Origin of the sequence: Shinella sp. AETb1-6 (assembly GCF_009826875.1) — a bacterium.
GTDB lineage: Bacteria > Pseudomonadota > Alphaproteobacteria > Rhizobiales > Rhizobiaceae > Shinella > Shinella sumterensis.
Genome location: NZ_WUMM01000014.1, coordinates 1 through 108,632 on the forward strand (window position 1 = coordinate 1; position 108,632 = coordinate 108,632).

The 108,632-nt window shown below is 64.5% G+C and carries 111 protein-coding genes and 1 riboswitch; of the genes, 57 read left to right on the plus strand and 54 right to left on the minus strand.

The features are described from left to right. Positions 1–95: 95 nt before the first annotated feature. The 9 genes from GR158_RS20610 to GR158_RS20650 form a co-directional block, all read right to left on the minus strand. Positions 96–356, minus strand: a complete 261-nt coding sequence (locus GR158_RS20610; protein WP_160872403.1) for a YdcH family protein — start codon at positions 354–356, stop codon at positions 96–98. A gap of 85 nt (positions 357–441) precedes the next feature. After that, entirely contained in the window at positions 442–1,083 is a 642-nt protein-coding gene (locus GR158_RS20615; RefSeq protein ID WP_134652156.1) for an SGNH/GDSL hydrolase family protein, read from the minus strand. Between the two features lie 16 nt (positions 1,084–1,099). Further along, entirely contained in the window at positions 1,100–2,452 is a 1,353-nt protein-coding gene (locus GR158_RS20620) for a pyruvate dehydrogenase complex dihydrolipoamide acetyltransferase (RefSeq protein ID WP_160872404.1), read from the minus strand. Between the two features lie 14 nt (positions 2,453–2,466). Beyond that, entirely contained in the window at positions 2,467–3,885 is a 1,419-nt protein-coding gene (locus GR158_RS20625; protein ID WP_160872405.1) for a pyruvate dehydrogenase complex E1 component subunit beta, read from the minus strand. Between the two features lie 16 nt (positions 3,886–3,901). Next, positions 3,902–4,948 carry a pyruvate dehydrogenase (acetyl-transferring) E1 component subunit alpha gene (gene pdhA / locus GR158_RS20630; RefSeq protein WP_160872406.1) on the minus strand — a complete coding sequence of 349 codons (1,047 nt, stop codon included), beginning with the start codon at positions 4,946–4,948 and terminating at the stop codon, positions 3,902–3,904. A 148-nt stretch (positions 4,949–5,096) separates the two neighbouring features. Beyond that, on the minus strand, positions 5,097–5,405 hold the full coding sequence (locus GR158_RS20635) for a septum formation initiator family protein (protein ID WP_160872407.1): 309 nt from the start codon (positions 5,403–5,405) through the stop codon (positions 5,097–5,099). Positions 5,406–5,542: 137 nt separating this feature from the next. Next, entirely contained in the window at positions 5,543–6,817 is a 1,275-nt protein-coding gene (gene eno, locus GR158_RS20640; RefSeq protein WP_134652166.1) for a phosphopyruvate hydratase, read from the minus strand. Positions 6,818–6,944: 127 nt separating this feature from the next. Then, on the minus strand, positions 6,945–7,784 hold the full coding sequence (kdsA, locus tag GR158_RS20645; RefSeq protein WP_160872408.1) for a 3-deoxy-8-phosphooctulonate synthase: 840 nt from the start codon (positions 7,782–7,784) through the stop codon (positions 6,945–6,947). 1 nt (position 7,785) lies between these two features. Beyond that, positions 7,786–8,679, minus strand: coding sequence for a VOC family protein (locus GR158_RS20650; RefSeq protein WP_160872409.1), 894 nt, complete (start codon positions 8,677–8,679; stop codon positions 7,786–7,788). 58 nt (positions 8,680–8,737) lie between these two features. Here GR158_RS20650 and GR158_RS20655 point away from each other — a divergent pair, with 58 nt between their 5' ends. Together GR158_RS20655 and GR158_RS20660 are read left to right on the plus strand one after the other, a co-directional pair. Continuing rightward, positions 8,738–10,069 carry an FAD-binding oxidoreductase gene (locus tag GR158_RS20655; RefSeq protein WP_160872410.1) on the plus strand — a complete coding sequence of 444 codons (1,332 nt, stop codon included), beginning with the start codon at positions 8,738–8,740 and terminating at the stop codon, positions 10,067–10,069. A 193-nt stretch (positions 10,070–10,262) separates the two neighbouring features. Then, complete coding sequence (locus GR158_RS20660; protein WP_160872411.1) at positions 10,263–11,414, plus strand: ceramide glucosyltransferase; 1,152 nt, start codon at positions 10,263–10,265, stop codon at positions 11,412–11,414. Positions 11,415–11,420: 6 nt separating this feature from the next. Here GR158_RS20660 and GR158_RS20665 read toward each other — a convergent pair whose 3' ends face one another. Further along, positions 11,421–12,014, minus strand: coding sequence for a TetR/AcrR family transcriptional regulator (locus tag GR158_RS20665; RefSeq protein ID WP_160872412.1), 594 nt, complete (start codon positions 12,012–12,014; stop codon positions 11,421–11,423). Positions 12,015–12,129: 115 nt separating this feature from the next. Between GR158_RS20665 and GR158_RS20670 the strand changes: the two genes are divergently transcribed. Both GR158_RS20670 and GR158_RS20675 read left to right on the plus strand, forming a co-directional pair. Further along, positions 12,130–13,353, plus strand: a complete 1,224-nt coding sequence (locus tag GR158_RS20670; protein ID WP_160872413.1) for an MFS transporter — start codon at positions 12,130–12,132, stop codon at positions 13,351–13,353. Between the two features lie 217 nt (positions 13,354–13,570). Next, positions 13,571–14,932, plus strand: a complete 1,362-nt coding sequence (locus GR158_RS20675; protein ID WP_160872414.1) for an MATE family efflux transporter — start codon at positions 13,571–13,573, stop codon at positions 14,930–14,932. A 56-nt stretch (positions 14,933–14,988) separates the two neighbouring features. On the opposite strand, the gene GR158_RS20680 is transcribed toward GR158_RS20675, so the two are convergent. The 4 genes from GR158_RS20680 to GR158_RS20695 all read right to left on the minus strand — a co-directional run bounded on the left by GR158_RS20680 (position 14,989) and on the right by GR158_RS20695 (position 19,183). Next, positions 14,989–16,617 (minus strand): CTP synthase, encoded by a 1,629-nt coding sequence (locus tag GR158_RS20680; RefSeq protein ID WP_134652182.1) that lies wholly within the window; start codon positions 16,615–16,617, stop codon positions 14,989–14,991. Between the two features lie 145 nt (positions 16,618–16,762). Next, a complete protein-coding gene (secG, locus tag GR158_RS20685) occupies positions 16,763–17,299 on the minus strand; it encodes a preprotein translocase subunit SecG (RefSeq protein WP_160872415.1) in 537 nt (178 codons plus the stop codon). A gap of 131 nt (positions 17,300–17,430) precedes the next feature. Then, complete coding sequence (gene tpiA, locus GR158_RS20690) at positions 17,431–18,201, minus strand: triose-phosphate isomerase (RefSeq protein WP_160872416.1); 771 nt, start codon at positions 18,199–18,201, stop codon at positions 17,431–17,433. A gap of 97 nt (positions 18,202–18,298) precedes the next feature. Continuing rightward, positions 18,299–19,183, minus strand: a complete 885-nt coding sequence (locus GR158_RS20695; RefSeq protein WP_160872417.1) for an alpha/beta hydrolase — start codon at positions 19,181–19,183, stop codon at positions 18,299–18,301. A 207-nt stretch (positions 19,184–19,390) separates the two neighbouring features. Here GR158_RS20695 and parE point away from each other — a divergent pair, with 207 nt between their 5' ends. Both parE and GR158_RS20705 read left to right on the plus strand, forming a co-directional pair. Beyond that, a complete protein-coding gene (gene parE / locus GR158_RS20700) occupies positions 19,391–21,445 on the plus strand; it encodes a DNA topoisomerase IV subunit B (RefSeq protein WP_134652190.1) in 2,055 nt (684 codons plus the stop codon). Positions 21,446–21,514: 69 nt separating this feature from the next. Next, complete coding sequence (locus GR158_RS20705; protein ID WP_160872418.1) at positions 21,515–21,943, plus strand: hypothetical protein; 429 nt, start codon at positions 21,515–21,517, stop codon at positions 21,941–21,943. Between the two features lie 33 nt (positions 21,944–21,976). On the opposite strand, the gene GR158_RS20710 is transcribed toward GR158_RS20705, so the two are convergent. After that, positions 21,977–23,104, minus strand: a complete 1,128-nt coding sequence (locus tag GR158_RS20710) for a DUF2336 domain-containing protein (protein WP_134652194.1) — start codon at positions 23,102–23,104, stop codon at positions 21,977–21,979. A gap of 127 nt (positions 23,105–23,231) precedes the next feature. On the opposite strand from GR158_RS20710, the gene GR158_RS20715 reads away from it, so the two are divergent. Continuing rightward, positions 23,232–23,855 carry a hypothetical protein gene (locus GR158_RS20715; RefSeq protein WP_160872419.1) on the plus strand — a complete coding sequence of 208 codons (624 nt, stop codon included), beginning with the start codon at positions 23,232–23,234 and terminating at the stop codon, positions 23,853–23,855. Between the two features lie 30 nt (positions 23,856–23,885). Here the strand turns inward: GR158_RS20715 and GR158_RS20720 are convergent, their stop codons facing one another. Then, positions 23,886–24,494: a flavin reductase family protein gene (locus GR158_RS20720; protein ID WP_134652208.1), complete on the minus strand. Its 609-nt coding sequence runs from the start codon at positions 24,492–24,494 to the stop codon at positions 23,886–23,888. Positions 24,495–24,498: 4 nt separating this feature from the next. Next, positions 24,499–25,083 carry a nitroreductase gene (locus tag GR158_RS20725; protein ID WP_160872420.1) on the minus strand — a complete coding sequence of 195 codons (585 nt, stop codon included), beginning with the start codon at positions 25,081–25,083 and terminating at the stop codon, positions 24,499–24,501. A gap of 240 nt (positions 25,084–25,323) precedes the next feature. Between GR158_RS20725 and GR158_RS20730 the strand changes: the two genes are divergently transcribed. Beyond that, on the plus strand, positions 25,324–26,319 hold the full coding sequence (locus tag GR158_RS20730) for a hypothetical protein (RefSeq protein ID WP_370359439.1): 996 nt from the start codon (positions 25,324–25,326) through the stop codon (positions 26,317–26,319). On the opposite strand, the gene GR158_RS20735 is transcribed toward GR158_RS20730, so the two are convergent. Both GR158_RS20735 and thrS read right to left on the minus strand, forming a co-directional pair. Next, positions 26,320–27,156: a lysophospholipid acyltransferase family protein gene (locus tag GR158_RS20735; protein ID WP_160872421.1), complete on the minus strand. Its 837-nt coding sequence runs from the start codon at positions 27,154–27,156 to the stop codon at positions 26,320–26,322. Positions 27,157–27,231: 75 nt separating this feature from the next. Beyond that, positions 27,232–29,208 carry a threonine--tRNA ligase gene (gene thrS, locus GR158_RS20740; RefSeq protein WP_160872422.1) on the minus strand — a complete coding sequence of 659 codons (1,977 nt, stop codon included), beginning with the start codon at positions 29,206–29,208 and terminating at the stop codon, positions 27,232–27,234. 269 nt (positions 29,209–29,477) lie between these two features. Between thrS and GR158_RS20745 the strand changes: the two genes are divergently transcribed. Together GR158_RS20745 and GR158_RS20750 are read left to right on the plus strand one after the other, a co-directional pair. After that, a complete protein-coding gene (locus GR158_RS20745; protein ID WP_230640299.1) occupies positions 29,478–29,921 on the plus strand; it encodes an NUDIX domain-containing protein in 444 nt (147 codons plus the stop codon). 167 nt (positions 29,922–30,088) lie between these two features. Further along, positions 30,089–30,751, plus strand: a complete 663-nt coding sequence (locus GR158_RS20750) for a GAD-like domain-containing protein (RefSeq protein ID WP_160872423.1) — start codon at positions 30,089–30,091, stop codon at positions 30,749–30,751. Positions 30,752–32,312: 1,561 nt separating this feature from the next. On the opposite strand, the gene prmB is transcribed toward GR158_RS20750, so the two are convergent. Beyond that, a complete protein-coding gene (gene prmB / locus GR158_RS20755) occupies positions 32,313–33,230 on the minus strand; it encodes a 50S ribosomal protein L3 N(5)-glutamine methyltransferase (RefSeq protein ID WP_160872424.1) in 918 nt (305 codons plus the stop codon). A 101-nt stretch (positions 33,231–33,331) separates the two neighbouring features. On the opposite strand from prmB, the gene GR158_RS20760 reads away from it, so the two are divergent. Then, positions 33,332–34,180 carry a pseudouridine synthase gene (locus GR158_RS20760; protein ID WP_160872425.1) on the plus strand — a complete coding sequence of 283 codons (849 nt, stop codon included), beginning with the start codon at positions 33,332–33,334 and terminating at the stop codon, positions 34,178–34,180. Positions 34,181–34,228: 48 nt separating this feature from the next. Continuing rightward, positions 34,229–34,675 (plus strand): isoprenylcysteine carboxylmethyltransferase family protein, encoded by a 447-nt coding sequence (locus GR158_RS20765; protein ID WP_160872426.1) that lies wholly within the window; start codon positions 34,229–34,231, stop codon positions 34,673–34,675. 83 nt (positions 34,676–34,758) lie between these two features. Here the strand turns inward: GR158_RS20765 and yidD are convergent, their stop codons facing one another. Continuing rightward, complete coding sequence (yidD, locus tag GR158_RS20770; RefSeq protein WP_160872427.1) at positions 34,759–35,139, minus strand: membrane protein insertion efficiency factor YidD; 381 nt, start codon at positions 35,137–35,139, stop codon at positions 34,759–34,761. 6 nt (positions 35,140–35,145) lie between these two features. Further along, positions 35,146–35,592 (minus strand): iron-sulfur cluster assembly scaffold protein, encoded by a 447-nt coding sequence (locus tag GR158_RS20775; protein WP_202402383.1) that lies wholly within the window; start codon positions 35,590–35,592, stop codon positions 35,146–35,148. 342 nt (positions 35,593–35,934) lie between these two features. Between GR158_RS20775 and folE the strand changes: the two genes are divergently transcribed. The 3 genes from folE to GR158_RS20790 all read left to right on the plus strand — a co-directional run bounded on the left by folE (position 35,935) and on the right by GR158_RS20790 (position 38,350). Next, positions 35,935–36,546 carry a GTP cyclohydrolase I FolE gene (folE, locus tag GR158_RS20780; RefSeq protein WP_134650747.1) on the plus strand — a complete coding sequence of 204 codons (612 nt, stop codon included), beginning with the start codon at positions 35,935–35,937 and terminating at the stop codon, positions 36,544–36,546. A gap of 36 nt (positions 36,547–36,582) precedes the next feature. Then, positions 36,583–37,035, plus strand: coding sequence for a phosphoribosyl-AMP cyclohydrolase (gene hisI / locus GR158_RS20785; RefSeq protein ID WP_160872429.1), 453 nt, complete (start codon positions 36,583–36,585; stop codon positions 37,033–37,035). Positions 37,036–37,384: 349 nt separating this feature from the next. Further along, the gene (locus GR158_RS20790; protein ID WP_160872430.1) at positions 37,385–38,350 is read left to right on the plus strand and encodes a patatin-like phospholipase family protein; all 966 of its coding nucleotides are present in this window, start codon (positions 37,385–37,387) and stop codon (positions 38,348–38,350) included. Between the two features lie 109 nt (positions 38,351–38,459). Here the strand turns inward: GR158_RS20790 and GR158_RS20795 are convergent, their stop codons facing one another. Together GR158_RS20795 and GR158_RS20800 are read right to left on the minus strand one after the other, a co-directional pair. Next, positions 38,460–38,888, minus strand: a complete 429-nt coding sequence (locus tag GR158_RS20795) for a CBS domain-containing protein (protein ID WP_134650750.1) — start codon at positions 38,886–38,888, stop codon at positions 38,460–38,462. 186 nt (positions 38,889–39,074) lie between these two features. Continuing rightward, positions 39,075–39,818 carry a rhomboid family intramembrane serine protease gene (locus GR158_RS20800; RefSeq protein ID WP_160872431.1) on the minus strand — a complete coding sequence of 248 codons (744 nt, stop codon included), beginning with the start codon at positions 39,816–39,818 and terminating at the stop codon, positions 39,075–39,077. A 290-nt stretch (positions 39,819–40,108) separates the two neighbouring features. On the opposite strand from GR158_RS20800, the gene GR158_RS20805 reads away from it, so the two are divergent. From GR158_RS20805 to GR158_RS20830, 6 genes are all read left to right on the plus strand, one after another. Continuing rightward, entirely contained in the window at positions 40,109–40,738 is a 630-nt protein-coding gene (locus GR158_RS20805) for a PAS domain-containing protein (protein WP_160872432.1), read from the plus strand. Between the two features lie 151 nt (positions 40,739–40,889). Then, entirely contained in the window at positions 40,890–41,501 is a 612-nt protein-coding gene (locus GR158_RS20810) for a PilZ domain-containing protein (RefSeq protein ID WP_134650753.1), read from the plus strand. Between the two features lie 478 nt (positions 41,502–41,979). Then, positions 41,980–42,579: a transglutaminase-like cysteine peptidase gene (locus tag GR158_RS20815; RefSeq protein WP_134650755.1), complete on the plus strand. Its 600-nt coding sequence runs from the start codon at positions 41,980–41,982 to the stop codon at positions 42,577–42,579. 229 nt (positions 42,580–42,808) lie between these two features. Next, complete coding sequence (locus GR158_RS20820) at positions 42,809–43,567, plus strand: hypothetical protein (RefSeq protein WP_160872433.1); 759 nt, start codon at positions 42,809–42,811, stop codon at positions 43,565–43,567. Between the two features lie 120 nt (positions 43,568–43,687). Continuing rightward, on the plus strand, positions 43,688–45,145 hold the full coding sequence (locus GR158_RS20825) for an SPOR domain-containing protein (RefSeq protein WP_134650757.1): 1,458 nt from the start codon (positions 43,688–43,690) through the stop codon (positions 45,143–45,145). Positions 45,146–45,304: 159 nt separating this feature from the next. Next, positions 45,305–45,577 (plus strand): hypothetical protein, encoded by a 273-nt coding sequence (locus GR158_RS20830; protein ID WP_134650758.1) that lies wholly within the window; start codon positions 45,305–45,307, stop codon positions 45,575–45,577. Positions 45,578–45,637: 60 nt separating this feature from the next. Here the strand turns inward: GR158_RS20830 and GR158_RS20835 are convergent, their stop codons facing one another. After that, a complete protein-coding gene (locus GR158_RS20835; protein WP_134650759.1) occupies positions 45,638–46,075 on the minus strand; it encodes a DUF1489 family protein in 438 nt (145 codons plus the stop codon). A gap of 89 nt (positions 46,076–46,164) precedes the next feature. Further along, complete coding sequence (locus GR158_RS20840; protein WP_160872434.1) at positions 46,165–47,565, minus strand: L-serine ammonia-lyase; 1,401 nt, start codon at positions 47,563–47,565, stop codon at positions 46,165–46,167. A gap of 560 nt (positions 47,566–48,125) precedes the next feature. Here GR158_RS20840 and GR158_RS20845 point away from each other — a divergent pair. From GR158_RS20845 to GR158_RS20855, 3 genes are all read left to right on the plus strand, one after another. Next, positions 48,126–48,815, plus strand: coding sequence for a DUF599 domain-containing protein (locus tag GR158_RS20845; RefSeq protein ID WP_160872435.1), 690 nt, complete (start codon positions 48,126–48,128; stop codon positions 48,813–48,815). Positions 48,816–48,915: 100 nt separating this feature from the next. Then, a complete protein-coding gene (locus GR158_RS20850; protein WP_160872436.1) occupies positions 48,916–49,935 on the plus strand; it encodes a DUF1624 domain-containing protein in 1,020 nt (339 codons plus the stop codon). Positions 49,936–49,940: 5 nt separating this feature from the next. Beyond that, positions 49,941–50,414 (plus strand): isoprenylcysteine carboxylmethyltransferase family protein, encoded by a 474-nt coding sequence (locus tag GR158_RS20855; protein WP_134650763.1) that lies wholly within the window; start codon positions 49,941–49,943, stop codon positions 50,412–50,414. Between the two features lie 43 nt (positions 50,415–50,457). Here GR158_RS20855 and GR158_RS20860 read toward each other — a convergent pair whose 3' ends face one another. Beyond that, on the minus strand, positions 50,458–50,844 hold the full coding sequence (locus GR158_RS20860; RefSeq protein ID WP_134650764.1) for a MerR family DNA-binding transcriptional regulator: 387 nt from the start codon (positions 50,842–50,844) through the stop codon (positions 50,458–50,460). A gap of 86 nt (positions 50,845–50,930) precedes the next feature. Beyond that, positions 50,931–52,361 carry a magnesium transporter gene (mgtE, locus tag GR158_RS20865; protein WP_134650765.1) on the minus strand — a complete coding sequence of 477 codons (1,431 nt, stop codon included), beginning with the start codon at positions 52,359–52,361 and terminating at the stop codon, positions 50,931–50,933. 302 nt (positions 52,362–52,663) lie between these two features. Between mgtE and GR158_RS20870 the strand changes: the two genes are divergently transcribed. The 5 genes from GR158_RS20870 (at position 52,664) to gcvP (ending at position 58,289) form a co-directional block, all read left to right on the plus strand. Next, on the plus strand, positions 52,664–53,158 hold the full coding sequence (locus tag GR158_RS20870; protein ID WP_160872437.1) for a peptide deformylase: 495 nt from the start codon (positions 52,664–52,666) through the stop codon (positions 53,156–53,158). Between the two features lie 75 nt (positions 53,159–53,233). Next, on the plus strand, positions 53,234–53,467 hold the full coding sequence (locus GR158_RS20875) for a DUF2171 domain-containing protein (protein ID WP_134650767.1): 234 nt from the start codon (positions 53,234–53,236) through the stop codon (positions 53,465–53,467). A 168-nt stretch (positions 53,468–53,635) separates the two neighbouring features. Beyond that, positions 53,636–53,736, plus strand: a riboswitch (glycine riboswitch). A 152-nt stretch (positions 53,737–53,888) separates the two neighbouring features. Then, positions 53,889–55,028, plus strand: coding sequence for a glycine cleavage system aminomethyltransferase GcvT (gcvT, locus tag GR158_RS20880; protein WP_160872438.1), 1,140 nt, complete (start codon positions 53,889–53,891; stop codon positions 55,026–55,028). A gap of 37 nt (positions 55,029–55,065) precedes the next feature. After that, entirely contained in the window at positions 55,066–55,428 is a 363-nt protein-coding gene (gcvH, locus tag GR158_RS20885) for a glycine cleavage system protein GcvH (protein WP_160872439.1), read from the plus strand. After that, positions 55,428–58,289 carry an aminomethyl-transferring glycine dehydrogenase gene (gene gcvP / locus GR158_RS20890; RefSeq protein WP_160872440.1) on the plus strand — a complete coding sequence of 954 codons (2,862 nt, stop codon included), beginning with the start codon at positions 55,428–55,430 and terminating at the stop codon, positions 58,287–58,289. The genes gcvH and gcvP overlap by 1 nt, the downstream gene beginning before the upstream one ends. A gap of 67 nt (positions 58,290–58,356) precedes the next feature. Here the strand turns inward: gcvP and GR158_RS20895 are convergent, their stop codons facing one another. The 9 genes from GR158_RS20895 to GR158_RS20935 all read right to left on the minus strand — a co-directional run bounded on the left by GR158_RS20895 (position 58,357) and on the right by GR158_RS20935 (position 67,800). Then, positions 58,357–58,743, minus strand: a complete 387-nt coding sequence (locus GR158_RS20895) for a response regulator (protein WP_160872441.1) — start codon at positions 58,741–58,743, stop codon at positions 58,357–58,359. Next, complete coding sequence (locus tag GR158_RS20900; protein WP_160872442.1) at positions 58,727–60,613, minus strand: ATP-binding protein; 1,887 nt, start codon at positions 60,611–60,613, stop codon at positions 58,727–58,729. Before GR158_RS20900 ends, GR158_RS20895 begins: the two co-directional genes overlap by 17 nt. 107 nt (positions 60,614–60,720) lie before the next feature. Further along, positions 60,721–61,110 (minus strand): Fe-S cluster assembly scaffold SufA, encoded by a 390-nt coding sequence (sufA, locus tag GR158_RS20905; RefSeq protein WP_134650773.1) that lies wholly within the window; start codon positions 61,108–61,110, stop codon positions 60,721–60,723. A 107-nt stretch (positions 61,111–61,217) separates the two neighbouring features. Beyond that, complete coding sequence (locus tag GR158_RS20910; RefSeq protein WP_134650774.1) at positions 61,218–61,598, minus strand: SUF system Fe-S cluster assembly protein; 381 nt, start codon at positions 61,596–61,598, stop codon at positions 61,218–61,220. Positions 61,599–61,609: 11 nt separating this feature from the next. Continuing rightward, a complete protein-coding gene (locus GR158_RS20915) occupies positions 61,610–62,848 on the minus strand; it encodes a cysteine desulfurase (protein ID WP_160872443.1) in 1,239 nt (412 codons plus the stop codon). A gap of 61 nt (positions 62,849–62,909) precedes the next feature. Beyond that, positions 62,910–64,184, minus strand: coding sequence for a Fe-S cluster assembly protein SufD (gene sufD / locus GR158_RS20920; protein ID WP_160872444.1), 1,275 nt, complete (start codon positions 64,182–64,184; stop codon positions 62,910–62,912). A 22-nt stretch (positions 64,185–64,206) separates the two neighbouring features. After that, positions 64,207–64,962 carry a Fe-S cluster assembly ATPase SufC gene (sufC, locus tag GR158_RS20925; RefSeq protein ID WP_119258299.1) on the minus strand — a complete coding sequence of 252 codons (756 nt, stop codon included), beginning with the start codon at positions 64,960–64,962 and terminating at the stop codon, positions 64,207–64,209. Between the two features lie 73 nt (positions 64,963–65,035). Continuing rightward, positions 65,036–66,505: a Fe-S cluster assembly protein SufB gene (gene sufB / locus GR158_RS20930; RefSeq protein ID WP_134650777.1), complete on the minus strand. Its 1,470-nt coding sequence runs from the start codon at positions 66,503–66,505 to the stop codon at positions 65,036–65,038. Positions 66,506–66,642: 137 nt separating this feature from the next. After that, positions 66,643–67,800 (minus strand): cysteine desulfurase family protein, encoded by a 1,158-nt coding sequence (locus GR158_RS20935; protein WP_160872445.1) that lies wholly within the window; start codon positions 67,798–67,800, stop codon positions 66,643–66,645. Between the two features lie 211 nt (positions 67,801–68,011). On the opposite strand from GR158_RS20935, the gene GR158_RS20940 reads away from it, so the two are divergent. After that, positions 68,012–68,689 (plus strand): alpha/beta hydrolase, encoded by a 678-nt coding sequence (locus tag GR158_RS20940; protein WP_134650779.1) that lies wholly within the window; start codon positions 68,012–68,014, stop codon positions 68,687–68,689. Positions 68,690–68,751: 62 nt separating this feature from the next. Here GR158_RS20940 and GR158_RS20945 read toward each other — a convergent pair whose 3' ends face one another. Both GR158_RS20945 and GR158_RS20950 read right to left on the minus strand, forming a co-directional pair. After that, a complete protein-coding gene (locus tag GR158_RS20945) occupies positions 68,752–69,261 on the minus strand; it encodes a GGDEF domain-containing protein (RefSeq protein WP_134650780.1) in 510 nt (169 codons plus the stop codon). Between the two features lie 66 nt (positions 69,262–69,327). Continuing rightward, positions 69,328–70,461: an anhydro-N-acetylmuramic acid kinase gene (locus GR158_RS20950; RefSeq protein WP_160872446.1), complete on the minus strand. Its 1,134-nt coding sequence runs from the start codon at positions 70,459–70,461 to the stop codon at positions 69,328–69,330. Positions 70,462–70,575: 114 nt separating this feature from the next. On the opposite strand from GR158_RS20950, the gene tyrS reads away from it, so the two are divergent. Then, the gene (gene tyrS, locus GR158_RS20955) at positions 70,576–71,829 is read left to right on the plus strand and encodes a tyrosine--tRNA ligase (RefSeq protein WP_160872447.1); all 1,254 of its coding nucleotides are present in this window, start codon (positions 70,576–70,578) and stop codon (positions 71,827–71,829) included. Between the two features lie 48 nt (positions 71,830–71,877). Here tyrS and GR158_RS20960 read toward each other — a convergent pair whose 3' ends face one another. After that, entirely contained in the window at positions 71,878–75,267 is a 3,390-nt protein-coding gene (locus GR158_RS20960) for a DUF3971 domain-containing protein (protein WP_160872448.1), read from the minus strand. Between the two features lie 151 nt (positions 75,268–75,418). Between GR158_RS20960 and GR158_RS20965 the strand changes: the two genes are divergently transcribed. The 5 genes from GR158_RS20965 (at position 75,419) to GR158_RS20985 (ending at position 80,323) form a co-directional block, all read left to right on the plus strand. Beyond that, on the plus strand, positions 75,419–75,886 hold the full coding sequence (locus GR158_RS20965) for a peroxiredoxin (protein ID WP_134650784.1): 468 nt from the start codon (positions 75,419–75,421) through the stop codon (positions 75,884–75,886). Positions 75,887–75,908: 22 nt separating this feature from the next. Further along, on the plus strand, positions 75,909–76,736 hold the full coding sequence (locus tag GR158_RS20970; protein WP_160872449.1) for a ferritin-like domain-containing protein: 828 nt from the start codon (positions 75,909–75,911) through the stop codon (positions 76,734–76,736). Between the two features lie 131 nt (positions 76,737–76,867). Next, the gene (locus GR158_RS20975; protein WP_371731770.1) at positions 76,868–78,142 is read left to right on the plus strand and encodes a M23 family metallopeptidase; all 1,275 of its coding nucleotides are present in this window, start codon (positions 76,868–76,870) and stop codon (positions 78,140–78,142) included. Between the two features lie 193 nt (positions 78,143–78,335). Further along, positions 78,336–79,832: a DEAD/DEAH box helicase gene (locus GR158_RS20980; RefSeq protein ID WP_134650786.1), complete on the plus strand. Its 1,497-nt coding sequence runs from the start codon at positions 78,336–78,338 to the stop codon at positions 79,830–79,832. Positions 79,833–79,885: 53 nt separating this feature from the next. Continuing rightward, positions 79,886–80,323: an NUDIX domain-containing protein gene (locus GR158_RS20985; RefSeq protein WP_160872450.1), complete on the plus strand. Its 438-nt coding sequence runs from the start codon at positions 79,886–79,888 to the stop codon at positions 80,321–80,323. Here the strand turns inward: GR158_RS20985 and GR158_RS20990 are convergent. Beyond that, positions 80,296–80,613, minus strand: a complete 318-nt coding sequence (locus tag GR158_RS20990) for a TfoX/Sxy family protein (RefSeq protein WP_160872451.1) — start codon at positions 80,611–80,613, stop codon at positions 80,296–80,298. The two genes, GR158_RS20985 and GR158_RS20990, sit on opposite strands and share 28 nt — an antisense overlap. A 26-nt stretch (positions 80,614–80,639) precedes the next feature. After that, positions 80,640–81,134: a flavin reductase family protein gene (locus tag GR158_RS20995; RefSeq protein WP_371731771.1), complete on the minus strand. Its 495-nt coding sequence runs from the start codon at positions 81,132–81,134 to the stop codon at positions 80,640–80,642. A gap of 173 nt (positions 81,135–81,307) precedes the next feature. Here GR158_RS20995 and GR158_RS21000 point away from each other — a divergent pair, with 173 nt between their 5' ends. The 8 genes from GR158_RS21000 (at position 81,308) to GR158_RS21035 (ending at position 90,088) form a co-directional block, all read left to right on the plus strand. Continuing rightward, entirely contained in the window at positions 81,308–82,375 is a 1,068-nt protein-coding gene (locus tag GR158_RS21000) for an ABC transporter substrate-binding protein (RefSeq protein WP_134650789.1), read from the plus strand. Continuing rightward, positions 82,376–83,377, plus strand: a complete 1,002-nt coding sequence (locus tag GR158_RS21005; RefSeq protein WP_160872452.1) for a P1 family peptidase — start codon at positions 82,376–82,378, stop codon at positions 83,375–83,377. A gap of 78 nt (positions 83,378–83,455) precedes the next feature. Continuing rightward, positions 83,456–84,133: a ribulose-phosphate 3-epimerase gene (gene rpe, locus GR158_RS21010; protein WP_160872453.1), complete on the plus strand. Its 678-nt coding sequence runs from the start codon at positions 83,456–83,458 to the stop codon at positions 84,131–84,133. Beyond that, a complete protein-coding gene (locus GR158_RS21015; RefSeq protein ID WP_160872454.1) occupies positions 84,130–84,864 on the plus strand; it encodes a DUF2259 domain-containing protein in 735 nt (244 codons plus the stop codon). Before rpe ends, GR158_RS21015 begins: the two co-directional genes overlap by 4 nt. Before the next feature lies 1 nt (position 84,865). After that, positions 84,866–85,408: a hypothetical protein gene (locus tag GR158_RS21020; RefSeq protein WP_246665735.1), complete on the plus strand. Its 543-nt coding sequence runs from the start codon at positions 84,866–84,868 to the stop codon at positions 85,406–85,408. 64 nt (positions 85,409–85,472) lie between these two features. After that, positions 85,473–86,780 (plus strand): adenylosuccinate lyase, encoded by a 1,308-nt coding sequence (gene purB / locus GR158_RS21025; RefSeq protein ID WP_160872455.1) that lies wholly within the window; start codon positions 85,473–85,475, stop codon positions 86,778–86,780. 91 nt (positions 86,781–86,871) lie between these two features. Then, positions 86,872–87,426, plus strand: a complete 555-nt coding sequence (locus GR158_RS21030; RefSeq protein WP_160872456.1) for an alpha/beta hydrolase — start codon at positions 86,872–86,874, stop codon at positions 87,424–87,426. Positions 87,427–87,499: 73 nt separating this feature from the next. After that, positions 87,500–90,088, plus strand: coding sequence for a bifunctional diguanylate cyclase/phosphodiesterase (locus tag GR158_RS21035; RefSeq protein WP_160872457.1), 2,589 nt, complete (start codon positions 87,500–87,502; stop codon positions 90,086–90,088). Positions 90,089–90,150: 62 nt separating this feature from the next. On the opposite strand, the gene GR158_RS21040 is transcribed toward GR158_RS21035, so the two are convergent. Further along, positions 90,151–90,471, minus strand: coding sequence for a DUF1476 domain-containing protein (locus GR158_RS21040; protein WP_134650795.1), 321 nt, complete (start codon positions 90,469–90,471; stop codon positions 90,151–90,153). A gap of 227 nt (positions 90,472–90,698) precedes the next feature. Here GR158_RS21040 and purC point away from each other — a divergent pair, with 227 nt between their 5' ends. The 5 genes from purC to GR158_RS21065 are packed head-to-tail and all read left to right on the plus strand — an operon-like array spanning position 90,699 to position 93,118. Further along, entirely contained in the window at positions 90,699–91,463 is a 765-nt protein-coding gene (purC, locus tag GR158_RS21045) for a phosphoribosylaminoimidazolesuccinocarboxamide synthase (RefSeq protein WP_134650796.1), read from the plus strand. A gap of 27 nt (positions 91,464–91,490) precedes the next feature. Next, positions 91,491–91,733: a phosphoribosylformylglycinamidine synthase subunit PurS gene (purS, locus tag GR158_RS21050; RefSeq protein WP_160872458.1), complete on the plus strand. Its 243-nt coding sequence runs from the start codon at positions 91,491–91,493 to the stop codon at positions 91,731–91,733. A gap of 19 nt (positions 91,734–91,752) precedes the next feature. Then, positions 91,753–92,010: a hypothetical protein gene (locus tag GR158_RS21055; RefSeq protein WP_160872459.1), complete on the plus strand. Its 258-nt coding sequence runs from the start codon at positions 91,753–91,755 to the stop codon at positions 92,008–92,010. After that, entirely contained in the window at positions 92,007–92,678 is a 672-nt protein-coding gene (gene purQ / locus GR158_RS21060; protein WP_134650799.1) for a phosphoribosylformylglycinamidine synthase subunit PurQ, read from the plus strand. Before GR158_RS21055 ends, purQ begins: the two co-directional genes overlap by 4 nt. 47 nt (positions 92,679–92,725) lie before the next feature. Continuing rightward, a complete protein-coding gene (locus GR158_RS21065) occupies positions 92,726–93,118 on the plus strand; it encodes a hypothetical protein (RefSeq protein WP_134650800.1) in 393 nt (130 codons plus the stop codon). Between the two features lie 3 nt (positions 93,119–93,121). On the opposite strand, the gene GR158_RS21070 is transcribed toward GR158_RS21065, so the two are convergent. Beyond that, positions 93,122–93,337 carry a DUF1127 domain-containing protein gene (locus GR158_RS21070; protein WP_160872460.1) on the minus strand — a complete coding sequence of 72 codons (216 nt, stop codon included), beginning with the start codon at positions 93,335–93,337 and terminating at the stop codon, positions 93,122–93,124. A 94-nt stretch (positions 93,338–93,431) separates the two neighbouring features. Here GR158_RS21070 and GR158_RS21075 point away from each other — a divergent pair, with 94 nt between their 5' ends. The 7 genes from GR158_RS21075 to GR158_RS21105 all read left to right on the plus strand — a co-directional run bounded on the left by GR158_RS21075 (position 93,432) and on the right by GR158_RS21105 (position 99,931). Continuing rightward, positions 93,432–94,850 (plus strand): PLP-dependent aminotransferase family protein, encoded by a 1,419-nt coding sequence (locus GR158_RS21075; protein WP_134650802.1) that lies wholly within the window; start codon positions 93,432–93,434, stop codon positions 94,848–94,850. A 103-nt stretch (positions 94,851–94,953) separates the two neighbouring features. After that, positions 94,954–97,191, plus strand: coding sequence for a phosphoribosylformylglycinamidine synthase subunit PurL (purL, locus tag GR158_RS21080; RefSeq protein WP_160872461.1), 2,238 nt, complete (start codon positions 94,954–94,956; stop codon positions 97,189–97,191). Between the two features lie 16 nt (positions 97,192–97,207). Beyond that, positions 97,208–97,441, plus strand: a complete 234-nt coding sequence (locus GR158_RS21085) for a BolA/IbaG family iron-sulfur metabolism protein (RefSeq protein ID WP_117366205.1) — start codon at positions 97,208–97,210, stop codon at positions 97,439–97,441. A gap of 4 nt (positions 97,442–97,445) precedes the next feature. Beyond that, the gene (locus GR158_RS21090; RefSeq protein WP_134650804.1) at positions 97,446–97,697 is read left to right on the plus strand and encodes a hypothetical protein; all 252 of its coding nucleotides are present in this window, start codon (positions 97,446–97,448) and stop codon (positions 97,695–97,697) included. A 39-nt stretch (positions 97,698–97,736) separates the two neighbouring features. Next, complete coding sequence (locus tag GR158_RS21095; RefSeq protein ID WP_134650805.1) at positions 97,737–98,147, plus strand: hypothetical protein; 411 nt, start codon at positions 97,737–97,739, stop codon at positions 98,145–98,147. 118 nt (positions 98,148–98,265) lie between these two features. After that, the gene (gene grxD / locus GR158_RS21100; RefSeq protein ID WP_160872462.1) at positions 98,266–98,601 is read left to right on the plus strand and encodes a Grx4 family monothiol glutaredoxin; all 336 of its coding nucleotides are present in this window, start codon (positions 98,266–98,268) and stop codon (positions 98,599–98,601) included. Positions 98,602–98,725: 124 nt separating this feature from the next. Next, positions 98,726–99,931 (plus strand): multidrug effflux MFS transporter, encoded by a 1,206-nt coding sequence (locus GR158_RS21105; RefSeq protein WP_160872473.1) that lies wholly within the window; start codon positions 98,726–98,728, stop codon positions 99,929–99,931. A gap of 79 nt (positions 99,932–100,010) precedes the next feature. Here the strand turns inward: GR158_RS21105 and GR158_RS21110 are convergent, their stop codons facing one another. From GR158_RS21110 to GR158_RS21155, 10 genes are all read right to left on the minus strand, one after another. Then, the gene (locus GR158_RS21110) at positions 100,011–100,832 is read right to left on the minus strand and encodes an inositol monophosphatase (RefSeq protein ID WP_160872463.1); all 822 of its coding nucleotides are present in this window, start codon (positions 100,830–100,832) and stop codon (positions 100,011–100,013) included. Next, positions 100,829–101,689, minus strand: coding sequence for a tRNA 2-thiocytidine(32) synthetase TtcA (gene ttcA, locus GR158_RS21115; protein ID WP_160872464.1), 861 nt, complete (start codon positions 101,687–101,689; stop codon positions 100,829–100,831). Before ttcA ends, GR158_RS21110 begins: the two co-directional genes overlap by 4 nt. 31 nt (positions 101,690–101,720) lie before the next feature. Further along, positions 101,721–102,647, minus strand: coding sequence for a glutaminase (locus GR158_RS21120; RefSeq protein ID WP_134650809.1), 927 nt, complete (start codon positions 102,645–102,647; stop codon positions 101,721–101,723). A 75-nt stretch (positions 102,648–102,722) separates the two neighbouring features. Beyond that, the gene (rpsD, locus tag GR158_RS21125) at positions 102,723–103,340 is read right to left on the minus strand and encodes a 30S ribosomal protein S4 (protein ID WP_134650810.1); all 618 of its coding nucleotides are present in this window, start codon (positions 103,338–103,340) and stop codon (positions 102,723–102,725) included. A 222-nt stretch (positions 103,341–103,562) separates the two neighbouring features. Further along, positions 103,563–105,074, minus strand: a complete 1,512-nt coding sequence (locus tag GR158_RS21130) for an ATP-binding protein (protein ID WP_160872465.1) — start codon at positions 105,072–105,074, stop codon at positions 103,563–103,565. A gap of 118 nt (positions 105,075–105,192) precedes the next feature. Then, entirely contained in the window at positions 105,193–105,480 is a 288-nt protein-coding gene (locus GR158_RS21135) for a HigA family addiction module antitoxin (RefSeq protein WP_160872466.1), read from the minus strand. A gap of 13 nt (positions 105,481–105,493) precedes the next feature. Continuing rightward, entirely contained in the window at positions 105,494–105,772 is a 279-nt protein-coding gene (locus GR158_RS21140; RefSeq protein WP_160872467.1) for a type II toxin-antitoxin system RelE/ParE family toxin, read from the minus strand. Positions 105,773–105,812: 40 nt separating this feature from the next. Beyond that, a complete protein-coding gene (gene murI, locus GR158_RS21145) occupies positions 105,813–106,604 on the minus strand; it encodes a glutamate racemase (RefSeq protein WP_160872468.1) in 792 nt (263 codons plus the stop codon). Beyond that, positions 106,591–107,424 (minus strand): RNA methyltransferase, encoded by an 834-nt coding sequence (locus GR158_RS21150; RefSeq protein ID WP_160872469.1) that lies wholly within the window; start codon positions 107,422–107,424, stop codon positions 106,591–106,593. The genes murI and GR158_RS21150 overlap by 14 nt, the downstream gene beginning before the upstream one ends. Positions 107,425–107,483: 59 nt before the next feature. After that, positions 107,484–108,041 carry a hypothetical protein gene (locus GR158_RS21155; RefSeq protein WP_134650816.1) on the minus strand — a complete coding sequence of 186 codons (558 nt, stop codon included), beginning with the start codon at positions 108,039–108,041 and terminating at the stop codon, positions 107,484–107,486. Between the two features lie 225 nt (positions 108,042–108,266). On the opposite strand from GR158_RS21155, the gene GR158_RS21160 reads away from it, so the two are divergent. Then, a partial coding sequence (locus GR158_RS21160) for an isocitrate/isopropylmalate family dehydrogenase (RefSeq protein ID WP_246665736.1) occupies positions 108,267–108,632 on the plus strand: 366 nt, incomplete at its 3' end.

Below are 108,632 nucleotides of genomic sequence, written 5' to 3' on the forward strand. Positions count from 1 at the left end.
AGCATTCGACATGAGCGCTTCCACTCCTCTGTTGTTCTTCTGCGCCGCGCGGTTTTCACCGCTGCGGCATGACAAGGAGCGGAAGCCACCGCTCCTCAGGGATCCTGCGCCACCTTTTCCGGCTGCGTCAGCATCCCGTAGATTTCATCCTTGAGCCGCATCCGCGCCTTGCGCATGTCGATCATGCTGAGGTCGGCGACGGGCTCGATATCCGCTTCTGCGCGATGAATGGCGAGATTCACCGCCTGATACTCTTCGCAGATCCGGTAGAAGTGGCCGTCGACCGCCCGCAGGTGGCGGATCGTGGCCAGATGCTCCGGAAATTCCTCTGCAAGCTGGTGCGGGGTGTTCGGCATGTCCATCTCCTTCTCGGTTGATGGTGTCAGCCTAGCCTGCCCGCGCCTTCACTCCTTGATCCCTGTCAAACCCGCCGCGATACCGTCAAAGCCCGAGCATCATGCGCACGACCGGCTCGAGACCCTTGCCGATCGCCCGGGTGTTTTCGGCATCGAGATGCACCCCGTCGAGCGGCGTCGTCTCGGCGACGGAGCCCGCATCGAAGAAGCCGCAGCCGCGCTCGTCGGCGAGGTCGGCGTAAAGCGTCGCCAGCATGGCCGATTGCTCCACACCGCCGGCAAACATCGCCGCAAAGGCCGTGTTCGCCGTCTCGCACAGCGGCGGCGGCGAGACGATCAGCACATCCGGCCCCTCGTCCGTGTCGAAGGACCAGGCGTGATGCCGCACCAGCTCCACCAGCCGCTCCATGCCCTGCACGGCCCCGAAGGCCGTTCCGCAGATGGCCGGCTTCATGTCGTTGGCGCCCAGGAACAGGATGACGAGGTCGATCGGGTCGTGGCTGTGCAGGATGGTCGGCAGGATGCGCGCGCCGTTGCGGTCGCAGTCCGCCAGATGGTCGTCATAGGCGGTGGTGCGGCCGTTGAGGCCCTCCGCGATCACGGTGACATCGGGCCCCAGCGCCTTGGCGAGCACGCTCGGCCAGCGATCCCCGAAGGCATGCCGGTCGAGCGTTTCGGCGTTGTAACCCCAGGTCAGGCTGTCGCCGTAGCAGAGAACCGTCTTCATGGCCGCACCCCGCTTGTCAGACGAGCATCCCCATCGGGTTCTCGATATAGCGCTTGAAGGCACCGAGCAGTTCGGCGCCGAGCGCGCCGTCCACGCAGCGATGGTCGGTGGAAAGCGTGACCGTCATCGCATTGACGATGACCATCTGCTTGTTCTTCACCACCACGCGCTCCTCGCCCGCGCCGACCGCCAGGATCGTCGCATGCGGCGGGTTGACGACGGCGGCGAAGTTCTTGACGCCCATCATGCCCATGTTGGAGACCGCGGTCGTGCCGCCCTGGTATTCCTCGGGCTTCAGCTTGCGTTCCTTGGCGCGCTTGCCCAGGTCCTTCATCTCGTTGGAGATGGTCGACAGGCTCTTGGTTTCCGCCTTGCGGATGATCGGCGTGATCAGCCCGCCCGGAATGGAAACGGCGACGCCGACATCCGCGTGCTTGTGCTTGACCATGTTCGTCTCCGTCCAGGAGACGTTGGCATCCGGCACATCGCGCAGAGCAAGCGCCAGCGCCTTGATCACCATGTCGTTGACCGAAAGCTTGTAGGCGGGACGGTCGTCCTTGCGCGGCGCGCTGTCGTTGATCTGTGCCCGCAGCGCCAGAAGCGCGTCGAGCTCGACATCGACGGAGACATAGAAATGCGGGATCGTCTGCTTGGATTCCTGCAGGCGCTTGGCGATGGTCTTGCGCATGCCGTCATGCGGCACGAGTTCGTAGGAGCCTTCGTCGAACAGCTTGAGCACGGCATCGTCCGACATGCCCTTGGGTGCAGCGGACGCGGCGGCAGCCGGTGCAGCGGCGGCAGGCTTCGCACCACCGGTCGCAACGGCCTTCTCGACGTCGCTCTTGACGACGCGGCCATGCGGGCCGGAGCCGGAAACGGCGGAAATGTCGATGCCGGCTTCCTTGGCGATGCGGCGGGCGAGCGGCGAGGAGAACACGCGGTTGCCGTCTCGCGACGGCGCAGGACCGGCCGATGCAGTAGCCGCAGGTGCCGGAGCGGCCGCGGCGGCAGCCGGCTTTTCGGCTTCCTTCGGCGCCTCGGCCTTCGCTTCGGAAGGCTTGCTTTCGGCGGGCTTAGTGTCCGCCTTCGGAGCGGCGCCACCACCGGCGGCAGCCGCGACATCTTCGCCATCTGCGGCGAGAACGGCGATCAGGCTGTTGACCTTCACGCCTTCCGTACCGGCCGGCACGACGATCTTGGCGACGACGCCCTCGTCGACGGCTTCGACTTCCATCGTCGCCTTGTCGGTTTCGATCTCGGCGATGACGTCACCGGATTTCACGGTGTCGCCTTCCTTCACCAGCCACTTGGCGAGGTTGCCCTCTTCCATGGTGGGCGAAAGGGCGGGCATCGTAATGTTGATCGGCATTTCGCGCCCTCCCGTTACTTGTAGCAGACGGCCTTCACCGCCTCGACGACTTCACCCACATTCGGCAGCGCCAGCTTTTCGAGATTGGCGGCGTAGGGCATGGGAACGTCCTTGCCGGCAATCGTGACGACGGGCGCATCGAGATAGTCGAAGGCCTCGCGATGGACGCGGTTGGCGATGAAATCGCCGACGGACGACTGCGGGAACCCTTCCTCGACGGTCACGAGGCGGCCGGTCTTCTTGACCGATTCGATGACGGTCGGCAGGTCCATCGGACGGATGGTGCGAAGGTCGATCAGCTCGACGTCGATGCCCTGCTTCTCCAGCTCGGCCACCGCCTTGACCGCATAGGTCATGCCGATGCCGAAGGAGACCAGCGTCGCATCCTTGCCGGGGCGGTGAATGCGCGCCTTGCCGATCGGCAGCACGAAATCGTCGAGCTTGGGAACCTCGAAGCTGTGGCCGTACAGGATCTCGTTCTCGAGGAAGATGACCGGGTTCGGATCGCGGATCGCGGCCTTCAGCAGGCCCTTGGCGTCTGCCGCCGTGTAGGGCATGACGACCTTGAGGCCCGGAATATGGCTGTACCATGCGGCATAGCACTGCGAGTGCTGGGCGCCAACGCGTGCGGCAGCGCCGCTCGGGCCGCGGAAGACGATCGGCGCGCCCATCTGGCCGCCCGACATGTAGAGCGTCTTGGCGGCCGAGTTGACGATTTGGTCGATCGCCTGCATGGCGAAGTTGAACGTCATGAACTCGACGATGGGCTTGAGGCCCGCCATGGCCGCGCCGACGCCGATGCCGGTAAAGCCGTGCTCGGTGATCGGCGTGTCGATCACGCGCTTGTCGCCGAATTCCTGCAACAGGCCCTGGGTGATCTTGTAGGCGCCCTGATATTCGGCGACTTCCTCACCCATGATGAACACGTCGCCGTCGCGGCGCATTTCTTCCGCCATGGCGTCGCGCAGCGCTTCACGCACCGTCATGCTCACCATTTCGGTGCCGGCGGGGATATCCGGATCGGCGGCCACTTCCGTCTTCGGTGCGGCCGGAACCTTCTCGGATGCGACGGATGTCGGCTCGTCCGAGGATTCGCGGGCCTTGCCGCCCGCATCGCCGGAGGTTGCGGCGGGCGTGTCGGCATTGGCCGCCGGCGCCGCCTTGGGCGCGGAAATCGCGTCGGCGCTTTCGCCATCCTGCAGCAGAACGGCGATGACGGAGTTGACCTTGACGCCTTCGGAGCCGGCGGGAACGACGATCTTGCCGATCACGCCTTCATCGACGGCCTCGACTTCCATCGTCGCCTTGTCGGTCTCGATCTCGGCGATCACGTCACCGGACTTCACGGCGTCGCCTTCGTTCTTGATCCACTTGGAAAGCGTGCCCTCTTCCATCGTCGGAGAGAGCGCGGGCATAAGAATATCTACGGGCATATAAGTCCCCCCCGGATCAAAGCAGAATGTCGGTGTAGAGCTCGGATACATCCGGCTCTGCATCGTTCTGGGCGAATTCGGCGCTGTCGGCGACGATGTCGCGGACCTCCTTGTCGATCTGCTTCAGATCGTCCTCGCTCGCCCAGCCCTGCTCGAGAAGACGGGCCTTCACCTGCTCCAGCGGGTCGTGCTCGGAGCGCATCTTCTGCACTTCGTCCTTGGAGCGGTACTTCGCCGGGTCGGACATGGAGTGACCGCGATAGCGATAGGTCAGCATTTCAAGGATGTACGGGCCCTTGCCGGCGCGGCAATGGGCGATGGCCTCCTCGGCCGCGGCCTTGACCGCGCGCACGTCCATGCCGTCGACCTGGACGCCGGGAATGCCGAAACCTTCGCCGCGCTTGGAGAAGTTCGACTGCGCCGTGGAGCGCACCGTCGAGGTGCCCATCGCATAGCGGTTGTTCTCGATGATGTAGACGACCGGCAGCTTCCAGAGCGCGGCCATGTTGAAGCTTTCATAGACCTGGCCCTGGTTGGCCGCGCCGTCGCCGAAATAGGTGACCGACACCTGGTCGTTGCCGCGATACTTGTTGGCGAAGGCGAGACCCGTGCCGAGCGAGACCTGGCCGCCGACGATGCCGTGGCCGCCGTAGAAGCCCTTCTCCTTGGAGAACATGTGCATCGAGCCGCCCTTGCCCTTCGACAGGCCGCCGCGACGACCGGTCAGCTCGGCCATGACGCCGCGCGCGCTCATGCCGAGCGCGATCATGTGGCCGTGGTCGCGATAGGAGGTGATCACCTGGTCGCCGTCCTTCTGGGCCATCTGCATGCCCACGACGACCGCTTCCTGGCCGATATAGAGATGACAGAAACCGCCGATGACGCCCATGCCGTAGAGCTGGCCGGCCTTTTCCTCGAAGCGACGGATCATGAGCATCTCGCGGTAGGCGTGAAGCTCTTCTTCCTTGGTGAATGTCAGACTGTTGGAACCGATTGTCTCGTTCCGTGCAGGCTTTGCCGTCGTTTTGCGGCTGGACGTGGACGCGGTCTTGCGCGGAGCCATTCGATCCTCCCTATGTTTGCCTTTTGCCGAAAACATAGGGGAGAAATTCCGCATCAGCAATGCCATAAATGCATGGCTTATATTCCCTACAAGCTACTGACAAGTAAGGAATATTTACGATTAACCAGATTTCGGTTAATCGCGCTTCTCAGTGGAAGATCACGATTTCATCGGCGCGCGACATGTTGAGGTAGGAACGCGCCTTTTCGTCGAGCATGTCGCGCTCGAGCGAGCCGTCGCTCATCAGGGCCACTTCTTTTTCCAGGATCTGGCGCTGCCGCACGAGCACGTCCAGACGCGCCTGCCGTTCCATTCGCTGCCGCTCGAAATCCTCCATTCCGCGCAGGCCGAAATCACCATGGACGGAATGGTAACCGAAATAGGAAAGGAAAGCGACCGTAATCACCGGCAGCGCCAGCCGGCCGAATTTCCGCTTCTTATGATGCTTGGTCCACATGCAGGTGCCCCGATACGCAGTACAGCCAGACACTATCGGCAAGCGGTTAACCGACCATTGACCATGACGGGTGGGCCCAAGAAAAAACCCGCATCTTGCGATGCGGGTTTCATCATTCCGGAAAAACTGTTTTCCGGTCAGCCGCGCAGAATGCCGCGGCCGGCATATTTCGCCGCCGCGCCCAGCTGCTCCTCGATGCGGATGAGCTGGTTGTACTTTGCGGTACGGTCCGAACGGGCGAGCGAACCGGTCTTGATCTGCCCGCAGTTGGTGGCGACCGCGAGGTCGGCGATCGTCGAATCCTCGGTCTCGCCCGAACGGTGTGACATGACGGCGGTGTAGCTCGCCTTGTGCGCGGTCTCGACGGCGTCGAGCGTTTCGGAGAGCGAGCCGATCTGGTTGACCTTGACGAGGATCGAGTTGCCGACGCCCATCTTGATACCGTCGCGCAGGCGGGCCGAGTTGGTGACGAACAGGTCGTCGCCGACCAGCTGCACCGACTTGCCGATCTTGTCGGTCAGCGTCTTCCAGCCGTCCCAGTCGTCTTCGGCCATGCCGTCCTCGATCGAGAAGATCGGGTACTTGGCGGCGAGTTCGGCCAGGTACTCAGCCATGGCGCCGGGCTCCAGCGTGCGGCCCTCGCCTTCCAGCACGTACTTGCCGTCCTTGAAGAATTCCGTCGAGGCGCAGTCGAGCGCGATGAACATGTCCTCGCCCGGGCGGTAGCCGGCCTTCTCGATGGACTTCATGATGAAGTCGAGCGCGGCGGGTGCGGATGCGAGGCCCGGCGCGAAGCCGCCTTCGTCACCGACATTGGTGTTGTGGCCGTCGGCGGCGAGCTGCTTCTTCAGCGTATGGAACACTTCCGACCCCATGCGCACGGCGTCGCGGATGTTGTCGGCGCCGACGGGAACGATCATGAACTCCTGGAAGTCGATCGGGTTGTCGGCATGCGCGCCGCCATTGATGATGTTCATCATCGGAACCGGCAGGATGCGGGCGTTCGGGCCGCCGACATAGCGGTAAAGCGGCAGGTTGGCGGCTTCGGCGGCGGCCTTGGCGACGGCCAGCGAAACGCCGAGGATGGCGTTGGCGCCCAGACGTGCCTTGTTCGGCGTGCCGTCCAGCTCGATCATCGTCTGGTCGACGGCGATCTGGTCTTCGGCGTCGAGGCCGCCGATGGCTTCGAATATCTCGCCGTTGACGGCAGCAACGGCATTTTCGACGCCCTTGCCGAGGTAGCGCTTGCCGCCGTCGCGCAGTTCGACGGCTTCATGCGCGCCGGTCGAGGCGCCCGACGGAACCGCCGCGCGGCCGAAACTGCCATCCTCGAGATAGACGTCCACTTCAACGGTGGGATTGCCGCGGCTGTCGAGGATCTCGCGGCCGATGATGTCGATGATAGCAGTCATGATATCGTCCTGGTTCGGGTTTATTAATCGATTAAAATCCACTTTTAATCGACCATGCGGAAATTACAATGGCGCTCGGCGCCGGAAGAACGGATGCCACGTCTTCGTGTCATCCGTTTGATGGCGCTCACGCCTTGGCGATGTCGTCGAAGGCCAGAAGCTTTTCGAGAAGCCGCGGCATGTCCTTGAGATAGACCATGTTCGGACCGTCGGAGGGTGCGTGGTCCGGATCCTCATGCGTCTCGACGAACACGCCGGCGACACCGACGGCGATGGCCGCCCGCGCCAGCGTTTCGACGAATTCGCGCTGGCCGCCGGAGGACCCGCCCTGCCCGCCGGGCTGCTGCACCGAATGGGTCGCGTCGAACACGACGGGCGCGCCGAGCGAGGCCATGATCGGCAGCGAGCGCATGTCGGAGACCAGCGTGTTGTAGCCGAAGGAGGCGCCGCGCTCGCACAGAAGCACGTTCGGGTTGCCGCTCTCGGTGAACTTGGCCAGCACGTTCTTCATGTCCCAGGGCGCCAGGAACTGGCCCTTCTTGACATTGATTACGCGCCCGGTCTTGGCGGCGGCGACGAGAAGGTCGGTCTGGCGCGACAGGAAGGCCGGGATCTGCAGGATATCGACCGTTTGGGCGACGACCGCGCACTGCTCTTCCGTGTGAATGTCGGTCAGGACGGGAAAGCCGAAATCCCTCTTCAGGTCGGCGAAGATCTCCATGGCGCTGTCCAGCCCGATGCCGCGCTTGCCCGAAAGCGAGGTGCGGTTGGCCTTGTCGAACGACGACTTGTAGACGAGGCCGATTCCGAGCTTGTCGGTCAGTTCGACGAGCGTTCCGGCGATCATGTAAGCGTGGTCGCGGCTTTCCATCTGGCAGGGGCCGGCAATCAGCGAGAAGCGCTTGTCCTGCGCGAAGGTAACCTTTTTGGCGCCCTCGCCGACGACGACGGTGGAATTGGTTTTCATGTCATTCTCCAAAGACGAAGAGGGCGCCCTGGCCCGGCGCCGGCGGCACCATGAGCCGGCCGTCGCGTTCGGTAAAGACGACGCCGCGCTCGGCGAGCAGGCGGCGGCAATCCGGCAGGCTGGCAACCGTGAAGACGACCGCCCGGCCCTTCAGCCCGCGGTCCGTGCCGGTCTCCGGCGCGATGCCGTAAAAACCCTCCAGCCCGGCATCGTTGAGCAAGGTGATGCGGCCGCGCGGTGTCGCGACCGACATGCCGAAGGACATGGCCTCGATCTCGCGCTCGTCAGCGGCTTCCTGCACGAGATACTGGAAATCCGTCGGGTTCTGTTCCGACAGCACGACCTCTGAAAGCGCGGTCACGCCGTTTTCATGCGCCTCCAGCGCCTTCCGGTCGGCCGGCAGCGGCAGGATGCGCTGCGAGGCGAAGAAGAAGAAATCGGGACTGCGCAGATCGGCGGCGAAAGCCAGCCGGAAGCTGCCGGTCGCGGACGTCCCGTCGGGCAGAAGCATCTCGCGCGAGAACTCCAGCATATCGCCGCCGGAAAGACCGGCAGCCGCATAGCGCCGGTCGTCGCCCTGCGCATCGCTCGTCGCCATGGCGATGCCGGAGAAGCCGTCCAGCCCGCGACGGAAGCGGAACGCCTGGTCGCGCGCGACGAAGGCATTGCCCTCGCGCGCCGCCTCTTCGCATTCCTCGCGGTTTGCGATGCCGAGCGGCTCCAGATAGCTGCCGTCGGACAGGAACACGCAACAGTTCTCGGTGCCGAAGGGGTGGCGCGCATCCTTGGCGACGGTAAATCCCAGCGCGGTCAGTCTTTCGCGGGCGATTGCGAGGTCGGACACCGGCAGCACCAGATGGTCGATCGGGCGGGGCGTTCTCGAACTCACGGTCATGGGCAGGTAATCCGGTCGTGTTTCAGGCGCCCCGTGCTTTGCATGCTTTCGGCCCGCAATGCAAGCGCCGGCACAAGGGCTGCCGCGCATCGGGAACTTTTCCGTCGCCGCGACATTCCAACGGCGCATTCCAGCATCGGAGCCCGCCATTTCCACGCCCCGCGACATCACGAAGCAGCGCAAGCTGCATGAATCCCGGCCGCTCTGGGCCGAAACGCCACGCATCGGCGTCCGCGCCGCGCACACCCCGTCGAGGAGCGACTACGACGTGATCGTCGTCGGCGCCGGCATTTCCGGCGCGCTCGCCGCGCATGCCCTCACCGATGGCCGGCGCTCGGTTCTGATCGTGGATCGCCGCGCGCCCGTGCGCGGCAGCACGCTTGCCAGCACCGCGATGATCCAGCACGAGATCGACATTCCCCTGCACAAGCTCGCCGGCCTGATCGGCGTGAAGAAGGCCAATCGCGCCTGGTGCCGTTCGGCCCGCGCTGTCGAGCAACTGACGCACATCGTTGCCGATCTCGACATTTCCTGCGCCTTCGAGCGCAAGAAGACGCTGTTCCTGGCGGGCGACGAATATGGCAGCCGCGCGCTGCGCAGCGAGGTCGAAGCGCGGCATGCCGCCGGCATCGCGGCCGATTTCGTGGATGCCGCCACGCTGGAGCAGCAGTTCGGCATCGACCGTACCGGCGCCATTCTCAGCGACATCTCCGCGTCCGCAAACCCGGCCCAGATGGCGGCAGGCATTCTGCGCGCGGCGGTCGAACGCGGGGCGGAGCTGGTGAGCCCGCTCGAAATAACCGACCTGCGCTCCACCGGTGACCGCGCCTTTCTCGCCACGGCCGAGGGCAAGATCCTGTCTGCCGGGCATGTCGTCTTCTGCTCGGGTTACGAATTCCTCAAGTCCCTGGCGCAGGAGGGGCACTCGGTCGTCTCCACCTGGGCGCTCGCCACCCCGCGCGGCACCGCCCTGCCCGGCTGGCTGAAGGATTGCATCGTCTGGGAAGGTGCTGATCCCTACCTCTATCTTCGCAGTTCGCGCGACGGCCGGCTGATCGTCGGTGGCGAGGACGAGGAAAGCGAAACCGCCTACGCCTCGCCGAAAAAACTCGCCAGCAAGGCGAAGGTCATCCGCCGAAAGGCGGAGGCATTGCTCGGCATGTCCCTGCCCGATCCCGAATTCGTCTGGGCCGCCCCCTTCGGCACCACGAGCACAGGCCTGCCGCTCATCGGCGCCGTGCCCGGCCTCGACCGAGTCTCCGCCGTCATGGGCTTCGGCGGCAACGGCATCACCTTCAGCCAGATCGCCGCTGAAATCGTCTCCGCCGCCATCAGCGGCCATGCCGATCCCGACGCCGACATCTTCACCTTCGGCAACGGCACACGCTGACCGCCGATTCGCCCCGCCCATCCAATAGGGGGTCCGCATGCCGGGCCGCAACGCCCGCATGCCTTGATCTGCGGTGCATGGCGGCTTGCCGCACGCCACCGTCATTCCCGTGTCATGTGACAGTGATGTTTCTTCGCGCGTGACTGAACCCGGCAGCCGCCAGCTGAAGCGGCGCCCACAGGAGTTTGCGTGAATGGACATGGCTCAGGCCTTCGCCCTTGCCTCGGGCGCCCTCGTTGCGACCAACCTCGCCAGCATTCTCATCGCCGGCAAGCGGCTCAAGGCAACGGGCTTTCCGCCGCCGGACCTGCGCAAGAAACCGCCCGTCTCCATCGTCATCCCCGTTCGCGGCATCGAGAATTTCACGGCCGAGACACTGTCGCGCGCCTTCCGCCTGAGCTGGCCGAATTACGAACTCCTGTTCTGCGTCGCCCACGGCAACGACCCGGTCATCGCGGAAATCGAGAGGACGGCGGCCGAACACCCGTCCGTGGCGTCGCGAATCCTCGTCGGCGACGACCGCATCAGCGCCAACCCCAAGCTCAACAATTGCGTGAAGGGCTGGCAGGCGGCGCGGCACGACTGGGTCGTCCTCGCCGATTCCAACGTACTGATGCCGGAGGACTACGTGCAGCATCTGATGGGCGGCTGGCGCAGCGATTCGGGCCTTGTCTGCTCGACGCCGCTCGGCTCGCGGCCAGACGGCTTCTGGGCGGAGGTGGAGTGCACCTTCCTCAACACCCAGCAGGCCCGCTGGCAATATGCCGGCGAAGCGCTCGGCCTCGGTTTCGCGCAGGGCAAGAGCATGCTCTGGTACAAGCCGATGCTGGATGCCAATGGCGGCATCCACGCCCTCAATGCCGAGATCGCCGAGGACGCCGCCTCCACCAAGCTGGTCAACCGCCTCGGCCTCAAGGTGCATCTCGTGTCGTCGCCGTTCGAACAGCCGCTCGGCCGCCGCACCGGCCACGACATCTGGTCGCGCCAGTGCCGCTGGTCGCGCCTGCGCCGCGTCACCTTTCCGGGCTTCTTCGCGCCGGAAATCCTGCTCGGCCTGTTGCCGCCCTTGTCACTTGCCCTGATCGCCGTGGCGCTCGGCGCCGGCACCCTGCCCTCGGCCATGCTGCTGGTGCTTGCAGGCATCTACCTGCCGGAACTCGCGCTCGCCTTCGCCAAGGGCTGGCGCCTGTCGCGCTGGTCGGTGCCGGCCATGATCGTGCGCGACCTCATGCTGCCGGCCATCTGGCTGCGCGCCTGGCTCGGCGGCACCATCGACTGGCGCGGCAACACCATGACCATCGGCACCACCGCCTGCGAGCTGGAGGAAGCGCCGGCAGGCCCCTGAACCGGCTCACGCCACGCGGGCACGCAGTCCGTCCAGCAACCTCCTGAACGCGTCGACGGCCTGCCGCGACGTCGCCTCGGGCGTCTGCGAATTGGCGATCCATAGCGCGGCATGGCTGCTTGCGCCGTTGATCAGCCGAGCCGCCGCTTCCGTGTCGATGTCCACCATCAGGCCATCCGCCTTCAAACGCGCGATGCTGCGGCTGAGCGCGGCGATGCAGCCGTTGCTCGTCGGCCACTGCGAGACATCGCCCAGCACCGCCGGACCGTCGCGGAACATGATGCGCTGTATTTCCGGTTCCAGCGCCATTTCGATATAGGCGACGCACTCGTCGACAAAGCCTTGCCAGCGGTTCGGCGCGGCGGCGGAAATGCGGTTGAGCCGCGTCGTCATCTCCGCATCGATCTGCTGGATGACGGCTTGGAGAAGCCCCGTCTTGTCGCCGAAATGGTGGTAGAGCGCGCCGCGCGTCAGCCCCGCCGCCGCCGTGAAGTCATCCATCGAGGCACCCGCATAACCGACCGTCCCGAAGGCATGGCGACCGGCGGCGATGAGCTTTGCCCGGGTTTCGGCGATCATTTCTTCGCGCGGCTTGCGCATGGCATCCCCTTTTACATACGTCGCGTATTTTATTTGACATACGTTGCGTATGCAATTACCGATTCACATACGCTACGTATGTAGGCATTCATTCATCGATAGGCAGGAGCAGGCCATGGCCAACCCCTACAAAGAGATTTTCAGCGTGCCCGGCACAATAGGTTTTTCCGTCGCCGGCTTTTTCGCGCGCCTGCCCATCGCCATGGCGCCCATCGGCATCGTCGCCATGCTGTCGCAGGCGCATGGCGAATATTGGTTCGCGGGTGCCGTCTCCGCCACCTTCGCGCTCACCAATGCGCTGATCGCACCGCAGGTGTCCCGGCTTGTCGATCGCTACGGCCAGTCCGCGGTGCTCACGCCCGCAACGATCATCTCCGTCATGGCGTTTCTGACGCTGATTGCGGCCACCAACCAGGCCTGGCCGGTCTGGACGCTCTTCGCCTCGGCCTTCTTCGCCGCCACCATGCCCAGCATGCCGGCCATGCTGCGCGCCCGCTGGACCGGACTTTTCCGCGACCGGCCGGAGATGAACACCGCCTTCGCCTTCGAATCGGCGGCCGATGAACTCGTCTATATCGCCGGCGCCTCGCTGTCGGTCGGTCTCGCCGTCGCGCTCTTCCCCGAGGCCGGCATGCTGGTCAGCACCCTATGCCTCGCCCTCGGCACCCTCGCCTTCGTCCTGCAACGCGCGACGGAGCCCGCGATCCGCACGGCCGGCAGCGGCAGCCCGCAAACGTCGGCCATCCGCCTGCCCGCGGTGCAGATCATCACGCTCGCGCTCGTCTTCGTCGGCGCCACCTTTGCCACGGCCGAGGTCAGCGCGGTCGCCATCACCAAGGATCTCGGGCAGCCCAACGCGGCAAGTCTCGTCATCGGCGTCTACGGCGTCGGCTCCTTCATCGTCGGCCTCCTGCTCGGCGCGATCAACCCCTCCATGCCCTTGCAGAAACAGATGATGATTGCCGTGACGGTGCTCGGCCTCACCGCCCTGCCGCTGCCCTTTGTCGGCACGGTGCCGCTCCTGGCGATCGCCCTCTTCATCAGCGGCGTCGCGATCTCGCCGACCTTCATAACCGCCTTCGGACTGGTTGAACGCCGCGTGCCGGCGGCGATGCTGACGGAAGGCGTCACATGGGTCACGACGGGCATCGGCATCGGCATGGCGCTGGGCGCCTTCGTGGCCGGCTGGGCTGTGGATACGTTCGGCCCGCAGAACGGCTTCTGGGTGTCCGTCGCCGCCTGCTTGGGTGCCCTGCTGACGGTCGCGCTCGGTCAGCGCACACTGGCCGGCGAAGACTGCGACGACGGCGTCTGCCCGACGCCGCAAGCCGCCGAATAAGGCAGCAAGGCCCGGCCACCGCGCCGGGCCTTCACGCCCACCGCTTGACGCCATCGCGCCACACCACTAACAAGCGCATCAGGTTTCAGATACCTGCCGCTCGCAGACGAAAGTCCCGGTGAAATCTGATCTTGGACGAACCCGACCCTCGAAGCATTTCGTGCGGCAGGCAATGCGAGCCCCTCCCTCTCATCGAAATGCACATGAGGAGAGCGGGATGTCGCAAGACCTTTCCAATCCATTTCTGACCGCGCCGCTCGGCGCGCTTTTCGCCAGAACGGCAACGCCCATCGTCTTTGTCATGAGCATGAACGGGCTTTTGACCGTCATGGATGCCGTGATGCTCGGCCTCTATGCCGGGCCGGAGGCCGTCGCCGCCGTCACGGCGGTCTTTCCCATCTTCATGCTGCTGGTGGCGCTCGCCACCCTCGTCGGCAGCGGTATGGCGAGCCTGCTCGCGCGCCGCCTCGGCGCAGGCGACCTGCCGGCAGCCCGCAACGCCTTCGCCGCCGCCCACGGGCTGGCGCTGGCCATCGGCGCGGCCTTCATCCTGGCGTTTCTCGCCTTCGGCCTCACGCTCATCGCCGCCATCGCCAACGGCGCGCCGCTGCTCGAAACGCTGGCCTATCGCTACATCGCGATCGTCGTGTTCTTCTCGCCGCTCCAGCTGCTGCTGGCGGTCAATGTCGATGCGCTTCGTTGCGAGGGGCGTGTCGGGCTGATGGCGCTGGCGAGCCTCTTCGTCTCGCTCGCCAATCTTGCCTTCAACTATATCCTGATCGCGGGGTTCGATCTCGGCGTCACCGGCTCCGCGCTCGGGACCATATTGGCGCAACTTTTGGCGCTCGGCTTTCTGGCGGTGTTCAGGACTATCGGGAAAACCAACCTGCGCCTCGCGGACATCATGGCCAAACCGTCCCACCTGTCCAGTTCGACACGAGACATCCTGGCGCTCGGCGCGCCGCAAAGCCTCGGCTTCATCGGGCTTGCGCTCGTCTCCGCCGCAGTCATAACCGCCCTGCAAATCTCTGCCGGAAGCGCTTACGAAACCCTGGTCACCGCCTACGGCATCGTCACGCGCATCCTCACCTTCGCCTATCTGCCGCTGCTCGGCATGAGCCAGGCCGTGCAGACGATCCTGGGCAACAACCATGGTGCCGGCCTCACGCAGCGCGCCACCAAGGTGCTGCGCCTCGGCCTCGCCGCCGTTTTCATCTATTGCCTCGGCATCGAAATCCTGCTCGTCACCATGCCCGGCCGGATGGCCGGCCTGTTCGTCGCGGATGCGTCCGTCATCGCCGCCGTCACGCGCATCATGCCGATCATGGCCGCGCTCTACATCCTTTCCGGCCCGCTCATGGTCATCGCCGGTTCCTTTCAGGCAATCGGCGATGCCAGACGCGCGGCCCTGCTGAGCCTTGCAAAGCCCTATCTCTTCACCATGCCGCTGGTGCTGGTCCTGACCACGCTGCTTGGGGAAAAAGGTATCTGGTTCGCCACGCCGGCAGCGGATGCGCTGCTGCTTGCCCTTACGGCCATCACGTTACGGCAGGTGAGGCACCGCACCATCGGCCCATAAAAAACCGCCCGGTGCTTGGCGCGCGCCGGGCGGTTTTCAAAAGTGCATTGCGACACTCAGACGAGGCGGCTCTGTTCCAGGGCCGCTTCGATGAAGCTGGCAAACAGCGGATGGGGATCGAGCGGGCGGCTCTTCAGTTCCGGGTGGTACTGAACGCCGATAAACCACGGATGATCGGGGTATTCCACCGTTTCCGGCAGCACGCCATCCGGCGACATGCCGGAGAAGACGAGGCCGCAGCTCTCCAGCTTGTCCTTGTAATCGACATTCACCTCGTAGCGGTGACGGTGACGCTCGGAAATGTCGGTGGAGCCGTAGATGTCGGCAATCTTCGTGCCGCCCTTCAGCGACGCGCGATAGGCGCCAAGCCGCATCGTGCCGCCGAGATCGCCCGACGCCGAACGCTTCTCCAGCTCGTTGCCCTTCACCCACTCCGTCATCAGGCCGACGACCGGCTCGGCCGTCTTGCCGAATTCGGTCGAGGAGGCCTTCTCGATGCCGGCGAGGTTGCGCGCGGCCTCCACGACGGCCATCTGCATGCCGAAGCAGATGCCGAAATACGGCACCTTGCGCTCGCGGGCAAAGCGCGCCGCATTGATCTTGCCCTCGGAGCCGCGCTCGCCGAAGCCGCCGGGCACGAGGATGCCGTGCACCTTCTCCAGATACGGCGCCGGATCCTCCTTCTCGAAGACCTCCGACTCGATCCATTCGAGCTTGACCTTGATGTGGTTTGCGATGCCGCCGTGATAGAGCGCCTCGATCAGCGACTTATAGGCATCCTTGAGGCCGGTATACTTGCCGACGATGGCGATCGTCACTTCGCCTTCCGGCGTGCTGATGCGGTCGGAAACAGTCTGCCAGGCTTCCAGGCGCGGCTTCGGCGCGGGTTCGATGCCGAAGGCGGCCAGAACCTCGTCGTCGAGGCCTTCCTTGTGATAGGCGAGCGGCACGTCGTAGATCGAGGCCACGTCGAGCGCCTGGATGACGGCGGTCGGACGCACATTGCAGAACAGCGAGAGCTTGCGGCGTTCGGCTTCCGGGATTTCGCGGTCGGCGCGCACCAAGAGGATATCAGGGTGGATGCCCATGGCCTGCAGTTCCTTGACGGAATGCTGCGTCGGCTTGGTCTTCAGCTCGCCGGCGGCCGGGATATAGGGCATCAGCGTCAGGTGGACATAGACGGCCGTGCCGCGCGGCAGGTCGTTGCCGAGCTGGCGGATCGCCTCCATGAAGGGCATCGCCTCGATATCGCCCACCGTGCCGCCGATCTCGCACAGCACGAAGTCGTAATCGTCATTGCCTTCGGTGACGAAGTTCTTGATCTCGTTGGTGACGTGCGGAATGACCTGCACGGTCGCGCCGAGATAGTCGCCGCGGCGTTCCTTGTCGATGATGTTCTTGTAGATGCGGCCGGTGGTGATGTTGTCGGTCTTGGTGGCCGAGCGGCCGGTGAAGCGCTCGTAGTGGCCAAGGTCGAGGTCGGTCTCCGCGCCATCGTCGGTGACGAAGACCTCGCCGTGCTGCGTCGGGCTCATGGTGCCCGGATCGACGTTGAGATAAGGGTCCAGCTTGCGAAGGCGAACGCGGTAACCGCGGGCCTGAAGGAGGGCTCCCAGTGCTGCTGCGGCGATGCCTTTTCCAAGGGAAGAAACCACGCCGCCTGTGATGAATACATATCGCGCCATGGGAGTCACCGGATACCTTTTCAAAATCGATTCCGCCACCGAAAAATCACCTTGGGCGTGATTTCGGAAGTCGCAATCGGCGTTTTACACAGAAGAAGGCCGGTTGGTTTTGCCAACCGGCCGGTTTGTTTTTGTTTGCTTCGGCTTACTGGCCGCTCGGGACGCCGGTGTTGCCGCCGGTCTCCGCTGCGCCACCCGTCGTGGCGGGCGTCTGGCCCGCGCCGGTGGTGGCGTTGCCGCCCTCGGTCGGAACGGCGTCGGTGCCGGTCGCCGCAGGCGTCTGGTTCGTGGTGTTGCCGGTGCCCTGGCCCTCGGTTCCCTGGCCCTGCGTGCCCTGGTTCTGCGTACCCTGGTTCTGCTGGGTGCCGCCGTTCTGCTGGCTCTGGCCGCCGCCGAGCGCGTCGAGAACGCCGCCGGTGCCGGTCGTGCCGGGAATACGGTCGAGAATGTCGGTCGGGCGCGTCTCGTAGCGGGCATAGATGCCCATGCCGAGCGCAAGCACGAAGAACAGCGTGGCGAGGATCGCCGTGGTGCGCGTCAGGGCATTGGCCGTGCCGCGCGCCGACATGAAGCCGGAGCCGCCGCCAATGCCGAGGCCGCCGCCTTCCGAGCGCTGGATCAGCACGACGCCGATCAGCGCGACGACGACCATGAGATAAATGACGAGCAAGATGGTCTGCATGTTTAGCTATCCCGGCCAAGCGGCCAAATTTCAGGTTTGCGGCTCAATATACCAAGCCGTGCGCCATTCCAAGCCCCAGCGATCAATCCGCCTGCCCTTTTGCAGGCAGACGGAAGAGGCTGCAAAAGGGCTTACGCCGTCAGCGCTTCATAGGCCCGGTAGATGGCGAGGAAATCGTCGGATTTCAAGCTCGCCCCGCCGATCAGCGCACCGTCGACATTGGCGACGCCCATCAATTCCTTCGCATTGCCCGGCTTGACGGAACCGCCGTAGAGAATGCGCATCTTGGCGCCCTCGCCGGCAAAGCGCGCCGAAAGTTCCGCGCGCATGAAGGCATGCGCCTCTTCAACGTCCTTGGCCGTCGGTGTCAGCCCCGTGCCGATCGCCCAGACCGGCTCGTAGGCGATGACGGTGTTCTGCGCCGTCGCGCCATCCGGCACCGAGGCCGCCAGCTGGCTTTTCAGCACGTCCAGCGTCTTGCCCGCTTTGCGCTCCTCGCCCGTCTCGCCGATGCAGACGATGGCGACGAGGTCGTTTTCATGGGCGATTTCCGCCTTGGTGCGCACCAGCGCGTCGCTTTCCTTGTGGTCGGTACGGCGCTCGGAATGGCCGACGATCACATGGGTGCCGAAGCAGTCGGCGATCATCTCGGCGGAAATGTCGCCGGTATGCGCGCCGGAGGCCTTTTCATGGCAGTCCTGCGCGCCGATCAGGAGCGGGCTGTCGTCGCAAAGCGCCGTCGCCACGTAGAGAAGGGTCGCCGGCGGGCAGATCAGCGTCTCCACCTTTTCGGAAAGCGGCCCCTTCACGCCTTCGGCCATCGCCTTGATCTGGTCGAGCGATGCGCGCGTGCCATTCATCTTCCAGTTCCCGGCGACGAGCGGTGTTACATCCGGTGTCATGAGGCCTCCCTGTCCTTGAATTCTCGGGTCGCATGGGGCGTAGCAAATCGGCGCGGCCAAGGAAAGGCATGGCGAAAGTCTTCGCCCCCTATCCGCTTCAGCGCGCCAGCAGGAAATTCAGCGTCTCGCGCCAGTCGGTCATGCGCACCGGCGTGCCGTGGCCGCCGGTCTGGAACAGCACGAAGCGGGTGGGAATACCGGCCTTGCGCAGCTTGCGGAACACCGCGATCTGGTCGTTGGCCGCATAGACCTTGTCGCTGTCGCCATGCGTGAAATAGACCGGCAGCTTGGCCTTGAAGGCCGGCGTCTTGGCATAGTCGCCATCCGCCGCCCCGCCCATCAGCACCATGCCGGACAGGCTTTTGACCGCCGTGGCGTCGCGCACCACGCGCGCGCAGATGAAACTGCCCATCGACGCACAGGCAAGAATGACGGGCGCATCGGGCGAGAGCGCCTTGGCCCGCAGGATCAGGCCGGAAATGCGCGCAGCACCCGCATCGTCGAACGACGGCACGCTCGGTGCGTAATAGACGCCGCCGTTCTGCGCCGCGAGGTTCTTCAGGCGGTTGAAATTGCCGCCGAAGGTCCAGTCGTTGTTGCCGAGGCGCCGGTCGCCGCCGCGGCCGTGGATGAAGATCACGGTGAAGGCCGCCCCCTCGCCCTTGCCGGTCATGGCGACGTCGAGCTTGCCGGCCGGCGTGTCCACCGTCAGCGCCTGCGTCGCCTTCTTCACCGCCGTCGAGACATAGGCGGATTTCACGCGCCGCTCGGGCACCTGGTCGCGCCCGTTGATGTCGCGCATCTCCTCGTAATCGACGACGCGCAACGCCCCGTCGTCGGCCGTCTCGACCACGGTGCCGTAGGCGAACAGCTCGTCCTTCCACGGCTTGAGCGTGAGTGCCGACGCCTGATGGGCGGCCAGGCCGGTGAAAACGGCGGCCAGAACGAACCGGCGAAGGCAATCAACTGTGGACTGAGCCATGAACACGCACTCCCTTGGGGTGGCGATACTTGCCATTCACCCGGATGCAAAGCAATCCTCGTGGCGCGGCGGTGCAGCCGGCGTTCGCGAAAACCCGCAGAATCTGGCAGAGTCGTAAGTGATTCGCCGCCCATCTCATTCCGCCACGCCGCGCTCCGCAGGGAGCGACGGCTGAAAGCGGCAGACGGAACAAACTCTGAACGGCCCATGCAAGACGACAGCAACGACCTTTTCGCCAGCCTGCAATCCCAGCCCGCCCCCGAACCCGTGGCGCGGGAGGAAAAGCCCGTGCCGCGCGCCACCGCACCGGTCCCGGCCCCGCCGGCTGCCGGCGGCGATTACGACGCCTCGGCGATCCGCGTGCTGGAAGGGCTCGAGCCCGTGCGCATGCGTCCCGGCATGTATATCGGCGGCACGGACGAGAAGGCGCTTCACCACCTCTTCGCGGAAGTCATCGACAACTCGATGGACGAGGCCGTCGCGGGACACGCCAACTTCATCGAGGTCAATCTCGATGCCGAGGGCTTCCTGACCGTCACCGACAACGGGCGCGGCATCCCGGTGGAAAACCACCCGCAGATGCCGGGCAAGTCGACGCTGGAGGTCATCCTCACCGTGCTGCATGCCGGCGGCAAGTTCGACGGCAAGGCCTACGAGACATCGGGCGGCCTGCACGGCGTCGGCGTGTCCGTCGTCAATGCGCTGTCGGATCATCTCGAGGTCGAGGTCGCCCGCAACAAGAAGCTCTACCGCCAGCGCTTTTCGCGCGGCAAACCCGTCGGCGGGCTGGAAGAGCTCGGCGACGTGCACAACCGCCGCGGCACGAAGGTCCGCTTCCATCCGGATCCGGAGATTTTCGGCGCGCATGCGCGCTTCGATCCCGGCCGCGTCTTCCGCATGGCGCGCTCCAAGGCCTATCTCTTCGGCGGCGTCGAAATCCGCTGGAGCTGCGATCCGGCCCTTCTGCCCGAGGGATCCGAGACGCCGGAAAAGGCAGTGTTCCACTTCCCCGGCGGCCTGAAGGACTATCTGCAGGCCACGCTCGGCAAGGACTACACCGTCACGCGCGAAATCTTCGCCGGCAAGAGCGAGAAGTCGGGCGGCCACGGCTCGCTGGAATGGGCCGTCACCTGGTACGGCGGCGATTCGCTCATCCACTCCTATTGCAACACCATCCCGACGGCCGACGGCGGCACGCATGAGGCGGGCCTGCGCATCGCGCTTACCAAGGGCCTGAAGAACTACGCCGAGCTGACCCAGAACAAGCGCGCCAGGGACATCACCACCGACGACGTGATGATCTCGGCGGTCGGCATGCTCTCCGTCTTCATCCGCGAGCCGGAATTCGTCGGCCAGACCAAGGACAAGCTCGCCACCGTCGAGGCCCAGCGCATCGTCGAGAACGCGTTGCGCGATCCCTTCGACCACTACCTTGCCGACAACCCCGCCGAAGCCGCCAAGCTGCTCGACTGGGTCATCGAGCGCGCCGAAGAGCGCATGCGCCGCCGCAAGGAAAAGGAAGTCTCGCGCAAGACGGCCGTGCGCAAGCTGCGCCTGCCCGGCAAGCTCGCCGACTGCTCGCAGAATTCCGCCGAGGGTGCGGAACTCTTCATCGTCGAGGGCGATTCGGCCGGCGGCTCGGCCAAGCAGGCGCGAAACCGCGCCAACCAGGCCATCCTGCCGCTGCGCGGAAAAATCCTCAACGTCGCCAGCGCCGGCCGCGAGAAGCTCGGCGCCAACCAGCAGATTTCCGATCTGGTGCAGGCGCTCGGCTGCGGCACGCGCTCGAAATACCGCGACGAGGACCTGCGCTACGACCGCGTCATCGTCATGACCGATGCCGATGTCGACGGCGCGCATATCGCCTCGCTGCTCATCACCTTCTTCTATCAGGAGATGCCGGATCTGATCCGTGGCGGCCACCTCTACCTCGCCGTCCCGCCGCTCTACCGCCTGACCCAGGGCGGCAAGACGCTCTATGCCCGCGACGATGCGCACCGCGAGGAGCTGATGCGCACCGAATTCAACGGGCGCGGCAAGGTCGAGATCGGCCGCTTCAAGGGTCTGGGCGAAATGCTGCCGGCGCAGCTCAAGGAAACCACGATGGATCCGAAGAAGCGCACGCTCCTCAAGGTCGCCATCGACGACGTCGATTTCGAGGGCACCCGCACCGCCGTGGACGACCTGATGGGCACGAAGCCGGAGGCGCGTTTCCGCTTCATCCAGGAGCGTGCGGTCTTTGCCGACAACCTCGATATCTGAGGAAGGAATGCCTTACTTTCGCGCCATTGCCGGCCTCTAACCGGCGGCATCGATCCCGGAGAAACGGCCATGAAAGCTGCGCTCATCGTCATGACGCTCATGGGCTGCGACGACAGCGCGACCCAGTGCCACTATATCGATACGGTCGACCGCTCCTGGCAGACGGTCGCGCTGTGCGACGCGCAGGCGGAAACCTATATCAACCGCCATCAGGACAAGAATTATCCTGTCATCGTGGCGGTCTGCGAAACCGCAAGCGACCGCATGACGGCGGAGGTCACGCCGACGCCCGATCCCGCGCCCGCCGACACGACCGCCCAGACCCCGCTGCCATTGCCGGCGAAAACGGTCGAGGCCCGTCAGGGCCTTGCGGCGCGCACGCTGGGTTTCCTGAAGAAAGCCATTCCGGACCGCCAGTCGCTGAAGGCCGCCGTCACCACGCCGATCCGCTATGCCGAGGACGGCTATTCCTGGGTCGCCAAGCGCTTCGCCGACTGATCACCGAACGACCGACGACCAGGCGCCTTCCCTTCATGCCGCCTCGCGCGTGGCGATCAGCGCGTAGCTGCGCGCGGTCTGGCGCTGTTCGGCAATGGCAAGGCGCTCGACCAGTTCGAGCATCGCCTGGCAGGCGGCATTGCCCATGGCGCGGCTGCGCGCCAGAAGCATTTCCGAAACGGAGTGCAGCCCGTCCCCACCCTTGGCCTCGCGCCGCCAGAGCATCGTCGCCTCGGCAAAGAGCGCGCTGATATCGACGCCGAGCCCGGTCGTTTCGTAGAGCGCCCGCACGGCCGCCTCGCGTCCGTCCGACAGGATGGAGCGAACCCGCCGCTCCTCCTGCCCCGAAAGGTTCGCGATGGCGGCGACGAAGAATTCCGCGCGGCCCGTGCAGAGCGCATGCATCAGGAAGACCGGCGTCAGGCGGCCCGTCACGCGAAGATGCTCGACCAGCGTCGGCATCTCCGTGGGGGCAACGTCCGCCACCATGCCGATCGTCGCGACGTCGCAGGCTTCACGCGTGATGCGCTCGACCCGGCCTGTGCCCACCGCCGCCTGGATGAGACCGAAGCCTGCCAGCGCCGTGCCGACCTTCTCCACCAGCGCATGGCGGGCATCGCTCGGCAGGTCCTCGCGGTCGAGCAGCAGCGCGCGGATATCCGCGTCATGGCCAAGCCGCTCGGCGATGCGCGCCAGGCTGCGGCGCGACAGCATGGCGCCCTCGTTTTCCAGCAGCGCCAGCACGTCCTCCACATCCCCCACTTCCGCAAGGGCAGCGGACACCACCCGCGAGACATGGCTGCGGTTGGCAATCAGCATGCGCGTCACGTCGCTGCCCTTGGCGGCGAGATCGACCAGGTCGGCATCCGTCAGCAGGCACGAACACAGGATGATATGGGCGGCGATCTCGGGCTGGTCTTCGGCGAGCGGCAGAATGACCGCGCGCGGCGCGTCCGCGCAGGAGGCAAGTGCCTCGGCCAGCGCCAGCCGCACCTTGGGCGCGGGATCGTCGAGCAGGAAGATCATCGCCATCTCGGCGGCGCGGCGGTCGTCGGGCGCGATGCGCGCCTTCGCATAGGCCCGCGCCAGAACGCTGGCCGCCTTCGCCCTGTCGGCTGCCCGCGCGGTCTCGATCCAACGGAGGAATGCATGAACGATCAATGGACGCCCCAAACGCCTGCGACTTCTAGTGAAAGGACCCTATCGGCAAAGTGTTTAAGATTGGTTCACCATATCCGTTAACGCGCCGGTCATTGCCAGATCGCCGTCCGCCCTCTTAAGAAGAAGCATGAAAACGCTTCCCCGCGCCCTCTTCCTTATGCCCCCCGCCGAACGCGCTCCGACAGTCCGCCGTGACGCCGCCTTCGCGGCGAGCGGGCATGCCTGCCCCGTCGTGAACAACGAATCGACCGTGGACGAACTCCAGGCCATCGTCGCCGCCGGAACGCCGGTGATCGGGCTTGCCGGCTGCCGCAAGGGCGCCGACATCCAGCGCCTCGCCACCCTGCTTTCGGTCGCCGAGGCGCAGGCCGGCCGCGCGGACGGCGAAACGCGCATCCTCGCGCTGACGGACGGAATCCTGCCCGCGCCCGCCGCACCCGAGGGGTTCGCCGGAAAGTCCCCACGGCTCGCCGCACTGGTCTGGGATCGTTTGGCTCTGGAAAATGCGCTCGCGACGGCCGCGCCACGCGCGCAGGACGGCACATGGACCGTCGCCTTCGCGGCCGCCCGCTCGGCCATGCTGCTCGCCGCAGCCGCCGTTGGAGTCCCCGCCTATGACTGCGTCTGCGATCTCGACGGCAACAGCTTTCAGCGCGACTGCGAGACCTCGCGCAACGAAGGGTTTTACGGCCGAATCGCAACGGACGCCGCGCAGGCCGCCATCATCGAAGCGACCTATCCCCGCGGATGACGCAACGTCAGTCCCGCGGCTAACGCAACGTTAGTCCGCCCTGGGGCGAGCCATGGTGAAAACACCCGTGCCGCCGTCGGTGTAATCCAGGTAGCCCATGCGCCCGAGCGGCCGCGCCACCGCCATGTCGATCATGCCGTCGCGCAGGATGTCCGGGCTGATATGGATGCCGACCACCTGGCCGAACACGACCCAGTTGTCCGTCTCGCGCCCGTCGAGATCGAGCGGCCGCAGGATCTGGGTCGTGCGGCATTCGAGCGCCGCATAGGCCTCACCCACATAGGGCGCATCGACGAGGCGCCCGCCGACCGGCGTCAGCCCCGCGATCTCGAATTCGTCGACCCCGCGCGGCACGGCGACCGAACTCGCGTTCATCTCCTTGGCGAGGTGCTGGCCGGCGAGCGAGCAGGTGAAGACGCCCGTCTCCTCGATATTCGTCACGCTGTCCTTGTGGCCGCTGGAGGAGAACATCACCAGCTTCGGCCGGTCGGCCACCGCATTGAAGAACGAATAGGGCGAAAGGTTCCGCCGTCCGTCCGCCGCCTTGGTGCCGATCCAGCCGATCGGGCGCGGCGCGACGATCGCCTTGAAGGGATCGTGCCGCAGCCCGTGCGCGTTCTGCGCTGTCTCGTAGAACAGGGCGTCAGGCATCGTCGCCCACCCATGTCACGATGTCCGAAAGCGCCGGGCGCGGCCGTTCCGTCGGCGGCACGGTCGGCGTGCCGATATGGATGAAACCGGCGATCTTCTCGCCTTCGTTGACGCCGAGGATCGGATAGGCCCGGGTGTCGAAGGCATACCATTCGGTCAGCCAGTTGGAGGCATACCCATGGGCATTCGCCGCCATCACGAGGTTGAGGCAGACCGCGCCGGCCGACATCACCTGCTCCCATTCCGGAACCTTGAAATGCGGTGCGGCGCGGCTGATGACGGCGACCACGACGGGCGCGCGGGTCAGCCGCGTGTTCTCCACCTTCACCATTTCTTCGGAGAGATCGGGCTTGTCCGCCATCGCGATCTTGGCCAGCGCCTCGCTGATGCGCTTGCGCTCCGCGCCCCGGTAGACGATGAAGCGCCACGGCGCGAGCTTGCCGTGATCGGGCACGCGCGAAGCAAGCGTCAGCATCGCCTCGACCTCCTCTCTGGAGGGGCCGGGCTCGCCCATCTGGAAGGCGGGAATGGACCGGCGGGTCGAAAGGTAGTCGATCAGCTTGATTTCGGTTTTCATCGGGAGCGAGTTCCAATACCTTGGCGCGCGAAAGCGGCCTTGAAAATGCCATTCGGGACTGTTTGGAAATGCGTCAGGGTCCGGCGAAGACGGGGATGCCGAGCATCGGAGCGCAGCGTACGCAAGTCCGCCCGCACCGGAAGCGCGGAAATCGCCATTTGCAGCCCGTCATCAAGCATTCACAACAGTCCCTGTGCCGGCTCTCAAGTGGAGCCTTACAGTCAGGAAGTCAACCGGTCCATGCGCATGCCTCTCCATCCTGTCGCCGTCGTAAGTCTCGCCCTGGCGAGCCTTGCCTCCTCCCTTGCGCCGGTTTTCGCGCAGGACACGGTCGAGAGCTTTTCGCAGGTCAGCAAGCCCGCCGTGAAGGGTGGCAAGCTCACCTCCTTCAACCCGATCGTGACGGGCGAAGCGACGCCGAACAACCTGCGTGACGTGACCTGCGAGGCGCTGCTGACCAAGGACGGCCAGCCGATGCGCGACGGCCTGACCTGGCGCGTGTTCTCGCCCATCCCGGCGGCCGATGGCAAGCTGCCGCTGGTCGCGACCTCCGAGGGCGGCACGGCGGCCTTCCAGCTCGTGCCCGGCGAATATTTCGTCAACGTCGCCTTCGGCCGCGCCGGCGTGACCAAGAAGCTCGTCGTTCCCGATCAGGGCAAGGTCGACAAGCAGGTGATGGTGCTCGATGCCGGCGGCATCATGCTGAACGCCGTCTCCGGCTCGGACGTGCGCATTCCGCCGAAGGAGCTGAGCTTTTCCGTCTATTCGTCCGAGGTCCGCGAGGATGGCGAGCGCAACCTCGTCGTCGCCGATGTGAAGCCGAACTCGGTCGTGCGGCTCAATGCCGGCACCTACCACGTCGTTTCCGATTACGGCACGGTCAACGCCGTCATCCGCGCCGATATCCAGGTGGAGGCCGGCAAGCTGACGCGCGCCACCATCCAGCACCGCGCCGCCAAGCTGACGCTGAAGCTCGTCTCCGAGCCCGGCGGCGAGGCGATCGCCGACACGGCCTGGTCGATCCTCACGTCCTCGGGCGACACGGTCTCCGAAAGCGTCGGCGCCTTCCCGACGCTCGTTCTGGCGGAAGGCAGCTACATCGCCGTCGCCCGCAACAAGAACCACATCTATCAGCGCGATTTCAACGTGCAGGCCGGCGTCAACACCGATGTCGAGGTGCTGCTCGACGAGAACGCAAACGACCAGAAGGCCGCCGCCCAGGACGTCGTCGACTGATCAGCCCGCCCGCTTGCGTAGGGAACGGCGCGCCGGCGCCATGGCGAAGACCGCATCGTGCAGCCGTGTCATGATGCCCTTGCGGTCACTGGCCGCAAGTGCTGCCCACGGGATGGTCGCCCCGATGCGCGCCGTGATGGTCGAACCCGAGAGCCTGCGGAATTCACGGATCAGCAGCGACAGCCTCAGCGTCAGCGACACCTTGCTGGCGAGATGGAAGAGCCGACCGTTCTGCCCCTCGAAATAGACCGGAATGACATGCGCCCCGGCCGCCTGCACCAGCTTGGCCGGAAACATCTTCCATGGCAGGTCCTGCGCGCGGCCGAACACGTTCTTCGCCGTCGCCACCCCGCCCGCCGGAAACACCACGATAGTGGTGCCGGCCTTCAGAAGCCGCACCGCTTCGGCGCGCGTCGCCATGTTGAGCGCCAGCGCCGCCTTCGTCTCCTCGAAGGAGACCGGCAGCGCATAGGGCTGCATTTCCGGCACCTTGAGCAGATCGTTGTGGATCATCACGCGGAAGGGACGGCCGAGCTGTTCGGCAAGCGCCAGCACCGCGATGCCGTCGCCGATGCCGAAGGGATGGTTGGCGACGATGACCAGCGGCCCCTCCGGCAGGTCGGCCGGCGGCCAGGCGCCGCGCACGGCGAGCCGCACGTCGATGAGATCGAGCATGTCGCCGAAGACGCGCGCGCTGGTGCCGACGATGGAGGTGCGCCAGATATCGTAGAGCCGCGCATAGCGGTCCCGCCCGGCGAGCCCCTCCATGGAGCGGATGAACCACCGCTTGAGCCGCGGATCGTTCTCATTGGCATAGGACAGCTGCCTGAACCGCACGGGCATTCCTCAAAAAAAATGATCCCGCACTGTTAGCACGGGATCATGAAGGTTTTCAGACAGATGGCAGGGCGCTTACGCGACCCGGTCGCGCTTGCGCTTGAGGTCCGGCGGCATCGCCTCGTCGGCGAGCGATGCGATCGCGTCGTCGAGCGTCATCGACGTCTGGTTCTGCGAACCGAGACGGCGGATGTTGACGGTGCGCTCCTCCGCCTCCCGCTTGCCACAGACGACGATGACCGGAACCTTGGTCACGGAATGCTCGCGGACCTTGTAGTTGATCTTCTCGTTGCGGAAATCGGTCTCGACCGTCAGACCCGCCTCGCGCAGCTTCTCGGCCACCTCGCGGCCATAGTCGTCGGCCTCGGAGGTGATGGTGGCGACCACCACCTGCTGCGGGGCGATCCACAGCGGCATGTGGCCGGCGAAGTTCTCGATCAGGATGCCGAGGAAGCGTTCCATCGAGCCGCAGATGGCGCGGTGGATCATGACGGGCTGCTTCTTGTCGGAATTCTGGTCGATATAGAAGGCGCCGAAGCGTTCCGGCAGGTTGAAGTCGACCTGCGTGGTGCCGCACTGCCATTCGCGGCCGATGGCGTCCTTCAGCGTATATTCGAACTTCGGCCCGTAGAACGCGCCCTCGCCCGGCAGGATACCGGTCTTGATGCGTCCGCCGGACTGCGCCTCGATCTGCTTCAAGACATCCATCATGACGCTTTCGGCCCGGTCCCACAGTTCGTCGGAACCGACGCGCTTTTCCGGGCGGGTGGACAGCTTCACCACGACCTCGTCGAAGCCGAAATCCTTGTAGACCGAAAGGATCAGGTCGTTGATGCGCAGGCATTCCGCCGCCATCTGCTCGTCGGTGCAGAAGACATGCGCATCGTCCTGCGTGAAGCCGCGCACGCGCATCAGCCCGTGCAGCGCGCCCGAGGGCTCATAGCGATGCACGTTGCCAAATTCCGCAAGGCGAACAGGCAGTTCGCGATAAGACTTCAAGCCATGCTTGAAGATCTGCACATGACCCGGGCAGTTCATCGGCTTCAGCGCAAAGACGCGCTCGTCGTCGGTCTCGTCGCCGGCGACGGTCACCTTGAACATGTTGTCGCGATACCAGCCCCAGTGGCCGGAGGTTTCCCACAGCGACTTGTCGAGCACCTGCGGCGCGTTCACCTCTTCATAGGTGCCGGCCAGGCGACGGCGCATATAGGCGACGAGCGTCTGGAACATGCGCCAGCCCTTGCCGTGCCAGAACACGACGCCCGGCCCTTCCTCCTGGAAATGGAACAGGTCCATTTCGCGGCCGAGGCGACGGTGGTCGCGCTTCTCGGCCTCGGCGAGGATGTTGAGATAGGTGTCGAGCTCCTCCTGTGTGCGCCAGGCGGTGCCGTAGATGCGCGTCAGCATCGGGTTGTTACTGTCGCCGCGCCAATAGGCGCCGGCCACCTTCATCAGCTTGAAGGCCGTGCCGATCTGGCCGGTCGAGGCCATGTGCGGGCCGCGACACAGGTCGAACCAGTCGCCCTGGTAATAGATCTTGAGGTCCTGCCCCGCCGGGATCGCATCGACCAGCTCGACCTTGTAGGCCTCGCCCTTGTCGGCAAACACCTGGCGCGCCTTGTCGCGCGACCAGATTTCCTTGGTGAACGGCTTGTTGCGGCTCACGATCTCCTTCATGCGCTTTTCGATCTTGGGCAGATCGTCCGGCGTGAAGGGCTCGTTCTTGGCGAAGTCGTAATAGAAGCCGTTGTCGATGACCGGACCGATGGTCACCTGCGTGCCGGGCCACAGCTCCTGCACGGCCTCGGCCATGACGTGGGCGGCGTCGTGACGGATCAGCTCCAGCGCGCGGTCGTCCTCGCGGGTGACGATCTCGATCCGCCCGTTCGAAACGGGATCGGAGAGATCGCGCAACTCGCCGTCGAGCGCAATGGCAACCGCCTTCTTGGCCAGCGACTTCGAAATCGCCTCCGCCACATCACGCCCCGTCGAGCCCGCGGGATATTCGCGAACGGAGCCATCGGGAAATGTCAGGGAAACAGGTGCAGACATGAAATTCTCCTATCCAGTCCCGCCAACGAATGCGGGTGGTATGCGAAGGGAAGAGGCCGGATGCCCCGGCGCGTGCGTCGCGCGGTATACGGCGATTTTGGGGGGATTGGAAGGGGCAGGCCCTATGATCGCTTTCAAGCCCAAGTATTCATTGATTATGGTGCCCCGTCCGCTCAACGGCGGCGTCGCGCCAACAGCGGCCATTGCAGCTCCGCGCAGCTTTAGGGTATGCGTAGCTGCAGCAACTCCATTATTGGATGATCAGCCCTTTGAACTATATTCAGTCCCTCCGCGCAAAGATCGGTCGCGACCTCATTATGCTGCCAAGCGTTGCAGCGGTCATTTCCGACGCCGAAGGGCGGTTGCTTCTCCAGCGCAAGGGCCAAGGCGAAGGCTGGAGCCTTCCTGCCGGTGCAATCGAGTTAGGTGAGACGCCACAACAGGCAGTGGCTCGCGAAGTCTTGGAAGAGACCGGGCTGACGGTCATCGAAGCGGAAGTCTTGGGGGTATTTGGCGGCAAGGATTTTCGATACGTGTATCCAAACGGGGATCAGGTCGAGTATTTTGTCGTGCTGTTCAGATGTCTGACCAAGGGCGAGCCAGGTGGTTTCTCTGATCCCGAAACCGTTAGCCTCAAATACACGCCCTTGAACGAGATGCCGAGACTTGCCGTTCCCTATCCGATGGAACTTCTGTTCTCCAAGGCAACATGACTGCTCTGCAAGTGATGTGAGGCGAAGCAGTCGTAGTGGCTCAGAGGCGCCAACACCGGTCATCCGGCGATGGCGACATGCTCTGGGAAGTGTTGACTCTCAGGGTTCCCAAATCCCGGTCGTTCTGATTCATTGCTGCTCTCTGAAAGCAGTGATGGAAGCGCCATATGAACGAATACCAGGTCAGACTTGCTTCGATCGTGGAAGACTTCGGCGTTCCCAAGGGCGGAGAAGCGGTCGATATCGAGCGCCATAGAGGTCAAGTCCCGGACGCCGTGATCGAGTTCTGGGAGCAGTACGGCACCGGGATCGTATTGGATGGATATTTTCAGTTTTGCGATCCCGCTCGATATGCTTCGATCATGAAGGTTGTTTTCGATGGCGATAACGAGATCAGACCCGAACAGACACATGCCCTCGGCTTCGGCGCGTTTGGAACGATCGTCGCATGGAATGAAATGTATCAGGACGTCGCCATCAACCTCGTGAACGGCCAGGTGTCGTGCCCTGCTCTTGTGAGCGGCAAGACCTTCGATCCCGATATGGCCGTCACCAGCCAATTGATGATGATCGACGATCCGACCCTCGATGAATATGATGCAAAGGTCAAAAAGCTTTTCAAGCCGGCATCTGCCAAGCTGGGAAAGCTGGGCGTCGGGCAGATCTATGGTTTCAAACCGATTCTGGCACTTGGCGGCAACAGAGCCCTGGAAAACCTGACGATCTACGACGCGTTGCCGCATATGGCGATCCTGGCGCAGGCGCATGAGATGCAGTTGATGGACAACGCCGCTTTTCCGCCTCGGCCGGTGCGGGTGATTGGTCCATGAACTCGGCCCGATGACCGCATTGGGCCAATAGCCGTCATTCATTCAGGCTGCAAGATTCCAACGAAACCGAGCCGACTTAGCCAAAAACTGTCCCACTTCTTTTCTTCGCCTCTGAAGCCTCCCGTGTCCTGAATATCTTACCCCGCCGAACGGATCGCATAACGTGTCGATGCCGACGCGAGGAGGCGCTTTCTTGTTCCGCCGAAATCCGCAGCATGGGCGAAAGAAGAATAAATCCACCGCTCACCTCCGAAGGCCCGGACCACAAGCCGTGCCCTCTCCTCCGTCATCCTTATCTGCCCTCTCCTCCGTCATCCTCGGGCTCGACCCGAGGATCTGACCACGCCGATACGCCATTTCCGTCAACGGTTTGGAGAAGGCCGGCAGATCCTCGGGTCAAGCCCGAGGATGACGTCGGTGGGTGTGGCCACGGCGCGTGCGGCGACCGTGAGTGCCGCGGCTGTCGGTGTGGCAACGTCGGGTGTGGTGGCGGCTGGCGTAATGACAACGGCAACCACCCATAAAACACGGGGACGCTGCCGCCGGAAAAACCCAATCATTCCAGTCCCAGCCGCCCTTTTCACGCACGAATCATCCCCGCCTTCCGCCCATCGCCTATCCTGAACGTCCTTCCGCCGCCGGACGGATCGCGTAACGTGTCGATGCGGGCGGGAGGAGGCGCTTTCGTTGTCTGCCGTAACGTGCGGCGGGGGCGAGAGAGGTTTGGAGCGACGAGGGGGTGACGCCCTTCGCCGTGCGGGGCTTCCCCCTTCCCCGGGTCGCGGGGTCGGTTTGGGTCCGCCATGCAGGCAGGATGGCAGCCCATGCCCCCGGAAAGTGCGGAACGCGGTTTCCGGACAAGGCGCATGGGCCAGCCAGACTGCGCAGCGAAGCCCTGCCATGCCTGAAGGAGGACAAGACCGCCTCCGAAGAACGCCTGGGCCGCGCGAAAGCGAAGCCACCACACACACCCTTTCCAGAGGCAACGCTTTCGCGCGGTTCTCCGGTCCCGACAGTCTTCAACCCGATGGGAAACCTGCGGGCCGTTCCGGCTGCGCGCAATCCGCCGGAGACCCCCGAAGAGGCTCCACGAGAATCCCCAGGAGAGAACCATGACACCAGACAGGCAGGGCACCACCGCACCGCCCGAGGGCGACGATGACCACAGGCTGGTCATCCACCAGTTCGGGGCGACCGAGGCCGGCTTCTTCCGCACCTGCCGCCTGCCGCGCTGCCGGCGGGCGCGGCGCTGCGCCGGCTGCCCGCGCCCGGGCGGTGAAGCGGACGCGTTGCCCGACAGCGCCACGCTTCCGCCCTGCATCGTCACCGGCGCGGATATCCGGCGCCTGATCGACGGCGTCATGGACGTCGACCGCATCATCCGGGAGGCCTGGGGGCTGGTCCCCGGCGAAGAGGACGGCGACATGGACGACGGCGCGGGCAATGGCGAACCCCTCGCCTTTCCGCCGCCCGAAGGCCGGCCGCGCGCCCGCAAGCCGGGCCGGCACGGCGGCCGGCGTGCCCGGCGCGGCCGGTCGAAGGCTCGGGAGACGTGTTACGCTCAGGAGACGCCGAGCGCCTCGGCGGAAATCCAGAACACGGCGTCCTGCGACTCGGCCGTTTCCAGCCAGACGAAATCGAGATGCGGGAATTCCTCTTCCAGGATTTCCCGGCCCGAGCCGATCTCGCAGATCATGCCGCCCTCGGGGTTGAGATAGGCGGGCGCGTCGGCGAGGATGCGGCGCACCAGATCGAGCCCGTCCACGCCGCCGTCATGGGCCATTTCCGGCTCGGCGCGGAATTCCGGCGGGTAACCCGAGAGCGCCTCGTGGTCGACATAGGGCGGATTGGTGATGATGAGGTCGTAGGTGCGGCCTTCCAGCGGTTCGAAGAGGTCGCCCTGGAACAGCGTCACCTGGTCCTCGACATCGTGTTCGTCGAGATTGATCTTCGCCACCTCCAGCGCATCGGCCGAGAGGTCGACGGCATCGACCGTGGCATGCGGGAAGAACTTTGCCGCCAGCACCGCAAGGCAGCCCGAGCCCGTGCAGATGTCGACGGCGCTCGTCACCGTCATCGGATCGGGCAGGAAGGCGGAACCGTTGTCGCCGAGATATTCGGCAAACAGGATTTCGCCGATATGCGAGCGCGGCACGATCACCCGCTCGTCGACATGGAAGCGCACGCCCTGGATATAGGCGCGCCCGGTAATGTAGGACGAGGGCTTGCGCGTCGTTACCCGCGTCTCGATGCGCTCGGCAAGCAGCCGGCGCTCGTCGGGCAGCAGGCGGGCATCGAGGAAGGGATCGAGCGCATCGATCGGCAGTTCCAGCGTGTCGAGCAGCAGATAGGCCGCGTCGTCGCTCGCCGTCGTCGTGCCGTGGCCGTAGCTCAGATCGGCGGCGTTGAAGCGCGAGATCGCATAGCGCCAGTAGTCGCGCAGCGTCACGAGTTCGGTTGTGATGTCTTGCTGTGTCAACGGCGGCCTCGTGTGCGCTATAGTATTCTCTGGACTGACCCGGCTTTAGAATGGCAAGGGCGGAGCGGTCAATCATAACCATAGAGGCTTTCCGCGACAGCATGGCGAAGGATACGCGCAACAGGCAGAAACCGGCTCCCTCCCGCAAGGCAGGCGCGGTAGCGCGTGCGCCCGTCGTCGCCAAGCCGCGCCTGTCCGCAAGGCCGAAGGCGGCACCGGACGGCAAGCGCGTCACCCTGCCCCGCGCGCTCTCCAAGCTCGGCTTCTGCTCGCGCAGCCAGGCGGAAGCGCTGATCATGGAAGGCCGCGTCACGGTCGCCGGCCGGATCGTCACCGATCCCGAGACGTGGATCGACCTTGCCGAAGCGGCACTCGCCGTCGATGGCCGGCCGGTGGTCGCCGAGGCACCGGTCTATCTCATGCTCAACAAGCCGCGCGGCCTCGTCACCACCCGCCACGACCCGGAGGGCCGCCCGACGGTCTATGATTGCCTCGCCGGCGTCGAGCACGCCCATCTTTCGCCGGTCGGCCGGCTCGACAAGGCAAGCGAGGGCCTGCTGCTCTTCACCAACGACACGCAGTTCGCCAACGCCCTGCTCGATCCCGGGACCCATGTCGCCAAGACCTATCACGTCCAGATGGATCGCCATGCCGACGCTCCCTTGCTCGAGGCGATGGCGCGCGGCGTCATCCATGACGGCGACGTCCTGAAGGCGCGCCGGGTGCGGCAGCTGCGGGCGGGCGAAAAGAACGCCTGGCTCGAAATCGAGCTCGACGAGGGCCGCAACCGCCATATCCGCCGCATGCTCGAAGCGCTCGGCGTGGAATGCCTGCGCCTCGTGCGCGTCGCCATCGGCAACCTGCCCCTCGGCGATCTCGAAAAGGGCGCGGTACGCCCGCTGAGCGAGACGGAAGTGCGCAACCTGCGCAGCCTCACCCGCCGCCGATAGGAGAGGTGAGCGGTCGGCGACATCCCCGCCGGAAAGGTCCGTAGCATAATGATCGGAAAGGGGCTCGATCCTCCAGTCACTGGAGGAATTATCTTCGAAGGACGATCATCATGGAGTTCCGCATGCCCGCCCTCTCCCCGCTGTCCGGCCACGCTGCGGGCCGCGGGGCTTGCCATCGCCGGCCTCGGCGCGCTGTTTGCAGCCCATGCCCAGCACTATATGGGCGCCTCCTGGCGCATCGGCTCGGCGGAAGGCCAGTCCGGCGCCATCGTCGATACCGGGCCGTTCCGCCGGTCGCGCAACCCGGTCTTCGTCGGTCAGGTCGCACTGTTTGCGGGTTTCGTCGTCGCCCGGCCGGATATCGTCCAGCGCGCGCTGGCCGCGGCCGTGGTAGCCGCCGTGTGGTTGCAGGTCCGGGTCGAGGAAAAGGTGCTGGAGCGTGGTCTTGGCAAGCCCTACGCGGCCTACCGTGAGCGTGTGCGCCGATGGCTCTAGGATCAGCCGAGCATCCTGGCGAGACCGTTGACGGTGTTGGCATTGCGCAGCGTGCCGATGCCGAGCTTGCGGGTCGTCACGGCTCAGCCCCTGCCGGCGCGCGACACGCGCCACAGCCGCCACGGCGCCCACCAGGAAAACCGGCGCTCCAGCGTCTCGGGCACGGGATCGAAACCATACGTGCCGCCCGGGCCGCAGCGCGCGACGCGAAACAGCGTCATGAAGCCGCCCCGCCACAGGCCGTGGCGTGCGACCGCCTCATAGCCGTATTCCGAGCAGGTCGGCAGATGCCGGCAGGAATTGCCGATGAAACCGGACAGCGTGAGTTGGTAGAGGCGGATGAGGCCCATGCCGAGAAGCCGGCCCGGTGTCTTGCGGAACGGTCCCGACCAGTTGCGGCCCCTGGAAGCAGAAGCCGAAGCCGAAGCCGGCGCGGCATGCCGGCAGTCCGGACCGTCGCACATCGCGCTTCACCCGGCTTTTTCGAGCCGCTTCGCCTCGATCTGGCCGATGGCATCCACCACCGCATCGAAGGTCAGCATGGTGGAGGCGTGGCGCGCCTTGTAGTCCTTGACGGGCTTGAGGAAGCGCATCTCCTCGAAACGTCCGCCAGGGCCCTCGCCGTCGGCCTTCAGCATGGCCAGCATGTCCTCGCGCGCCCGGCGAATGTCCGCGACGGTAGCGCCGATCACGTGGCGCGCCATGATGGAGGACGACGCCTGCCCCAGCGCGCAGGCCTTCACCTCGTGCGCGAAATCGCTGACCCGGTCGCCGTCGAGCTTGATATAGACCCTCACGCGGGAGCCGCAGAGCTTGGAATGGGCGCCTGCCTCGGCATCCGCGTCGTCAAGCGTGCCGATCCGCGGAATGTTGCCGGCAAATTCGAGAATGCGGCTGTTATAGATATCGTCCATCATGACCTGCTTTTCGCACTTTTTGCGAAATCTTCAATGATCCGGGGATATTATTCCGATCGGGTCGGGAAAAAAGCACGACGTGTCGCCTCCTGCCTCTTTCGCGACCAGTGATCCATACTATATGATAGCTCGTATTGGGGTGCGTGTTTTGCAAGAAGCGAAATGGCGGAAAGCGGACACCACCTGTTGTTTGGGAAACCGTGCCGGACGGTCAGCGCACTGTTAAGCGAGACCTGAAAGCCCCGGAGCCCGCCAACGGAACCCAAGCCTGCAGGGTTAGGCGAATGGCCAGTGGCGAGTCCGAATACACGTCAGATAACCTGCAGAAAGGTCTCCACGACCATGGACGCCATCGTAACGAATTTTCCGCGCCCCGAAGACCAGACGGATCGCCCCTCCCAGAAAGAAGCGGAGGATGCCGTTCGCGTCCTGCTTCGCTGGGCCGGTGACGACCCGGAACGCGAAGGCCTGCTGGACACGCCCAAGCGCGTGGCCAAGGCATACCGTGAGCTGTTCTCCGGATACGACCTCGCCGCCGAGGACGTGCTGGGCCGCACCTTCGAGGAAGTCGCCGGCTACGACGACATGGTGCTGGTGCGCGATATCCCGTTCTTCTCGCATTGCGAACACCATATGGTGCCGATCATCGGCAAGGCGCATGTCGCCTATCTGCCGAACGGCCGGGTGCTCGGCCTGTCCAAGATCGCCCGCGTGGTGGAAATCTACGGCCGCCGCCTGCAGACGCAGGAAACCATGACGGCGCAGATCGCCAAGTCGATCGACGAGACGCTCAATCCGCGCGGCGTGGCCGTGATGATCGAGGCCGAGCATATGTGCATGGCGATGCGGGGCATCCAGAAACAGGGCTCGACAACGCTGACCACCACCTTTACCGGTGCCTTCAAGACCGAGCCGACTGAACAGGTCCGGTTCATGACCATGATACGAAGCTAGGCGAAACGGCCGGCTTCGGAAGACGGAGCCGCCGCCATGCCGATCACCTTCGACGCCCCTTCGAAAGACAAGGCCGAACTCGAGACCGGAACCGCGTTCACCCCGCGTTTCGACGAAAGCGGGCTTGTCACCGCCGTCGTGACGGACGCGAAGGACGGCGAGCTGCTGATGGTGGCGCACATGAACGCCCAGTCGTTGGCGCTGACCATCGAGACCGGCATCGCGCACTACTGGAGCCGCTCGCGCAACGCGCTCTGGAAGAAGGGCGAGACCTCGGGCAATCTCCAGACGGTGGTGGAACTGCGCACGGATTGCGATCAGGATGCCGTCTGGCTGAAAGTGTCCGTGGCCGGTCATGACGCGACCTGCCACACCGGCCGCCGCTCCTGCTTCTACCGCACGGTCTCGAACGGACCCGACGGCGCGGTGCTCACAATCACCGGCGGCGAGCCGCAGTTCGATCCGGCTACCGTCTACAGCAAAAATTAAGCATCTGCGCGATTTTCGTCCAGATTCGAGACGTTTTCACCAATTGGAAACCGTTCGAATTGCCTAATGGCTCGCATGGCGGCTTTTACCCCCGCCATGCGGATCACGAGATGGAAGCGCAACGCACTCCTGCATCAAGACCGGTCTCCAGCGCCACCCCGTGGATGACAGCGCCCCTGCAGGCACAGGCAAGCCCCCGGAAAATCGCGCATCCGCATCTTTTTTTCACGTTGAAAGTTCCCCGCGATACGCATCGCCCTTATCCTGCCCTATATCCTGTATTCGCAGGTGTTGAAGCGGCGGAACCGGTCGCGTCACCGAGAGTTCCTTTGGGGAATGGAGGTCCGGAATGCTGAACTGGAGTTTCAACCGCAGCCTGATGCCATCGGACGCATCCAATCCCGGCGACCCTACCCTCGACACGCTCCCGCCCATGCCTGCACCCGCCCCGCCCCGCAAGTCCAAGATCGCACTCGCACTCGGCGGCGGCGCTGCCCGCGGCTGGGCCCATATCGGCGTCCTCAGGGCACTGGAGGAAGAGGGCATCGAAGTCGGCATGATCGCCGGCACCTCGATCGGCGCCCTCGTCGGCGGCTGCTACCTGGCCGGCAAGCTCGATGAGCTTGAAAGTTTCGCACGCTCGCTCACCATGCGCCGCATCGCCAGCCTGCTGGATTTCACCATTCGCGGCTCCGGCCTGTTCGGCGGCATGCGGCTGACAAAGCGCATGCAGGAGCATCTCGAAAACCTCGCGATCGAAGACCTCGACCGCCCGTTCGTGGCGGTGGCGACGGAAGTCAACAGCGGCCATGAAGTGTGGATCAACGGCGGCTCGCTGATCACGGCGTTGCGCGCGTCCTACGCCCTGCCCGGCATTTTCGAACCGATCAAATGCAACAACCGCACGCTGGTCGACGGCGCCCTCGTCAATCCGGTGCCCGTCTCGGTCTGCCGCGCCTATGAAGAGCCGCTCGTCGTCGCGGTCAATCTCAACTACGACCTCTACGGCCGCTCGGCGGTGATCAAGCACAGCGCCAGCCAGCAGAAGATCGACGAGCACAGACAGGAAGACAGTGCTGCGCGGCTCGGCCTGACCGGCGTGATGGTGCAGTCGTTCAACATCATCCAGGACCGCATTTCCCGCGCGCGCCTTGCCGGCGACCCGCCGGATCTAGCGCTGCATCCAAAGCTCGCCGATATCGGCCTTTCGGAGTTCCACCGCGCCGGCGAAGCCATCGACCGCGGCTATCAGGAAGCCAAGGCGCGCATTGCCGAAATCCAGCGCATGCAGGAAGTGGTGCGAGCCGTGCGCTGAGGCGCGGCGATATCAGGGAAAGCCTGCAGGAAGCTACAGGACTAAAGGCGGGCGGAACGGCTAGGATCGTTCCGCCCGAAACCGTTTCACCGGGCCGGTCGCGATGCGGTCAACTCGCGATATAGGCCTTGATGGCCTCGGCCTCGTGCTTGATCGCACGGATATGGGCTTTCACCACGTCGCCGATGGAGATGATGCCGACCAGCCGCCCGTCTTTCTCCACGGGAATATGGCGTGCACGCAGCTTGCTCATCATTTCCATGATGTCTTCGACGGATTGCGCCTCGCCGCAGCGGTGGACATTGCCCCACATGATGGAGGAAATCGGCTTTTCCAGGCATTCCGCACCGTTGCGGGCCACGGCGGCAACGATGTCGCGCTCGGTCAGAATGCCGGAGATGCGATCGTTGCGGTCCACGATGACGATGGCGCCTATGTGATTTTCATGAAGATAGACGGCAGCCTGCCTGACGGTAAGCTGTGGGCCGCCGGTCACGACGTTGCGGCCCTTCTCGTCCAGTATCGACTTTACATACATGCGTACCTCCCGTGTGCGTCATGACAGAGAGGCGGGGCACCCTTGCAGGAATGCCCTGCCAGTATGGTGAGACAGGCATCGCTTCCTCCGTGCGTGTGCCGGTCCCTTCCGGTCTGCATGTGCGAACCGGAACTGTCTTATGGTGCGCCACGAAAACGGCGATTGCAAGACTGCTTGTGGATAGCGTCAATCCCGCCGGGCTTCGCCGTCCAGCCGGTCGAAGATCGGAAAGAACAGGAACCCGAAGAGGAAGCCGCCGATATGGGCCTCCCAGGCGATGGCCCCGCCGCCGCCGACCGAGCCGAAGACCTGGCCGACGCCGACCAGAAAATTCGTGAGGAACCAGATGCCCGAGAAGACCAGCACCGAACGGTTCGACAGCGCCTCGGGGATCGAAAGCCGCCGGTTGAGATGGGCGAACTGCCGGCTGATGCGGCCGCTCGGCGAGAACACGAAGCGCGCCGCAGCGCCCATCAGGCCGGAGACGACGCCGGAGGCGCCTACGACGAGGATCATCTCGCCCCAGTGCAGCGCCGTGTGGAAGGCGACCGCCGCGATGGCGGATAGGCACCAGAACAGGAAGAAGCGCGTGACGCCGATGCGCCGCACCACCGGCGCGCCGAAGGCGACCATCCAGAAGCCGTTGAACAGCAGATGCTCCCAACTGCCGTGCAGCAGCGAATAGGTGATCGGGCTCCACAGCCAGCTCAGGTCCTGATCGGCAAGCGGCACGGCATAGCGTGCGGGTATGAAGGCGAAGCGCAGGAGGACGCTCTCGTCGGCGGGCACCGACAGCACATAGGTGCGCACGGCATGGACGAGCGTCAGCAGGCCGAGCACGAAGACGAGACTTCCGGGAAGATTGAAGGCGGGCTCGCGCCTGCGCACGCCGTTCTCCTCATCATGCATTTCCACGCCGTCGTCACGCATTGCGAACCACCAACTCATACAAAAGGAATCGCGCTTATATAGATAAAAGAAAGGCCGTGCAGCTTTCGCCGACGGCCCGCGCCCCCAATCCCCGGAGCTTGAAAGATGTGCACTTAACCACCCCTCGTGGAGGGATGCCCCGACTTTTCCCGAAGCGGGCCGGCCGCGCAATCGAAACCGTTTGTTAACCTTAATCGCGCGGTGGCACGAAACTCGCTCCTCTCACCTCAGACGCCCCGTCAGCCCCGGAATCCGTTCCGGAACGGGACAGAAGTGATTGGATGACGTGCATGCAGACCAGGGCCGCGACGACACTTTACGATTACTGGACGCGCCAGCGCGGCCGGCAGGCCTTGCCCCTGCGCAGCGCAATCGAGCCGGCCGACATCGCCGGCATCCTGCCCGACGTCTTCATCCTGGAACACGCCGAGGCGCAGGCCCCGCTGTTCCGGCTTGCCGGAACGCGCATCTGCGCGCAATTCGCCCGCGAGCTGAAGGGCACCGGCTTCGACCGGCTGTTTGCGCCGGACCTGCGCGAACGGGTCGGACGGATCGCCGAGAATGTCATGGCCCAGACCGCGCCCGCCATCCTGCTCATCCAGCTCGTCGACGGTGCGCTGGACACCACGCAGGCCGAAATCACGCTGCTGCCGCTCGCCACGCAGGGCCGGACGGCCGACCGGATCATCGGCGCCTTTGCACCCCTGCCCGGCCAGCGCCAGCCGCTTTCGGCCTTCCGCTACGCCACGATCGATACGCTGACGGTGATCGACCCGGACCGCACGGATACGCTGGCCGCCCCGCGGCCATCCATTCCCGTGCCGACCTCCATCATGACGATGCGGCCGGCCGGGATCGGCCAGGCGATGAGCCGCGTCATGCATCTGCGCATCTTCGAAGGCGGGCGCAAGACGGAGTGACTGACAAGGCTCTACCGTCAATGCAACCGGCAACCCCCATAAGTTGTCAAAACACTCGACGGATACGAGATTTCCGGGCTGCGGCAAACCTTCTGTTAACCCAGAAAGATTAAAGGTTGGAAAGAGATAGGATCATCAGGCACCCGCGCTCATGTACTCTTTCCAACAGGCATCGCCTGCCGCACGGCAGCCCCAGAGCGACCAGCGCAACTTCCAGCGCGTCTCGGTCAACCTGTCGGGCCGGCTGATGACCGCCAATCACGACGAGTATGACTGCACGGTGCTCGACATGTCGCCGGGCGATGCGAATTTCATATGCGCGGCGCGGCCCCGCATGGGCGAGCGGATCATCGCCTATATCGATCACCTCGGCCGCATCGAAGGCAATGTCGCGCTGCTCAACGACACCGGCTTCGCAATCCAGCTGACCGCTACCGACAGGAAGCGCGAGAAGCTCGCGGCCCAGCTGACCTGGATCGCCAACAAGCACGAGCTCGGCCTGCCGGAAGACCGCCGCCACGACCGCCTGACGCCGCGCAACACCCGCACGGAACTGACCCTCGACGACGGCCGGCGCTATCCCTGCCGGATCATCGACCTGTCGCTGTCGGGCGCGGCAATCGATATCGAAGTGCGCCCGGCGCTCGGAACCCCCGTGCAGCTCGGCAGCATGAAGGGCCGCGTGGTCCGCCACTTCCAGGAAGGTGTCGCCATCGAGTTCTCCTCGGTGCAGTCGAAGGAAGCGCTCACGTCGTTCCTGTAGCATTCCGCGACACCACGCGGCATGGACTGTACGAAAAAGGGCCCGGCGGGCCCTTTTCTGTTTCAGAACGATGCACCTCTTCACCAGAAAAAACGCAAAAAAATTTCGGGCTGACATCGGCGCAAAGTGCAAGTCGACGCCACGCGCCCCGGCCGCGAGTGAAAATCCGGCGGCCATAGCCCGGCATGAAGTGACCCATCGGATGGCGCGCAACCGGCCTGCAGAACCATTTCCGTTGAAAAAAATCCGGAAAATTCAAATGGAATCAGATAATTATCGCGGAATAGCCGAAAGCCGGCGAGCGGCAAATTCGTTACAATTTTAATCAAATTCGCTTCAAATACAGATAAAACAAAACTCGAATTTTGTTTTTATTTTATACTTATGCGATCTTGATTTGAACTAACTTATACTTCGAGTTTTCGCGCAAGATCAAAACATGCCTGTCATTGTGACCCCATCAAACGGGGACGACACAATGACAAAAACACTCAAGACAGGGACATTTGCATTCCTCTTCTCGCTGGCCGCCGCACAGGTTGCGCTGGCCCTGCCGGCCAACATTCCGCTCGCCGGCGCCACCAACCAGCCGATCGGCCATTATGAATTCTGCAAGCGCTACAGCGATGAATGCGGCCCGACCGGCAAGGATGCCGGTCCGCTGAAGCTGACGCCGGAAAGCTGGAAGACGATCCTCAATGTCAACTACACGGCCAATACCGAATTCGTGCCGATGACCGACATGGAAATCTACGGCGTCGAAGAGCACTGGGCCTATCCCGAAGCTGCGGCCGACTGCGAGGATTACGTCCTGATCAAGCGCAAGCGCCTGATGGAAGCCGGCATCGCGCCCTCCAACCTGCTCATCACCGTCGTTCTCCAGCCGAACGGCGAAGGCCATGCCGTCCTGACCGTGCGCACCGACCGCGGCGACTTCGTGCTCGACAACATGCGCAACAAGGTCATGCTCTGGTCGGAAACCGAATACCGCTTCCTCAAGCGCCAGTCGTCGGTCCATGCCGGCAAGTGGGTCAAGCTGCAGGATGGCCGCGCCGAGGCTGTCGGTAGCGTCAAGTAACACCGCCGCCGGTAACGGCGCAGCGCGACAAAGAGCCCGGCAGCCGTGCCGGGTGCAGGAAAGGGCCCGGTCCGTCCCCCAATCCCCGTCCGACCTTGGCCCTGCGGCCGGTTCCGTTGTCCCCGGAACCGGCCGCTTTCTTTTCACCATCGTCCACAATCAACCGAAAATTAACCCTGTTGGCCGACGCTCCCCGCAAGGTTCGACCTCTGGGAATCGCGAGGGAAAGATGGCTGCAGCAACGACGGGCGAGGAAACGCATGCGCCGCTGATTTCCAATCGCCTGCTGACGCGCCTGACCATCGGCGTCGCCGCACTCGCGGCGCTGACGGTCGCGATCAGCGTGGGCGGCCGCCTGATGGGCGAGCGCATCGCGCTGGCCGGCCACACCGAAAGCACCGACGTGCTCGACATCATCGTCGGCCAGGACCATGTCCGCCTTCCCGCCAACACCATCCGCTTCGAGGAACAGCGCAGGATCGGCCGCGCCGAGCGGATCGACCTCTACCTCACATGGCCGGAAATGGCCGGCTACTCGAATGCCGAACGGCTTCGCTTCAACGATGCCGGCCGGCCGGAAAGCCTTGTCTTCCTCAACCTGTCGCAAAGCACGATGTCGAAGGACATGTCGGGGCGGCTCGGCCCGATCTACAGCCAGCTTTTCGACGAACGTTCGCAACCGGGCCCGGCCGGACTCGTGCTGCGCCGCCTCAAGGGCAATTCGGCCTATGGCGACGAGGTTTTCTTTACAGGCACCCTGCCCGACGGCGCGGATTACGCGGTGCGCTGCATGATGCCGACAGACGAAAAGCAGTCGACCAGCGCCGATTGCCAGCGCGATATCCACATCGGCCGCGATCTTTCTGTGCTTTATCGCTTCTCGAGCAGACTTTTGCCGCAGTGGCAGGCCATCGAGGCCCGCATGCGCGATTATGTCGGCCGCGCCCTCGTCGAGGACGGTCGCGTCCCCACCACCAGAGCCCGATAAAAAAGTACAGGCATCGGCAACCAATGATTCATCATAAACCGATTGGTAACGCTGTGCCGCTACTGTGCCGGGATCAGTCGTCCGGAAACCTCCCATCCGGGCCACATGTGCAATCCGAGAATGAAGAGTAGCCTAGTGTCCCCTACCGTGTTCCTCGATTTTCTGCCTCGCTCCGTCCAGGCATTTGCCAAAGCGGCGAAAAGTCTGGTGATGGTCGGAATGGTCGCCGCCACTGCGGCCGTCGCTACGCCCGCTCAGGCTAATCCGAAATATGCCGGTATCGTCATCGACGCCAAGACGGGCAAGGTGCTCTACAGCGATAGCGCGGACGAACTGCGCTTTCCCGCGTCCCTCACCAAGATGATGACGCTGTACCTGACCTTCGAAGCCCTCGAAGCCGGCAAGATCAAGCTCAACACCCGCGTCCCCTTCTCCAAGAACGCCGCAAGCGAGCCGCCGACCAAGCTCGGCGTCGGCGTCGGCAACTCGATCACGGTCGAACAGGCCATGCTCGGCCTCATCACCCGCTCCGCCAACGACGCCTCCACGGCGCTGGCCGAGATGCTGGGCGGCTCGGAAGAGCGCTTCGCACGCATGATGACGCAGAAGGCCCGCGCACTCGGCATGACGCGCACCGTCTACCGCAATGCCAACGGCCTTCCCAATTCGGCACAGGTGACCACCGCCCGCGACCAGGCCCGCCTCGGCATCGCGCTGCGCCAGCACTTCCCGCAATATTACGATTATTTCTCGGTCCGCAGCTTCCGTTTCGGCAAGCAGACCATCAACGGCCACAACCGCCTGCTCGGCAGCGTGCGCGGCGTCGATGGCATCAAGACCGGCTATACCCGCGCTTCCGGCTACAACCTCGTCACGTCCGCCCAGGCCGATGGCCGCAGCGTCGTCGGCGTCGTGATCGGCGGCCGTTCGGGTGCTGCCCGCGACCAGCAGATGCGCAAGCTCATCGCCACCTACATGCCGCAGGCCTCCCGTCGCGGCAACGGCGAGCTGATCGCCCAGACCAAGGCCGCGCCGACCCTGACCGCCGAAGTCGCGTCCACGGCCGCAACGGCCTCGGTCGCCGGTGGCCTGGACCTGCCGGAAAACGGCCCTGTGCCGTCCTACCGCTACGAGGAAAGCCGCATCGAGACGGCTTACGCCGCCACGACGGAGCGCAGCTCCGAAGTCGTCGGCAAGCGCGCCCTGGCTGCCACGCTGAAGGTACAGCGCGACGCCGTCCTGCCGCCCGAGGACCTCGCCGGACAGGGCGATGGCGGCGCCGTCGACCAGCTGACGACCTCGGCCGTTGCCAAGGCGACCCAGGCCCTGCCCGCCGGCTGGGTCATCCAGATCGGCGCCACGCCGGACCAGGACCAAGCCCAGAAGCTTCTGGCGAAGGCCAAGGACCAGGGCGGCCGGGCGCTGTCCGCGGCAACCCCCTTCACGGTGGCGGTCAACAGCGGCAGCGCACAGCTCTACCGCGCACGCTTCGGCGGCTTCGACAATCAGGACCGCGCGGCAGCCGCCTGCAAGGCCCTGAAAAGAAAGGGCTTCGCCTGCTGGGCGAGCCAACAGTAACGAACAGGGATCGCATCCCTGCGATGCGGTCCGCAAACAAAGCATTCATGCCGCACCGGCCCCGGACAGGTATTGCGTACCGGCGGCTGCGGATGAAGGCAGGTCGAGGCCGCGTACCGGCCCGGCCATCCTCGATAGGTATTGCGTACGAGGCAGATCATGGCGATGAACGAAAACCTCTTCGATGTCCCCTCCGCAGCGCGTGACGGAAAGCGCCGGCCGCTGAAGGGCACGCTCCACCCGCTGCACGAGGCAGCGATGCGGATCGCGGATATCGGGCTCGGCCGTTCCCGCAACAAGACGAAGGATCTGGTCGGGATGCTGCTCGCGCATGGCGCGCGGGCCTGGCGCTCCGGCCAGCCCTCCGCCGGCATCCACCTGCATGTCGGCGTCAACGAGCGCCGCCATCCGGTGCGCCTCCGGCTCCGCTGAGCTTTCGACCACAGCCTATCGGCCCGCTCCCAAGGACGGGCCGTCACTTTAGGTGGACGTTCACAGAAGGCCGAGTTCGGCGAGTTCGCGCCGCAGTTCCATCGGCAGGTCGGCGGTGCCCTCGCCCATGTTCTTGAGATCGCGCGGGGCGTCCTCGGCGGTCAGATAGCGCCAGCCCTGGAAGGCGCGGCGCGGCTGGAACTCGGTTTCGATCACTTCGGGCCCCAGCACCAGTTCACAGCGCGAGATGCCGTCGACATCGGTGAAGGTCTTGATGTCGAGGAGGCGCTGCCGCGCCTGCACCTGCCCCTTGATGACCCAATAGAGCGAGCCGCCGTCGAGCAATTCCTGGTCCCGTTTGGGGATCATGCGGGTGATGTGGCTGGAATGCGCCTCCATGCCCGCCGCCATCGCGATCAGCGAGCGTTCGGACACCCATTCGCGCAGGTCGTCGATCGTATCGGCACCGACACAGAGTTTGATGAGATGAAGCGCCATGATGTCTTGAACGCCCTTGCGGCGGCCGGGTCAAGGGGCCGCCGTGTCGCATTCACAGGCAAGAACGGGCCACAGGCAAGCGCGGACGCTCAGCACTCCACGACATTGACGGCAAGGCCGCCGGTCGAGGTTTCCTTGTACTTCTCGTTCATGTCGACGCCGGTCTGGCGCATCGTCTCGATACAGGCGTCGAGCGGAACGAAATGCGTGCCGTCGCCCTTGATGGCAAGTGAGGCGGCCGTCACCGCCTTGACGGCGCCCAGCGCGTTGCGCTCGATGCACGGCACCTGCACGAGGCCGGCAATCGGGTCGCAGGTCATGCCGAGGTGATGCTCCAGCGCGATCTCGGCGGCATTCTCGACCTGTTCGGGCGTGCCGCCCATGACGGCGGCAAGACCGGCGGCGGCCATGGCGGAGGCGGACCCCACCTCGCCCTGACAGCCGACCTCGGCGCCCGAAATCGAGGCATTGTGCTTGATGATCCCGCCGATGGCGGCAGCCGTCAGCAGATAGTCGCGAATGCCGTCCTGGTCGGCATCCTCGTGGAAATGCAGGTAGTAGCGGATGGTGGCGGGCACGACGCCGGCCGCACCGTTCGTCGGTGACGTCACGACGCGGCCGCCGGCGGCGTTCTCTTCGTTGACGGCCATGGCGTAGACGGACAGCCAGTCATTGGCCAGAAGCGGGTTCACCTTGTTGGAACGCCACTCTTCCTGCAGCTTGTCGTGGATCGAGCGCGCGCGGCGGCGGACCTTGAGCCCGCCCGGCATGATGCCCTCGTTCTTCAGGCCGCGGTCGATGCAGTTCTTCATCGCCTCCCAGATGCGGTCGAGGCCGGCATTCAGCTCCTCGCGCGACATCACGGTTTCCTCGTTCGCGCGTTTCATCTGCGCGATCGTCATGTTGGCGCGCTCGGCCATGTCAAGCATCTGCCTTGCGGAAGCGAAGGGGAACGGCACCTTCCTGTCGCTGGAGCGCGCCTTGCTGGCGCGCATCTGCTCCAGCTCCGTATCGGTCACGACGAAACCGCCGCCGACGGAATAATAGATGCGCTTGAGCAGCAGCCGGTCGTCGCGGTCGTAGGCGGAGAAGGTCATGCCGTTGGCATGGCCCGGCAGCGGGTTCTTCTTGTCGAAGATCAGGTCGGTCTTCGGCTGGAAGGCGTAAGCGGGATGGCCGGGCGGGGTGATGCGGCCGGTCCGCTCGACCTCCTCGACGATGGCTTCCATCCGGTCGGGATCGACGCTATCGGGCTTCTCGCCCATCAGCCCGAGAATGACGGCGCGGTCCGAACCGTGGCCGACGCCGGTATAGGCGAGCGAGCCGTGCAGGCTCATGCGGATCGCTGCGACATGCGCGCCCGAGGGGCGCGGCCAGTCGCTGGAGAGAACCAGATCCAGAAAGCGGTTCGCCGCGGACATCGGGCCCATCGTGTGCGAGCTCGACGGACCGATACCGATCTTGAAGACATCAAAAACCGAAAGGAACATTCCCGGACTTCTCCTTGCCGCGGCAGGCTGTGCTGTGACCGCCGAAGCTACGTTATCATGCGTTGCGTTCATGGCGATCGCCCGACATCGGGTTTTACGGCTGCGACATGCCCCAAAACAAAAACAGCGCGTCCTGGAGGAGCGCGCTGTTTATATAGGGGCTATGGCCCGGTCTTTTCAGATGCCGCCGAAGAGATGGGCGACGACCAGAATGATGCCAAAACCGAGAACTGCACGGACGGTGATGCCCCAGCAGGACTTCTGAGCGGTACTTTCCATGATTTCCCCAAGTGGAAGATGTCGAGCGGCAGCCGTCATCGGCGCCGACGGGCCCTGTTTAATGAAGATTTGATGAAGACGCAATCGGCAAAGATGGCGAAAGCGAGGCGCGCGCCGCATACGAGCCCCGCGCCTGATGCATGACCTGTCGCAAAATCAGACGCTTGCGCGCGGCGCGGCACTTTATGCACCCGCCTCAATCCCGCCGCAGGTCTGAACAACGTGACGGCGGCGTTCGCAGTCGCTTGCAAAATGCAAAAACCGTGGCACAACGCTTTGACATGAGCACCCCGGATCTCGTCGCCCTCGCCCTCTTCATCGTCCTGTGGATCGGGTATTCCTCGATCACCGACCGCAAGCGGCTGTTCAACCGCGTCAGCCTCACCCGCGCGATGAGTTCGCAGCGCGCGCGCTGGATCCGAAACGCCATGCACCGCGACCTGCGCATGATCGACACGCAGATCATGGCGGGCCTTCAGAACGGCACGGCCTTCTTCGCCTCCACGTCGCTGCTGGCCCTCGGCAGCTGCTTTGCGCTGCTCGGCGCCACCGAGCAGGTCTTCGCGATCTTCAACGACCTGCCCGGCGTCTTTCGCGCGAGCCGCGCCGGCTTCGAGATGAAGGTCGGCGGGCTCGCCGTGATCTTCGGCTACGCCTTCTTCAAGTTCGGCTGGTCCTACCGGCTGTTCAACTATTGCACCATCCTCCTGGGCGCCATTCCGATGAGCGGCGATATCCACAAGGATCCGGCCGGCGCCGACCTCGCCGCCGACCGCGTCATCCGCATGAACATCCTCGCGGCCAAGCACTTCAACATGGGGCTCAGGGCCATCTTCCTGTCGATCGGCTATCTCGGCTGGTTCGTCAGCCCCTATCTCTTCATCCTCACGACCATCGGCATCATCATCGTGCTCGTGCGCCGGCAGTTCTATTCGGAAGCCCGGCTGGCGGTGCTCGAAAGCCTCGACTGAGCCTTGTCCTCCCCCGATTTGCCACCTTTCGGCCATCCGCCCGGCGCAAGCTTGGCGTGACATTCTATAGTGGATCCATGCAATGCGGCGACCCCGACCCATGACGACGACGGTGATTGACGGAGATGCGCAGGAAACAGGCACGGCGATCCGCCCGCTGCCGCGCATTCCGCTGATCGACCAGGCCCGCGGCGTCGCGCTGATCGCCATGGCGATCTACCATTTCACCTGGGACCTGGGCTATTTCGGCTATATCGACGCGGAAACCGCGACCACCGGCGGCTGGCGCATCTTCGCGCGCCTCATTGCCGGAAGCTTCCTGTTCCTGGTCGGCTTCAGCCTGGTGCTCGGCCACGCCAACGGGTTCCGGCCAAAGCCGTACTTCATCCGGCTGGGAAAGATCGCGCTCGCCGCAGCCGCCATCAGCGTGGCGACGTGGTTCGCCTTTCCCGACACGTTCATCTTCTTCGGCATCCTGCATGCCATCGTCGCGTCGAGCCTGATCGGCCTTCTCTTCGTCCGGCTGCCCGTCGTCGTCACGCTGCTGGCCGCCGCTGCCGCCGTGGCCGCGCCGCTTTACCTGCGCGCGCCGCTGTTCGACCATCCCGCGCTGTGGTGGGTCGGGCTCTCGGTCGACATCCCGCGCTCGAACGACTATGTGCCGCTCCTGCCGTGGATCGCGCCCGTGCTGCTCGGCATAGCACTCGCCAGACTGTTCGTCGCAAGCGCACTTCCCGCACGTCTGGCCGGCTTCGGCGACACCACGAAACGCTGGTGGAAAACCCTGCTGGGGCAGGCCGGCCGCCACAGTCTTGCCATCTACCTTGTTCATCAGCCCGTGCTGATCGCGCTCGTCTATGGCGCCTTTCTCGTCAGTCCGCCCGTTGCGGCGAATCCGATGGAAGCGTATACCAAGAGTTGCACGAAAACCTGCGAGAGCGACCGCAGCGCCGGCTTCTGCCAGAGCTTCTGCAGTTGCACGCTGGACAGTCTGGTGAATGAGAACATGTTCGCGGACCTCAACCGGGGCGCGATAGACGTGACGACGGACGAGCGGATCACCCGCATGTCGTCGCAATGCACGGCAGCAGCCGAGGCGACGACCGACCTGAAGGAGTAGGAATCATGAATGCCTATCGCATGAAACCGCTCGCCTTTCCCTGGCCGCCCTTCATCTATGGCGCGGCCATCGCGGCAGCCTTCCTGCTTCAGGCGTATTTCCCGCTTTCGGTGGCAGAGACCAATATCTGGATCGCGCGCGCGGCCGGCGGCGTGCTGATCGCCACGGCGGTCATCCTCGATGTCTGGGCGATGCGCACGCTGGTCGACTGTCACACGACGATCCTGCCGAACCGTTGCTCCACCCACCTCGTGACGTCGGGCCCCTATCGCTTCACCCGCAACCCCATCTATCTCGGCTATACGCTGGCGACGGCCGGCATCGGTCTTGCCGTGCTCAATCCCTGGTTCATCGTGACGGCCATGGTCGCCGCGGCGCTGACCAGCCTCGTCGCCATCAAGCGCGAGGAACTGCATCTGCTCTCCCGCTTCGGTGTGGATTTCGAGCGCTATTGCCACGACACGACGCGCTGGATCTGAGCCGCGCAGCCCGATCCGCCTGTGGCGGACTTGCCGACGACGATTACGTGCCCACGCCGATCTCGGCGAGACGCGTCAGACAGGCTTCCTCGACATTGTCGAGCTCGGCCAGGGTCTCCTCGATATCGCGCCGCTTCTGGCGCAGCTCTTCCCGCTTTTCGCTGACCTTGGTCATCAGCAGTTCGAGCTGGCCGATCTCGCCCGGCGGATCCTTGTAGACACGGATGATGTCGCGGATTTCGGCGATGGTGAAGCCGATGCGCCGGCCGCGCAGGATTTCCTGGATGAGGCGGCGGTCGGCGGGGCGGAAAAGACGGGTCCGGCCACGGCGCTCGGGATTGATCAGCCCCTCGTCCTCGTAGAAGCGCAGGGTCCGGGTGGATACGCCGAATTCACGCGTCAACTCGGTTATGGTATAGTATTTGTCCACGCCTGCTCCGATCCTCTGTGGGTCGGCATTCTATTGACTTTTACGTATAAGTCAATTTTTCCGTCCCTCCGACGCCACTGTGCCCGCTAGCGGACGGCGAACCACCAGGTCGCCAGCCCCAGAAAGGCAAGAAAGCCGACAATGTCGGTGACGGCGGTGACGAAGACGCTGGAGGAGACGGCGGGGTCGGCGCCGGCCCGGTCGAGCAGCATGGGGATCATGATGCCGGCAAGGGCGGCGGCGCACATGTTGATCAGCATCGCTGCGGCGATCACGCCGCCGATGTTGAGATCGTGGAACCAGAAGGCCGCCACCGAACCGATGGCAAGGCCGAACGCCAGGCCGTGCAGGACGCCGACGCCCGCCTCGCGCCGCACGACGCGCCAGGCATTGTGAATATCGAGGTCGCGGGTGGCGAGCGCGCGCACCGTGACCGTCATGGTCTGCGAGGCCGCATTGCCGCCCATGCCGGCGACGATCGGCATCAGCACGGCAAGGGCCACGATCTCCTCGATGGTCGCCTCGAACATGGAGATGACGGAGGCCGCAAGGAAGGCGGTGAGCAGGTTGACCAGCAGCCAGGGCGCTCGCGACCGCACGGTGTCGATGGTGGTGTCCGACAGCTCTTCGTCGCCCACGCCGCCGAGGCGCATCAGGTCTTCCTCGGCCTCCTCCTGGATGACGTCCACCACGTCGTCGATGGTGAGGACGCCGACCAGACGGCCGTTCTCGTCCACCACGGCGGCGGAGAGAAGGTCGTACTGCTCGAAAAGCTGGGCCGCCTCTTCCTGGTCCATGTCGGCCGGGATGGGGTGGTTCGTCTCGCGCATGACCGTCTCGATCTTCGCGCTGCGCGGCGTGCGCAGAATGCGGTCGAGATCGATGGCGCCGAGCAGGCGGAAGGTGGGGTCGATGACGAAGATCTGCGAGAAGCTCTCCGGCAGGTCGGCATCCTCGCGCAGGTAATCGATGGTCTGGCCGATGGTCCAGAACGGCGGCACGGCGACGAACTCCGTCTGCATGCGTCGGCCCGCGGTGCTCTCCGGGTAATCCAGCGAACGGCGCAGGCGGATGCGCTCGGTAAACGGCAGCTTCGACAGGATCTCGTCCTGGTCGGCCTCGTCGAGGTCTTCCAGAATGTAGACGGCGTCGTCCGAATCCATCTCGCCGATGGCTGCCGCGATCTGCTCGTTGGGCATGTGCTCGACGATGTCGAGACGGATCGCCTCGTCGACCTCCGTCAGCGCGGACAGGTCGAAGTCGTCGCCCAGAAGCGAGACGAGCTGGTGGCGCTGCTCCGGCTGGATGGCCTCCAGAAGATCGCCCAGTTCCGATTCATGCAGCCGCAGGACATGGCGGCGCAGGAACAGGAGGTCGCGGTCGGCAATCGCCGCGCCGACATGCATGAGGAAATCCGAGCGGATCGAACCATCCTCGGCATAGATATCCTCGGGCGGGAAATTGGCCTGCTCGGTCTGCCCCGCGCGGATACGGTCGTCGTCACCGGTGTTTTCCATCGGGGCGCTCCTTGTATCGGCTTGTCCCGCGCGGCAAATTTGCGAAGCGGGAACGATTGGGATTGCTGGGCAGGGCTCGGCGCGAAGCACCGGTCGGGAGAGCCTCGCTTTCCATCGTGCTAAAGCAAAGCGCCCGGCCGGTCCATTGTCGAACACGGCAAATGGTAGGGCGGCGAAAGAATTTAACAAGCTGTTGCAAATCAACGCTAATCGCGCCGCTTCGGCCGTCGCGCGATGGCGGGCATTTCCCGCGTGGCGCAAACACGCTAGGAACACGCCAGCAACATATCAGCGGAGCAATCATGGCGATCCTGCCCATCCTGCGCTTTCCGGATCCGGGCCTGCGCACGGCCTGCCGGCCCGTCACCATCTTCGACAGCCGCCTGGCGGCACTAGCCGGCGACCTCGCCGACACGATGCGCGCGGCACCCGGCATCGGCATCACCGCGGCCCATGTCGGCATTTTGGACCGCCTCACGGTGATCGAGCTCGACGGCCCGGCCTCGCAGCGCGTCTATGTCAATCCAAAGGTCACCTGGTCCTCGCCGGACATGCAGCGCCACACGGAGGGAAGCGTCTCCATGCCCGGCGTGACGGACGAGGTGGAGCGCCCTGCCCGCATCCGCGTCTCCTGGCAGGATCTCGAAGGCCAAAACCATGAGGAGGAAGCGGACGGCCTTCTCGCCGTGTGCCTGCAGCACGAGATCGACCAGCTCAACGGCATTTTCTGGATCGACCGCCTCTCGCGGCTGAAACGGGAGCGCATCGTCAAGAAGTTCAGGAAGGCCGGCGCCTGACGCGCAGAAAGGTCGGAACCACGCGCGGGGCAACGCGTTTTGGGTCTATCCACCCCCGTGAAAAGGAGAAGACCGATGGTCACCGCAAACCAGATTCGCGAACATATGGAAGTCAAGGCTGCCGACGGCCGCCATGTCGGCACGGTCGACCACATGGAAGGCGACAGCCGTATCAAGCTGACCCGCAGCGATTCCGACGACGGCCAGCACCACCTCATCCCGCTCGACTGGGTCGACCACGTCGATTCCCACGTGCACCTCAACAGGGATGCCGACGACGTGAAGCGCGAATGGTCGTCCATCAACTGACCGCATCTGTCGCGAACCACCAGGGAAGCCCGCCGAAAGGCGGGTTTTCCGTATCCGGACGACGCGGCACCCCTCGCCCCGATCGCGCCGCTTTCCCTCAACGACAAAAAATTGTTCGAGAGCGACGCGCCGCTCTTGCCAAAATCCGGGCAAGGCCGTTATCTGGGATCGACCTCGCTGGGAGAAACCGGCTGCCTCGATGAGGTAGCGCCGGTGCCGAAGGAGCAACCGCCCCGGAAACTCTCAGGCAAAAGGACCAGCAAGGTGCCGTCGAAACTCTGGAGAGAAGCGCGCGAGCGCTCGCCGAAGGGATAACAATCTCAGGCGAAGGGACAGAGGGGGCTCAGGAGAACGGCGCAGCTGCGCCTGAATTGTGAGCCGGCGCCTGAAGGATCAGGCGCCCAACGACCGGAGGGCGCCTTTGGACGGATCGTCTGAACTCAAGAAAACCCCGCTTCACGCGCTGAACGTCTCGCTCGGCGGCCGCATGGTGCCGTTTGCCGGCTATGACATGCCTGTGCAATATCCCGCCGGCGTGATGAAGGAGCACCTTCACACACGCGCCGCCGCCGGCCTGTTCGACGTGTCCCATATGGGCCAGGTCACGGTGCGCGCCCGCTCCGGCGACAACACGGATGCGGCCCGCGCGCTGGAAACGCTGGTGCCGGTCGATATCGTCGGCCTGCCCGAAGGCCGCCAGCGCTATGCGCTCTTCACCAACGACCAGGGCGGCATCCGCGACGACCTGATGATCGCCAACCGCGGCGACCACTTCTACGTGGTGGTCAACGCCGCCTGCAAGGACGCCGACTTCGCCCATATGCAGGAGAAGATCGGCAACGTCTGCGACCTGACGCTGCACGACGACCGCGCGCTGGTCGCCTTGCAGGGGCCGCATGCCGAGGCCGTGCTGGCGGAACTGTGGGCGGACGTGTCGGCCATGCGCTTCATGGACGTGCGCGCCTGCGACCTGCACGACGCCCACTGCATCGTTTCGCGGTCCGGCTATACGGGCGAAGACGGTTTCGAGATCTCCATTCCCGCCGCCCTCGCCGAGACGGTGTGCCGGCGCCTGCTCGATCATCCCGACGTGCTGCCCATCGGCCTCGGCGCGCGCGATTCGCTCCGCCTCGAAGCCGGTCTCTGCCTCTACGGCAACGACATCGACACCGGCACGACGCCGGTCGAAGCCGGGCTGGAATGGGCGATCCAGAAGGTCCGCCGCACGGGCGGTGAACGCGCCGGTGGCTTTCCGGGCGCCGACATCATTCTCGACCAGCTTGAAAACGGCGCTGCGCGCCGCCGCGTCGGCCTGCGCGCCGAGGGCCGCGCCCCGGTTCGCGCCGGAGCGGTGCTCGCGACCGACCCGGAGGGGCAGGATATCGTCGGCACCGTGACATCGGGCGGCTTCGGCCCCTCCGTCGATGGCCCCGTCGCCATGGGCTATGTCGACGGCAAGGCGGCCGCTCCCGCAACAGAGCTCTATGCGGGCGTGCGCGGCAAATTCCTGCCCGTCACCGTCACCGCCATGCCTTTCGTCAAGAACACCTTCAAGCGCTGATCGGCGCGCACCATTCCCATTCCAGAGAGGAACAAACATGCTGAAATTCACCGAAGAACATGAATGGCTGCAGATCGAGAACGGCGTCGCCACCGTGGGCATCACGACGCATGCCGCCGAACAGCTCGGCGACCTCGTCTTCGTCGAACTGCCCGAAGTCGGCGCGAGCTTCGAGAAGGGCGGCGACGCGGCGACGGTCGAATCCGTGAAGGCGGCCTCCGACGTCTATTGTCCGCTTGACGGAGAGATCGTCGAAATCAACGAGGCGATCACCGCCGATCCCTCGCTCGTCAACAGCGACCCGCAGGGTGCCGGCTGGTTCTTCAAGCTGAAGCTCGCCAATGCGGCCGATGCCGACAGCCTGCTGGACGAAGCCGCCTACAAGGAGCTTGTCGGCTGATGAACCTTCCCAAGGACTTCGCCTTTACCGATTACCAGCCCTACGATTTCGCCAACCGCCGCCATATCGGCCCCTCGCCGAAGGAGATGGAGGCGATGCTGAAGGTGATCGGCTATGACAGCCTCGATGCGCTGATCGACGATACCGTGCCGAAATCGATCCGCCAGACGAAGGCGCTCGAATGGGGTGCGGCGATGACCGAGCGCGAGGCGCTCGACAAGCTGCGCGAGACCGCCAACCGCAACAAGAAGTTCGTCTCGCTGATCGGCCAGGGCTACTATGGCACGATCACGCCGCCGGTCATCCAGCGCAACATCCTGGAAAACCCGGCCTGGTACACCGCCTACACGCCCTATCAGCCGGAAATCAGCCAGGGACGCCTCGAGGCGCTCCTGAACTACCAGACCATGGTCTGCGACCTGACCGGCCTCGACGTGGCGAATGCCTCGCTGCTCGACGAGGCGACGGCGGCGGCCGAAGCCATGGCCATGGCGCAGCGCGTGGCGAAGTCCAAGGCGACCGCGTTCTTCGTCGACGAGAACTGCCACCCGCAGACGATCGCGCTCCTCAAGACCCGTGCCGAGCCGCTCGGCTGGCAGATCATCGTCGGCGACCCCTTCACCGATCTCGATCCCGTCGACGTCTTCGGCGCGATCTTCCAGTATCCCGGCACCTATGGCCATGTGCGTGACTTCACCGGCCTGAACGCGCGCCTGCACCAGACCGGCGCGATCGCCGTCATGGCGGCCGACCCGCTGGCGCTGGCGCTGCTCAAGTCGCCCGGCGACATGGATGCCGACATCGCCATCGGCTGCACGCAACGCTTCGGCGTCCCCGTCGGCTATGGCGGGCCGCATGCGGCCTATATGGCGGTGAAGGATGCCTACAAGCGTTCCATGCCGGGCCGCCTCGTCGGCGTCTCCATCGACGCGCGCGGCAACCGTGCCTACCGCCTCTCCCTCCAGACCCGCGAACAGCACATCCGCCGCGAAAAGGCGACGTCGAACATCTGCACCGCGCAGGTGCTGCTCGCCGTCATGGCCTCGATGTATGCCGTCTTCCACGGTCCGCAGGGCCTGAAGGCGATTGCCCAGAGCGTTCACCAGAAGACGGTGCGCCTCGCCAAGGGCCTGGAAAAGCTCGGCTTCACCGTCGAGCCCGACATGTTCTTCGACACGATCACCGTCCATGTCGGCAAGCTGCAGGGCATCATCCTGAAGACGGCGGTGGCGGAAGAGGTGAACCTGCGCAAGATCGGCAACGACCGCATCGGCATCAGCCTCGACGAACGTTCGCGCCCCGTCACGCTGGAAGCCGTCTGGCGGGCCTTCGGCGGCGACTTCGAGGTCTCGGAGTTCGAGCCGGATTACCGCCTGCCGGGCGATCTGCTGCGCACCAGCGAATACCTGACGCATCCGATCTTCCACATGAACCGCGCCGAAACCGAGATGACGCGCTATATCCGCCGTCTCTCCGACCGCGACCTCGCGCTCGACCGCGCGATGATTCCGCTCGGCTCGTGCACGATGAAGCTCAATGCGACGGCGGAAATGCTGCCGATCACCTGGCCGGAGTTCTCCGAAATCCATCCCTTCGTGCCGGCCGACCAGGCGCAGGGATACCGGCATCTCATCGAGGACCTGTCGCAGAAGCTCTGCGACATCACCGGTTACGATGCCGTCTCCATGCAGCCGAATTCCGGTGCGCAGGGCGAATATGCGGGACTGCTGACGATCCGTGCCTATCACCTCGCCAACGGCGACACACATCGCGACGTGTGCCTCATCCCGACCTCAGCGCATGGCACCAATCCAGCCTCCGCGCAGATGGCCGGCATGAAGGTCGTCGTCGTGAAAGTGTCCGAGAACGGCGATATCGATATGGAGGATTTCCGAGCGAAAGCAGAGCAGTACGCGCAAAACCTCTCGTGCTGCATGATCACGTATCCGTCGACCCACGGCGTGTTCGAGGAGAATGTGCGGGAGATCTGCGACATCGTGCACAGCCATGGCGGCCAGGTCTATATCGACGGCGCCAACATGAACGCCATGGTGGGCCTCGCCCGCCCCGGCGATATCGGCGGCGATGTCTCGCATCTCAACCTGCACAAGACCTTCTGCATTCCGCATGGCGGCGGCGGCCCGGGCATGGGACCGATCGGCGTGAAGGCCCATCTGGCGCCCTACCTGCCGGAAAGCCCGCTGACGGGCGAAGCCGGCGCGGTTTCGGCCGCGCCCTTCGGCTCGGCCTCGATCCTGCCGATCTCCTGGAGCTACTGCCTGATGATGGGCGGCGCCGGGCTGACGCAGGCGACGAAGGTGGCGATCCTCAATGCCAACTACATCGCCGCCCGTCTCAAGGGCGCCTATGACGTGCTCTACAAGTCCGCCAAGGGCCGTGTGGCGCATGAATGCATCATCGACACGCGCCCGCTGGTCGACAGCGCGGGCGTCACCGTCGATGACGTGGCCAAGCGCCTGATCGATTGCGGCTTCCACGCGCCGACCATGAGCTGGCCCGTCGCGGGCACCCTGATGATCGAGCCGACCGAATCGGAGACGAAGGCCGAGATCGACCGCTTCTGCGATGCGATGCTGGCGATCCGCGAAGAGGCCCGCGCCATCGAGGAGGGCCGGATGGACAGGGCCAACAATCCGCTGAAAAACGCGCCGCACACGGTGGAAGACCTCGTCGGCGAATGGGATCGCCCCTATTCGCGCGAGCAGGCCTGCTATCCGCCGGGCGCCTTCCGCGTCGACAAGTACTGGTCGCCGGTCAACCGCGTCGACAATGTCTATGGCGACCGCAATCTCGTCTGCTCCTGCCCGCCGCTGGAGGACTACGCGGACGCGGCGGAATAGCCCGCCAAACGCATTCGAACCCCGGCCGATCGATCGGCCGGGGTTTTCCGTTTCGGGCAGGGAAAGGTCAGGGCGAGACGGCGACGTCCACCCAGAAACGCGTAAAACCTTCCGCGAACTCGCGGTAGCCGCTCAGCGTCGAGGGTTTCACGGCATAGGCATTGGCGCCGCTTTCATAGGCGCGGTTGATGTCGGTCATACTCGACGAAGAGGACAACATGATGACGGGCGTGACCGCCGTGCGCGGCTGGCTGCGCAGCCGCTTCAGGAGATCGACGCCGCTGGTGCCGGGCATGTTGATGTCGAGCAGGATATAGTCGAAGACCTCGGCATCGAGACGGTCGCTTGCCGCCTTCGCATCCGAGACATGGGTAATATCGAGCGTGCTGCCGGCGTCGCTGAAGGCGCGCAGCACGAAACGCACATCCACGGGATCGTCATCGACGACGATCATCTTCCTCGCCAGGCCTCCCACGATCGTTCCCCCTTGGCTTCGCGGTTTGCGGAAACGTCACGACGAAGCGTGCGCCCGGACCATAGGTCGTGTCAAGGGTGATCAGGCCGTTGTGGCTTTCCGCGATCCGGCGCGTCAGCGCCAGGCCGATGCCGGTGCCCTGGTAGACGGCTTCGTTGCGGTGCAGCCGCTGGAAGACTTCGAAGATGCGGTCGACATGCTGCGGATCGATGCCGATGCCCTCGTCCTCCACGACGAAATCGAGCCCCGCCTCGTTTTCCCGGCAGTAGACGCGCACGACCGGCGCGCATTCGGGGCGGCGGTATTTCAATGCATTGCCGATGAGATTCTGCGCGAGGCGCTTCAGGAGTTCGCGGTCACCCATGACCGCGGGCATGTCGGCGACTTCCACGGTTCCACCGCTTTCCCGCACGTGGCTTTCGAGCAGCGCCAGCGCATCGTGCACCACGCCGGACAGGTCCACCGGCTTGGGCGCGGCGATGCGATAGGCGATCTGCGAATATTCCAGCAGGCTGTCGATGATGCGCCGCATGCGCGCCGCGCTCTTGCGCACATGATCGGCGTAATGCGGCAGCTCGGCGAATTCCCCGCGATGCAGGTCCTCCGAAATCATCTCCGCGAACATGGAAAGATGGCGCAGCGGCGCCTTGAGATCGTGCGAGACCGTGGCGGTGAACTGGTCGAGCGCCTCGTTCTTGCGGCGCAGCTCGTCCGCCTGCGCTTCCACCCGGGCCTGCTGCCGCTTCGCCTCGGTGATGTCGCGGCCGACCGCCACCACCTCGCAGACGCCGTCGTCGTCGAAGGTCGCGACCGCCGTCCAGAGCATCCAGTCTTGCTGGCCATCGGCGCCCTGCGTGCAGATCTCCCGCGTCCTGACCGGCTGTTCCGGGGTATAACCTGCGATATCGATCAGGGCGGCCGTCTGCTCGGGCGCACAGGCGACATCGCGCAGGCAGGCCCCGATCAGCGCATCGGCGGTCGCGCCGACATGCTGCGCGTAGCTGTCATTGGCGAAGAGGATGGAAAGGTTGCGGTCGAACCGCACGATCATGTCGGGCAGGATCTGCAGCAGCGAGAAGTATTCGCGCCGCTTTTCCTCCAGCGCCGCCTCCGTGCGCTTGAGTTCCGTCACGTCGATGCGCAGCGCGACGATATCGCCGGTCTCCGCCACATGGCTTTCGGCGCGAAGCCAGCGGTCGTCGCCGAAGCTGAAGACATCGCCGCCGCTGCCCGCGCTGCGGTGGCTGGCCAGACGCTCGCGCACCATCGCCTCGGCCTCCGGCGTGCCCTCGCGGATGCCCGGGAACATGCCGGCGCGAACATTGGCGCGCACGATGCTCTCGAAGGTCGCGCCGACGCGCACGGCCTCGCGCGCCCTGCCGCAGCGCTCGCGATAGGAGCGATTGAACAGGACGAGCCGCTCGTGCCGGTCGAAGATGGCAAAGCCTTCCTCCATCGTGTCGAGCGCGGAGGCGATGCGCTGGCCAAGCAGGATCTGCTCGCCGTGGCTGCCGCCGCTGAGCAGGCTGCGCAGGAGAAGCGCGTAACGCGGGCCGTCCGTCTCGCCGGGCAGCGCAATGACATGGGCCGTGGCTTCGAGCCCGGCATTCCTGTCGACCTTGAAGAGGAAGGGATGGGCGTTCTCCCGCCCGCCGGCTGCATGACGTGCGAGCGTATCGGCAATGGCGGGGTCATCTATGACCGGCGAGCCCGGCGCGCTTGCATGGCCCGCGACCCGGCCGAAGACGCGGGCGGCCGCATCGTTGCAGGACAGGACGCACGCCTGCGCGTCGACGATCAGAACGGGAAACGGCAAATCCTGGTAAAGTGCGGCGGCAAAATCCATCATCGCCCGCCCTCCTTCGCGCTCAGGCCGGCATCAGGCCCTTCGCCGGCTGCGGGAGCCTAGGCAAAACGGCGGACGAAGAAAAGATGCAGGCAGGGCGTTTTTGCAGGTCAGGCGCGCACGGTGGGCTGGCCGGCGGCCGCCAGCGCGGCAAGGTCGGCGGGCTTCAGCTCGACCGATTCGCCGCAGCCGCAGGCGGAGGTCTGGTTGGGATTGTGGAAGGTGAAACCGGAGCGCAGGGTCGTCACCTCGAAATCCATCTCGGTGCCGAGCAGGTAGAGCACGGCCTCCGGCGCCACCCAGACGCGGGCGCCGTTCTTTTCGATCAGGTCGTCCTTGGCATTGGGTTCGGTGACGAGGTCGATGGAATATTCCATGCCCGCGCAACCACCCTTCTTGATGCCGACGCGAATGCCCGAAGCGCCGTCGCCGGCATTGTCGACGATGGCTTTCACCCGGTCCGCCGCCGCATCCGTGAGGGTCATAACTGCAAAGGCCATGGTCATTTCTCCTTCGGCCTGACGGGTTCAAGGCCCGACGGTTCCGACTCTGAATCTAGTGCCGCCGGCCGCCGCGATCAATAGCGGAGCGCCGCACGGCCTCGCCCTCAATACCAGCCGACGGCCACCTGCGCCTCTTCCGACATGCGGTCGGGCGTCCACGGCGGATCGAAGGTCATGGAAACCTCCACGCCGGACACGCCTTCGACGGCGCCCACGGCGTTTTCCACCCAGCCCGGCATTTCGCCGGCAACGGGGCAACCCGGCGCCGTCAGCGTCATGTCGATCTTGACCATGCGGTCGTCTTCGATGTCGATCTTGTAGATCAGGCCGAGCTCGAAGATGTCTGCCGGGATTTCCGGATCATAGACCGTCTTCAGGGCGGCGATGACATCGTCCGACAGGCGCGCCAGCTCATCGGCCGGAATGGCCGAATGCACGATGCCTTCACGGACGTCGATCTTGTCTTCGGTTGCGTCGAGGGACATGTTCCACCTCCTCAGGCGAAGAATTTGCGAGCATGGTCGAGCGCGTCGGCCAGGGCATCGACTTCGGCGCGCGTGTTGTAAAGGCCGAACGATGCCCGGCATGTGGAGGTCACGCCGAAGCGTTTCAAGAGCGGCTGCGCACAATGGGTGCCGGCGCGCACCGCAACCCCTGCCCGGTCGATGACCATGGAGACGTCGTGGGCGTGGATGCCTTCAAGCTCGAAGGAGAAGATCGAGCCCTTGCCGGGCGCCGTGCCGAAGATCTTCAGCGAATTGATCGCGGACAGCCGCTCATGGGCATAGTCGCGCAGATCCGCTTCATGCGCGGAAATCGCAGCGCGGCCGACGCTCTCCATATAGTCGAGCGCATAGCCGAGGCCGATCGCCTGCACGATGGGCGGCGTGCCGGCCTCGAAACGATGCGGCGGATCGTTGTAGGTGACGATATCCTCGGTGACGTCGACGATCATCTCGCCGCCGCCCTGGAAGGGACGCATCTCCTTCAAGCGGTCCATCTTGCCGTAGAGCACGCCGATGCCGGACGGGCCGTAGAGCTTGTGGCCGGTCATGACATACCAGTCGCAATCGATGTCGCGCACGTCGACCGGCATGTGCACCGCGCCCTGCGAGCCATCGACCAGGACCGGAATGCCGCGTTCGCGGGCGATACGGCAGATTTCCTTCACCGGCACGATCGTGCCCAGTGCATTGGACATATGCGTGATGGCGATGAGCTTGGTGCGCTCGGTGAGGCACTTCTCGAAGTCTTCGATGTGAAAGGCGCCCGCATCGTCCACCGGCGCCCAGACGAGCTTGGCGCCCTGCCGCTCGCGGATGAAATGCCACGGCACGATGTTGGAGTGGTGCTCCATGATCGACAGCACGATCTCGTCGCCTTCGCCGATCTTCGGCATCCCGTAACCGTAAGCGACGGTGTTGATCGCCTCGGTGGAGGATTTCGTGAAGACGATCTCGTCGACCGAGGAAGCGTTCAGAAAACGGCGAACCTTCTCGCGCGCCGCCTCATAGGCGTCGGTCGCCGCATTCGACAGAAAGTGAAGACCGCGATGCACGTTGGCATATTCGTTCGAGTAAGCGTTGGAGATCGCGTCGATCACCGACTGCGGCTTCTGCGCGGAGGCGCCGTTGTCGAGATAGACCAGCGGCTTGCCATAGACCGTCTTCGACAGGATCGGGAAATCCTTGCGGATCGCCTCGACATCATAGGTCTTTGCCGGCACATGTTCCATCTCGATGATCCTTGCTTAAGCAATCCCGCAGGCAAGGGATGCCTGCCGGGATTGCCCAGGGTTACGCGTGCTTTTCGAGCCAGGCGGCGATCACGCCTTCCAGGGCTTCGACCAGCGGCTCGTCTTCCAGCTCCTCGACGATCTCGGCGACGAAGGCGTTGACCAGCATGGCGCGTGCCTTGTTTTCCGGGATGCCGCGCGCCATCAGGTAATAGAGCTGCGTGTGGTCGATATCGATCACGGTCGCGCCGTGGCCGCACTGCACGTCGTCGGCGAAGATTTCCAGCTCCGGCTTGGCCGAGAAGTCGGCCTCGTCGGACAGGAGCAGCGTGTTGCACGACATCTTCGCATCGGTCTTCTGGGCATCGGGCGCCACACGGATCTGGCCCTGGAAGACGCCCTTGGCGCGATCGAAGATCACGTTGCGGATGACTTCCGTGGATGTCGTGTTCGGCACGTCGTGGCCGACCGTGAAGGTCACGTCATTGTGCGTCTCTCCGCCCAGCAGGTTGATGCCGCGCAGCACGAGATCAGAACCCTCGCCCGACACCACGACATGGATTTCCTGCCGCACGAGCTTGCCGCCAGCATTGATCACGTAGAGGCGAAGCTTCGCGTCGGTGCCCAGCGTGATGCGGATCTGGCCGAGATGGGTATCGGCTGCGCCCTGCGCCTGGAGAATGATCCAGGTGACCTCCGCGCCATCCGAAAGCGTGATGTCGCTGACGGTCGTGACGAAAGCGGCGTTCTCGCCGGTCGCCACATGACGCTCGATCACGGTCGCCTTGGAATTGGCGCCGAAGGTCGCCGGGAAACGCGTATGCGTCTGACCGGCATTCTGCGTCGTCTGGATTTCGACGGGGTTCTCAAGTTCGGCACCGGCAGGAATGTCGAGCACGAAACCGTCGCGCACGAAGGCGCCGTTGAGGCGGCCGATCGTGTCGTCGCCATCGCGGGCAACGAGGCCGGCGGCGGCGGAGCCGTCGATGAGGGCATCCGCAAAGCGGGTCACTGACACGCCATCAGCGGACGCCCGCTTGTCGGCGACGCCGTTGACGACCGACAGCACGTTTGCGCCCTCGACGAGCGGCTCGATCCGGTCGGCGGAAGCCGCGGGATCGAAGGCCGGAACGGCGCGCAGCAAAGCCTTGAGGTCGGTGTAATGCCACGCCTCGATGCGGCGCGTCGGAAGGCCGGCTTCCTTGAAATCGCTGATCAGCACATCGCGCGCCGCCAGCACGGCGCCATCGCCCGGCAGTTCGCCGATGGCCTGGTCATAGGCGGCGCACAGCGCCGTTTCGGCGACGGAAAGCGTCTTGCCTGTCTGCATGTTCATGAGATCACTCCTTCGCCATGCTTCAGGCAGCAGCCCCGATGATGTCGGCATAGCCGTTCGCTTCCAGCTCATGCGCCAGCGTCTTGTCGCCGGACTTGATGACCTGGCCCTTGTAGAGGACATGGACCGTATCGGGAACGATATAGTCGAGCAGGCGCTGGTAGTGGGTGATGACGATAACGGCCCGGTCGGGCGAACGCAGCGCGTTGACGCCGTCGGCCACGATCTTCAGCGCGTCGATGTCGAGGCCGGAATCGGTCTCGTCGAGAACACACAGCTTCGGCTCCAGCAGCGACATCTGCAGGATTTCGGCGCGCTTCTTCTCACCGCCGGAGAAGCCGACATTGAGCGGACGGCGCAGCATTTCCGGCGCAATCTTGAGTTCGGCAGCGGCTTCCTTGACGCGGCGCATGAAGTCCGGCGTCGTCAGCTCGTCCTCGCCGCGCGCCTTGCGCTGCTCGTTCATCGCGACCTTGAGGAACTGCATGGTGGCGACGCCAGGGATTTCGACCGGATACTGGAAGGCCAGGAAGATGCCCTTGGAGGCGCGCTCGGCCGGGTCGAGTTCCAGAATGCTCTCGCCGTTGTAGAGGATGTCGCCCTCGGTGACTTCATAGTCCTCGCGGCCGGACAGGATATAGGAGAGCGTCGACTTGCCGGAGCCGTTCGGCCCCATGATGGCCGCGACTTCGCCGGCCTTCACGGTAAGGTTCAGGCCGCGGATGATCTCGGTGCCGTCTTCGGCGATGCGGGCGTGCAGGTTCTTGATTTCAAGCATGGACATATCCTTTTCGGACGAATTCGTGGTGTGGCGCGCGGATCTCGCGCGCCTGAACTTCAATGAATGGAGGTCAGCCGACCGAGCCTTCCAGCGAAATCCCGATGAGCTTCTGCGCCTCGACGGCGAATTCCATCGGCAGTTCCTGGATGACTTCCTTGACGAAGCCGTTGACGATGAGGGCAATGGCCGCTTCCGTGGGGATGCCGCGCTGCAGGCAGTAGAACAGCTGGTCCTCGGAGATCTTCGAGGTGGTCGCTTCGTGCTCGAACTGCGCCGTCGCGTTCTTCGCCTCGATATAGGGCACGGTATGCGCGCCGCACTTGTCGCCGATCAGGAGCGAGTCGCACTGGGTGAAGTTGCGCGCGTTCTCCGCCTTGCGGTGGGCCGAGACCTGGCCGCGATAGGTGTTGTTGGAGAAACCGGCGGAAATGCCCTTGGAGACGATGCGGCTCGACGTGTTCTTGCCGAGATGGATCATCTTGGTGCCCGAGTCGATCTGCTGATGGCCGTTGGAAACGGCAATCGAGTAGAACTCGCCGCGCGAGCCATCGCCGCGCAGGATGCAGGACGGGTACTTCCAGGTGATGGCGGAGCCGGTCTCGACCTGCGTCCACGAGATCTTGGAATTCTTGCCCCGGCAATCGCCGCGCTTGGTGACGAAGTTGTAGATGCCGCCCTTGCCGTCCTTGTCGCCCGGATACCAGTTCTGGACGGTGGAATACTTGATTTCGGCATCATCCAGCGCGACCAGCTCGACGACGGCGGCGTGCAGCTGGTTTTCGTCGCGCTGCGGCGCGGTGCAGCCTTCGAGATAGGAGACGTAGGCGCCCTCTTCCGCGATGATCAGCGTGCGCTCGAACTGGCCGGTGTTCTTCTCGTTGATGCGGAAATACGTCGACAGTTCCATCGGGCAACGAACACCCTTGGGCACGAAGACGAAGGACCCATCCGTAAAGACGGCTGAGTTGAGCGTCGCATAGAAGTTGTCGGTCGTCGGTACGACGGTGCCGAGATACTTCTTCACGAGATCGGGATACTCACGGATGGCTTCGGAGATCGACATGAAGATCACGCCGGCCTTCTTCAGCTCTTCCTTGAAGGTCGTGACGACCGAGACCGAATCGAAGACGGCATCGACGGCGATCTTCGACGTCTGCACGCCAGCCAGGATTTCCTGCTCACGCAACGGAATACCGAGCTTTTCGTACATCTTCAGAAGTTCCGGATCGACTTCGTCGATGGACTTCGGGCCGGTCTGATTCTTCGGCGCGGCATAATAATGGAGATCGTTGAAGTCGATCTTCGGATAATTGACGCGCGCCCAGGTGGGCTCTTCCAGCGTCAGCCAGCGGCGATAGGCCTCAAGACGCCATTCGAGCATCCATTCCGGCTCGTCCTTCTTCGCCGAGATGAAACGGATAATCTCCTCGGAAAGACCCTTCGGGGCCTTTTCCATTTCGATGTTCGTTTCGAAACCGTATTTGTACTGGTCGACGTCAATCTGACGGACCTGATCGATCGTTTCCTGCACCGCAGGCATGTCGTTCTCCAATCTTGCCGGATCCAAGGTCCGGCAGTTTGTCAACGTGTGGCGGTCTACCGCCGGTTATGTAAGGGCCAAAGGGCGCTTTTCACACCTTTTGGCAAGCAAAAACTTGCGTTCCCGCAAGTTTTGCCTCAGGCGGCACGCCGGCGCGACACGACGCGCGAGAATGCCGCCAGAAAGCGTTCCACATCCGCCATAGTCGAGCCCGGGCCAAGCGACACGCGAAGCCCGCCAAGCGCGGCATCGAAGCCCATCGCCGTCAGTACATGGCTCTGGCCGACCTTGCCGGACGAGCAGGCCGAACCGGCCGAAAGCGCGATCCCCTCCAGATCGAAGGCGATCTGGCCGGTTTCGGACTTCAGGCCCGGCAGGCTGAAGAACGAGGTGTTGGCCACACGCTCGACCTCCGCGCCGTGAATGATCACGTCGTTGGTCGCCGCGCGCATGCCCTTTTCAAGCGCATCGCGAAGGCCGGCAATGCGGCTGTTGCGCACGGCGGGCTCATCGGCGGCACTGCGCGCGGCAGCGGCAAAACCGGCAAGCGCCGCCGGGTTCTCCGTGCCGGAACGATGCCCCTTTTCCTGGCCGCCGCCGCGGATCAGCGGCACCGGCATCAGCACCTCGCCGCGCGAGACGAGCGCGCCAGCGCCCTTGGGACCGCCGAGCTTGTGCGAGGACAGGATCAGGAAATCGGCATCCAGCGCCTCGATGTCCACGGGCATGCGGCCGACGGCCTGAACCGCATCGACGACGAGCAGGCCGCCATGGCGCCGAACGATCTCCGCCACGGCCTTCACCGGCTGGACGATGCCGGTCTCGTTGTTGGCAAGCATGACGGCGACCATCGGCAGGCCGCTTGCCTTGTCGTGGTTCTGCAGCAATGTCTCGAGCGCATCGAGATCCACGACACCGGCGGGTGTCACTGGGATGCTCGTCACGGCCTCGCGGGAAAAGCGGCCGCCTTCGCGGATCGCGGGATGCTCGATCTCGCTTGCATAGAGATGGCCGATGGCGAGCGGCGTGCGCCCCATGCGATAATTCGGCGTGAGGACGAGGTTCGCCGCCTCGGTCGCGCCGCTCGTGAAGATGACATGGGCCGGCGCGGCATTGACGAGCGCTGCCACGTCCCGGCGCGCGGCTTCCACGAGCATGCGTAGCGCCCGGCCCTCGCCGTGCACGGAAGACGGATTGCCAACCAGATCGAGCGCCGCGACAAAGGCATCACGCGCCTCCGGCAGCAAGGGCGCCGTCGCGTTCCAGTCCAGATATGTGCGCTCGGTTCTGGTCATTCTTTATCCGTGCCCGGCAATCAAGGTCCATGCGCGTGCATTTTTCTTGAAATTTCCGTCGGGCTTGCCTTATGACACCAAACTCACGGCGCCAACCTGGCGCCCTACAGTTTCGAATGGTTCTAAACTAGGTTCTAGAAAAGCTGACTGCTTTCGTCAAGACTTCAGTTGACAAGAATCCGTTTTCGGACCCGAGCTTGCCGGAGTAAGAATGCCCGAAATCATCTTCAACGGACCCGCCGGTCGCCTTGAAGGCCGTTACCAGCCGTCCAAGCAGAAGAACGCCCCGATCGCCATCGTGCTGCACCCGCATCCGCAGTTCGGCGGCACGATGAACAACCAGATCGTCTACCAGCTGTTCTACATGTTCCAGAAGCGCGGCTTCACAACGCTGCGCTTCAATTTCCGCGGCATCGGCCGCAGCCAGGGCGAATTCGACCATGGCGCGGGCGAACTGTCGGATGCAGCGTCGGCACTCGACTGGGTGCAGAGCCTGCATCCCGATTCCAAGAGCTGCTGGGTCGCCGGCTATTCCTTCGGTGCGTGGATCGGCATGCAGCTCCTGATGCGCCGCCCGGAAATCGAAGGTTTCATGTCGATCGCCCCGCAGCCGAACACCTACGACTTCTCGTTCCTCGCCCCCTGCCCGTCGTCCGGCCTCATCATCAACGGTGAAGCGGACAAGGTTGCACCGGAAAAGGACGTCAACGGCCTCGTGGAGAAGCTGAAGACGCAGAAGGGCATCCTCATCACGCACAAGACCGTGCCGGGCGCCAACCACTTCTTCAACGGCCAGACGGAAACGCTGATGGCCGAATGCGAGGATTACCTCGACCGCCGCCTCGCCGGCGAACTGACACCGGAACCGGCCGCCAAGCGCATCCGCTGAGCGGCCGACAGGTGCACAGACAAAAGCCCGATGCTTCGCCATCGGGCTTTTTTGTTGGGCGCCTAGTTGGAGGTGCGCACGATTTCCAGGACGACGGAGGGCGGCTCGGCTTCCCGCACGCAATCGCGTCCGGCGCTCTTGGCGGCGTAAAGCGCATCATCCGCCCGGCGCATGGCAAAGCGCGGAAGTTCCCGCTCTCCGAGTTCCGCAACCCCGAAGCTTGCCGTGATGCGCAGATGCGGCGGCAGGCCTGGCACGGGCGAGAGCGCGCGTGTCGCTCGCAATGCCTGCGCAAACAGCATGGCCGCGTCCCTGCCCGTATGCGGCAGGAAGAGCGCGAACTCCTCGCCGCCGATGCGTGCGACGAGGGCATCCTTCGGTGCCGCCGCCGCCAGCATCTCGCCGAAAGCCCGCAGCGCGGCGTCGCCGCCCGAGTGGCCGTAGGTGTCGTTGACCGCCTTGAAATGATCGAGATCGCACAGGATCAGGCTGTGCACGCCGCGCTTCGCCATGAGGGCCTGGAACCGGTTGTCGAAACCGCGCCGGTTGAGGAGGCCGGTCAGCGCATCCATCTCGGCATTGACCTTCTCGCGCGACGGTGCGGGGCGTAATGCTAGGCGCTGACCGCGAAGAAAATATTAACCGCGGTCTACAGATTTGTGGAGGACCCCGCCCGTCACCGCGGCCTTCACGCCCGTCGTCGCGGGAAAGGTGAGCGGCAGGCCGGCAAGCGACCGCACCGCCAGATAGGCCCAGGCCTCCGCCTCCATGCTGTCTCCGTCGAGCCCCAGCGCCTCCGCAGCGACGACCTCGGCCTCCTCCCGTTCGGCAAGCGCGGCAAGGTCCTCCATGATGACCCTGTTCAGCCGGCCGCCACCGCAGATCACGTAAAGCGCGGGACGTTCCGGCAGATGACGCGCGGAGCACAGGATCGCCGCCGCCGTGACATGGGCGAGCGTGCGTGCGCCGTCCTCGAGGTTCGCGTCGGTGTCCGACGGCGGGCGGAAATCGTTGCGGTCGAGCGAGCGGCGCACCGGATCGCTGAAGAAGGGAAGATCAAGATAGCGCGCCGCAAGCGCGGGATCGATACGGCCCTTGGACGCGATAGAGCCGCCGTCATCGAAGGCGATGCCGGCGCGCGCTTCGACCCACTGGTCGATCAGCGTATTTCCCGGTCCGGAATCGTAGGCGACGATCTCTCCGCCGCTGCCGATGAAGGTGATGTTGGAGATGCCGCCGATATTGACGAAGACGACGGCCTTGCCGCGCGCATTGGCGTGGCTTGCGGCGAGTGCGGCATGATAGGCCGGAACCAGCGGCGCGCCCTGCCCGCCATGCACCATGTCATTGGCGCGCATGTCGCAGACGACCGCGATGCCGGTCTCGGCGGCCAGCAGTCCGCCATTGCCGAGCTGTACGGTCAGGCCGTCATCCGGCCGATGCAGCACGGTCTGGCCGTGAAAGCCGATGACATCGATATCGGCGGCGGACAGGTCGTTCTGTGCGAGGAACGCTTTCACGGCCGCGGCATGGCGCAGCGTCAGCTCCCGCTCGACCGCGGCCAGATCGCCCGGCCGGTCCCCGCGATCGCGGATCGTCCTGGCCGTTTCAAGCGCATCCTGCAGGCGAAGGCGGAAGGCGGCGTCATAGGCCTGCGCCATGGCGGGCCCACGCTCCACGCGCCCCTCCCCATCGGTGCGCAACAGAGCGACATCTATGCCGTCGAGGCTCGTTCCGCTCATGAGGCCGATGGCCGTTTTCACTGCTGTCATGCGTCCTCTCCAGACTCACTTTTAAAGTGATTATGCCTGCAAACGATGTTAAACGCCCGGCTGTCCACCGGAAAACGATGTCCGGTCATCACGATTACACCAGAGAGACAGGCCATGTCCGAATTCAAATCCGATTTCCTTCGCACGCTGAAAGAGCGCGGCTTCATTCATCAGATCTCCGATGAAACGGGCCTCGACGACCTTCTCGCCAAGGAAACCGTGACGGCCTATATCGGCTTCGATCCGACGGCGCCCAGTCTCCATGCCGGCGGGCTCATCCAGATCATGATGCTGCACTGGCTCCAGAAGACGGGCCACCGCCCGGTTTCGCTGATGGGCGGCGGCACCGGCATGGTCGGCGATCCCTCCTTCAAGGACGAGGCGCGCCAGCTGATGACCCCGCAGACCATCAACGATAACATCGCCAGCATTAAGAAGGTCTTCTCCAATTACCTCACCTATGGGGACGGCCCGAAAGACGCGTTGATGATCAACAATGCCGACTGGCTGCTCGGCATCAACTACCTCGAATTCCTGCGCGACGTCGGCCGGCACTTCTCGGTCAACCGCATGCTGGCCTTCGACAGCGTGAAGATGCGCCTGGAGCGCGAGCAATCGCTGTCCTTCCTCGAATTCAACTACATGATCCTGCAGGCCTACGACTTCGTCGAGCTGAACAAGCGCCATGACGTGCGCCTCCAGATGGGCGGCTCCGACCAGTGGGGCAACATCATCAACGGCATCGACCTCGGCCACCGCATGGGTTCGCCGCAGCTCTATGCGCTGACCTCGCCGCTTCTGACCACGGCGTCGGGCGCCAAGATGGGCAAGTCGCTTTCGGGCGCCGTGTGGCTGAACCCGGACATGCTGTCGGCCTATGATTTCTGGCAGTACTGGCGCAACACGGAAGATGCCGACGTCTCGCGCTTCCTGAAGCTCTACACCACCCTGCCCATGGACGAGATCGCCCGCCTTTCGGCGCTTGGCGGCTCGGAAATCAACGAGGTCAAGAAGATCCTCGCCACCGAAGTCACGGCGATGCTGCATGGCCGCGAGAATGCCGAGCGGGCCGCCGAGACGGCGCGCAAGACCTTCGAGGAGGGCGCGATCGCCGAGAACCTGCCGTCGATCGACGTTGCCACGGGCGAACTCGAGGCCGGGGTCGGCCTGCTCGCGCTGATCGTCAAAGCCGGTCTTGCCACCTCCAACGGCGAGGCGCGCCGCCACGTCCAGGGCGGCGCGGTGCGCATCAACGACACCGCCGTCTCCGACGAGCGCCGTATCGTCGGCACCGCGGATGTTTCCGCCGATGGCGTCATCAAGCTCTCGCTCGGCAAGAAGAAGCACATCCTCGTGCGCCCGGCCTGAGCGCCCACAATCTGAATCACGATCGAGGCCGCCTCCGGGCGGCCTTTTTCATTGGAATTCGAAGATGTTGCGGAAGACGCCCGGGGCGATGATCGACAGCGGGTTGATCGTGAGATTGGGGTGCTCCAGCGAGCCGGCCAGCTTGAAGGTGATGCCGATCAGGCCGCGGTCGTTGCCGTTGCCGAGGATGACGCCGATCAGAGGCAGTTCGGCGAAGAGCCGATTGAGGCCGTAGGCCGGCATGAAGGTGCCCGTCATGTCGATATTGCCGTTGGCGTCGCGCACGATGCCCTGGAATGTCGCGCCGACCGTTTCGCCCCGCACGACGCCATTCGCCACACTGAGCGCACCGCCGGAGGCACGCACCTGGGCAAAGCCGCGCGAGAACTTCACGGCACTGACATCGATCTCCCGGCGGACCGCCTGGTTGAGGCTGCGGCCGTTTTCCCCGGCCGGTGTCGAGACGAGCGAATGCAGCCGCTCCTCGCCCACCAGCGCGAAGTTGCGGATATCGACCGAACCGAGCCAGCCGTTCGCACCCGTGTCACGCAGGCGTACATTCAGCAGCCCGCCCCTCATATGGCGGTAGACATCGGCAAAGCGCGCAACGGCGCCTGCATCGCCGCTGGTCAGCTGGATCACGTCGACGCCATCGGTTTTCACCACCTGGGCCACGACAGGCGCGCCACCCGATGTCACGCCGGAGAGGTTCAGCCCCGAAATGCGCCCGCCGGCCGTGTTGTAGCTGAACTGCACGTTGGACAGGCTCTCGCCGTTGAAGCCCACCGCACGCGAGAGGCTCGCATCCACGCTGACCGATTGCTTGTCGCGGCCGCTGCCCCCGGTCGCGTTCTTGAGCCGGGCGAGCACCTGGCGCACATCCGCCGCCTCGCCATTGGCGGCGACCCGGTAACCGGACTTCGAGCGGTCGACCTTGATGCGGAAACTGTCATCGGCCGACAGGCGGACGGTCGAGAAATTCGCCGAATCGAGCGAGGCGCCGCGGAAATTCAGCGCACCGGCGACATTGAAGCCGTCACCGGCGAACCGGAAATCCGAAATCTTCGTCACGCCATCGGCCGTGCTGGCGGTCAGCGTCACCTTGCCGCCGATGCCCGCGCCCTTCGTCCAGCCCAGCCAGGGCACGGACACCGCCGCCTTGCCCATGTCGGCCTCGACGCTGCTCGTTCCATCGCCCTCCTGCTCGACGCGGATGCCGACAGGCCCCTCGACGATCTCGTCGAGACCAGGCAGCAGCGAACGGCGATCCTTGTTACCGATGGTGCCTGACAGTGTCGTCTTGCGCTTGGCGCCGCTGGATTTGTCGACGGGCTCGACCAGCGCGATGTTGAGGCCGACGCCGTCGATATCGCCCTTCGCATCGAGCACCGCCTGCCGCGGATCGATCGTCAGGACACCGTGCAGGTCGGTCACCTTGCGGCCGGCGACCGGCTTGCGCACGTCCACGCCGTCGAGCGTCAGCGCCGCATTCCATTCGGGCGGCGGTGGCTTGTGCGCGGGGATCACGCCGAAATGCGCCTTCACCTTGGCCTTCACCGGGCCGGCGAAATCCTCGGGCACGAAGCCTGTCGCGGGCAAGGCGCGGATCGGGCGATAGGTGACGAGTTCGGCGATGGCATCCGCATCGCCGGAAACGTCGATGTCCATGTCGGCCATCAGCGGCCTGGTGTAGTTGTCCGGCAGGATGAAGGTGCCGCCGGTCAGCGCGACGGATCGGCCCGACGGGAAATAGGCCGTGCCGCCCTTGATGGAGATTTCGGCGCGCGGCCCACGCAGGCGGAACTGGCCGGATGTGTCACGCAGCGGCGGGATTTCCCCTGCCACGTTCATGCGCGCACCCTCGATATCGAAATCGATCTTCAATTCGTCTTCGGTGAGGCGCATCGGCACGCCCGGCGTTCGCTCGCGCCCCTCGGCGAGATAGAACTCGATGCGGCCGTTCGTGACCGTGCCGCCGAAAATGTTCTTGATCACCCAGCTGCGCGCCGTCTTGGCCATCCAGAACGGCCAGAACTGCTTGACGGCAGCCGATTCCAGCTCGCTGGCGATCATCACGAAGCTGATTTCCGGCTGCCGGTCGCCGAAGCGCATGGCAAGCGAGCCCGCCACGTTGCCCTTTTCGCTCGACACCGCCATTTCGTCGAATTGCAGCTTCTTCGTCTTCGTCAGGTAATAGCCGCTCGCCTTCGCGTCGAAACGGATCGGCGCCTCGGTGGAATCGACCGGACGGCTGATCGCGTTGCTGAAGACGAGATCGATGGCGAAGCCCTTGTCCGGCTTGTCGGAGACGCGGTCGAGATCGATGAGGCCGCCGGTGAAGGGGAAATGCGACTGGCCGACGCTCGCATCCTTCGACGCGAGCTCGATCGACCCCTTGTCGAAATTATAGCTCGCCTTGATCGCCGACGGGCGCAGTTCGGCCGGCACGCCGTCGCCATAAACCGTGCCGGCGGCAAGGCCGATGTCCACCACCAACCGGGGCTTTGCGGCTTCGCCTTCGCGTCCGGCGCTGACGGTGACATCCATGGTGGTGTCGACACCCGCATGAATGTCTCCATCAGGGGCGTGGCTCAGCAAAAGGTTGCCGAAGGCGACGTTGCGGATGACACCGTCGATCGTGCGCACCGAGCCGCCCTGCGTCGCCGCGGTCAGGTCGATCTCGCCCTCCTTGTCGTTCAGCAGAAACCGGCCGTCGATGGACATGGTGCCGGACGCATCGCGCGAGAACTGGAGATCCGCAATGGACAAGACGACAGGACGCCCGCCCGGCCCCTGGAACGTCGCGCCGAAATCCGACAGGTTGACGGCCTGCATGCCGCTCGAATCGATCAGGCGATCCATGCCGTCCAGCCGCTCGAACGCCGTTTCGAGATAGTCGGGCACGTCGGAAATGCGCAGGTCGTCGAGATCGAGCGGCTTGCTTTCGGGCAGGAGCGCCGCATTGATCATGACGCCATCGACATCGAGCCGCGAAATGGCGACGCGGCCGACGACAAGCGCCGTCGGATCGAGCACCAGGCCGACCGCCTCGGTCGTCGCCATCTCCTTCTGCGACTGCACATCGACGATGCGCACATTCTCCGCCTTCAGGACGAAGCCGCGCAGGCCGGCGACGCGCAGCACCGTGTGATCCACCGAGGCCCGGTAACGCGGCCCCAGCGCATCGTTGAGGGCGGTGACGGCGCGGGCGTTCAGGGTGCTGTCGAAGACGCCCGCCTCCACAAGCGCGACAAGCCCCGCGCCGATGAAGAGGACGAGCGCGACCACCCCGGCAAGGATACGGCACAGAAAGCCGGTTCGCCCGGTTTCCACGGCGTGCAGGACGATCGGCTCATGGGCCCGCGCGGACGGCAGTTCGTGCAGCGGAACGATATCCTGCTTGCGGAACACAACTTTCTCGCCGCGGATCTCTCCCATGAAGCGTTTGCTTTCCCCTGCCCTGGTTCGCCGTGCTATCCCGTGGAAAGGTGGCGTGCCGCCCGCTCTGCGCTGGACGATTCTGCCCGTCACTATATATGCGGAAAGCCCGGTCCCTGACTCAAAAAGCCGGCCAAAGAAAGGAAATCCCATGGCAGAACTGGCCCCCGGCATGAAAGCCCCCGATTTCACGCTGCCACGCGATGGCGGCGGCACCGTTTCCCTGCAGGATTTTCGCGGCAAGCCCGTCGTGCTGTTCTTCTATCCGAAGGACGACACGAGCGGCTGCACGACGGAGGCGAAGGATTTCACCGCCGCCCGGCCCGATTTCGACGCCGCCGGCGTCGCGCTGATCGGCATGTCGCCCGACCCGGTCAAGAAGCATGATTCGTTCGTCAAGAAGCACGGCCTCGACGTGCCGCTTGCCTCCGACGAAGGGCTGGAGACCTTGCAGGCCTATGGCGTTTGGAAGGAAAAGAGCATGTACGGCCGCGCCTATATGGGTGTCGAACGCACCACGGTTCTGATCGATGCCGAAGGCAAGATCGCCGAGGTCTGGAACAAGGTGAAGGTCCCCGGCCATGTGGCCGCCGTCCTGGACGCTGCCAGGAAGCTTTAAGCGACGCGATCAAGGCCCTGGAATGACTCACACCCCGCACATCGAAAGCCTGCGCGGCGGCGCCACCGCCGCGATCGCCTCGGCCGATCTCGACATGAAGGCGGATCTTGCGCAGGAAACCGCGCGCCGCTGGTTTGCCCGCACGCTCTCGATACGCTCGCCGCGTGATCCGGTCCTGCCCGCGCGGCCGGGCCGGCCGGACAAGCCAGAACTCGTGCCGCCGCGGAACATGGAAAAGCGCTCGCTGCACACCGAGAAGGGCCGCATCGCGCTCCTGCACGCGCTCGCCCATATCGAGCTCAACGCCATCGATCTCGCCCTTGACATCGTCGCGCGCTTCACGACCGAGCGGGTGCCGCACTCCTTCTTCGACGGCTGGATGCAGGTGGCCTTCGAGGAGGGGAAGCATTTCCGGCTGATCCGCGACCGCCTGCGCGAGCTCGGCGCCGACTACGGCGACCTGCCCGCCCATGACGGCCTGTGGCAGGCCGCGCACGACACGCGCAACGACCTGACCGCGCGCCTTGCCGTCGTGCCGCTCATCCTGGAGGCCCGCGGCCTCGACGTGACGCCCACATTGCAGATGAAGATGCGCGAGACCGGCGACCACGCCAGCGCCGACATTCTCGACATCATCTACAACGACGAGAAAGGCCATGTCGCCGTCGGCGCGAAGTGGTTCCGCTTCCTCTGCGCGCGGGAAAAGAAAGACCCGTCCGCCACCTTCCAGCATCTGGTGCGCACCAATTTTCGAAGCCCGCTCAAGGCGCCGTTCAACGATGTCGCGCGTGCCGAGGCGGGGCTGACGCCCTCCTTTTACCGCGCCCTCGTTTCCGTAAGCCAGAGCTGATATTTCCGGCCGAAACGAGCCCCACGAAAGGCTTTATTAACCCTAACAGAGTGTAATCCCCGCGAGAGCACGGCAGCGCGAGTCACCGGATGACGCGCCGGTAGCGTAGCTGAAACGTCTGGGGGTCATCTGTGGCGGAGCGTCCTGAAAACCGCGTCTTCGGAAAACGCGCGCAGCAGCATGTCGTTATCCTGGCGAGCGGCGACAAGATCCGCCACATGACCATCCGTCCCTGGATGGCGGCCGTCACATTCTGTTTTGCCGGCATGTTCACCGTCGGCTATCTCGCCGCCACCTCCTATCTTGTCCTGCGCGACGACCTCATCGGCGCCACGATGGCGCGCCAGGCGCGCATGCAGCACGATTACGAAGACCGCATCTCCGCGCTGCGCGCCCAGGTCGATCGCGTGACCAGCCGCCAGCTCCTCGACCAGCAGGTCGTGGAAGAGAAGGTCGAGAAGCTGATGCAGCAGCAGCTGGCGCTTTCCGCGCGCCATGGCAAACTCGACGCCCTGCTCAACCGCGCCGAAACCGTGCCTCTGCCCGAAGAAAAGCCGGTGACGGACGGCCGCCGTGCCGACGCCGTCGGCGCGATCAACGCCATCATGGGCAACGTGGCCCCGCAGAAGACCACGCAGCTCGCCTACGCTTCGACCGGCGAATCGGTCGCCGATCGGGCCGACCGCCTCTTCTCGCGCGTCACGCTGTCGCTGAAGGACCTCGAACACGACCAGCTGAACCGGATCCAGTCTCTGACGGCAGGCGCATCGGAAACCGCCGACGCCATCCAGACGATCCTGCGCCGCACCGGCTTCGATGTCACGGAGACGGCTGCCGCCGATGAACAGGCTGCCCAAGAGGGCGCGCAGACCGCCATCGGCGGCCCCTTCGTGGAGCCCGAGACCTTTTCCAATCCCTTCGAGGAATCCATCAACGACCTCGACGATGCGCTCGATCGTCTCGATGCGGCCCGCCGTACGGCGCGCAAGCTGCCCTTCGGCAACCCCTCGCCGGGCAGCAACATCACCAGCCGCTTCGGCAACCGCACCGATCCGTTCCTCGGCCGGCTGGCGCTGCATGCCGGCATCGATTTCCGCGCGAGCACGGGCACGCAGATCCGTTCCAGCGGTGCGGGCACCGTCACCGTTGCCGGCCGCAACGGCGGCTACGGCAACATGGTGGAAATCGATCACGGCGATGGCCTGACCACGCGTTACGCCCATCTTTCCCGCGTTCTCGTCAAGGTCGGCGATCACGTCGAGGCGTCCGACCCGGTCGGCCTTTCGGGCACGACGGGCCGTTCCACCGGCCCGCATCTGCACTACGAAGTGCGCCGCAACGGCAAGGCGATCGACCCGATGCGCTTCCTCACGGCGGGCATGAAGCTGACCACCTACATGGATTGACGAACGCCAGATCCGTTTCCCTTCGTATGACAAATTTGTCGTCCGGCAGCAGCAAATAGCCCGCTGGTTTTGTAGAAAAGCTGATTTCCTTGACTTTCCGGCACTTTCGGCATAAGTGCGCTGCATCCTAGCGGCGCATCGACCGCTACAACTCATTGTGTTCGCGAGAACCGGAACGGAAACTGTTTTTCCTTTGACCACTTTTGCTGATCTTGGCCTGAGCCAGAAAGTCCTGTCCGCCGTCACCGATTCGGGCTACACGATCCCGACCCCGATCCAGGCCGGCGCCATCCCGCCGGCGCTTGCGCGGCGCGACATTCTCGGCATTGCCCAGACAGGCACCGGCAAGACCGCCTCCTTCGTGCTGCCGATGCTGACCCTTCTCGAAAAGGGCCGTGCCCGCGCCCGCATGCCGCGTACGCTGATCCTCGAGCCGACCCGCGAACTGGCCGCACAGGTTGCCGAGAACTTCGAAAAATACGGCAAGAACCACAAGCTGAACGTGGCGCTGCTCATCGGCGGCGTCTCCTTCGACGAGCAGGACCGCAAGCTGGAGCGCGGCGCCGACGTGCTGATCTGCACGCCCGGCCGTCTTCTCGACCATTGCGAGCGCGGCAAGCTGCTGATGACCGGCGTCGAAATCCTCGTCATCGACGAGGCCGACCGCATGCTCGACATGGGCTTCATCCCCGATATCGAGCGCATCGCCAAGCTCATTCCCTTCACGCGCCAGACGCTGTTCTTCTCGGCCACCATGCCGCCGGAAATCCAGAAGCTGGCCGACCGCTTCCTGCAGAACCCGGAGCGCATCGAGGTGGCCCCGCCGTCCTCCACGGCAAAGACCGTGACGCAGCGTTTCGTCGCCACCCACAGCAAGGATTACGAGAAGCGCGCCGTGCTGCGCGATCTCATCCGCGCCCAGGACGATCTCAAGAACGCGATCATCTTCTGCAACCGCAAGGTCGATGTCGCGGACCTCTTCCGCTCGCTGGACCGCCACGGCTTCTCCGTCGGCGCCCTGCACGGCGACATGGACCAGCGGTCGCGCACGACGATGCTGGCGAATTTCAAGGAAAACAAGCTCACGCTGCTCGTGGCGTCCGATGTCGCGGCCCGCGGCCTCGACATTCCCGATGTGAGCCACGTCTTCAACTTCGACGTCCCGATCCATGCCGAGGACTATGTCCACCGCATCGGCCGCACCGGCCGTGCCGGCCGCTCGGGCGCCGCCTTCACCCTCGTCTCCAAGCGTGACGGCAAGTTCGTCGACGCCATCGAAAAGCTGATCGACCAGAAGATCGAATGGCTGAACGGCTCGCTCGAGGACCTGCCGCAGCAGGCCGAAAGCGAAGAGCGTGAACGCCCGCGCAACGGCCGTGATCGCGGCGGGCGCGACCGTGACCGCTCGCGCGGCCGTGGCAAGAGTGAAGCCCGTGCCCCGGAACCCCGGGTCGAGGCAATCGAGACCGAAGAAAAGGTGGACGTCGTGAAAGCTGAACGCAAGGCGGACGTACGGCCGCAGAATCCCGCACGCAATCCCCGCGCCGCAAACCACGCCGCGCCGCGCCCGGCCAACGACGACAGCCGTGACCGCCGCAACCGCTATCGCCGCGACGACGATGACGGCCCGACGCCGCTCGGCTTCGGCGACGACGTCCCGGCCTTCATGCTGATTGCCGGCAAGGCCTGATAGCGCCGGTTTTGCGCATTCCGGCGCGAAACCACACCTGCTGGAATTCCTGAATGTCCACTCCTGGGATAGACGTGCCGGGCCTCGGTTGCGGCCTGGCTGTTTTGCGTGACGGCAAGCTGCTGCTCTACCGCCGCGTCAAGGCGCCGGAGGCGGGGTGCTGGAACATCGTGGGCGGCAAGGTCGACCACATGGAACGCGCCATCGATGCCGCCCGCCGCGAGGCGGAGGAAGAATCCGGCATAGCCACCGGCACTATCGATTTTCTCTGCATCTCCGAGCAGATCATCACGCAGGAGCGCCAGCACTGGCTGTCGCTTATCTACGTGACCGACGATTTTTCCGGTGAGCCGCGTGTCATGGAGCCGGAAAAGCTGCCGGAATTCGGCTGGTTCGCGCTCGATGACCTGCCGAGCCCGCTTTCGCGCTTTGCCGCGGATGCGGTGGACGCGCTCATTCGGCGTCAGCCGGCGCGCAACGCCGCCTCGTAGGCGCGCCGCACCCAGATCGCCATCTCGTCGGGATCGTCGAAGGCCGCTTCCGGCACCGACCAGTAGGGCATCTTGACCGGCGTGCCCTTCTTGCCCTCATAGGTCCATTGCCGGCACCCGGCCGCCTCGAAGTCGGGCGCGCTGACCGAATCGGCCTTGAGCAGGATCTCGTCGCGAAAATCGATCGCCAGGATGCGGCCCTGATGGTAGATGCCCTTGCCGCCGAACATGCGCCGGATCGTCACCGGCCCGAGCGCCTGGAACATCTCTTCAATCCCGTCGCGATCCAAGTTCCGCTCCTGTTTCTCGCCGCGCCTTATAGCGTATGATAGCCCCGATCCTTGTAGATGAGCGCCGGGCGATGGTCGCCGAAGGAAACGCCCATCACCTCGCCGATCAGCACCATATGGGTCGCCATGACCGTGACTTCGACGAGCCGGCAATCGAAGGCCGCCAGCGCATTCTTCAGCACCGGAGCACCCGTCGCAAGCTCCTGCCAGTCGCCAAGGGCGAAACGCTCTTGCGGTGTCATCGCAGGGTCACGGCCGGAAAAGGCGTTGGCGAGATGGATCTGGTCCGCAGCGAGCGCGTTCAGCGCGAAATGGCCGCTCTTCTCGAAGATCGCGTTCTTGGAATTCGAGGCGTTGACGCAGGCAAGCACCATGGCCGGGCTGTCGGAGACCGAGCAGGCGGCGGTGATCGTGACGCCGCGTCTTTCGCCGTCATGCGCGGTCGTGACGATCTGAACATGGCCGGCATAACGGCTCATGGCATCGCGGTAAAGCGACGGATCCAGCGTCGATCTGTCCAACACGGCATTCTCCTTTGACACTGGAGATACATGGCGAAAATGAACGCAAATGTAACCCCCGAACGCCGAATTTTCCTGTCTCTTTCAGGACAATGGCCGGGTTTGGGACTTTTCCCTTTGACGCCCGAAGCCCGATCCGTACAAAGGAAACGATCGCGATCCATGGGTTGAAGATGAAGAGCGCCGTCCTTGCCAGCGTGTTTGCCGCCGTCGCCTCGCCTGCCTTCGCGGCCGGCCTGACCTTCGCCGTCGTGGCCCCCACGGAAGGACCGCTCGCCATTCTCGGCCAGCAGGTGCGCGATGGCGCCCGCTTTGCCGCCGCCGCCAATGGCGACACCGTGGTCGAGATCGCGGAAGCCTGCGACGAAACCGATGGCGAAGGCATCGCCGGGCAGATCATCGCCGCGGACGCACGCGCCGCCATCGGCTTCCTCTGCACGGAAGGGCTTGCCGCCGCCCTGCCGGCGCTTGCCGAAGCGAAGATCCCCGCCATCACGCTCTCCGTGCGCTCCGGCATTCTCATGGAAGATGCGCTGAAGAAAAAATGGCCGCTCTTCCGGCTGGCGCCCGGCCCGAAGGCGGAAGCGGAAAAGGCCGTCGAGGTCATCACGCGCCACTGGAAATCGGAACCCTTCGCCCTCATCGACGACGGCACGATCCATGCGCGCGAACTGGTGGAGGCCGTGCGTCTCCAGCTGGAAGAGATCGGCATGAAGGCCACCTTCGTCGATACGTTCCGCCCCGCCCAGGAACAGCAACTGACGCTGGTGCGCCGGCTTGCCAAAACGGGCGTCACCCGTGTCTTCGTCGGCGGCGACCGGACCGATGTCGCCGTGATCGCCCGCGACGCGAAGGCGGAGAAGATCTCGCTCGCCCTGCTGGGCGGCGAAGCGCTCCTGGGCGCCGATCCGCTGGTTCCGATGACGGACGGTGTGCAGGCGATCGCCCTGCCCGATTACCAGACCCTGCCGGAGGGAAGGCCCGTGGCCGCTGCCATGCAGGCCGAGGGCATCGTGGCGGAAGGTTATGTGCTGCCGGCCCATGCCGCCGTAAGCGTGGTGGCTGCGGCCGCGGCCGAAGGCGGCGACCTCATCGAAAAACTCACGGCCGGCAGCTTTGCCACCGCTCTCGGCCCTGTCGCCTTCGGCAGCGATCACGAATTGCGGGACAATCCCTATCGCCTGCTGGTGTGGCGCGACGGCGCCTTCACGCCGGCCGATGCCGAGAAGGAAGGCGAATAGATGCACCCCGGCCCGAAAAACCGCATCACGGATGTCGCGGGCCTCATGGTTGGCAATGCGACGGACCACGCGCTGCGCTCCGGCGTGACGGTCGTGCTCTGCGAAGAGCCGGCAATCGCGGCCGTCCAGGTGCTGGGCGGCGCGCCCGGCACCCGCGAGACGGACCTTCTCGAACCGCACAACACGGTGCAGACGGTCGATGCCGTGGTGCTTTCCGGCGGCTCCGCCTTCGGGCTCGATGCCGCCTCCGGCGTGCAGGCCGGGCTGCGGGAGGCCGGCCGCGGCTTCGCCGTCGGCCCGCACCACATTCCCATCGTGCCGGCCGCCATCCTGTTCGATCTCATGAACGGCGGCGACAAGGACTGGGGTCGCTACCCGCCCTATCGCGAGCTGGGCTATGCGGCGCTGGCCGCCGCGGCGGAGGATTTCGAGACCGGCAGCACCGGCGCCGGAACCGGGGCGCTCACCGCCACCTTCAAGGGCGGGCTCGGCTCCGCATCCAGCGTGCTCGATAACGGTTTCACCGTCGGGGCGCTTGTCGCGGTCAATGCGCTCGGGTCCGCGACGGTCGGCGATAGCAGGCATTTCTGGGCAGCACCCTTCGAGGAGGACGGCGAATTCGGCGGGCTCGGCCTGCCCGCGCCTTTTCCCCCGGAAGCAAGGCTGCCACGGACGAAAATGTCGCGCAACCCGACCGGCACGGAAAACACGACCATCGCCGTCATCGCAACCGACGCCATCCTGACCAAGGCGGAGGCGAAGCGTCTGGCGATCGCCGCCCATGACGGCTTTACCCGCGCGCTGTGGCCGGCGCATACGCCCTTCGACGGCGACCTCGTCTTCGCGCTCGCCACCGGCCGCAGCGGGCGCACACCGGCACCGGAGGATTTCGTCGAGTTGGGCGCGGCCGCCGCATCGACCATGGCCCGCGCCATCGCGCGCGGCGTGCACGACGCCAAGCCGATGGCGGGCGACGTCATGCCGAGCTGGGCGACGGGCTAATTCGCCCGTTGTTCCCCCCTGCGGGGAATGATATGGCCACGCGCATATCCTGCCCTATCCTTTTCCGAGGAGCCTGACATGACCCTTCCCATCCGGATCGCGCCCTCCATTCTCGCCGCCGACTACGCCAGGCTCGGCCAGGAAGTGCGCGACGTCGTCGCCGCCGGCGCCGACTGGGTCCATCTCGACATCATGGACGGGCATTTCGTGCCGAACATCTCCTTCGGCCCCGATGTCATCAAGGCGCTGCGCCCGCACACCGATGCCTTCTTCGACTGCCACCTGATGATCTCGCCGGCCGACCCGTATCTCGAGGCCTTCGCCAAGGCGGGCTGCGACAGCATCACCGTGCATGCCGAGGCCGGGCCGCATCTCGACCGCTCGCTGCAGGCGATCCGTGCGCTCGGCAAGCGCGCCGGCGTATCGATCAACCCGGCGACCTCCGAAAGCGTGCTGGACTACCTCCTGGACAAGATCGACCTCATCCTCGTCATGACGGTCAATCCCGGCTTCGGCGGCCAGAAATTCATTCCGGCGATGCAGGAGAAGCTGCGCCGCGTGCGCAAGATGGTCGGGGACCGGCCGATCGACATCCAGGTGGATGGCGGCATCGCGGTCGATACGATCGCCATTCCCGCGGCGGCGGGCGCGAATGTCTTCGTCGCGGGCTCGGCCATCTTCGGCGGCGGCCACATCGACGCCTATCGCAAAACCATCGAGACGCTCCGCGCCAATGCGGAGGGAGCTCGCGCTTGAGGATCCTGCGCAACGCCGCGACGGCGCTTGCCGCCTGTCTCCTGATGGCGACGGGCGCCTTGGGCGGGGACTTTTCCACCTTCCAGTCCATCGGCTTCTCGCCCGACGGCAAGGTCTACGCCTTCGAGGAATTCGGCGTTCAGGACGGCTCCGGCTTTCCCTATTCCACGATCTATTTCATCGACACGGAAAAGGACGCCTACCTGCCGGACACGCCGGTGCGCGTGCGCATCGATGACGAACAGGCCGGGCTTTCCAAAGCGCGGGCGGATGCAATGGCCAAGGCCGCACCGATGATCGAGGAGAACAGGCTTCTCGACAATCCCGGCGTGCTCGCCGCGTTCAACCCGATGGGGCAGCTCGGCGTGGACCGCAGCCGCATCGAATACTACCCCTTCGCCATCGAGCCCATGCCGGGCGGAAGCTATGCCCTTGCGCTCGACGAGATCGCGCTGCCGCTGCCGGAAAAATGCCGTGACGTGACGCCCCATGGCGGCAAGGGCTTCCGCCTGCGCCTCGTGCAGGATGACGGCAAGCCGGTGGACCGCACGGTCTACGAGGACAAGCGGGTTCCCGACAGCCGCAATTGCCCGCTGACCTACCAGCTCTCCGGGGCGCTGACCTTCCCTGTGCAAAGCGGCAAGCGGGTGCATGTGGCGCTGGTGCTGGTGCGCAGCGTCGGTTTCGAGGGCGACAACGGCCGGTGGATCGCCGTGCCCTTCCGGCCCTGACATGAAGCAGACGGCATCCGTGACGGGCTGGAGACATTCGGGGTCCGGCCATCCCTTGCCGCCGGTTTTCCCATCGCCGGCTCTCTGTCTCGGCGGGGCGCTGTGCTGGGGCATCGCGATGGCGGCATGCGCCTACGTCTCGCTCGTCATGCACGACCGGCTGCCGTCCTTTCACCTGCGCCGGCTTCTAGTCACCTATTTCGCCGGCGGTACCGCCGCCTGGCCGATCGTGCTGCCGATGGCACGCTTCCTCTCGCGCCGGCGTGGCATCGAGGCCCGCTTTGCTGCCCATTTCGCGCTGCTGAGCGTGGGAACCGTGTCCATCACGGCACTTGTCTTCGCGCTGGACTACCGCCTGTTCTATGCCCAGTGGCACGAACCCTTCGGCACGGTCATCTGGGCCTTCCAGTTCGCTTTCACCACGGCGGGCGCGATCTACCAGTTTCTCGTCATGGGCCTCGGGCTCTATCTTCCGGTCGGGCTGCCGGTGCTTGCCGGCGCCAGTCTGTGGCTTGCCCGCTCCATGTCGACCGCCATGCGTTGAGCTTGCCGCCCATCTTTGCTAAAGCGGCGGCAATTCCCACCTTCCCAAGGAAAGTCTAGAGCCGATGATCCCTCGCTATTCCCGACCGGACATGGTCGCCATCTGGTCGCCCGAAACGAAGTTCCGCATCTGGTTCGAGATCGAAGCCCATGCCTGCGATGCGCTGGCAGACCTCGGCGTCATCCCGAAGTCGGCCGCCGAAACGATCTGGGAAAAGGGTGGCAAGGCCGAATTCGACGTCGCCCGCATCGACGAGATCGAGGCCGTCACCAAGCATGACGTCATCGCGTTCCTGACGCACCTTGCCGAATTCGTCGGTCCCGACAGCCGCTTCGTGCATCAGGGCATGACCTCCTCCGACGTGCTGGACACCACCTTCAACATCCAGCTCGTGCGCGCTGCCGATATCCTGCTGGCCGACATGGATCGCGTTCTGGCGGCGCTGAAGGCCCGCGCCTTCGAGCACAAGGACACGATCCGCATCGGCCGCAGCCACGGCATCCACGCCGAACCCACCACGATGGGCCTGACGCTCGCCCGCTTCTATGCCGAGATGGACCGCAACCGCGCCCGTCTCGTGGCCGCCCGCGCGGAAATCGCGACCGGCGCGATCTCCGGCGCCGTCGGCACCTTCGCCAATATCGATCCGCGCGTCGAGGAGCATGTCTGCGAAAAGCTCGGCCTGGTGCCGGAGCCGGTCTCCACGCAGGTCATCCCGCGCGACCGTCATGCCATGTTCTTCGCGACGCTGGGCGTCATCGCGTCCTCCATCGAGAATGTCGCGATCGAAATCCGCCACATGCAGCGCACGGAAGTCCTGGAAGCCGAAGAGTTCTTCTCGCCCGGCCAGAAGGGTTCGTCGGCCATGCCGCACAAGCGCAACCCGGTTCTCACGGAAAACCTGACGGGTCTGGCCCGCCTCGTGCGCATGGCCGTGACGCCCGCCATGGAGAACGTCGCGCTGTGGCACGAGCGCGATATCTCGCATTCCAGCGTCGAGCGCGGCATCGGCCCGGACACCACCATCACCCTCGATTTCGCGCTGAACCGTCTGGCCGGCGTCATCGAGAAGCTGGTGATCTATCCGGACAACATGCTCAAGAATCTCAACAAGTTCCGCGGCCTTGTTCATTCGCAGCGCGTCCTGCTTGCCCTTACGCAAGCCGGAACCTCGCGCGAGGACGCCTATCGCCTCGTGCAGCGCAATGCCATGAAGGTCTGGGAACAGGGCAAGGACTTCCTCGAGGAGCTTCTGGCCGACGCGGAAGTGCGTGCAGCGCTTTCCGAGGAAGAGATCCGCGAAAAGTTCGATCTCGGCTATCACACCAAGCACGTCGACACGATCTTCCGCCGCGTCTTCGGCACGGTCTGACGTCCCGACAGGTACGAACGGGCGATGGCGCAGCACGCGTCATCGCCGCCACCCCTTGAATTCCGCACGCACCGACAGCACATCCGCGCCCATGAAAGTTTCGGAAGCAGACATCCTCATCATTCCCGGCTACACGAATTCGGGCCCGGACCACTGGCAGAGCCGCTGGGAGCAGAAGCTCTCGACGGCGCGGCGCGTCGAGCAGGCGGAATGGACAAAACCGGTGCGCGAGGATTGGGTTCAACGCGTCGTGGAAGAGGTGGCGGCCGCCACGAAGCCCGTCGTGCTCGTCGGCCATTCGCTGGGCGTGACGGCAGCCGTCCACGCCGCTCCGCACTTCGACAACAAGGTCGCAGGCGCCTTCTTCGTCGCACCGCCTGACGTCGCCAACCCCGATATCCGCCCGAAGCATCTCATGACCTTCGGTCCCTACCCGCGCGATCCGCTGCCCTTTCCGTCCGTCGTCGTGGCAAGCCGCAACGATCCCTTCGGCACCTATGAACATGCCGACGACATCGCCGCCGCCTGGGGATCGCTGCTTCTCGACGCCGGCGAAGCAGGCCACATCAATGCGCAGTCCGGTCACGGCCCCTGGCCGGAGGGTACGATGGTCTTCGCGCAGTTCCTCAGCAAGCTGAAAGCTTAGCAACTCGTCATTAAGAGGAAATTCATAGAAATCCGCCAATCTTGCGCCCCTGAGTTGATAACAGGCGCTTTTTATGGCCAAACCGTCCGGTTCGCCCCCCGATACCGTGCGAAAAACGGATAACGAGCCGTTCTATCGCAGGCTTTTTGCGCGTTCCAGTTTCGGATTTGCCGCGCTCGATGCAGAGCGGCGCATCATTGACGCCAATGATGCCCTGCTGCGTGCCTTTGGCATTTCGTCCATTGCGGAACTCCCGACCTTCGACGCCTGTATTTCTGCGTGCGACCGGGCGATCCTGCCCTTCGCCATGCGCAAGGAGCTGACCGAGCAGGCCCCGTTGGAAATCCGCCTGCAACGTCCTGACGGCGATGAATTCTGGGTGCTCGCCTCCTTTATCGAACCGCCTGCCCTGCCCGGTGACGACCTTGCGCCCGACATGATCGTGCAATTCCTGGATGTGGACGAGCGCAAGCGCAATGCTCTTGAACTGGCCGAGCGCGAGAGCCGCTGGAACCACGCGCTCGAATCGGCCGGCCAGGGTGTGTGGGATCACGATTTTGCGCGCGACCAGCGCTTCTACTCCCGCCAGTGGTGCACGATACGGGGCCGGCAACCGCACGAGACCTACGATTCCGCTCTCGACGAATGGATCGGCAACGTGCATCCCGATGATCGTGAGCACGTGCTTGCGGCCATCGCACGGCAGGAGAGCGGAGAGACTTACTTCAGCGTCTTCTCCTACCGCGAACGCCACAAGGATGGCCGCTGGGTCTGGATCGAAAGCCGCGGCGCCGTGGTGGAATACGGACAGGACGGCAAGCCGAGCCGCATCGCCGGCACCGATACCGACATCACCGATCGCAAGGAAGCGGAAGAACGGCTTTCACAGATGTCGCGGCGCCTGGAACTGGCGCTCGACGTCTCGCGCGTCGGCGTGTTCGAGGTCGATCTCAAGTCCAATACGGTGAACTGGGACGACCGCATGATCGAGATGTACGACCTGCGGGAAGCGCCCGATATCGGCAGCTGGGAGAGAGCCCTGCATCCCGACGACCGGCATGTGGCGGAGAATGTCGTCGCCAACGGCCTCGCGAACAACGTGGATTTCGCCAATGCATTCCGCATCATCAGGGGCGATGGCGAGATCCGCCATCTGCGCGGCCGCGCCGCCCCTTACACGGACATGGCCGGCGTACCCCGACTCATCGGCGCGAACTGGGACGTGACCGAGGATGTCCAGATCCAGGAAGAACTGAAGCGTGCGAAGGACCTCGCGGAAGCTCGCAACGAGGCGCTGGAGATCGCGCGCGCACGGATCGAGTACACGTCGCTGCACGATCACCTGACGGGCCTGCCGAACCGGCGTTATCTCGATTCCACGATGGAAGATGCTGCCCGACGGGCGGAGCTGGACGGTAGCCGGCTTGCGGTACTCCATATCGACCTCGACCGCTTCAAGGAGATCAACGACACGCTCGGCCATGACGCCGGCGATCAGATGTTGATACATGCCGCCGGCGTATTGTCAGATCTGAAATCCGCCAGCGATTTCGTCGCCCGCATTGGCGGCGACGAATTCGTCTTTCTTTCCGCAGGGCCGGCGCCACGCAACCTAGCTTCGCTCGCCGAAGCGATCGTCACGGACATGCGCAAACCCGTCACCTTCAACGGGCATATCTGTCGCTTCGGCGCCAGCGTCGGCATCGCCAGCCAATCGGGCGCGGCGATAGATGCACGGCAGTTGCTGGTCAATGCCGACCTCGCGCTCTACCGCGCCAAGAACCGCGGCCGAAGCCGGCATGAATTCTTCACCAGCGATTTCCAGGCGCAGATCATCACCAACAAGCAGACGGCCGACGACATTCTGTCCGGTGTCGAACAGGGCCGCTTCCTGCCCTACTACCAGCCGAAATTCTGCGCCCGCACGCTCGATATCGTCGGCGTGGAAACGCTGGCGCGCTGGAATCATCCGACACGCGGCATCCTGACCCCGGACGCCTTCCTCAAGATCGCGGAAGACCTGGACTGCGTGGCGACAATCGACCGCATCGTGCTCGACAAGTCGCTTGCCGACTTCGCGCAATGGCGGCGGCTCGGCCTTGGGATAGATCAAATCTCGGTCAACGTCTCATCCAAGCGCCTGCACGACCCCGAGCTCGCACGCGCGCTCCGCGCGCTGGATATCGCGCCGAAATCGCTGTCCTTCGAACTGCTGGAATCCATCTTCCTGGATGACTGCGACCATGTCGTTCTGGAAAACCTCGCGGAAATCCGCAATCTCGGCATCGATATCGAAATCGACGACTTCGGCACCGGCCACGCCTCCATCGTCAGCCTGATGAAGCTCAGGCCACGCCGCCTCAAGATCGACCGGCAGCTCGTCAAGCCCGTCAGCCGGTCGCCCGCGCAGCGAAAGCTCGTCGGCACGATCATCGAGATCGGCCGTTCGCTGGATATCGAGGTGATTGCGGAGGGTGTCGAGACGCCCGCCCATGTCACCATCATGCGCGACCTCGGCTGCGACAGCCTGCAGGGCTATGCGCTGGCGCGTCCCATGCCGGCCGAGGCGATACCGGATTTCGTGCGCCGACAGGACTGGCGGAAACTGGCGGGCGGCGCCTGTGACATTCACGACGCTTCCCCGCACCTCGTCAGCAGCTAGACAGCAAAAAGCCGCCGGGCGAGAGGCACGGCGGCTTTCGAATGCTGTTTGCGGCCAATCGCTCAGCCGGCTTCGATCTGTGACACGGCGACGGCGAGAAGCTCGACCATCTGCAGGCGGATCTCGTCTTCGCTGCGCGCAACACCGGCTGCGTCGAAGTCGGCCTTGACCTTGCGCACGACATCCTCGTGGCCTGCTTCTTCGAAGTCGGCGGCGACGACCTCCTTGGCATAGGCGTCGGCATCGTCACCGCTCTTGCCCAGCAGGCCGGCAGCCCAGAGGCCGAGCAGCTTGTTGCGGCGTGCTTCCGCCTTGAAGCGAAGCTCCTCATCAAGCGCAAACTTGGCTTCGAAGGCCTTTTCCCGATCGTTGATGCTGGCCATAGATTACTCCCGTCGATTCTTTTGCCCCGTTTGGGCTTCCAAGCCCATAAATCAAAACGCCGGGAAAAGTGCAATGCGAACTTTTGTCCCGCCGTAACTTCACCGAAACGCCGGAAATCGGGGGATCGGGCGGAACGCCGATTGTTAAACTGCGGCATTTCGTTTATGGGAGCGCAAACGAACCACACCCGCGCAGCCCAAGAGCGCCAACAACCGAGATAAAAACCATGAACCGTCGCCGCCGTATCTACGAGGGCAAGGGCAAGATTCTTTATGAGGGTCCCGAGCCGGGCACGCTGATCCAGTTTTTCAAGGACGACGCCACCGCCTTCAACAAGAAGAAGCATGACGTCATCGACGGCAAGGGCGTGCTGAACAACCGGATCTGCGAATATCTCTTCACGCAGCTGAACAAGATGGGCATTCCGACCCATTTCATCCGCCGCCTCAACATGCGCGAGCAGCTGATCAAGGAAGTCGAGATCATCCCGCTCGAAGTGGTCGTGCGCAACGTGGCCGCAGGCTCGCTGTCCAAGCGCCTCGGCATCGAGGAAGGCACCGTCCTTCCCCGCTCGATCATCGAATTCTACTTCAAGGCCGATGCGCTCGAGGACCCGATGGTCTCCGAGGAACACATCACGGCCTTCGGCTGGGCGAGCCCCCAGGAACTCGACGACATCATGGCGCTCGCCATCCGCGTCAACGACTTCCTGTCCGGCCTCTTCCTCGGCGTCGGCATCCAGCTCGTCGATTTCAAGATCGAATGCGGCCGTCTCTACGAAGGCGACATGATGCGCATCATCATCGCCGACGAGATCTCGCCGGACAGCTGCCGTCTCTGGGACATCGCGACCCAGGAAAAGATGGACAAGGACCGTTTTCGCCGGGACATGGGCGGACTTCTGGAAGCCTACCAGGAAGTGGCCCGCCGCCTCGGCGTCATCAATGAGAACGAGCCCGTGCGCGGCACCGGCCCCGTTCTGGTGAAATAACACGCTCCCAAGGATGGAACGATAGACATGATCAAGGCACGCGTAACGGTTACGCTGAAGAACGGTGTTCTCGACCCGCAGGGCAAGGCGATCGAAGGCGCCCTCGGCAGCCTCGGTTTCGACGGCGTCGGCCAGGTCCGCCAGGGCAAGGTCTTCGACCTCGAGCTTGAGACCGCCGACCGCGCCAAGGCTGAAGCCGATCTCAAGGCCATGTGCGAGAAGCTGCTGGCCAACACGGTAATCGAGAATTATACTATCGCCCTCGCCTGACGGTTGAAGGGACGAAGCAATGACGGATATTTCGCAGGAGTTAATGTTCGAGCTCATGAAGCGTATCCAGTCTGACCTTACCACGTTTAAGGACGGACAGCGGGATATGCGGCAGGATATCGTGAGCCTGCGAAATCACATGCATGTCATGCAAGGGGACGTCAACAACCTACACAGCAGCATGGCTCAGGTGTTGACACGTCTCGACCGTATCGAAAACCGCCTCGAATTGCGTGAACTCGCCGAGGCCCAGGCAAGGTTTGAACCACACCCATGAAGTCCGCCGTCGTCCAGCTCCCCGGCCTTAACCGTGACCGCGACATGATCGCGGCGCTGACCAAGATTTCGGGCGTTGCGCCCGTCACCGTCTGGCAGACCGAAACGGACCTGCCGGATGTCGACCTGATCGTCATCCCCGGCGGCTTCTCTTATGGTGATTATCTGCGCTGCGGTGCCATTGCCGCGCGCATGCCCGTCATGCAGGCGATCAAGGCGAAGGCCGAGGCCGGCGTGAAGGTTCTCGGCGTCTGCAACGGCTTCCAGATCCTGCTTGAGGCGGGCCTTCTGCCGGGCGCGCTGATGCGCAACGCCTCGCTGAAATTCGTCTGCCGCGAGGTGAAGCTGGAAGTGGTGAACGCCGATACGGATTTCACCCGCGCCTATGACAAGGGCCAGATCATCCGCTGCCCCGTCGCCCACCACGACGGCAACTATTTCGCCGATGCCGAGACGCTCGCCGCCATCGAAGGCAACGGCCAGGTCGTCTTCCGCTATGCTGACGGTACCAATCCCAACGGCTCGATCAACGACATTGCCGGCGTGATGAACGCCAAGGGCAACGTGCTCGGCCTGATGCCGCATCCGGAAAACCTCATCGAAGCCGCCCATGGCGGCTCGGATGGCCGCGGCCTCTTCGCATCGGTGCTCGACGTAATCGCTGCTTAACCGGTCCTTGTTATCAAGGGCGCATGTTCGCTTTCGAAAGGCTTTCCATGCGCCCTCTTCCGTCCGTCAAGCTCATCCTGCCGCTCGCTCTCGCCGCGGCTCTGGCCGGCTGCCAGACGAAGACACCGGCGCCGAGGCCAAACGGCGCGGCCCTGCCGACGATGGAGCGCGTTGCGCTCGGCGCCAATGCCTGCTGGTTCAAGTCGGGTGATCCGGCCTTCAAGGCCTATCGCCTTGCGCCCGAGCTGAATTCCTTCTCCGGTCGGCCGCGCATTCTTGTCGTCCACCGCAATTCGCCGGAATCGCGCCCGCTGCTCGTCGTGCAGGCTGAAGGCAATCCCGCCAAGCTCGACGCCTTCGGTCCGCTGATGAGCGAGCCGGTCGGCGCCCGCATCGCAACCGACGTCCGGCGTTGGGCGGCCGGCGGCAAGGGCTGCTGAGCCTCAGTTCCAGTAAAACGATTTTGCGACCTCCCGCCGCGCCTCGCTGCGGGAGATGCCGATATCCTCGAGCTGCGCGTCGGTGAGATCGAGGAGCGCATAGCGCGTGCGCCGCTTCATGACCCAAATCCGGTAGACACGCACCGTCCGCCGCAAAAGCGAGCACACCGGAAAGACCGGCGCCCGGATGGCTTGGGAGCGAATTGCATCGATTGTCATCATATTTCTCCTGAACTTGTCACAGGGCGTGTGACAATTGGTGCATTCAGGAAATAATTGACTCCATCGGCGGTGCAATATATGAATTGGCACCATGACAAATTGGCTCCCCAATCTTCAGGCCACGGACGGCCCGCTCTATGTCCGCATTGCCGACCAGATCGAGCAGGCGATCGGCATCGGCGCCCTTCCCGCCGGCAGCAAGCTGCCGCCGCAACGCAATCTCGCCTATGACATCGGCGTCACCATCGGCACCGTCAGCCGCGCTTATGCGATGGTGCGCGAGCGCGGTCTTGTCAGCGGCGAGGTCGGACGCGGGACCTATGTGCTGGGCTCGGGCGACAACGACAGCGCCGCCGCGGTCGATACCGTCAGCGCCCGCCTGATCGGCACCCGGGCGTCGAGCGCGCCACCCGGCAAGCTGCGCTTCGACACGACGGCGGCCACCAATGTCGGCCAGTCCTCGGCCATCACGGATATCGTCGCAGCGATCTGCCGTGAGCAGCCGAGCGAGATTGCGAGTTATACGCGCAGCTTTCCGGCCGACTGGCTGGAAGCCGGGCGCCGCTGGCTGAAGCACGGCGACTGGCAACCCGGCCATGACAGCATCGTTCCCACGCTCGGCGCCCACGCCGCCGTCATCGCCGCAGTTTCGGTCATCACCGCGCCGGGCGACCGCATCGTCTTCGAACATGTCACCTATTCGCAGGTCAGCCGCGGCACGGCGCTGATCGGCCGCCAGAGCGTACTGGTGGATTCAGATGCCGACGGCGTGCTTCCTGATGATTTCGAGCGGGTCTGCGTCCAGCAGCACCCCAAGCTCGCCTTTCTCATGTCGTCGGCCCAGAACCCGACGCTCGCCACCATGCCGGAAGACCGGCGGCGCGCGATTGCCGCCATCGCCAAGCGGCACAATGTCTTCCTCGTGGAGGACAATCTCTACGGCGGATCGACGGAGAACGGCCTGCCGCTCATCGCGGAGCTGGCGCCGGACCGCACCTTCCTCGTTGGCGGGCTTTCCAAGAGCGTCGCGGCAGGCGTGCGTGGCGGATGGATCGCCTGCCCGCCGCACCTTGCCCAGCGCGTGCGCATCGCCCACAAGATGGTGAGCGGCGGCCTGCCGTTCCTGCTCGCCGAGCTTGCCGCGCGGCTGGTGCTATCAGGCACGGCGGAAGCCATTCGGGCGCGGGTTTCCGACGAGGTGATGGCACGCGAGGCGCTCGTCCGCGAGATCTTCGCCGGCCTCGAGTTCAATTCGCATCCGCGCGTGCCCTTCGTCTGGCTCAAGCTGCCCGACCCCTGGCTTTCGGGCACCTTCCGGCAGGCGGCCTTCGCCGAGGACGTGCTCATCGACGACGAGGACGAGTTCAAGGCGGGCCGTTCGGAAAAGACCTTCCATCGGGTGCGGATCGGCATTTCCTCGCCGGAAAACCGGCAGGATGTGGTTGCCGGCCTCACAAGGCTGCGCAGGCTCATCACGTCGGGGCCGAGCGGTTATGACAGCCCGGCCTGAAAGCCGTGCCCGCCTGTGATTCCCGGTCATTTTCCTGTCGCGCTGCACGGCGGCATGGGGTAAAGAGACCCCAATCCTGCCCTCCACGACAAGACGAGCGACGATGACCATTTCGAACACCCGCCCGATCACTCCGGAGCTGATTGCCGCCCATGGGCTGAAGCCGGACGAATACGACCGCATCCTTTCGCTGATCGGCCGCGAACCCACCTTCACCGAGCTCGGCATCTTCTCGGCCATGTGGAACGAGCACTGCTCGTACAAATCCTCCAAGCGCTGGCTGCGCACGCTGCCGACCAAGGGTCCGCGCGTCCTCCAGGGCCCCGGCGAGAATGCCGGCGTCGTCGACATCGATGACGGCGACTGCGTCGTCTTCAAGATGGAGAGCCACAACCACCCGTCCTATATCGAGCCTTATCAGGGCGCGGCGACCGGCGTCGGCGGCATCCTGCGCGACGTCTTCACCATGGGCGCGCGGCCCATCGCCGCCATGAACGCGCTGCGCTTCGGCGAGCCGGATCACCCGAAGACCCGCCACCTCGTTTCCGGCGTCGTCGCCGGCGTGGGCGGATACGGCAACTCCTTCGGCGTTCCGACCGTCGGCGGCGAGGTCGAGTTCGACCCGCGCTACAACGGCAACATCCTCGTCAACGCCTTCGCCGCCGGCCTTGCCAAGTCGAACGCCATCTTCCTGTCGGAAGCCAAGGGTGTGGGCCTGCCGGTCGTCTATCTCGGCGCCAAGACCGGCCGTGACGGCGTGGGCGGTGCGACCATGGCATCCGCCGAATTCGACGAGACGATCGAAGAGAAGCGCCCGACCGTGCAGGTCGGCGATCCCTTCACCGAAAAATGCCTGCTGGAAGCCTGCCTCGAGCTGATGCAGACCGGCGCCGTCATTGCCATCCAGGACATGGGTGCGGCCGGCCTCACCTGCTCGGCCGTGGAAATGGGCGCCAAGGGCGACTTGGGCATCGAACTGAACCTCGATCTGGTTCCGGTCCGCGAAGAGCAGATGACTGCCTACGAGATGATGCTGTCGGAAAGCCAGGAGCGCATGCTCATGGTTCTCGAACCCGCCAAGGAAGAGGTCGCCAAGGCGATCTTCGTGAAGTGGGGTCTGGCCTTCGCCATCGTCGGCTACACCACGGACGACCTGCGCTTCCGCATCCTTCACCAGGGCGAGGAAGTGGCGAACCTGCCGATCAAGGACCTCGGCGACCAGGCCCCGGAATACGACCGCCCATGGCGCGAACCCGGCAAGCCCGCGCCGCTGCCGGCCAATCTGGTTGCTGAACCGGAAAACTACGGCGAGGCCGTTCTCAAGCTGGTCGGCTCGCCCAATCAGTCGAGCCGCCGCTGGGTCTATGAGCAGTACGACACGCTCATCCAGGGCAATTCGCTGCAGATCCCCGGCGGCGACGCCGGCGTCGTGCGCGTCGAAGGCCATGCCAGCAAGGCGCTTGCCTTCTCCTCCGACGTCACCCCGCGCTACGTCGAGGCCGATCCGTTCGAAGGCGGCAAGCAGGCCGTCGCCGAATGCTGGCGGAATATCACGGCGACCGGCGCCGAACCGCTTGCCTCCACCGACAACCTGAATTTCGGCAACCCCGAAAAGCCCGAAATCATGGGCCAGTTCGTCAAGGCCATCGAAGGCATCGGCGAGGCCTGCCGCGCGCTCGATTTCCCGATCGTCTCCGGCAACGTCTCGCTCTACAACGAGACGAACGGCATCGCGATCCTGCCGACGCCCACCATTGCCGGCGTCGGTCTGCTGCACGACTGGTCGGTCATGGCCAAGATCGGCGGCGCGAAGGACGGCGACCAGCTGATCCTCATCGGCACCGATGGCAGCCATCTCGGCCAGTCCGTCTACCTGCGCGACGTCGTCGGCAAGATCGACGGCCCCGCCCCGGAAGTGGACCTGCATGCGGAACGCCGCAACGGCGATTTCGTGCGCTCGGCCATCCGCAACGGCCAGGTCACCGCCTGCCACGACATTTCCTCCGGCGGCCTCGCCATCGCGCTCGCCGAAATGGTCATGGCCTCCGGCAAGGGCGTCAGGGTGGACCTGTCGGATGCCAATGGCCCTGCGCATGCCGTTCTGTTCGGCGAAGACCAGGCCCGCTACGTGATCGCGGTCCCCGCCGACCTCGCGAACTTCATCTGCGCCAGCGCGGAAGGCGCGGGCGTGCCGTTCCGCCGCCTGGGCACCGTCGGCGGCGACGCACTTGCCGTGGACGGCCTGTTGTCGCTGTCGATTGAGCAATTGCGCAACACCCATGAATCGTGGTTCCCTGACTTCATGGATGGCAACGGCACCGCCGCTGCCGCCGCGGAATAAATAAGGGAGCAGTTTCATGGCCATGTCACCGGGCGATATCGAAGACCTCATCAAATCCGGCATTCCGGGAGCGAAGGTGGTCATCCGCGATCTTGCCGGCGACGGCGACCATTATGCTGCCGAGGTCGTCGCGGAAGCCTTCCGCGGCAAGACCCGCGTGCAGCAGCACCAGATGGTCTATGACGCGCTGAAGGGCAATATGGGCGGCGTGCTGCACGCCCTTGCCCTCCAGACCTCCATTCCGGACTGACGCCATGGCTGGCCTTCTCAACGAACTCGTCAGCGGCGTGGTCGATGCAGCCCTCAAGGAGGTGCTGAAGAAGACCGGCGTGCGCAAGGCCACAACGACCAAGCGTACGCGCCGCAAGACCACGACGCGCAAGAAGGCCTCCGGCGGGCTTCTCGGCGATATCATCGAGGCAGCCCTGAAGCCGGCCAAGCGGCCGCGCAAGCAGGTGAGCCGGCGTCGCACGGCCGCCAGCCGCAGCAGCCAGCGCAGCCGCTAGACGCGGCTTGCACTGCTCCGCAAACAGGGATCTCGGAACGTGACCGCAGACAACGGCTCGGCCACAAGCGGGCAACCCGGCATCCTTTTTGTCGCCCTCGGTTATATCGCCGCCGTCCTGACCGCGACGACGGTGGTGATCGTGTTGCTTTACTTCTGGTCGGGCGCGAGCGACGGCCTGTTTCAGATTTTCGTCGTCGGCCTCGCCTACACCTTCGGCTGCGCCCTTCCCGGCTTCGTCGTCACGGTCGTCCTTGCGCGCGTTCTCCAGGTGAGGGCGTGGCTGTTCTTCGTGATTGCCGGCGGCATCGACGGCCCGTTCTCGCTGGTGTTCATCGACCGCTCGCTGCTGAGCGACGCCCTCGCTGTCATGGTCCTCGCCGGCGGTCTGGCCGGCGGCCTGATCTACTGGCTCGTTGCCTATTATCGCCGCGGTGGCGCGCCTGCCTGAAAAGCACGGCATGCATTTTTTGCACGCGGACTTCTGGCAATTGTCACACGAGGTTGTTATCTAGGGCAAATGGTTCATCCCATCGGCCCTTGAAGCCGATTTGCTAGGGAATATGGAAATGAGCGGCATCCACGATTTCATCGACAACGAAGTCAAGACCAACGACGTCGTGCTCTTCATGAAGGGCACCCCGGAATTCCCGCAGTGTGGGTTCTCCGGCCAGGTCGTCCAGGTGCTGGATTATGTTGGTGTGGACTACAAGGCGATCAACGTGCTCGCGGACGCCGATATCCGCCAGGGCATCAAGGACTATTCCAACTGGCCGACCATTCCCCAGCTCTATGTGAAGGGCGAATTCCTCGGCGGTTGCGACATCGTGCGCGAAATGTTCCAGGCGGGCGAATTGCAGTCCCACCTTCAGGAACAGGGTATTGCGATCAAGGGTGCTGCCTGACGATATGCGGTCTTCTGACTGCCGATATTGCAAAGGCGCCGCAACCCAGCGGCGCCTTCTCTCATTTTTGGAATGAATTGATATGTCCGGACTTTCCCCCGAAGCCGCCCAGCGCCTGAAAGGCATGGGCAAGATAGAATTCATCGCGCTCATGGCGCTGCTGATGGCGCTGAACGCGCTGGCCATCGACATCATGCTGCCGGGTCTCCAGGAGATCGGCGCCAGCCTCGGCGTCGAGAGCGAGAACCACAGGCAATATGTCATCTCGGCCTACCTGATCGGCTTCGCCTTTGCGCAATTGCTGTACGGCCCGGTCTCCGACCGGTTCGGCCGGCGCATTCCCATGTTCGTGGGCCTCGGGATCTATGTCGTGTCCTCGCTTGCCGCGATCCTCGTTCCGAGCTTCACCGCCCTTCTCGTGCTGCGCTTCGTGCAGGGCATCGGCTCGGCGGCCATGCGCGTCATCACCGTGTCCATCGTGCGCGACATCTTCGGCGGCCGCGCGATGGCGGAGGTCATGTCGCTGATCATGATGGTGTTCATGGTCGTTCCCGTCATGGCGCCGGGCATCGGCCAGGTGGTGATGGTCTTCGGCGACTGGCACCTGATCTTCGTCTTCATGGCCGTGATGGCCGCGGCCGTCTGGGCGTGGATGTATTTCCGCCTGCCGGAAACGCTGCATGAGGACGACGTGCGCCCCTTCACGGTGCGCTCGGTGCTTGAGGGCTTCCGCATCGTCCTGACCGATCGTGTGGCGCTCTGTTACACCCTGGCGAGCACCTTCATCTTCGGGGCGCTCTTTGGCTTCATCAACTCCGCGCAGCAGATCTATGTCGGCATCTACGGGCTCGGCGTGTGGTTCCCGGTCGCCTTCGCGGCGGTGGCGGCCTTCATGGCGCTGTCGTCCTTCGTCAATGCCCGCCTCGTCGGTCGCTTCGGCATGCGCCGCCTGTCGCACGGCGCACTCCTCGGCTTCCTCGGCGTGAACGCGCTTTGGCTGGTCCTGACGCTGCTCTGGCCGACGCACCTGCCCTTTGCCCTGTTCCTCGTGCTGTTCGCGCTCGCGATGTTCCAGTTCGGCTGGATCGGCTCGAACTTCAACTCGCTGGCGATGGAACCGCTCGGCCATGTCGCCGGCACCGCCTCCTCAGTGCTCGGCTTCATGGGCACGGCCGGCGGCACGGTGGTGGGCGCCGTCATCGGCCAGTCGTTCAACGGAACCGCCCTGCCGCTCGTGCTCGGCTTCTTCTCGCTTTCCGTAATCGGCCTGGTCTTCGTGCTGATTGCGGAACGAGGCAAGCTCTTCCAGCCGCACAATCAGGCGACGTGACGACAAGCGAAAAGTTCACGAACAGGAAGGGCCCGGTCGCGAAAGCCACCGGGCCTTTTTCATTCTGCCTGAAAACAGCTCAGTCGACGAAGACTTCGCGACGCAGCAGTTCCCAGCTGTCCCTGTCCGGCGCGACCAGTAGGCCACCACCGACATGGTGCGGCTCATAGGGGTTGCCGTCGAAGCGTGCGGCATAAGCGCCGGCTTCCTGTGCGATCAGCGTGCCGGCCAGGTGATCCCAGGGCATCAGCTTGTTGTACATCAGATAATGCAGGTGTCCGCCGGCGAAGGTGCGGTATTCGTGCGCCGCGCAGCGATAGTTCGAAACGAAAGCGACCTTGGCGAGATTGGCCAGCACGCGCGCGCGCCGCTCGCGATCGAAGAAACTCGTCGAGGCCATGCCCGTCATCTCTTCCAGCGGCGCTGCGCCGCGGGCCTTGAGCTTGACGGCCGGGCGGTGGCCGCCGGTCTGCCACGCGCCGCCGCCCTTCTCCGCCATGACGAAATCGTCGCCCATCGGATCGTAGATGATGCCGCCGACCGTCTGGCCGCCGGAGACGATGGCCGCCATCACGCCGAACATCGGAACGCCGGCCGCGAAGTTGAACGTGCCGTCGATCGGGTCGACCACGATGGCGAGATCGGCATCGGCAAGCTTCGGCAGCAGCGCCGGATCGGCCGCAACCGATTCTTCGCCGACGAACAGCGCGCCCGGAAACTGTGCCTCGACCTCGCGCTTGATGAAGCGCTCCGCCGCCTCGTCGGCGATCGTCACGAGATCGTTCGCATCCGCCTTGGTGTGGACGTCACCCTTTGCGAGCGCGCGGAAACGCGGGCGGATTTCGGCTTCGGCCGCCTGTGCGAGCACGAGCGCGAGGGCATTGATATCAATCGTCGTCATTCTTGTCTTACCGTTTCGAGGGAGGAGAAATCGAAGAGCTTCGGATCGAGCAGATGGGAGGGATTGGCATGGCCGAGCGCACGCAGCATGGCGTCCTTGCGACCCGGCATGCGCGTCTCGATATCGGCCAGCATCGCCTTCATGGCGTTGCGCTGCAGCCCGTCCTGCGAGCCGCAGAGATCGCAGGGAATGATCGGAAACTGCATGGCGGCGGCAAATTTCGCCAGATCGTCCTCCGCCGCATAGGCGAGCGGACGCAACACCATCAGGTCGCCCTCGTCGTTGAGGAGCTTCGGCGGCATGGTCGCCAGCCGGCCGCCGTGGAAGAAGTTCATGAAGAAGGTCTCGAGAATATCCTCGCGATGATGTCCGAGCACCAGCGCGTCGCAGCCCTCCTCGCGGGCGATGCGGTAGAGGTTGCCGCGCCGAAGCCGCGAGCACAGCGAGCAATAGGTCGCCCCCGACGGCACCTTTTCCTTCACGATGGAGTACGTGTCGCGATATTCGATGCGATGCGAAACACCGATGGACTTCAGGTATTCCGGCAGGATGTGCTTGGGAAAGTTCGGCTGGCCCTGATCGAGGTTGCAGGCGATCAGTTCGACCGGCAGCAGGCCGCGCCATTGCAAATCCATCAGCAGCGCCAGCAGGCCGTAGCTGTCCTTCCCCCCCGAAAGGCCGATCAGCCAGCGTTTCTGGCCCTTCAACATGGCGAAATCGTCCATCGCCTGCCGCACCTGACGCAGCAGGCGCTTGCGCAATTTGTTGAAGGACACGCTGGACGGCGCAGTCGAAAAGAGCGGATGACGGCCTTCGTCCGGGGTGTCGTCTTCGGTTTCGGCGAGTGCGAGGGTCATGCGCCTGCAATGCCCCGAACCGCCGGCACAATCAAGCCCCGAAGATCGACCAGCCGGTGCGCGCCGCCAGCATTTCGAGCGCCAGCGATCCGAGAAGCGAATTGCCGTTGTCGTTGAGCCCGGGCGACCAGACGGCGACCGACGCCTTTCCCGGCGCGACGGCCAGGATACCCCCGCCCACGCCGCTCTTGCCCGGCAGGCCGACCCGGTAGGCGAAGTCGCCGGAGCCGTCATAATGGCCGCAGGTCAACATCAGCGCATTGATGCGCCGCGCCCGAAGGTGCGAGACCACGCGGTGGCCGGTCAGCGGATTGATGCCGCTGTTGGCGAGGAACAGCCCCGCCCGCGCCAGCTGGCGGCAGCTCAGCGCCAGGGCGCACTGGTGGAAATAGACGCCGAGCACCAATTCGGCGGCATGGTCGAGCTTGCCGAAGGAGCGCAGGAAATTGGCCAGCGCGAAATTGCGGAAGCCCGTCGCCTGCTCGGAGCGCGCGACATCCTGGTCGACGATGATGTCGTCCTCGTCGGCGAGATAGCGCATGAAACGGACGATCTCGCCGATCGCCTCCTTCGGCGTATGCCCGGCCAGCACGAGATCGGTAATAGCGATGGCGCCCGCATTGATGAAGGGATTGCGCGGAATGCCGCCCTCATATTCCAGTTGCACGATGGAATTGAAGGCGGATCCCGACGGCTCCCGGCCGACGCGTTTCCAGATCGCCTCGCCGTGCTTGCCGAGCGCCAGCGTCAGCGTGAAGACCTTGGAGATGCTCTGGATGGAGAACGGCTCCTGCGCGTCGCCGGCGAGATGCACGGCACCGTCGACCGTCACGACGGCCATGCCGAACTTCTTCGGGTCGACATGGGCAAGCTGGGGAATGTAATCGGCGACCCTGCCCTCGCCGCGCCGCGGCGACAGGCTGTCATGGATATCGTCGAGGATGGCCTGCAGATCCATCGTGCACTGTCCCCCAAAGAAAAAGCCGCCAATCTCTTGGCGGCTTTTCCGGATTTGGCAAGGTGTCGTTCGCGATTAACGCGAGTAGAATTCGACAACCAGGTGCGGTTCCATGACGACGGCGTAGGGCACGTCGGAGAGAACCGGGACGCGAACGAAGGTCGCGACCATCTTGTTGTGATCGACTTCGATATAGTCGGGAACGTCGCGCTCGGCGAGGCTGACGGACTCAAGGACCGTAACCAGCTGCTTGGACTTGTCCTTGACTTCGATGACGTCGCCCGGCTTGCAACGGTAGGAACCGATGTTGACGCGCACACCGTTGACCTTGACGTGGCCGTGGTTGACGAACTGACGGGCAGCGAAGACCGTCGGAACGAACTTGGCGCGGTAGACGATCGCGTCGAGGCGCGATTCGAGCAGGCCGATCAGGTTTTCCGGGGTGTCGCCCTTGCGGCGTTCGGCTTCGGCGAAGATCGCGCGGAACTGCTTCTCGCGGATATCGCCATAGTAGCCCTTCAGCTTCTGCTTGGCGCGGAGCTGAACACCGAAGTCCGAAAGCTTGGACTTGCGGCGCTGGCCGTGCTGGCCCGGGCCGTATTCGCGGCGGTTGACCGGGGACTTCGGACGGCCCCAGATGTTTTCGCCCATGCGGCGGTCGATTTTGTACTTGGATGCAGCGCGCTTGCTCATCGCATTTCCTCTAAGTCTTGTTATGGCCTGCCCGTTGCCGGACCGGCTCTAAGGAAACACGCCCTCCTCTGAACCTTGCGGGTTCCGACAGGCTTCTCACGATCGCGACCGGAGAATCCACGGGACATGTCAAATGAAACACCGGACATTTCTGCCCGGCGCTGGCGGGGTCATTAGGGGAGTTTTACAAAACTGTCAACGAGCAAAGCCCGGAAAATCCGCCTATTCCGCCGCATCTTGGTGGGAATCGGCAAGGTCCGGCCCATTGGCGTCACCCGGCAGCGTCTCGCAGCCGAGATCCGGGAAGGCGACGATGCGGTGGCCGGCGAGATCGCTGTGCACCACGACCAGCCCCTGCTCCTCGAAATAGCCGAGCAGGCGCCGCGCCCGGCGGGCCGAATGCGTGCCGTAGGCGCGCGCGATGCGGGCATCCGACGGGCAGGCAAGGCCGCGCACCGCGGCCTGCGCGATGAGCAGGAAGACGCCCTGGAGATCCTCCGTCACGCTATGCGACAGGTCGAGCGCCCTGCCCCAGACCTCCGTCGCGGCCGTCTCGGCATCGACGCCCGAGCGGGCGACGGCCATCTTGCGCCGGAAGGCCGGCAGCGACAGGGGCGCGCCGGGCACGCGGCGAATGCGGCAGCGCACGAGAAAATCCTGGAAGAGCTCGGCATCGGCGCGGAACGCCGCTTCCGGATTGCCGAGGATTTCGGCCAGCGCCTGGTCGAGCAGGCTTTCGCGCTCCTCGGCGGATATCTCGGGCGCCAGCGCCTTCGCCTCCGCCTGAACCGGCTCCGGGCGTGCGCGGGAAAGTTCGGCCAGGATATCCGTCGTCGGCCGTGGCGCGGGCGGCGCGCGGCGCACCAGCGGGCGGGAAAACTCGTCGGGGTCAGGCGTGAAGATCAGGTCTTCGACATCCTGCGGCGCATCCGGCAGCGGCATCAGCTTGGGGCTGGTCGAGCGTGCGGAGGTCTCCACAGCACCGATCGTCACCGGCAGCGGGCGGCGCGACAGCGCCGGCCCGAGCGCCACGAAGGAGCCGCGCGGCAGGTCGCGGAACATTTCCGCCTGCCGGCGATCGAGGCCGAGCAGATCGGCGGCGCGCGCCATGTCGATATCGAGGAAAGTGCGGCCCATCAGGAAGTTGGAGGCCTCCGCCGCGACGTTCTTGGCAAGCTTGGCAAGACGCTGCGTGGCGATGACGCCGGCAAGGCCGCGCTTGCGGCCGCGGCACATCAGGTTGGTCATCGCGCCGAGCGAGAGTTTTCGCGCTTCTTCCGAGACTTCGCCGCTGACGGCGGGCGCAAAAAGCTGTGCTTCATCGACGACGACGAGCACAGGATACCAGTAGTCCCGGTCGGCATCGAACATCGCGTTGAGGAAAATGCCGGCTGCGCGCATCTGCTCGTCGGCCTCCAGGCCTTCGAGCGAGAGCACGCAGGACACGCGATGCTGGCGAATGCGGTTGGCGATGCCGACAAGCTCGGCCTCGGTGCGCTGCCCGTCTACGACCACATGGCCGAAGCGGTCCGACAGCGTGACGAAATCCCCCTCGGGGTCGATGATGACCTGCTGCACCCATTGCGCGGATTGTTCGAGCAGGCGGCGCAGAAGATGCGACTTGCCCGATCCGGAATTGCCCTGCACCAGCAGGCGCGTCGCCAAGAGTTCCTCGATATCGAGCTTGGCCGGTGCGCCGCCCTGCACCGTTCCCATGTCGATGCCGACCTTCATCCCGTTCCTCGTTTCTGAAATCTGCGATTCGCCCGGCCGCCACCGGGCAACCGGCAAGCCCTAACACGAAATGCCGACCCGTCACCTCAGGCTTTTGAAAAACCCACAGGGTTCTGGGTCAGGCAGCCTTGTCGTTCAAGGGCAGGACATCGGGTTGCTCACGCCGCATGGCCTCGGCGAGATCGAAATTGGCCTGCATGGCAAGCCATGCGCGCGCCGTGCCGGCGCCGGCGCGCTCGAGACGCACAGCCAGATCGGGACTGATCGCGGCGCGTCCGTTGAGCACACGCGACAGCGCGACCCGCGACATGCCGAGACGCGCGGCGGCATCCGTCACGGAAAGGCCGAGCGCCAGAATCACATCCTCACGAAGCAACTCTCCAGGATGGGGAGGCATTTTCATCATGACCGCAATCCTCTCAATGGTAATCCTGGTAATCGACCAGCTCGACATCGGTCCCGACGAAGCGAAACGTCACGCGCCAGTTTCCATTCACCCAAACCGACCAGTGGCCTTTCAGGTCACCCTTGAGCGCATGAAGCCTGAAGCCGGGAAGGTTGACGTCGGCGGTGCCGCTCGCGACATCGAGCAAAGCCAGGATACGAGCGAGCTTTGCCGCGTGGGACGCCTGGATGCCGCGTGTCGAGCCTGACCTGTAGAAGACCTCAAGCCCTTTGTGCCGAAAGCTGATGATCATCGCACAATGTAACGCGTATCGCTACACGATACAAGCCGCGTCACACCACGCGCAGGCCGAAACCCTGCATCAGGCGGCGGGTGGAGAAGTCGGGGTTGCCGGAGGTGAAGATGGCGATGTCCTCGCCCGGCGCCAGCGTTTCGAGCGGCGGCACGAGGCGGCGGGCCTGCCGGGCGATGGCTTCTGCCGGGTCGAGCCAGTCGACCGGCCAGGGCGCCAGCTTGCGGAAGAGGTTCGCCATGAAGGGATAGTGCGTGCAGGCCAGTACCACGATATCCGTCTTGCGGCCCATCTCGTCCACGAAGCAGGGAATGATTTCCGCGCGCACCGCCTCGTCCGACAAGGTCTCGCCCCGGATATAGGCCTCGGCCATGCGGGCAAGATTTTCCGAGCCGACGAGACGCACGTCGCATTGCGTGGCAAACGACTGGATCAGGTCGCGGGTATAGGCGCGCTTGACCGTACCGGGTGTGGCAAGCACCGAAACGTGGCCCGAGCGGGTGCGCTCGGCCGCCGGCTTGATGGCCGGCACGGTGCCGACGAACTGCATGTGCGGGAACGACGCGCGCAAATCCGCGCCGACAAGCGTGAAGGCGGTGTTGCAGGCGATGACGCAGATTTCCGGATCGTGTTCGTGCAGCAGCCCTGCGAAGAGGTCGACGATATGCGCCTTCAGCGCCGGCTCCTCCCAGCCGCCATAGGGAAAACCCGCATCGTCGGCCACATACGTAAAATGCCGCTCCGGCATCAGCACGCGCGCCTCGCGTAGCACCGTGAGGCCGCCGATGCCGCTGTCGAACATCAGGATCGGTTTTGGACTAGTCGATGTCACGAGGCACCTTGGGCCGGCGGTTGCGGGTTCGGTTCGGATTGGCCGCGCCGCGCGGTGATTCGCGGGTGAAGCGGTCGAGGCAGGAAATCACGCCGCGCAGCACCTGGATCTCCGTGCCGGTGAAGGAAGGACGCGTCAGAATGGCGCGCAGGTTCTCCACCAGTTTTGGCTTTTTTTCGGCAGGCCGGAAGTAGCCGCGCGCATCCAGCGTCTCCTCGACGTGATCGAATAGGCCCTGGAGCTCCTCCTTCTGGGCCGGACGCTGCGGCAGCGCGCTGAACGGTGTCACCTCGACGGACGAAAGGCCGCTCTTCATCCATTCGTAGCTCATCAGCAGCACGGCCTGGGCGAGATTGAGCGATGCGAAGGCCGGATTGACAGGGAAGGTCACGAGTTCGTCGGCGAGCGCAATCTCCTCGTTGGTGAGGCCCGTGCGCTCGCGGCCGAAGAGGATGCCGGTCTTCTGCCCTGCCCGGAAGCGCGTGCGCAGATCATCGGACGCCACGACCGGCGAACGGACCTCCTTGTAGCCGTAGCGGTCGCGCGCCGTCGTCGCATAGACGAATTCGAGGTCGGCGATCGCGGCTTCCAGCGAGGGGAAGACCGTGGCGGCCGCAATGACGTGATCGGCCTTGCTGGCGGCGGAAATCGCCTTCTCGCTTGGCCAGCCGTCACGCGGATTGACGAGCCGCAGTTCCGCCAGCCCGAAATTCGCCATGGCGCGCGCCACCATGCCGATATTCTCGCCCAGTTGCGGATGAACGAGAATGATCGCCGGTCCCTCGGCGATCAGCGTGCGTTCGCTGTTCGTGCCTGCCATGCCCTATATCCCTAGAAAAACCGGGCCTCAGTGGCACAATTGACCGGAAATGAAAAGCGTTACTGGCCGCCGGCGGCCGCTTCCGCGCCATAGCGCGCCAGTTCGCCCAGCTCTTCCTTGAGGGTCGATTCGTCCTCGCCCTCGCGCACCATCTCGTCGATGACGGGCCGCCCGTCTTCCTCGATCACCTTGAAGACCAGCGTCGTCTTGGCCTGCGAGGGGTCGCGCTCGGGGAAACAATGGGTGTTGTCGAAGGTCACGGTCACGTCGTCCGTGCCGTCCTTAGGCGTACCCTCGGTGATCGTCAGGTCCTTCAGCGAACAGCCGTCCTGGCCGCTGACGATGGGATCGTAGCCGAAGGGCGAGCCGCCATCGTCATAGGCCGGATATTTCGCGGCCTCGCGGTATTTGGCGACGAGATCCTTGCTGTAGAGCCGCTTCAGGAAATCCTCGTTGAAATAGTCGATGTAGTCGGGCGCCGTCTCGGTATCCTCCTTCATCTCCTTCCAGTTGCTGGCGGTGGCCGCCATGAGTTCCTCCACGGGCGCCTTGAAGGTGGCGGCATGGGCCGAAATCGGGATCAGGACGGCAAGGGCGGCGAGACCGAGGCGCGACATCACACTCTCCATTGGCTGGCTCCATTGGCTGGCGGCAGACGAGGTCGCATGCCCGCGACTCTTCTGAAACGGAATTCTGGCGAAACTTATTCCGCCGCGCGTGGAAAATAAACCGGCTCGCCCCGTGCCCGGCTTTGCCTTCCCGGCCGTGAGTGCTATAGGGCCACTCGGTTCTTTCAAGTCCACGATCCGGGGCGTTCTGCCCCTACAAGCACGAGGCTCCCCATGGCAAAGATCAAGGTCGCCAATCCCGTCGTCGAACTCGATGGCGACGAGATGACGCGTATCATCTGGCAGTTCATCAAGGACAAGCTGATCCATCCCTATCTGGACATCGACCTTGAATACTACGATCTCGGCATGGAAAACCGCGACGCCACCGACGACCAGGTGACGATCGATGCCGCAAATGCCATCAAGAAGCACGGCGTCGGCGTCAAGTGCGCCACCATCACGCCGGATGAGGCCCGCGTCGAGGAATTCAAGCTGAAGAAGATGTGGAAGTCGCCGAACGGCACGATCCGCAACATCCTCGGCGGCGTCATCTTCCGCGAGCCGATCATCGCCAAGAACGTCCCGCGTCTCGTTCCA

Excerpts from the sequence above, each read along its gene's own strand:
- GR158_RS20610 (WP_160872403.1), bottom strand. The coding sequence starts at position 356 with ATGCCGAACACCCCGCACCAGCTTGCAGAGGAATTTCCGGAGCATCTG.
- GR158_RS20615 (WP_134652156.1), bottom strand. The coding sequence starts at position 1,083 with ATGAAGACGGTTCTCTGCTACGGCGACAGCCTGACCTGGGGTTACAAC.
- GR158_RS20620 (WP_160872404.1), bottom strand. The coding sequence starts at position 2,452 with ATGCCGATCAACATTACGATGCCCGCCCTTTCGCCCACCATGGAAGAG.
- GR158_RS20625 (WP_160872405.1), bottom strand. The coding sequence starts at position 3,885 with ATGCCCGTAGATATTCTTATGCCCGCGCTCTCTCCGACGATGGAAGAG.
- pdhA (WP_160872406.1), bottom strand. The coding sequence starts at position 4,948 with ATGGCTCCGCGCAAGACCGCGTCCACGTCCAGCCGCAAAACGACGGCA.
- GR158_RS20635 (WP_160872407.1), bottom strand. The coding sequence starts at position 5,405 with ATGTGGACCAAGCATCATAAGAAGCGGAAATTCGGCCGGCTGGCGCTG.
- eno (WP_134652166.1), bottom strand. The coding sequence starts at position 6,817 with ATGACTGCTATCATCGACATCATCGGCCGCGAGATCCTCGACAGCCGC.
- kdsA (WP_160872408.1), bottom strand. The coding sequence starts at position 7,784 with ATGAAAACCAATTCCACCGTCGTCGTCGGCGAGGGCGCCAAAAAGGTT.
- GR158_RS20650 (WP_160872409.1), bottom strand. The coding sequence starts at position 8,679 with ATGACCGTGAGTTCGAGAACGCCCCGCCCGATCGACCATCTGGTGCTG.
- GR158_RS20655 (WP_160872410.1), top strand. The coding sequence starts at position 8,738 with ATGCAAGCGCCGGCACAAGGGCTGCCGCGCATCGGGAACTTTTCCGTC.
- GR158_RS20660 (WP_160872411.1), top strand. The coding sequence starts at position 10,263 with ATGGACATGGCTCAGGCCTTCGCCCTTGCCTCGGGCGCCCTCGTTGCG.
- GR158_RS20665 (WP_160872412.1), bottom strand. The coding sequence starts at position 12,014 with ATGCGCAAGCCGCGCGAAGAAATGATCGCCGAAACCCGGGCAAAGCTC.
- GR158_RS20670 (WP_160872413.1), top strand. The coding sequence starts at position 12,130 with ATGGCCAACCCCTACAAAGAGATTTTCAGCGTGCCCGGCACAATAGGT.
- GR158_RS20675 (WP_160872414.1), top strand. The coding sequence starts at position 13,571 with ATGTCGCAAGACCTTTCCAATCCATTTCTGACCGCGCCGCTCGGCGCG.
- GR158_RS20680 (WP_134652182.1), bottom strand. The coding sequence starts at position 16,617 with ATGGCGCGATATGTATTCATCACAGGCGGCGTGGTTTCTTCCCTTGGA.
- secG (WP_160872415.1), bottom strand. The coding sequence starts at position 17,299 with ATGCAGACCATCTTGCTCGTCATTTATCTCATGGTCGTCGTCGCGCTG.
- tpiA (WP_160872416.1), bottom strand. The coding sequence starts at position 18,201 with ATGACACCGGATGTAACACCGCTCGTCGCCGGGAACTGGAAGATGAAT.
- GR158_RS20695 (WP_160872417.1), bottom strand. The coding sequence starts at position 19,183 with ATGGCTCAGTCCACAGTTGATTGCCTTCGCCGGTTCGTTCTGGCCGCC.
- parE (WP_134652190.1), top strand. The coding sequence starts at position 19,391 with ATGCAAGACGACAGCAACGACCTTTTCGCCAGCCTGCAATCCCAGCCC.
- GR158_RS20705 (WP_160872418.1), top strand. The coding sequence starts at position 21,515 with ATGAAAGCTGCGCTCATCGTCATGACGCTCATGGGCTGCGACGACAGC.
- GR158_RS20715 (WP_160872419.1), top strand. The coding sequence starts at position 23,232 with ATGAAAACGCTTCCCCGCGCCCTCTTCCTTATGCCCCCCGCCGAACGC.
- GR158_RS20725 (WP_160872420.1), bottom strand. The coding sequence starts at position 25,083 with ATGAAAACCGAAATCAAGCTGATCGACTACCTTTCGACCCGCCGGTCC.
- GR158_RS20730 (WP_370359439.1), top strand. The coding sequence starts at position 25,324 with ATGCGCATGCCTCTCCATCCTGTCGCCGTCGTAAGTCTCGCCCTGGCG.
- thrS (WP_160872422.1), bottom strand. The coding sequence starts at position 29,208 with ATGTCTGCACCTGTTTCCCTGACATTTCCCGATGGCTCCGTTCGCGAA.
- GR158_RS20750 (WP_160872423.1), top strand. The coding sequence starts at position 30,089 with ATGAACGAATACCAGGTCAGACTTGCTTCGATCGTGGAAGACTTCGGC.
- GR158_RS20760 (WP_160872425.1), top strand. The coding sequence starts at position 33,332 with ATGGCGAAGGATACGCGCAACAGGCAGAAACCGGCTCCCTCCCGCAAG.
- GR158_RS20765 (WP_160872426.1), top strand. The coding sequence starts at position 34,229 with ATGATCGGAAAGGGGCTCGATCCTCCAGTCACTGGAGGAATTATCTTC.
- yidD (WP_160872427.1), bottom strand. The coding sequence starts at position 35,139 with ATGTGCGACGGTCCGGACTGCCGGCATGCCGCGCCGGCTTCGGCTTCG.
- GR158_RS20775 (WP_202402383.1), bottom strand. The coding sequence starts at position 35,592 with ATGATGGACGATATCTATAACAGCCGCATTCTCGAATTTGCCGGCAAC.
- folE (WP_134650747.1), top strand. The coding sequence starts at position 35,935 with ATGGACGCCATCGTAACGAATTTTCCGCGCCCCGAAGACCAGACGGAT.
- hisI (WP_160872429.1), top strand. The coding sequence starts at position 36,583 with ATGCCGATCACCTTCGACGCCCCTTCGAAAGACAAGGCCGAACTCGAG.
- GR158_RS20790 (WP_160872430.1), top strand. The coding sequence starts at position 37,385 with ATGCTGAACTGGAGTTTCAACCGCAGCCTGATGCCATCGGACGCATCC.
- GR158_RS20795 (WP_134650750.1), bottom strand. The coding sequence starts at position 38,888 with ATGTATGTAAAGTCGATACTGGACGAGAAGGGCCGCAACGTCGTGACC.
- GR158_RS20800 (WP_160872431.1), bottom strand. The coding sequence starts at position 39,818 with ATGCGTGACGACGGCGTGGAAATGCATGATGAGGAGAACGGCGTGCGC.
- GR158_RS20805 (WP_160872432.1), top strand. The coding sequence starts at position 40,109 with ATGCAGACCAGGGCCGCGACGACACTTTACGATTACTGGACGCGCCAG.
- GR158_RS20810 (WP_134650753.1), top strand. The coding sequence starts at position 40,890 with ATGTACTCTTTCCAACAGGCATCGCCTGCCGCACGGCAGCCCCAGAGC.
- GR158_RS20815 (WP_134650755.1), top strand. The coding sequence starts at position 41,980 with ATGACAAAAACACTCAAGACAGGGACATTTGCATTCCTCTTCTCGCTG.
- GR158_RS20820 (WP_160872433.1), top strand. The coding sequence starts at position 42,809 with ATGGCTGCAGCAACGACGGGCGAGGAAACGCATGCGCCGCTGATTTCC.
- GR158_RS20825 (WP_134650757.1), top strand. The coding sequence starts at position 43,688 with ATGAAGAGTAGCCTAGTGTCCCCTACCGTGTTCCTCGATTTTCTGCCT.
- GR158_RS20830 (WP_134650758.1), top strand. The coding sequence starts at position 45,305 with ATGGCGATGAACGAAAACCTCTTCGATGTCCCCTCCGCAGCGCGTGAC.
- GR158_RS20835 (WP_134650759.1), bottom strand. The coding sequence starts at position 46,075 with ATGGCGCTTCATCTCATCAAACTCTGTGTCGGTGCCGATACGATCGAC.
- GR158_RS20840 (WP_160872434.1), bottom strand. The coding sequence starts at position 47,565 with ATGTTCCTTTCGGTTTTTGATGTCTTCAAGATCGGTATCGGTCCGTCG.
- GR158_RS20845 (WP_160872435.1), top strand. The coding sequence starts at position 48,126 with ATGAGCACCCCGGATCTCGTCGCCCTCGCCCTCTTCATCGTCCTGTGG.
- GR158_RS20850 (WP_160872436.1), top strand. The coding sequence starts at position 48,916 with ATGACGACGACGGTGATTGACGGAGATGCGCAGGAAACAGGCACGGCG.
- GR158_RS20855 (WP_134650763.1), top strand. The coding sequence starts at position 49,941 with ATGAATGCCTATCGCATGAAACCGCTCGCCTTTCCCTGGCCGCCCTTC.
- mgtE (WP_134650765.1), bottom strand. The coding sequence starts at position 52,361 with ATGGAAAACACCGGTGACGACGACCGTATCCGCGCGGGGCAGACCGAG.
- GR158_RS20870 (WP_160872437.1), top strand. The coding sequence starts at position 52,664 with ATGGCGATCCTGCCCATCCTGCGCTTTCCGGATCCGGGCCTGCGCACG.
- GR158_RS20875 (WP_134650767.1), top strand. The coding sequence starts at position 53,234 with ATGGTCACCGCAAACCAGATTCGCGAACATATGGAAGTCAAGGCTGCC.
- gcvH (WP_160872439.1), top strand. The coding sequence starts at position 55,066 with ATGCTGAAATTCACCGAAGAACATGAATGGCTGCAGATCGAGAACGGC.
- gcvP (WP_160872440.1), top strand. The coding sequence starts at position 55,428 with ATGAACCTTCCCAAGGACTTCGCCTTTACCGATTACCAGCCCTACGAT.
- GR158_RS20895 (WP_160872441.1), bottom strand. The coding sequence starts at position 58,743 with ATGATCGTCGTCGATGACGATCCCGTGGATGTGCGTTTCGTGCTGCGC.
- GR158_RS20900 (WP_160872442.1), bottom strand. The coding sequence starts at position 60,613 with ATGATGGATTTTGCCGCCGCACTTTACCAGGATTTGCCGTTTCCCGTT.
- sufA (WP_134650773.1), bottom strand. The coding sequence starts at position 61,110 with ATGGCCTTTGCAGTTATGACCCTCACGGATGCGGCGGCGGACCGGGTG.
- GR158_RS20910 (WP_134650774.1), bottom strand. The coding sequence starts at position 61,598 with ATGTCCCTCGACGCAACCGAAGACAAGATCGACGTCCGTGAAGGCATC.
- GR158_RS20915 (WP_160872443.1), bottom strand. The coding sequence starts at position 62,848 with ATGGAACATGTGCCGGCAAAGACCTATGATGTCGAGGCGATCCGCAAG.
- sufD (WP_160872444.1), bottom strand. The coding sequence starts at position 64,184 with ATGAACATGCAGACAGGCAAGACGCTTTCCGTCGCCGAAACGGCGCTG.
- sufC (WP_119258299.1), bottom strand. The coding sequence starts at position 64,962 with ATGCTTGAAATCAAGAACCTGCACGCCCGCATCGCCGAAGACGGCACC.
- sufB (WP_134650777.1), bottom strand. The coding sequence starts at position 66,505 with ATGCCTGCGGTGCAGGAAACGATCGATCAGGTCCGTCAGATTGACGTC.
- GR158_RS20935 (WP_160872445.1), bottom strand. The coding sequence starts at position 67,800 with ATGACCAGAACCGAGCGCACATATCTGGACTGGAACGCGACGGCGCCC.
- GR158_RS20940 (WP_134650779.1), top strand. The coding sequence starts at position 68,012 with ATGCCCGAAATCATCTTCAACGGACCCGCCGGTCGCCTTGAAGGCCGT.
- GR158_RS20945 (WP_134650780.1), bottom strand. The coding sequence starts at position 69,261 with ATGGATGCGCTGACCGGCCTCCTCAACCGGCGCGGTTTCGACAACCGG.
- GR158_RS20950 (WP_160872446.1), bottom strand. The coding sequence starts at position 70,461 with ATGACAGCAGTGAAAACGGCCATCGGCCTCATGAGCGGAACGAGCCTC.
- tyrS (WP_160872447.1), top strand. The coding sequence starts at position 70,576 with ATGTCCGAATTCAAATCCGATTTCCTTCGCACGCTGAAAGAGCGCGGC.
- GR158_RS20960 (WP_160872448.1), bottom strand. The coding sequence starts at position 75,267 with ATGGGAGAGATCCGCGGCGAGAAAGTTGTGTTCCGCAAGCAGGATATC.
- GR158_RS20965 (WP_134650784.1), top strand. The coding sequence starts at position 75,419 with ATGGCAGAACTGGCCCCCGGCATGAAAGCCCCCGATTTCACGCTGCCA.
- GR158_RS20970 (WP_160872449.1), top strand. The coding sequence starts at position 75,909 with ATGACTCACACCCCGCACATCGAAAGCCTGCGCGGCGGCGCCACCGCC.
- GR158_RS20985 (WP_160872450.1), top strand. The coding sequence starts at position 79,886 with ATGTCCACTCCTGGGATAGACGTGCCGGGCCTCGGTTGCGGCCTGGCT.
- GR158_RS21000 (WP_134650789.1), top strand. The coding sequence starts at position 81,308 with ATGAAGAGCGCCGTCCTTGCCAGCGTGTTTGCCGCCGTCGCCTCGCCT.
- GR158_RS21005 (WP_160872452.1), top strand. The coding sequence starts at position 82,376 with ATGCACCCCGGCCCGAAAAACCGCATCACGGATGTCGCGGGCCTCATG.
- rpe (WP_160872453.1), top strand. The coding sequence starts at position 83,456 with ATGACCCTTCCCATCCGGATCGCGCCCTCCATTCTCGCCGCCGACTAC.
- GR158_RS21020 (WP_246665735.1), top strand. The coding sequence starts at position 84,866 with ATGAAGCAGACGGCATCCGTGACGGGCTGGAGACATTCGGGGTCCGGC.
- purB (WP_160872455.1), top strand. The coding sequence starts at position 85,473 with ATGATCCCTCGCTATTCCCGACCGGACATGGTCGCCATCTGGTCGCCC.
- GR158_RS21030 (WP_160872456.1), top strand. The coding sequence starts at position 86,872 with ATGAAAGTTTCGGAAGCAGACATCCTCATCATTCCCGGCTACACGAAT.
- GR158_RS21035 (WP_160872457.1), top strand. The coding sequence starts at position 87,500 with ATGGCCAAACCGTCCGGTTCGCCCCCCGATACCGTGCGAAAAACGGAT.
- GR158_RS21040 (WP_134650795.1), bottom strand. The coding sequence starts at position 90,471 with ATGGCCAGCATCAACGATCGGGAAAAGGCCTTCGAAGCCAAGTTTGCG.
- purC (WP_134650796.1), top strand. The coding sequence starts at position 90,699 with ATGAACCGTCGCCGCCGTATCTACGAGGGCAAGGGCAAGATTCTTTAT.
- purS (WP_160872458.1), top strand. The coding sequence starts at position 91,491 with ATGATCAAGGCACGCGTAACGGTTACGCTGAAGAACGGTGTTCTCGAC.
- GR158_RS21055 (WP_160872459.1), top strand. The coding sequence starts at position 91,753 with ATGACGGATATTTCGCAGGAGTTAATGTTCGAGCTCATGAAGCGTATC.
- purQ (WP_134650799.1), top strand. The coding sequence starts at position 92,007 with ATGAAGTCCGCCGTCGTCCAGCTCCCCGGCCTTAACCGTGACCGCGAC.
- GR158_RS21065 (WP_134650800.1), top strand. The coding sequence starts at position 92,726 with ATGCGCCCTCTTCCGTCCGTCAAGCTCATCCTGCCGCTCGCTCTCGCC.
- GR158_RS21070 (WP_160872460.1), bottom strand. The coding sequence starts at position 93,337 with ATGACAATCGATGCAATTCGCTCCCAAGCCATCCGGGCGCCGGTCTTT.
- GR158_RS21075 (WP_134650802.1), top strand. The coding sequence starts at position 93,432 with ATGACAAATTGGCTCCCCAATCTTCAGGCCACGGACGGCCCGCTCTAT.
- purL (WP_160872461.1), top strand. The coding sequence starts at position 94,954 with ATGACCATTTCGAACACCCGCCCGATCACTCCGGAGCTGATTGCCGCC.
- GR158_RS21085 (WP_117366205.1), top strand. The coding sequence starts at position 97,208 with ATGGCCATGTCACCGGGCGATATCGAAGACCTCATCAAATCCGGCATT.
- GR158_RS21090 (WP_134650804.1), top strand. The coding sequence starts at position 97,446 with ATGGCTGGCCTTCTCAACGAACTCGTCAGCGGCGTGGTCGATGCAGCC.
- grxD (WP_160872462.1), top strand. The coding sequence starts at position 98,266 with ATGAGCGGCATCCACGATTTCATCGACAACGAAGTCAAGACCAACGAC.
- GR158_RS21105 (WP_160872473.1), top strand. The coding sequence starts at position 98,726 with ATGGGCAAGATAGAATTCATCGCGCTCATGGCGCTGCTGATGGCGCTG.
- GR158_RS21110 (WP_160872463.1), bottom strand. The coding sequence starts at position 100,832 with ATGACGACGATTGATATCAATGCCCTCGCGCTCGTGCTCGCACAGGCG.
- ttcA (WP_160872464.1), bottom strand. The coding sequence starts at position 101,689 with ATGACCCTCGCACTCGCCGAAACCGAAGACGACACCCCGGACGAAGGC.
- GR158_RS21120 (WP_134650809.1), bottom strand. The coding sequence starts at position 102,647 with ATGGATCTGCAGGCCATCCTCGACGATATCCATGACAGCCTGTCGCCG.
- rpsD (WP_134650810.1), bottom strand. The coding sequence starts at position 103,340 with ATGAGCAAGCGCGCTGCATCCAAGTACAAAATCGACCGCCGCATGGGC.
- GR158_RS21130 (WP_160872465.1), bottom strand. The coding sequence starts at position 105,074 with ATGAAGGTCGGCATCGACATGGGAACGGTGCAGGGCGGCGCACCGGCC.
- GR158_RS21135 (WP_160872466.1), bottom strand. The coding sequence starts at position 105,480 with ATGATGAAAATGCCTCCCCATCCTGGAGAGTTGCTTCGTGAGGATGTG.
- GR158_RS21140 (WP_160872467.1), bottom strand. The coding sequence starts at position 105,772 with ATGATCATCAGCTTTCGGCACAAAGGGCTTGAGGTCTTCTACAGGTCA.
- GR158_RS21150 (WP_160872469.1), bottom strand. The coding sequence starts at position 107,424 with ATGGCAGGCACGAACAGCGAACGCACGCTGATCGCCGAGGGACCGGCG.
- GR158_RS21155 (WP_134650816.1), bottom strand. The coding sequence starts at position 108,041 with ATGTCGCGCCTCGGTCTCGCCGCCCTTGCCGTCCTGATCCCGATTTCG.